Source organism: Nesterenkonia alkaliphila (genome assembly GCF_009758175.1).
In the GTDB taxonomy this organism is placed as follows: domain Bacteria; phylum Actinomycetota; class Actinomycetes; order Actinomycetales; family Micrococcaceae; genus Nesterenkonia; species Nesterenkonia alkaliphila.
Window position 1 is genome coordinate 1 of sequence record NZ_WRPM01000103.1, and the last position, 104,621, is coordinate 104,621.

Annotated in this window: 99 protein-coding genes and 1 tRNA gene; 44 read left to right on the forward strand and 56 right to left on the reverse strand. The window is 65.9% G+C overall.

Annotated elements, in window-relative coordinates; translation table 11 throughout:
- Positions 1–607: 607 nt before the first annotated feature.
- On the reverse strand, positions 608–2,695 hold the full coding sequence (locus GNZ21_RS15125) for an MMPL family transporter (RefSeq protein WP_157325819.1): 2,088 nt from the start codon (positions 2,693–2,695) through the stop codon (positions 608–610).
- A gap of 1 nt (position 2,696) precedes the next feature.
- Entirely contained in the window at positions 2,697–3,881 is a 1,185-nt protein-coding gene (locus GNZ21_RS15130) for a ferrochelatase (protein WP_157325821.1), read from the reverse strand.
- 93 nt (positions 3,882–3,974) lie between these two features.
- Between GNZ21_RS15130 and GNZ21_RS15135 the strand changes: the two genes are divergently transcribed.
- Positions 3,975–4,526, forward strand: a complete 552-nt coding sequence (locus GNZ21_RS15135) for a MarR family winged helix-turn-helix transcriptional regulator (protein ID WP_157325823.1) — start codon at positions 3,975–3,977, stop codon at positions 4,524–4,526.
- Positions 4,527–4,555: 29 nt separating this feature from the next.
- Here the strand turns inward: GNZ21_RS15135 and GNZ21_RS15140 are convergent, their stop codons facing one another.
- Positions 4,556–4,819 carry a glutaredoxin domain-containing protein gene (locus GNZ21_RS15140; protein ID WP_157325824.1) on the reverse strand — a complete coding sequence of 88 codons (264 nt, stop codon included), beginning with the start codon at positions 4,817–4,819 and terminating at the stop codon, positions 4,556–4,558.
- An 80-nt stretch (positions 4,820–4,899) separates the two neighbouring features.
- On the opposite strand from GNZ21_RS15140, the gene GNZ21_RS15145 reads away from it, so the two are divergent.
- Positions 4,900–5,562 (forward strand): hypothetical protein, encoded by a 663-nt coding sequence (locus GNZ21_RS15145; protein ID WP_188503618.1) that lies wholly within the window; start codon positions 4,900–4,902, stop codon positions 5,560–5,562.
- 187 nt (positions 5,563–5,749) lie between these two features.
- Here the strand turns inward: GNZ21_RS15145 and GNZ21_RS15150 are convergent, their stop codons facing one another.
- The gene (locus GNZ21_RS15150; protein ID WP_157325826.1) at positions 5,750–6,580 is read right to left on the reverse strand and encodes a rhomboid family intramembrane serine protease; all 831 of its coding nucleotides are present in this window, start codon (positions 6,578–6,580) and stop codon (positions 5,750–5,752) included.
- A 77-nt stretch (positions 6,581–6,657) separates the two neighbouring features.
- Positions 6,658–7,203, reverse strand: a complete 546-nt coding sequence (locus GNZ21_RS15155; RefSeq protein ID WP_157325828.1) for a peptidylprolyl isomerase — start codon at positions 7,201–7,203, stop codon at positions 6,658–6,660.
- A gap of 142 nt (positions 7,204–7,345) precedes the next feature.
- On the opposite strand from GNZ21_RS15155, the gene GNZ21_RS15160 reads away from it, so the two are divergent.
- Positions 7,346–8,116 (forward strand): hypothetical protein, encoded by a 771-nt coding sequence (locus GNZ21_RS15160; protein WP_157325830.1) that lies wholly within the window; start codon positions 7,346–7,348, stop codon positions 8,114–8,116.
- Between the two features lie 140 nt (positions 8,117–8,256).
- Here GNZ21_RS15160 and GNZ21_RS15165 read toward each other — a convergent pair whose 3' ends face one another.
- The 4 genes from GNZ21_RS15165 to GNZ21_RS15175 all read right to left on the reverse strand — a co-directional run bounded on the left by GNZ21_RS15165 (position 8,257) and on the right by GNZ21_RS15175 (position 13,324).
- On the reverse strand, positions 8,257–11,508 hold the full coding sequence (locus GNZ21_RS15165) for a S41 family peptidase (protein ID WP_157325832.1): 3,252 nt from the start codon (positions 11,506–11,508) through the stop codon (positions 8,257–8,259).
- A 131-nt stretch (positions 11,509–11,639) separates the two neighbouring features.
- The gene (locus GNZ21_RS15170; protein WP_157325834.1) at positions 11,640–12,269 is read right to left on the reverse strand and encodes an anthranilate synthase component II; all 630 of its coding nucleotides are present in this window, start codon (positions 12,267–12,269) and stop codon (positions 11,640–11,642) included.
- A 9-nt stretch (positions 12,270–12,278) separates the two neighbouring features.
- Positions 12,279–12,443, reverse strand: a complete 165-nt coding sequence (locus tag GNZ21_RS15755; RefSeq protein ID WP_188503617.1) for a hypothetical protein — start codon at positions 12,441–12,443, stop codon at positions 12,279–12,281.
- Entirely contained in the window at positions 12,443–13,324 is an 882-nt protein-coding gene (locus GNZ21_RS15175; protein ID WP_157325836.1) for a class E sortase, read from the reverse strand. Before GNZ21_RS15175 ends, GNZ21_RS15755 begins: the two co-directional genes overlap by 1 nt.
- An 83-nt stretch (positions 13,325–13,407) precedes the next feature.
- Here GNZ21_RS15175 and GNZ21_RS15180 point away from each other — a divergent pair, with 83 nt between their 5' ends.
- On the forward strand, positions 13,408–13,707 hold the full coding sequence (locus tag GNZ21_RS15180; protein ID WP_229659482.1) for a cell division protein CrgA: 300 nt from the start codon (positions 13,408–13,410) through the stop codon (positions 13,705–13,707).
- Between the two features lie 78 nt (positions 13,708–13,785).
- Here GNZ21_RS15180 and GNZ21_RS15185 read toward each other — a convergent pair whose 3' ends face one another.
- The 9 genes from GNZ21_RS15185 to GNZ21_RS15225 form a co-directional block, all read right to left on the reverse strand.
- On the reverse strand, positions 13,786–14,526 hold the full coding sequence (locus tag GNZ21_RS15185) for a type 1 glutamine amidotransferase (RefSeq protein WP_157325840.1): 741 nt from the start codon (positions 14,524–14,526) through the stop codon (positions 13,786–13,788).
- Positions 14,526–15,839: a Mur ligase family protein gene (locus tag GNZ21_RS15190; RefSeq protein ID WP_157325842.1), complete on the reverse strand. Its 1,314-nt coding sequence runs from the start codon at positions 15,837–15,839 to the stop codon at positions 14,526–14,528. Before GNZ21_RS15190 ends, GNZ21_RS15185 begins: the two co-directional genes overlap by 1 nt.
- A gap of 3 nt (positions 15,840–15,842) precedes the next feature.
- Positions 15,843–17,960 (reverse strand): protein kinase domain-containing protein, encoded by a 2,118-nt coding sequence (locus GNZ21_RS15195; protein ID WP_157325853.1) that lies wholly within the window; start codon positions 17,958–17,960, stop codon positions 15,843–15,845.
- A 66-nt stretch (positions 17,961–18,026) separates the two neighbouring features.
- Positions 18,027–19,721: a protein kinase domain-containing protein gene (locus tag GNZ21_RS15200; protein WP_157325854.1), complete on the reverse strand. Its 1,695-nt coding sequence runs from the start codon at positions 19,719–19,721 to the stop codon at positions 18,027–18,029.
- Complete coding sequence (locus GNZ21_RS15205; protein ID WP_188503616.1) at positions 19,718–21,178, reverse strand: penicillin-binding transpeptidase domain-containing protein; 1,461 nt, start codon at positions 21,176–21,178, stop codon at positions 19,718–19,720. Before GNZ21_RS15205 ends, GNZ21_RS15200 begins: the two co-directional genes overlap by 4 nt.
- Positions 21,175–22,653, reverse strand: coding sequence for an FtsW/RodA/SpoVE family cell cycle protein (locus GNZ21_RS15210; RefSeq protein WP_157325856.1), 1,479 nt, complete (start codon positions 22,651–22,653; stop codon positions 21,175–21,177). Before GNZ21_RS15210 ends, GNZ21_RS15205 begins: the two co-directional genes overlap by 4 nt.
- Positions 22,653–24,203 (reverse strand): PP2C family protein-serine/threonine phosphatase, encoded by a 1,551-nt coding sequence (locus GNZ21_RS15215; protein WP_157325867.1) that lies wholly within the window; start codon positions 24,201–24,203, stop codon positions 22,653–22,655. The genes GNZ21_RS15210 and GNZ21_RS15215 overlap by 1 nt, the downstream gene beginning before the upstream one ends.
- Before the next feature lie 7 nt (positions 24,204–24,210).
- Positions 24,211–24,714: an FHA domain-containing protein FhaB/FipA gene (locus tag GNZ21_RS15220; RefSeq protein ID WP_157325876.1), complete on the reverse strand. Its 504-nt coding sequence runs from the start codon at positions 24,712–24,714 to the stop codon at positions 24,211–24,213.
- Positions 24,715–24,730: 16 nt separating this feature from the next.
- A complete protein-coding gene (locus GNZ21_RS15225; protein ID WP_157325878.1) occupies positions 24,731–25,504 on the reverse strand; it encodes an FhaA domain-containing protein in 774 nt (257 codons plus the stop codon).
- A gap of 333 nt (positions 25,505–25,837) precedes the next feature.
- Here GNZ21_RS15225 and GNZ21_RS15230 point away from each other — a divergent pair, with 333 nt between their 5' ends.
- From GNZ21_RS15230 to GNZ21_RS16225, 17 genes are all read left to right on the forward strand, one after another.
- A complete protein-coding gene (locus GNZ21_RS15230) occupies positions 25,838–27,187 on the forward strand; it encodes an ABC transporter substrate-binding protein (protein WP_229659481.1) in 1,350 nt (449 codons plus the stop codon).
- Positions 27,188–27,190: 3 nt separating this feature from the next.
- The gene (locus GNZ21_RS15235; RefSeq protein WP_157325879.1) at positions 27,191–28,198 is read left to right on the forward strand and encodes a carbohydrate ABC transporter permease; all 1,008 of its coding nucleotides are present in this window, start codon (positions 27,191–27,193) and stop codon (positions 28,196–28,198) included.
- On the forward strand, positions 28,195–29,109 hold the full coding sequence (locus GNZ21_RS15240) for a carbohydrate ABC transporter permease (RefSeq protein WP_157325880.1): 915 nt from the start codon (positions 28,195–28,197) through the stop codon (positions 29,107–29,109). The genes GNZ21_RS15235 and GNZ21_RS15240 overlap by 4 nt, the downstream gene beginning before the upstream one ends.
- Positions 29,106–30,551 carry a GH1 family beta-glucosidase gene (locus GNZ21_RS15245; RefSeq protein ID WP_157325881.1) on the forward strand — a complete coding sequence of 482 codons (1,446 nt, stop codon included), beginning with the start codon at positions 29,106–29,108 and terminating at the stop codon, positions 30,549–30,551. Before GNZ21_RS15240 ends, GNZ21_RS15245 begins: the two co-directional genes overlap by 4 nt.
- 74 nt (positions 30,552–30,625) lie before the next feature.
- Positions 30,626–31,633: a LacI family DNA-binding transcriptional regulator gene (locus GNZ21_RS15250; protein ID WP_229659480.1), complete on the forward strand. Its 1,008-nt coding sequence runs from the start codon at positions 30,626–30,628 to the stop codon at positions 31,631–31,633.
- 143 nt (positions 31,634–31,776) lie between these two features.
- Positions 31,777–32,319: a YceI family protein gene (locus tag GNZ21_RS15255; RefSeq protein WP_157325882.1), complete on the forward strand. Its 543-nt coding sequence runs from the start codon at positions 31,777–31,779 to the stop codon at positions 32,317–32,319.
- Positions 32,320–32,564: 245 nt separating this feature from the next.
- A complete protein-coding gene (locus GNZ21_RS15260) occupies positions 32,565–34,301 on the forward strand; it encodes a DUF5635 domain-containing protein (protein ID WP_157325883.1) in 1,737 nt (578 codons plus the stop codon).
- A 183-nt stretch (positions 34,302–34,484) separates the two neighbouring features.
- Entirely contained in the window at positions 34,485–35,015 is a 531-nt protein-coding gene (locus GNZ21_RS15265) for a GNAT family N-acetyltransferase (protein WP_157325884.1), read from the forward strand.
- Positions 35,012–35,530: a GNAT family N-acetyltransferase gene (locus GNZ21_RS15270; RefSeq protein WP_157325886.1), complete on the forward strand. Its 519-nt coding sequence runs from the start codon at positions 35,012–35,014 to the stop codon at positions 35,528–35,530. The genes GNZ21_RS15265 and GNZ21_RS15270 overlap by 4 nt, the downstream gene beginning before the upstream one ends.
- Before the next feature lie 24 nt (positions 35,531–35,554).
- Entirely contained in the window at positions 35,555–36,478 is a 924-nt protein-coding gene (gene mutM, locus GNZ21_RS15275; RefSeq protein WP_157325889.1) for a bifunctional DNA-formamidopyrimidine glycosylase/DNA-(apurinic or apyrimidinic site) lyase, read from the forward strand.
- Positions 36,479–36,605: 127 nt separating this feature from the next.
- A complete protein-coding gene (locus GNZ21_RS15280) occupies positions 36,606–37,961 on the forward strand; it encodes a plasmid pRiA4b ORF-3 family protein (RefSeq protein ID WP_229659485.1) in 1,356 nt (451 codons plus the stop codon).
- A gap of 95 nt (positions 37,962–38,056) precedes the next feature.
- Positions 38,057–38,389 (forward strand): hypothetical protein, encoded by a 333-nt coding sequence (locus GNZ21_RS15285; protein WP_157325893.1) that lies wholly within the window; start codon positions 38,057–38,059, stop codon positions 38,387–38,389.
- Positions 38,389–38,772, forward strand: a complete 384-nt coding sequence (locus GNZ21_RS15290) for a twitching motility protein PilT (RefSeq protein WP_157325895.1) — start codon at positions 38,389–38,391, stop codon at positions 38,770–38,772. Before GNZ21_RS15285 ends, GNZ21_RS15290 begins: the two co-directional genes overlap by 1 nt.
- Positions 38,773–38,823: 51 nt before the next feature.
- Positions 38,824–40,380, forward strand: a complete 1,557-nt coding sequence (locus GNZ21_RS15295; RefSeq protein ID WP_157325897.1) for a DUF3375 domain-containing protein — start codon at positions 38,824–38,826, stop codon at positions 40,378–40,380.
- Positions 40,377–41,219, forward strand: a complete 843-nt coding sequence (locus tag GNZ21_RS15300; protein WP_157325899.1) for a DUF4194 domain-containing protein — start codon at positions 40,377–40,379, stop codon at positions 41,217–41,219. The genes GNZ21_RS15295 and GNZ21_RS15300 overlap by 4 nt, the downstream gene beginning before the upstream one ends.
- Positions 41,212–44,667 carry an ATP-binding protein gene (locus GNZ21_RS15305; RefSeq protein ID WP_157325901.1) on the forward strand — a complete coding sequence of 1,152 codons (3,456 nt, stop codon included), beginning with the start codon at positions 41,212–41,214 and terminating at the stop codon, positions 44,665–44,667. The genes GNZ21_RS15300 and GNZ21_RS15305 overlap by 8 nt, the downstream gene beginning before the upstream one ends.
- Complete coding sequence (locus GNZ21_RS16225) at positions 44,664–45,851, forward strand: Wadjet anti-phage system protein JetD domain-containing protein (RefSeq protein ID WP_157325903.1); 1,188 nt, start codon at positions 44,664–44,666, stop codon at positions 45,849–45,851. The genes GNZ21_RS15305 and GNZ21_RS16225 overlap by 4 nt, the downstream gene beginning before the upstream one ends.
- A 130-nt stretch (positions 45,852–45,981) precedes the next feature.
- Here GNZ21_RS16225 and GNZ21_RS15315 read toward each other — a convergent pair whose 3' ends face one another.
- The 10 genes from GNZ21_RS15315 to GNZ21_RS15360 form a co-directional block, all read right to left on the reverse strand.
- The gene (locus GNZ21_RS15315; RefSeq protein WP_157325905.1) at positions 45,982–46,512 is read right to left on the reverse strand and encodes a hypothetical protein; all 531 of its coding nucleotides are present in this window, start codon (positions 46,510–46,512) and stop codon (positions 45,982–45,984) included.
- Positions 46,513–46,524: 12 nt separating this feature from the next.
- Positions 46,525–46,812, reverse strand: coding sequence for a hypothetical protein (locus GNZ21_RS15320; protein WP_157325907.1), 288 nt, complete (start codon positions 46,810–46,812; stop codon positions 46,525–46,527).
- A gap of 83 nt (positions 46,813–46,895) precedes the next feature.
- A complete protein-coding gene (locus GNZ21_RS15325; RefSeq protein ID WP_157325909.1) occupies positions 46,896–47,444 on the reverse strand; it encodes a Na+/H+ antiporter subunit E in 549 nt (182 codons plus the stop codon).
- Positions 47,441–49,261: a complex I subunit 5 family protein gene (locus GNZ21_RS15330; protein ID WP_157325911.1), complete on the reverse strand. Its 1,821-nt coding sequence runs from the start codon at positions 49,259–49,261 to the stop codon at positions 47,441–47,443. Before GNZ21_RS15330 ends, GNZ21_RS15325 begins: the two co-directional genes overlap by 4 nt.
- A complete protein-coding gene (locus GNZ21_RS15335; RefSeq protein WP_229659479.1) occupies positions 49,261–50,814 on the reverse strand; it encodes a complex I subunit 5 family protein in 1,554 nt (517 codons plus the stop codon). The genes GNZ21_RS15330 and GNZ21_RS15335 overlap by 1 nt, the downstream gene beginning before the upstream one ends.
- Complete coding sequence (locus tag GNZ21_RS15340) at positions 50,808–52,349, reverse strand: complex I subunit 5 family protein (protein ID WP_198346046.1); 1,542 nt, start codon at positions 52,347–52,349, stop codon at positions 50,808–50,810. The genes GNZ21_RS15335 and GNZ21_RS15340 overlap by 7 nt, the downstream gene beginning before the upstream one ends.
- On the reverse strand, positions 52,346–52,738 hold the full coding sequence (locus GNZ21_RS15345; protein ID WP_157325914.1) for an NADH-quinone oxidoreductase subunit K: 393 nt from the start codon (positions 52,736–52,738) through the stop codon (positions 52,346–52,348). Before GNZ21_RS15345 ends, GNZ21_RS15340 begins: the two co-directional genes overlap by 4 nt.
- Positions 52,738–53,709 (reverse strand): MnhB domain-containing protein, encoded by a 972-nt coding sequence (locus GNZ21_RS15350; RefSeq protein ID WP_157325916.1) that lies wholly within the window; start codon positions 53,707–53,709, stop codon positions 52,738–52,740. The genes GNZ21_RS15345 and GNZ21_RS15350 overlap by 1 nt, the downstream gene beginning before the upstream one ends.
- On the reverse strand, positions 53,706–54,053 hold the full coding sequence (locus tag GNZ21_RS15355) for a cation:proton antiporter (RefSeq protein WP_157325918.1): 348 nt from the start codon (positions 54,051–54,053) through the stop codon (positions 53,706–53,708). The genes GNZ21_RS15350 and GNZ21_RS15355 overlap by 4 nt, the downstream gene beginning before the upstream one ends.
- Positions 54,050–54,436, reverse strand: coding sequence for a hypothetical protein (locus tag GNZ21_RS15360; RefSeq protein ID WP_157325920.1), 387 nt, complete (start codon positions 54,434–54,436; stop codon positions 54,050–54,052). The genes GNZ21_RS15355 and GNZ21_RS15360 overlap by 4 nt, the downstream gene beginning before the upstream one ends.
- Positions 54,437–54,653: 217 nt before the next feature.
- Here GNZ21_RS15360 and GNZ21_RS15365 point away from each other — a divergent pair, with 217 nt between their 5' ends.
- The 5 genes from GNZ21_RS15365 to GNZ21_RS15385 all read left to right on the forward strand — a co-directional run bounded on the left by GNZ21_RS15365 (position 54,654) and on the right by GNZ21_RS15385 (position 59,503).
- A complete protein-coding gene (locus GNZ21_RS15365; protein WP_373868420.1) occupies positions 54,654–55,637 on the forward strand; it encodes a carbohydrate ABC transporter permease in 984 nt (327 codons plus the stop codon).
- Entirely contained in the window at positions 55,634–56,542 is a 909-nt protein-coding gene (locus GNZ21_RS15370; protein ID WP_188503614.1) for a carbohydrate ABC transporter permease, read from the forward strand. Before GNZ21_RS15365 ends, GNZ21_RS15370 begins: the two co-directional genes overlap by 4 nt.
- A gap of 63 nt (positions 56,543–56,605) precedes the next feature.
- Complete coding sequence (locus GNZ21_RS15375; protein WP_157325922.1) at positions 56,606–57,928, forward strand: ABC transporter substrate-binding protein; 1,323 nt, start codon at positions 56,606–56,608, stop codon at positions 57,926–57,928.
- Positions 57,929–57,998: 70 nt separating this feature from the next.
- On the forward strand, positions 57,999–58,709 hold the full coding sequence (locus GNZ21_RS15380; protein WP_157325925.1) for a dienelactone hydrolase family protein: 711 nt from the start codon (positions 57,999–58,001) through the stop codon (positions 58,707–58,709).
- The gene (locus GNZ21_RS15385) at positions 58,706–59,503 is read left to right on the forward strand and encodes a LysR family transcriptional regulator substrate-binding protein (protein WP_157325927.1); all 798 of its coding nucleotides are present in this window, start codon (positions 58,706–58,708) and stop codon (positions 59,501–59,503) included. The genes GNZ21_RS15380 and GNZ21_RS15385 overlap by 4 nt, the downstream gene beginning before the upstream one ends.
- Here the strand turns inward: GNZ21_RS15385 and GNZ21_RS15390 are convergent.
- The 15 genes from GNZ21_RS15390 to GNZ21_RS15460 form a co-directional block, all read right to left on the reverse strand.
- On the reverse strand, positions 59,451–59,561 hold the full coding sequence (locus tag GNZ21_RS15390; protein ID WP_157325929.1) for a methionine/alanine import family NSS transporter small subunit: 111 nt from the start codon (positions 59,559–59,561) through the stop codon (positions 59,451–59,453). The two genes, GNZ21_RS15385 and GNZ21_RS15390, sit on opposite strands and share 53 nt — an antisense overlap.
- Positions 59,561–61,132: a sodium-dependent transporter gene (locus GNZ21_RS15395; protein WP_157325931.1), complete on the reverse strand. Its 1,572-nt coding sequence runs from the start codon at positions 61,130–61,132 to the stop codon at positions 59,561–59,563. Before GNZ21_RS15395 ends, GNZ21_RS15390 begins: the two co-directional genes overlap by 1 nt.
- Before the next feature lie 107 nt (positions 61,133–61,239).
- The gene (gene thiE / locus GNZ21_RS15400) at positions 61,240–61,953 is read right to left on the reverse strand and encodes a thiamine phosphate synthase (protein WP_157325933.1); all 714 of its coding nucleotides are present in this window, start codon (positions 61,951–61,953) and stop codon (positions 61,240–61,242) included.
- 20 nt (positions 61,954–61,973) lie between these two features.
- A complete protein-coding gene (locus GNZ21_RS15405; protein ID WP_157325935.1) occupies positions 61,974–63,077 on the reverse strand; it encodes an alpha-hydroxy acid oxidase in 1,104 nt (367 codons plus the stop codon).
- Positions 63,078–63,091: 14 nt separating this feature from the next.
- A complete protein-coding gene (locus tag GNZ21_RS15410) occupies positions 63,092–63,673 on the reverse strand; it encodes an isochorismatase family protein (protein ID WP_157325936.1) in 582 nt (193 codons plus the stop codon).
- A 62-nt stretch (positions 63,674–63,735) separates the two neighbouring features.
- Positions 63,736–64,833: an NAD(P)/FAD-dependent oxidoreductase gene (locus GNZ21_RS15415; protein WP_157325937.1), complete on the reverse strand. Its 1,098-nt coding sequence runs from the start codon at positions 64,831–64,833 to the stop codon at positions 63,736–63,738.
- Between the two features lie 19 nt (positions 64,834–64,852).
- Entirely contained in the window at positions 64,853–65,656 is an 804-nt protein-coding gene (locus tag GNZ21_RS15420) for an IclR family transcriptional regulator (protein WP_157325938.1), read from the reverse strand.
- Between the two features lie 92 nt (positions 65,657–65,748).
- A complete protein-coding gene (locus GNZ21_RS15425; protein WP_157325939.1) occupies positions 65,749–67,299 on the reverse strand; it encodes an ABC transporter substrate-binding protein in 1,551 nt (516 codons plus the stop codon).
- Between the two features lie 51 nt (positions 67,300–67,350).
- Positions 67,351–68,493 (reverse strand): NAD(P)/FAD-dependent oxidoreductase, encoded by a 1,143-nt coding sequence (locus tag GNZ21_RS15430; RefSeq protein WP_157325940.1) that lies wholly within the window; start codon positions 68,491–68,493, stop codon positions 67,351–67,353.
- 20 nt (positions 68,494–68,513) lie between these two features.
- Positions 68,514–69,512 carry an ABC transporter ATP-binding protein gene (locus GNZ21_RS15435; RefSeq protein WP_188503623.1) on the reverse strand — a complete coding sequence of 333 codons (999 nt, stop codon included), beginning with the start codon at positions 69,510–69,512 and terminating at the stop codon, positions 68,514–68,516.
- Positions 69,509–70,507 carry an ABC transporter ATP-binding protein gene (locus GNZ21_RS15440; protein ID WP_157325942.1) on the reverse strand — a complete coding sequence of 333 codons (999 nt, stop codon included), beginning with the start codon at positions 70,505–70,507 and terminating at the stop codon, positions 69,509–69,511. Before GNZ21_RS15440 ends, GNZ21_RS15435 begins: the two co-directional genes overlap by 4 nt.
- Positions 70,504–71,421: an ABC transporter permease gene (locus GNZ21_RS16035; protein ID WP_331250833.1), complete on the reverse strand. Its 918-nt coding sequence runs from the start codon at positions 71,419–71,421 to the stop codon at positions 70,504–70,506. The genes GNZ21_RS15440 and GNZ21_RS16035 overlap by 4 nt, the downstream gene beginning before the upstream one ends.
- Positions 71,422–71,425: 4 nt before the next feature.
- Positions 71,426–72,343, reverse strand: coding sequence for an ABC transporter permease (locus GNZ21_RS15450; protein ID WP_198346048.1), 918 nt, complete (start codon positions 72,341–72,343; stop codon positions 71,426–71,428).
- Positions 72,344–72,528: 185 nt separating this feature from the next.
- Positions 72,529–73,695, reverse strand: coding sequence for an FAD-dependent oxidoreductase (locus GNZ21_RS15455; RefSeq protein WP_268234829.1), 1,167 nt, complete (start codon positions 73,693–73,695; stop codon positions 72,529–72,531).
- A 15-nt stretch (positions 73,696–73,710) separates the two neighbouring features.
- Positions 73,711–74,274 carry a type 1 glutamine amidotransferase domain-containing protein gene (locus GNZ21_RS15460; RefSeq protein WP_157325950.1) on the reverse strand — a complete coding sequence of 188 codons (564 nt, stop codon included), beginning with the start codon at positions 74,272–74,274 and terminating at the stop codon, positions 73,711–73,713.
- Between the two features lie 136 nt (positions 74,275–74,410).
- On the opposite strand from GNZ21_RS15460, the gene GNZ21_RS15465 reads away from it, so the two are divergent.
- Positions 74,411–74,893: a hypothetical protein gene (locus tag GNZ21_RS15465; protein WP_157325952.1), complete on the forward strand. Its 483-nt coding sequence runs from the start codon at positions 74,411–74,413 to the stop codon at positions 74,891–74,893.
- A 571-nt stretch (positions 74,894–75,464) separates the two neighbouring features.
- Here the strand turns inward: GNZ21_RS15465 and GNZ21_RS15470 are convergent.
- Entirely contained in the window at positions 75,465–76,490 is a 1,026-nt protein-coding gene (locus GNZ21_RS15470) for a bile acid:sodium symporter family protein (RefSeq protein ID WP_157325954.1), read from the reverse strand.
- A gap of 99 nt (positions 76,491–76,589) precedes the next feature.
- On the opposite strand from GNZ21_RS15470, the gene GNZ21_RS15475 reads away from it, so the two are divergent.
- The 3 genes from GNZ21_RS15475 (at position 76,590) to GNZ21_RS15485 (ending at position 77,894) form a co-directional block, all read left to right on the forward strand.
- Positions 76,590–76,940, forward strand: a complete 351-nt coding sequence (locus GNZ21_RS15475; protein ID WP_157325956.1) for a DUF2200 domain-containing protein — start codon at positions 76,590–76,592, stop codon at positions 76,938–76,940.
- Between the two features lie 42 nt (positions 76,941–76,982).
- Complete coding sequence (locus tag GNZ21_RS15480) at positions 76,983–77,747, forward strand: AAA family ATPase (RefSeq protein ID WP_229659478.1); 765 nt, start codon at positions 76,983–76,985, stop codon at positions 77,745–77,747.
- Between the two features lie 73 nt (positions 77,748–77,820).
- Positions 77,821–77,894 (forward strand) — tRNA-Gly (locus GNZ21_RS15485).
- Between the two features lie 95 nt (positions 77,895–77,989).
- On the opposite strand, the gene GNZ21_RS15490 is transcribed toward GNZ21_RS15485, so the two are convergent.
- The gene (locus GNZ21_RS15490) at positions 77,990–78,634 is read right to left on the reverse strand and encodes a hypothetical protein (protein ID WP_157325958.1); all 645 of its coding nucleotides are present in this window, start codon (positions 78,632–78,634) and stop codon (positions 77,990–77,992) included.
- 64 nt (positions 78,635–78,698) lie between these two features.
- On the opposite strand from GNZ21_RS15490, the gene thiO reads away from it, so the two are divergent.
- Complete coding sequence (gene thiO, locus GNZ21_RS15495) at positions 78,699–79,904, forward strand: glycine oxidase ThiO (RefSeq protein ID WP_157325960.1); 1,206 nt, start codon at positions 78,699–78,701, stop codon at positions 79,902–79,904.
- Here the strand turns inward: thiO and GNZ21_RS15500 are convergent.
- Positions 79,874–82,591 (reverse strand): HAD-IC family P-type ATPase, encoded by a 2,718-nt coding sequence (locus GNZ21_RS15500; protein ID WP_229659477.1) that lies wholly within the window; start codon positions 82,589–82,591, stop codon positions 79,874–79,876. The two genes, thiO and GNZ21_RS15500, sit on opposite strands and share 31 nt — an antisense overlap.
- Before the next feature lie 157 nt (positions 82,592–82,748).
- On the opposite strand from GNZ21_RS15500, the gene GNZ21_RS15505 reads away from it, so the two are divergent.
- The 5 genes from GNZ21_RS15505 (at position 82,749) to GNZ21_RS15525 (ending at position 87,797) form a co-directional block, all read left to right on the forward strand.
- Positions 82,749–84,239, forward strand: a complete 1,491-nt coding sequence (locus GNZ21_RS15505; RefSeq protein ID WP_188503613.1) for an acetyl-CoA hydrolase/transferase family protein — start codon at positions 82,749–82,751, stop codon at positions 84,237–84,239.
- Between the two features lie 67 nt (positions 84,240–84,306).
- Positions 84,307–84,546, forward strand: a complete 240-nt coding sequence (gene thiS, locus GNZ21_RS15510; protein ID WP_157325964.1) for a sulfur carrier protein ThiS — start codon at positions 84,307–84,309, stop codon at positions 84,544–84,546.
- Between the two features lie 11 nt (positions 84,547–84,557).
- Positions 84,558–85,379 (forward strand): thiazole synthase, encoded by an 822-nt coding sequence (locus tag GNZ21_RS15515; RefSeq protein WP_157325965.1) that lies wholly within the window; start codon positions 84,558–84,560, stop codon positions 85,377–85,379.
- An 85-nt stretch (positions 85,380–85,464) separates the two neighbouring features.
- A complete protein-coding gene (moeB, locus tag GNZ21_RS15520) occupies positions 85,465–86,760 on the forward strand; it encodes a molybdopterin-synthase adenylyltransferase MoeB (RefSeq protein WP_157325967.1) in 1,296 nt (431 codons plus the stop codon).
- A gap of 68 nt (positions 86,761–86,828) precedes the next feature.
- Positions 86,829–87,797 (forward strand): carbohydrate kinase family protein, encoded by a 969-nt coding sequence (locus tag GNZ21_RS15525; RefSeq protein ID WP_188503612.1) that lies wholly within the window; start codon positions 86,829–86,831, stop codon positions 87,795–87,797.
- Between the two features lie 5 nt (positions 87,798–87,802).
- Here the strand turns inward: GNZ21_RS15525 and GNZ21_RS15530 are convergent, their stop codons facing one another.
- The 7 genes from GNZ21_RS15530 to GNZ21_RS15560 all read right to left on the reverse strand — a co-directional run bounded on the left by GNZ21_RS15530 (position 87,803) and on the right by GNZ21_RS15560 (position 92,052).
- Positions 87,803–88,060: a PLD nuclease N-terminal domain-containing protein gene (locus tag GNZ21_RS15530; protein ID WP_157325969.1), complete on the reverse strand. Its 258-nt coding sequence runs from the start codon at positions 88,058–88,060 to the stop codon at positions 87,803–87,805.
- A gap of 67 nt (positions 88,061–88,127) precedes the next feature.
- Complete coding sequence (locus GNZ21_RS15535; protein WP_188503611.1) at positions 88,128–88,967, reverse strand: glycerophosphodiester phosphodiesterase; 840 nt, start codon at positions 88,965–88,967, stop codon at positions 88,128–88,130.
- Positions 88,964–89,896 carry an HAD family hydrolase gene (locus GNZ21_RS15540; protein ID WP_157325971.1) on the reverse strand — a complete coding sequence of 311 codons (933 nt, stop codon included), beginning with the start codon at positions 89,894–89,896 and terminating at the stop codon, positions 88,964–88,966. The genes GNZ21_RS15535 and GNZ21_RS15540 overlap by 4 nt, the downstream gene beginning before the upstream one ends.
- A gap of 56 nt (positions 89,897–89,952) precedes the next feature.
- On the reverse strand, positions 89,953–90,678 hold the full coding sequence (locus GNZ21_RS15545) for a response regulator (RefSeq protein WP_157325973.1): 726 nt from the start codon (positions 90,676–90,678) through the stop codon (positions 89,953–89,955).
- Complete coding sequence (locus tag GNZ21_RS15550; protein WP_157325975.1) at positions 90,675–90,965, reverse strand: ATP-binding protein; 291 nt, start codon at positions 90,963–90,965, stop codon at positions 90,675–90,677. Before GNZ21_RS15550 ends, GNZ21_RS15545 begins: the two co-directional genes overlap by 4 nt.
- Positions 90,966–91,544, reverse strand: coding sequence for a sensor histidine kinase (locus GNZ21_RS15555; protein WP_229659483.1), 579 nt, complete (start codon positions 91,542–91,544; stop codon positions 90,966–90,968).
- A complete protein-coding gene (locus GNZ21_RS15560; protein ID WP_157325979.1) occupies positions 91,474–92,052 on the reverse strand; it encodes a DUF7134 domain-containing protein in 579 nt (192 codons plus the stop codon). The genes GNZ21_RS15555 and GNZ21_RS15560 overlap by 71 nt, the downstream gene beginning before the upstream one ends.
- Before the next feature lie 167 nt (positions 92,053–92,219).
- Here GNZ21_RS15560 and GNZ21_RS15565 point away from each other — a divergent pair, with 167 nt between their 5' ends.
- The 3 genes from GNZ21_RS15565 to GNZ21_RS15575 all read left to right on the forward strand — a co-directional run bounded on the left by GNZ21_RS15565 (position 92,220) and on the right by GNZ21_RS15575 (position 95,779).
- Entirely contained in the window at positions 92,220–92,972 is a 753-nt protein-coding gene (locus tag GNZ21_RS15565) for an ABC transporter ATP-binding protein (protein WP_157325981.1), read from the forward strand.
- A 104-nt stretch (positions 92,973–93,076) separates the two neighbouring features.
- Positions 93,077–93,340, forward strand: coding sequence for a hypothetical protein (locus tag GNZ21_RS15570; RefSeq protein ID WP_157325986.1), 264 nt, complete (start codon positions 93,077–93,079; stop codon positions 93,338–93,340).
- 60 nt (positions 93,341–93,400) lie between these two features.
- Entirely contained in the window at positions 93,401–95,779 is a 2,379-nt protein-coding gene (locus GNZ21_RS15575; RefSeq protein ID WP_157325987.1) for an ABC transporter permease, read from the forward strand.
- Positions 95,780–95,977: 198 nt separating this feature from the next.
- Here the strand turns inward: GNZ21_RS15575 and GNZ21_RS15580 are convergent, their stop codons facing one another.
- From GNZ21_RS15580 to GNZ21_RS15590, 3 genes are all read right to left on the reverse strand, one after another.
- On the reverse strand, positions 95,978–96,154 hold the full coding sequence (locus GNZ21_RS15580; protein ID WP_157325989.1) for a hypothetical protein: 177 nt from the start codon (positions 96,152–96,154) through the stop codon (positions 95,978–95,980).
- Positions 96,155–96,300: 146 nt separating this feature from the next.
- Entirely contained in the window at positions 96,301–97,443 is a 1,143-nt protein-coding gene (locus GNZ21_RS15585) for an ABC transporter ATP-binding protein (protein WP_157325991.1), read from the reverse strand.
- 268 nt (positions 97,444–97,711) lie between these two features.
- Complete coding sequence (locus tag GNZ21_RS15590) at positions 97,712–98,275, reverse strand: hypothetical protein (protein ID WP_157325993.1); 564 nt, start codon at positions 98,273–98,275, stop codon at positions 97,712–97,714.
- A gap of 191 nt (positions 98,276–98,466) precedes the next feature.
- Between GNZ21_RS15590 and GNZ21_RS15595 the strand changes: the two genes are divergently transcribed.
- The 5 genes from GNZ21_RS15595 to GNZ21_RS15615 are packed head-to-tail and all read left to right on the forward strand — an operon-like array spanning position 98,467 to position 104,374.
- Positions 98,467–98,985 carry a CarD family transcriptional regulator gene (locus GNZ21_RS15595; protein WP_157325996.1) on the forward strand — a complete coding sequence of 173 codons (519 nt, stop codon included), beginning with the start codon at positions 98,467–98,469 and terminating at the stop codon, positions 98,983–98,985.
- Between the two features lie 32 nt (positions 98,986–99,017).
- Positions 99,018–100,358, forward strand: a complete 1,341-nt coding sequence (ispF, locus tag GNZ21_RS15600) for a 2-C-methyl-D-erythritol 2,4-cyclodiphosphate synthase (RefSeq protein ID WP_157325998.1) — start codon at positions 99,018–99,020, stop codon at positions 100,356–100,358.
- Between the two features lie 51 nt (positions 100,359–100,409).
- Entirely contained in the window at positions 100,410–101,858 is a 1,449-nt protein-coding gene (gene cysS, locus GNZ21_RS15605; protein ID WP_188503610.1) for a cysteine--tRNA ligase, read from the forward strand.
- A gap of 3 nt (positions 101,859–101,861) precedes the next feature.
- Positions 101,862–102,854: a 23S rRNA (guanosine(2251)-2'-O)-methyltransferase RlmB gene (rlmB, locus tag GNZ21_RS15610; RefSeq protein WP_157326000.1), complete on the forward strand. Its 993-nt coding sequence runs from the start codon at positions 101,862–101,864 to the stop codon at positions 102,852–102,854.
- Complete coding sequence (locus tag GNZ21_RS15615) at positions 102,851–104,374, forward strand: maltokinase N-terminal cap-like domain-containing protein (protein WP_157326002.1); 1,524 nt, start codon at positions 102,851–102,853, stop codon at positions 104,372–104,374. The genes rlmB and GNZ21_RS15615 overlap by 4 nt, the downstream gene beginning before the upstream one ends.
- Positions 104,375–104,621 lie beyond the last annotated feature (247 nt).

A 104,621-nucleotide genomic window follows, 5' to 3' on the forward strand; every position in this document is an offset into this window, starting at 1 on the left:
CGATATCGGAGGTCTCCGCTCACATCACGGACTGTTCACAACGTGTCGAGGAACTACACCTAGCCTACTCTGATGGGTTGTGACCGATCCGGCTACGAGCGTGTCGCGTTAATGACTGCGGGGCGGATGGATGCAGTAGCTGCGCAGCTCGGCGATCCTGGCTGTCTTAGCGGTGCTGGCGAAGCGGAGGACATGGCTGAAGTCGATGCGCACTCCTGCTGTTTCCATGTAGCCGTCACAGGAGGCAAGGCGACCGTGGGTGATTACGGATACGACTTCCACGTGCTCAGGTGTGAATGTGGGTCTCACTTGTTCAGCGGCAGCTGGTCCGCTGTAGGAGCCTCCGCCAACGAGAGTCCACACCGAATCCTCGGTAAGCCACTCAGAAACAGACTGTGCATCTCCCTTGGCCCAATTTACGGCGAAGTCGCTTACTATGCCGATCCGGGGCGAATTTCCGCAGTCGGCCGGTAGCTTGATCTCCATCGGTGTTCTTTCCGCTCTTCGACTACCGTTGTGCCCGGGGCCTGGCAGTTGTCTACCATCGATCCGAACCTACCACCGCCCCAGTGAGGCATGCCAAGTGCTGCCGCGAGGTCCCAATGAGTTAGCGGGGGAGACGCGCCAGGCGGGACGGCCACCAGATTCTGCGGCCAATGTCTGCGCACAGAGCAGGTACTTGCAGGGTGCGGACTACGAAGGTGTCGATGGCCACCCCTAGAGCTACCAAGAAGGCGAGCTGGACCATGAACATCAGTGGCAGCACTGCCAGAGCAGCAAAGGTTGCGGCCAGGACGATGCCAGCTGAAGTGATCACCCCGCCGGTGACTACGAGAGAGCGCAGCGTTCCTTCTGCCGCCCCGTGAGCCGGGGTTTCCTCCCGCGCCCGGGTCATCAAGAAGATGTTGTAGTCGACTCCAAGCGCCACCAAAAACATGAAACCGTAGAGCGGCACAGTGGGGTCAGCTCCAGGGAAGCCGAAGATGTGGTTGAACACCAGGGCGGATATTCCTAAGGCGGCGAGGTAGGAGAGCACTGTGGTCGCCACCAGGATCAACGGAGTCACCACTGCCCGGAAGAGCAGCACCAGGATCAGGGTGACCGCGAAGAGGACACTGGGAACGATCACCATCAGGTCGCGCTGTGCGGTCTGGTTGGTGTCCAATTGGGTGGCGGTAGTCCCACCCACCAGTGACTCCTGCTCCAGCGCGGTCAGTTCATCCCGCAGCGCAATGGTGGTCTGCTCGGCCTCCTTGGAGTCCGCAGGGGCAGCCAGGGTCGCCGAGATCTCTACCCATCCCTCGACCACATGGGCCTCCTGCGGGCCCTCAGCCGGAGCCTGCCCTTCGCCCAGTAGTTGGGCAGACGCTACCCCGTCGATGCTTTCGATGATCTGGAGTGCATCCTCTGCCTCATCGCTGCTGACGAAGATGTTGGCCGGCGCCCCGGTGCCTGCCTCGAAGTGTTCCTCGAGCAGTTCCTGTCCGGCTTTGGTCTCGGTCTCGCCCAGCACCACCTCGGACTGGGGTACACCCTCGGCCCGCAGTTGGCCTACGGCCCCGGCGGCCAACACCAGAAGCAGAGTCACCGTCACCCACACGGCACGGGGGCGGCGCCGCACCACACCAGCGACGCGGCGCCAGAGCCGGTGCTGGATCCCAGAGCCGTCAGCGCGGACCTGCGGGGTTCTCGGCCAGAATGCCGGCCGGCCGACCAATGACAGCATCGCCGGGAGGAAGGTCAGGGTTGCCGCCATGGAGAAGACGATTCCGGCCGCTGCCACCGGACCCAGCGCCCGGTTTGAGTTCAGGTCCGAGAGCAGCAGGCACAGCAGCGCAGCGGCTACAGTGCCGCCTGAGGCCAGAATCGGCGGGGCAGATCTGCGCACTGCTTTGCTCAGCGCGGCATGCCGGTTCCGTTGTGCTCCGAGTTCTTCCCGGTACCTGGCCACCAGCAGTAGCGAGTAGTCCGTGGCGGCACCGATCACCAGGATCGAGAGGATGCCCTGGACCTGCCCGTTGAGCTGGATCCAGCCGGCATCAGCCATGAGGTAGATCACGGTGATCGAGGCACACAAAGCCCCCACTGAAGACACCAGAACCAACACCGGCAGCAGCACAGAGCGGTAAACGGTGACCAAAATGATGAACACGGCGACGACGGCGACCAGCAGCAGCAGCCCGTCGATCCCGGCAAAGGCCTCCGAGAGATCCGCTGACAGTGCGGCGGGACCGGTCACATAGGCCTCCCACTCGCCCTCGACCAGCTGCTCAGCGACGAGTGCCCGGAGGTTACTGAGAGTGTTCCCTTCAGCGGCTTCCTCATCCAGCAGGACGATCAGCTGGGCTGCGGCACCGTCCGCAGAGGGCTGGGCTGGTGCGGCCCGCAGCACTCCGTCCAGTTCCGCGGCGGCTTCACCGAGCTCACCGAGCTCGCCGAGGTGCTCTTCGGTGAGCTCGCCCGCCTGCGGTGCGGCAACCACTGTGGCGGGGACGGCGCCGTCATCACCGAACTGTTCCTGCACCTCAAGCGCCTGGGTGGACTCAGCTTCAGCTGGGAGAAAAGTGGCCTGGTCATTGGTGGTCACCGAGGAGATGGCACCAAATGTCTGCCCGCCCCAGGCGGTCCAGGCCAGCCACAGAACGGCCAGCACTGCGGGGATGAGGACACGTACAGAACGCTTTGGGTTGGTCATCTCAGGGCTCTAGGCCCGCAGCTGCCGGCTGGAAACCCAGCCGGACATTCTCGCAGCACCCGGGCCGGCAGACGTCGTACCACGGGCCCAACTCAGTGAGATGCTTACGCTGTTCAGGCACGGTGGCGTTGATACGCTCCTCCACCAGATCCGCCAAACCTTGGACGAATTTTGGATGAGCGCCCGGTGTGGCTGTGCGCACCGCCTGGAGCCCTGCCTCCTCGGCAGCCTCCATGGCTTCTTCATCCAGGTCCCACATCACTTCCATATGATCGCTGAGGAACCCCACCGGCACAATAGCTACCGCCTGTGTGCCCTCGGCGGGCAGTTCTGCGATCCGGTCGCAGACATCGGGCTCCAGCCAAGGCTGGCTCGGCGGGCCGGACCGGGACTGGTAGACCAGCTCCCATGCCGGGGCAAACCCGCAGGCTTCGGCTACCGAGGCCATGATCTTCTCTGCCACGGCCAGGTGCTGGGCAGGGTACGCCCCGCCTGCTTCGCCGAAGTTCTGATCCCTGGGGCCGGAGTGTTCCGCGTCCACGGTGGGAATGCTGTGCGTGCAGAACAGCACCCGGATTTCATCCGGGCGGTGCCCTGCTGCAGTGAAGCTCTTGAGCGCCTCGTGCAGGCTTTCAGTGAACGGGGTGACGAAACCCGGATGGTCGAAGAACTGGCGGATCTTGTCAATCTTTACCTTGCCGACAAGGTTGGTCTCCAGGAGCGCCCGGGCGAAATCCTCGCGGTACTGGCGGCAGCTGGAGTAGGAGCTGTAAGCACTGGTGGCGATACCTAGCAGCCGGTGGTGACCGGCCTTGTCCGCCTCCTTCACAGCATCCCCAAGATAAGGATCCCAGTTCCTGTTGCCCCAGTAGACAGGAAGCCCGAGGCCACGGCGGTCCAACTCCTGCTGCAGGGCTTGCCGCAGCGTCCGGTTCTGTTCGTTGATTGGGCTGACTCCGCCGAAATGCCGATAGTGGGTGGCTACCTCTTCCAAACGTTCATCAGGGATGCCTCTGCCACGCGTGACATTGCGCAGAAAAGGGATCACATCCTCCTGGCCCTCAGGCCCGCCGAAACCGGCTAATAGGACGGCATCATAGACTTGAGGCCGCTGCACATGGGGTGAGCCGGCAGCAGAAGCTGCGGTGGCGTGCGGTACCTGTGCATGATGCGCTGAGGTGGTCATGACTGGCTCCTTGGTGCGTCAGGTGGAATGGGGAGAACCGATAAAGTTAGCCTAGCTAGTAATAAGCGTAGCTTACTGATGGAGAATGTGCAGATGGGAACTTCCGAGAGCGACACAGGCCCGGAGGAGGTGCTGCTGGATCCGCGGGTCATGGACCCTACTGGTGCGCTGGTGAACCTCGAGAGCATGGACCAAGGCACAGTAGATGAAGCTCTTGAGGTGCTCAGAGCATTGCGGGCCTGGCATCAGGCCGAGCGCCGGATGAACCAGACTTCCCAGCGGTATATGAAACTGGGGGAGAACGATATGCGGGCACTGCGGTGGGTCATTGCGGGGCAACGCAGCGGTAAGCCCGTCACCCCGACGATGATCGCTCAATATCTGGGAATCTCCACGGCTTCAGTGACCAAGATGCTGGATCGGCTCGAGCGAGCGGGGCACATCCGCCGTCATCCCCATCCTGCGGACCGGCGCAGCAGCACCGTCGAGGTCACTGAAGCCACTCAGCAGGCAGCGCGGGACTCAGTAGGCCGCAGCCATGCCGAACGCTTCCGCATCGCCGCAGAAATGTCCCCTGAGGAGAGGGCGGCTGTCATCCGCTTCCTGGAGGCCCTCACTTCCACCGAAAGCAGCGCCGGGCCCTGACTGTCTCTGAGCTTCCGGCCCAGGCCTCATCAGAGCAGGCCAAGCTCCCGCAGCTTCGCCTCAACATCAGCATTGCTGGGCTCCACCTGGTGGGTGGCATCTGGGTAGACCACCACCGGGATATTGGTCCGTCCGGAGATCTCCCGCGCGATGTCAGCCGCGGCCGGTTCGGCCACCAGATCAACATAGCTGTAGGGGATTCCCAGCTCATCCAACTGAGCTTTGGTCCGGCGGCAGTCACGGCACCAATCGGCGCCGAACATCCTGATAGGTGGGTCTGCGGCAGCTGTCATATCCCCCACTTTAGGCCAGAATGCGCGGGATCATCCGAAGGAAGGATCCACTGCAGTGCACCGGTGGATAGTCTGGGCTCGTGTTCAAGGACTGGCAGCGGAAGCGCGCGGTGAAGAAGATTAAGCCTGGGGACGGCCGTGCGCTCAGACCATTTCACTGGTGGCAATGGATGTCCCGGGGGCTCTTCTACCTCACACTGAGATCCCCGGAGGGCGCGGCACACATCTATGCTGTGGATGTCAGCTACTGGGACTATTTACTGGGCGAGGCCAAAGCACACCTCTTTCTGGACGGAAAGCACCATGCTGTGTCTAAGCTGCCGGCAGCATTCCCGGTCCCTGGCGGGCACATCGACGTGCGAATGGCCGCCTATGGGCTCAAACGGTGCCACTTCGTCGCTGAGGACGGCAGCCAGCAGCAGCTGCGGGCTGATCCGCAATCCGCAGAGGGCCACCGTGCGCATCTGGACATCACGCATCCGGTCTTCAGCCGCTGGCTCGGCATAGCCTCAATGGTTGTTCTGGTCGCCGCACTTCTGTTGGGCATCCCGCAGCTGGTGGAGATGGTCACCAGCTGGGATGTAGTCGCCCAATACACCGGCACCTGGGTCTCCCCGGTGCAGTTGCCTGACTGGCTCAACGGTGCGCTGATCTTCGGTGCCCTGGCGGCCAGTATCGAACGAGCCCTCCGGCTGCGCTACAACTGGCTGCTCGACGGCGGCGACCTCGACATCGACTTCTGAGCAGAGATACCCGGGGGACACGCCCGGCGGCACTTTTCCACAGGAGTTATCCCCAATGTGGAAAAACTACACTGATGTAACTCCCCTGATCAGAGACTTTTCCACAGGCCGCTGTGGATTCTGTGGGAATCGTCCTCAGGTTGGCTGGGGAGAGCGGGATTGACTCCGCGCGGCTGGCTGGCTCCACCTACTGCATAGGAAGCAGCTGCACACCAAGGGCTGTCAGGCCCAGGAGCGCAGCAGCGATCCCAGTCAGGGCCAGCGCCTGCCAGAGACGTTGCCGCGGCCCTCGAAGATAGGCATAGACCGCCGCTACCACGGCACCGGTGACCAGTCCGCCCAGGTGGCCCTGCCAGGAGATATTAGGCACCATGAAGCTGATCACCATATTCACCCCCACCAGAGCCAGCACGCCGCCGGCTGAGGTTCCGGAGGAGCGCATCAGGATGAACAGCGCCCCGAACAGGCCGAACACTGCGCCGGAGGCACCCACTGTCGGCACAAAGGGTGAAGCCAGCCCTAACGCGGAGACCAGCAGGATCGCCACCGAACCGCCGAAGGCTGAGAGCAGCAGCAGCACAGCAAAGCGGAGCCTGCCGATCTGCGGCTCCATCACCCGGCCCACAAACCACAGGGCCAGCATGTTGAAGCCGATATGGGCCACATTGCTGGGATGGTGCAGCACCGCCGAGGTCAGCATCCGCCAGGGCTCGAACTCCCAGTACCAGGTGGAGGTGTACAGGGGCGCGTAGGCGAAGAGCCCGGTGATATCGGGGGCGTACAGAGCGAAGGCATCATGCAGCCGGGGTGCCACCTGCAGCAGGTACACCACCGCGCACAACGCGATGAACGCATAGGTCACCACCGGTCTGGCGGTGGGCGCAGCAACGAAGCTGCGGGTTGCCGCCTGACCAAAGCCGGCACCCAGGCGGGCAGCCGGCAGCGGCGCCTGGCCTCGGTGTCGTCGTCCCTCATTGAGACACTCCGGGCAGTGGAAGCCCACCGGTGCCTCAATCATGCAGGCAGAGCACAGAGGCCTATCGCAGCGCTGGCACTGCACATAGGCCTCTGAGTCAGGGTGGCGGAAGCAGGCGCTCAGAGCGCTGTGACCTCAATGGTCTCGATGACAACATCCTCTTTGGGACGGTCACGTGCATCAGTCTTCACGGCGTTGAGCTCATCGACGACTTTCTTAGAGTCCTCATCGCGGACCTCGCCGAAGATGGTGTGCTTGCCCTGCAGCCAAGTGGTGGGCACCGAGGTGATGAAGAACTGGGAGCCGTTGGTGCCCTTCCCCATCTGGATACCCGCATTGGCCATCGCCAGCTTGTATGGCTGGGTGAAGTCCAGCTCCGGGTGGATCTCGTCGTCGAACTGGTAGCCGGGGCCACCGACGCCGAGGCCCAGCGGATCCCCGCCCTGGATCATGAAGTCCTTGATGATCCGGTGGAAGACAGTGCCGTTGTAGAGCGGGGTGCCGGTCTTGTCTTCACCACTCTCCGGGTGCTTCCAGGGCTTCTCGCCGGTGGCCAGCCCCACAAAGTTCTCCACAGTCTTGGGTGCATGGTGGCCGAAGAGCTCCACCTCAATGGTGCCCGCGGTGGTGGTAATGGTTGCCTGATGTGTTGCAATAGCTGTCATAACCCCATTGTTTCACGCCCCAGTCTGGTAATTGCCCGAAACAAACCTGACGGTTTGCTCCCGAAGTGGGCTTGTCGTCGCATCCCGGGTCCAAGACGGCGTAGGCTAGTCAGAGCAACCGATCCTGATTCGGAGGACATGCATGTTCGGTAAGAAGAAGAAACGGAGCCACAGCTGGGGGCAGAAGCTGCTCGCCGGCATCGATACGGCTCAGGACTGGGCGGAGCCGAAGTTGAGCTCTGCCGCTGACTGGGCGGAAGACACCTACCGCAAAGGCGCTCCGATGGTTCAGGACGCCTCAGCCAGAGCGCTGCACGCGGTCGGTGACGGTGCCTCGGTGGCCGGCACCAAGATCAAGCAGTACACGTCCATGGCCGGGGACGGTCTCGCAGCCCAGTATGACAAGCTGCCGCCCAAGGCCAAGAAAGAGATCAAGAAGGTCATGGACAAGTACGACGGCGCTAAGACCGAGTTCACCAAGAACACCATCCCTGCCGCCGGGTACAAGCTGGGCGGCTATGCAGATAAGACCGCCAAGCTGATCCACAAGGCTGAGGTGGACCCGCGGGTGGAGAAGGCGCTGATCAAGGCCACTGGTGACAAGAAGATCGTCAAGAAGCTGCGGAAGAACTCTGAGAAGTTTGCAAAGCAGGCTTCCAAGGAGCTGAAGAAGCAGCAGAAGGCGAAGTCCCGCAAGAAGGGCCTGCTGGTCTTCGGCCTGGTGGCCGCCGGTGTCACAGCCGGTGTGGCGGCCTGGCGGGCCTCCAAGCCGGTGGAGGACCCCTGGAAGAAGCCTGAGCCGGTCTCCTCGCACACTCCGGCCAATTCGCCCAAGCCGGCTGCTCAGGCGGAGACCAACACCGACGCTAAGCCGACACAGGCTGAGGTTCCGGCCCCCAAGCCTGCCGCTTAAGCAGCACCTGCTTCAACGAGAAGGACCCAGTCATTGTGACTGGGTCCTTTCTCTATGCCGGCAGACCGTGAGGCCCGTTGCTTTTGGGTGATCAGGCAGTGATGGGGCTGTTTAGGCCGAAAACGGCGGTGCTCAGCAGATTAATGTCTCACTTTGGGCTCCGGAAGCGCCGGAGCGGCGGCTGCCGGGCTCTGCTGCAGCCGGGTCAGCGCCTCCTCGATCGCTCGGTCCAGCTGCGGGTCCTCCGCCCGGAAGAGCTGGCCCGGATCGTGGATGACCTCAATATCCGGATCCACCCCGTAGTTCTCCACACCCCAGTCCTTGCCGTGGATCCAGAAGGAGTACTTCGGCTGGGTCACCGCGGTGCCGTCGATCAGGTCGAAGCGGCCGTCAATGCCGACCACCCCGCCCCAGGTGCGGACTCCGACTACTGGGCCCAGCTCAATGGCCTGGGCCACAGCGTTGACGATATCGCCGTCGGAGCCGGAGTACTCATTGGCCAGCAACACCACCGGTCCCCGGGGAGCCGACTCCGGGTAGGGCATAGCGGTTTTGGTATGGCGGACCACATTCCAGGCCACCACCTGCTGGGCCAGCTTGGCGATCACCAGCTGTGAGGTGTGCCCGCCGCCGTTATAGCGCATATCGGCCAGCACGCCCTCACCCCGGGCGGCATGATGCAGATCCCGGTGCAGCTGAGCCCAACCTGCTACCTGCATATCCGGAACATGTAGGTAGCCCAGACGGCCCGCTGTCTTATCGGCCACATACTCCCGGCGGGAACGGACCCAGTCCTGGTAGCGCAGCGGTGCTTCACTGGCCAGGGGTACGACCACGACGCCGCGGGACTCTCCGGCGCGCTGCAGGGTCAGCTGCACCGGTTTGCCGGCAGCCCCCACCAGGTGCTTGGCTGGGCCGAAGACCGGGTCCACCGGCTGACCGTCCACTGCAGTGATCAGATCACCAGGCTGAGCGTCGACTCCTGCCGCAAGCAGGGGGGAGCAGGCCTCAGGGTCAGAGGAGTCCCCGGGCAGAATCCGGTCAATCCGCCAGCCCGCCTCAGCTGCGGAGAGATCCGCGCCGAGCAGGCCCAGCTGCCTCTCCTCCCCGGGGGAAGCACCCTGCGGGATCACGTAAGCATGAGAGGTGTTGAGCTCACCGACCATCTCCCAGAGCAGATCAGTGAGGTCATCATGGCTGCGGACCTTGTCCACCACCGGGCGCCAGGTCTTCCCGACCGCAGACCAGTCCACGCCGTCCATATCCTCGCGCCAGAACTGCTGGCCCATCAGCCGGTGCGTCTCCGAGAACATCTGGCGCCATTCCTCCGCCTGGTCAACGGTAAAGCGCAGCCGGCTGAGGTCTACGCTCACCCGCTCCGGGTCGTCATCCTCCACCTGCTTGGCCGAGGGTTGGACCGTCACGGCGTCCTGATGGCGCACCACAAGCCTGCTCCCGTCCCCGGAGACCGCATAGTCATCCAGCTTTTCCACAACCGTGGAGGTCTTCCGCTGGGAAAAGTCCCACCGGATCAGCTGATCGGCCGGCTGCTCCCCGGGGGCGCCATGGCGGCGGCTGCCCAACTCACCGGACTCTGTTGCCTCTTTGATCCATACCAGCCCGCCCTTGACCGCGCGCAGATCGGTATAGGCGCCTGAGGGGACAGGGAAGGGGACGATGCGCTCCTCGGCACCCTCGGCGGTGAAGTCCGGGCTGGCGGGGGCGGCGTCGTCGTTGTCTTTGCTCTCCTTATCCTCCGAGAGGCGCCAGCCCTCAGCGCTGGGCCCGAACGGCGGGGGCTGGGAGGCGGCCAGCGGGATCAGCCAGGGCCGTACCGTACCGGTGAAGAACAGGTCGAAGGAATGATCGTCGTAGGAGGGGTCAAAGGTGCGTGAGGAGAGGAAAGCCAGGTGCTTGCCGTCCGCGGTGAAGGCCGGTGAGAAATCGTGGAAGCGCCCTGAGGTCACCGGCACCGGCCCGGAGGTCCCGGCGGTGTCCAGCAGCATGATCCGGTACATGGTCTTCTGGCCCCACATGGTGGGATGCGCCCACACCAGGTAGCGGCCGTCGGGGGAGAAGGAGAGCTCCTGCGGCTCGCCCTCCGTTGAGCGGGTGACCTCAGTGACTGTTGCCTCCAGGGTTGCCTTGCGGCCCGTCCAGGTCAGGGAGACCAGCCGGATCCAGCCGTCGTGGGAGACCACCGCCAGGCGAGTCCCGGCTGGGTCTGAGACCAAGTGAAGGACGCGCCCCAGCTCCCCGGTGAGTACGCGCTGCGGGGCCGCGCTGCCGTCCAGGGTGTAGATCTCCAGGCTGTCCTCACCCTGGGCATCGCTTGCTGCAGCCGCTTTATCGGTGCCCCCCAGCAGGACCGGTTCCCGGGTGCGGACACCTGATTCAGCAGCCAGGGCGCGGGCCGGACCCTCGCGGTGGGTCAGCCAGAAGGTTTTGCCCCGCCAGGAGACCAGGCTGGCATCACCGGTGTGGTCCGGAACCAGGGCCTCGAGGTTCTCGGTGGGCTTCAGGCTCAGCGGAGCCGGCGCAGTGCCCGGCAGGGTGACCTCCAGGCGGCGCGGTGCGGCCTGCAGGCTGTCTTTGATCCAGATCTCCCCGCGGCTGTGCCAGGTGATGCGCTCGCCGTCGGTGGTGGCGTCGCGGACATAGCCGGTGGCCTCATCCTGGAAGGTCAGCTGCTTAGGCGGTTTGGGCTTCTTGGCCCCGGGCTTCTCCAGGATCCAGAGGTTTGCCTGCTCCTGGGCCTTCTTGGGGAAGCTGGCGGCGCGGTCGGAGACGAACAGCAGCGCCGAGCCGATCCACATCGGGTCCACTATGCCCGCGGTGTCCTCCGGCAGCAGCTGTTCCCAGGAGCCCTTGCCCTTGGGGTCCAGCCAGAGTTTGGGGGCGGTGCCGCCGCGGTAGCGCTTCCAGTGGGCGTTGGGGCGGATGTAGGGGGTGGTCAGGGCGATGCTGCCGTCTGCGGAGTAGGCGACCCCGGAGGCTGAGCCCAGCTGAAGGCGCTCCCAGCGTCCCTGCAGAGTGAGCGCGCGGATCACTTGGTGCCGGTGCGCCTCCCCCGCGTTGGTGGCCACCAGCAGCCGGCCGTCCGGGGCGAAGCCCAGCAGGTGCGTGCGGTCGTTTCCCCAGTAGGTCAGCCGCCGGACCTCTCCGGAGTCGATGCTGACGGCGTAGACCTCGCTGTGCCCGTCCTTGGTGGAGACAAAGGCGACTTGGGCGCCGTCGGGGGTGATCCGCGGCTGCCTCACCGGGGCGGCGTCGCGGGTCAGCCGCCAGGCCCGGCCGCCGGCTGCCGGGGCAAGCCAGACATCGTCGGCGGCGGTGAAGGTGATGAGATCTTCATGCAGATGGGGATAGCGCAGATACGGTGCTGAGCTCATCTCTTCACCCTACACAGCTGCGGCGCGCCGTGTAGGGGGATCTCCCGGCGCAAAGTCAGTCAGTTTTCGGATTATCGGTACTTCATGAGCAGCCGATCTTCCGACAACCCCCTGATAACTGCTCGCGCGGCTCAGCGAATGGGGTTCAGATCAGCCGCCTTGGCCGCCGCACCCTCCAGGCCCAGGGATTCCAGCCAGTTGCCGAGCATCCGGTAGCCGCCCTCGGTGAGCACTGACTCCGGGTGGTACTGCATCCCCCACAGCGGCGCACTGCGGTGGGCCAGGCCCATAATCACCCCGTCTGAGGTGGTGGCGGTGACCTCCAGAACCTCCGGCACGGTCTCCGGCTGCACCGCCAGGGAGTGATACCGGGTGGCCTTAAAGGTCTCTGGCAGGCCCGCGAAGGAGGCGTGCCCGGTGTGGGTGACCGGTGAGGTCTTACCATGCATCAGCTGCTCGGCGTGAGTGACCACGGCGCCAAAGGCCTCACCCAGTCCCTGGTGCCCCAGGCAGACCCCCAGCATGGGGGCGCGGGCGGACTCGCACCAGCGGATCAGCTCCACTGAGACTCCGGCCTCGGCCGGTGTGCCGGGGCCGGGGGAGATCAGCACCCCGTCATGCTCAGCGGCCACCGCCTTGGCCTCCTCCAGGGAGAGGTCATCATTGCGGATCACCGTGGCCTCAGCACCGAGCTCCCGCAAGTATCCCACCAGGGTGTAGACAAAGCTGTCGTAGTTGTCGATGACCAGAATGCGCGTCATAACCCTCAATTATCCGTCTTCTATCGTCACATCGCCCAATGGGCTGTGCTCGCTCAGCCAGGGGAAGACGAACTCCATGAGCCCGTACACCACAGCTGCCAGCAGAATCAGGGACAGAATGATCCGCAGCCACAGCGGACCGGGCAGCACACGGTTGAAGAACCAGGCGTACATCAGGCCTCCTCCTCCGGCACCCAGAACATGTCGGCGATCCGGTCATGGTGAGCCAGATCCGCCGGAGCCTCACCGCCCAACGGGATGAAGTCCACGATCTCGGCATGATGAATCAGCCGTTCCCGGTTGGAGTACATCGGGTGACAGGTGGTGAAGGTCAGCACCCCCACCTCTGGCTCGACTCCGGACTGGCTGGGCACCGGGTTGAGCACCTCGGTCTGGTGGGGCAGCACCACGTGGCGCTCGCGGACCTGGTAGACGTACATGCCGTCATTGGAGACCACATAGATGGGATCGCCGATCTGAAGGGCGTCCTGATTGCCGAGCATGGAGGCATTGGTGTTGCGGTGCCCGGCCAGGGCAAAGTTGCCCGGCTCATCCGGCCACTGGGTGGCGGTGTAGTGGCCCACTCCGCCGCGGTCGATCTGCTCAGCGGCCACCCCGTGGCGGATCGGTGCTGCCCAGCTCTCCCCCAGTCGCGGGGCGTAGGTGATGCCCATGATGTCCTCGGGGCCGGTGGCGGCGCGCATATGCTCTGCGCAACCGATCTCGGTGCCGTCTGGCAGGGTGTAGCAGACCTCGAAGTCCTGGGGATTGGGGCCGTCCTCGGTACCGCCCTCGGTGCTCTGCTCGGTCACAGGGAGCTCGGGGGCGCTGGAGTAGAACTCCTCCAGTGACTCCTGGCGGTCGGATTCGGCCTCGATGCCGGTCCACCACAGTTCCCAGACCACAAACAGCAGGCCCAGCACCCCCAGGGTGATGAGGATTTCGCCAAAGCCGCCCATGATTTTGGCGCCCACAGAACGACGACGCCGCCTGGGCTTGGGTGCCTGGGCAGCACGCTGTGCCGGGACAGCGTGTCGGGGAGGTGCTAGGGACATCGTGTTCAGGAGCTCGCTTTGCGTAGAATGGCGCTTCAAGACCTCAGATGTCCACAGGATACCTAATACTTCAGGAGTTCCACGTGCCAGAGTCCAAGCGCCGCAAGAAGCGCAACACCACTGCCCAGCAGGGCGGCGAGTCAAGCTCGGCGCTCTCGGGCGCCGAGCAGTTCGGCTTCGAAGATCTGGAGGCTGAGGAGCAGTCGCTTCCCGGCTGGTACAAGGTCACCATGTTCGGGCTGATGATCCTCGGGCTGCTGTGGCTGATCACCTGGTACGTGACTTCTGGTGCGCTGCCGATCAGCGCTGCCGGGGGCTGGAACATCATCATCGGGTTCTCCATCGCCATGGTCGGCTTCTTCATGACGATGAAGTGGAAATAGCCCACCTGAATCACCGGGCTCTGCCTGGAGCTGTGACTATGCGACCGGCCGTCGGGACGTTCTGCCGGACCTTCGCGGTCAGCGAGGGCGGGAGCTCGCGGTCTGCCGGGCCCGCTCGGTCAGCGCCTGCAGGGGCAGCGGGCTGGAGGCCGGGGACGCCAGTTCCCCGAGCTGCTCCCCAAACTTCTGCTGCACTGCAGTAGAGATCAGGAAATCAGCGATCGCCGGGTTCTTGGGCAGCAGGGAGCCGTGCAGGTAACTGCCGAGCACATTGTGCTGCCGGGCCCCTTCATGGGCGTCCCGCTGGTTGTTGCCCTCCCCTGTGGTGACCGCGGCCAGTGGGGCGGCGTCGTCCCCCAAATAGGTCTGCCCGGAGTGGTTCTCGTAGCCGATGACGGTGCCGAACTCGTCCGATTCCGCCACGACATTGCCGATCAGCCGCTTATCGGTGCCGTAGGTCTCCACATCCAGGATCCCGATGCCTTGGATCCTGCGGCCTGCGCGGGTTTCGAAGAAGTGCCCGAAGAGCTGGTAGAGCCCACAGATCATCAGCATCGGCACCTGCTGCTCGGCCAGGGCGTGCAGGCGCTCGCCGATGCCCAGCAGGTCAGCCTGGATCCGGTCCTGTCCGGAGTCCTGGCCGCCGCCGCCGATGAGAATGTCGGGATCGGTGGGGAACTCCTCCCCGGGGTTATAGCTGAGCATCACCGGCTCGTAGCCGTACCACTGAAGCCGGCGCTGGAGCACCAGGGTGTTGCCGTAGTCCCCGTAGATGTTCATATCCCGCGGGTAGAGCTGCAGAACGCGAATCTGCTTCATCAGTTGAACGCCTCCACCTCTGTGTAGGACCCCAGATGCTTGCGCAGGGCGAGCATAGCGGTATAGGTGCAGAAGATCCGGCGCGGGGTCCGCGGGTGGCGGCTGAGGAACTCGTCCAGGGCCACGACCAGTTCAGGCTCGACTCCGCGGACCGGGACCCCGTCATAGTGCAGTCGCAGCGCCATGTCATAGGCGCGCACCCCGGAGACCATCTCCACGCCCTGGGCGGCCAGGGACTCGAAGCTGACATCCCACAGCCAGCTCATATCCCGGCCGTCGGCGTAGTTGTCGTTGATCGCGATCATGGTGGCCACACCCTCGGCGGAGAAGCTGCTCAGACCCAATCGGAACCCGGCCGGGTTCTTCACCAGCACCAGGTCCAGCGGCGCTCCGCCCACGGTCAGGGACTCGCCTCGGCCGAATGCCGGGGCCGCCTCCTTCAGCGAGCGCAGCAGGGCTTGGTGGTCAATGGCCCCGCCCAGCACCTGGCGCACCAGGGCCAGGGCCGCGGCAGCGTTATAGGTGTTGTAGGCACCGTTGACGGTCAGCTCGGTGCTGATCTCCTCAGCGTTCTCGCCGGTGCCCAGCCGGAAGGTCCCCTGTTGGGTGCCCAGCGCGGTCAGGGTGACCTCTGCCTCCGGCAGTTCTGCCGGTGCAAGAGTGGCGTTGCTGGCATGAAGGTCATCGTCACTGGGGAAGTGCTTACGCAGCTCGGGAGCCAGCCCGAAGTACCGGATCTCCTGGTCCTGCAGGGATTCGGCAATCCGCGCCACCCGGGCATCTTCCCGGTTGAGCACCACACCGTGGGTGGTGTGCTCAGCGATGGTGCGCAGCATCCCGGCGGTGGTGTCGATCTCGCCGAAGCGGTCCAGCTGATCGCGCATCACGTTCAGCAGCAGGCTGTAGCGCGGGGCCACGGCACGGACAAAGTGCACTGCGTGGGCCTCGTCCAGCTCCAGCACCGCGATATCGGCCTCAAGCCTGCCGCGGGGGGTGATCTCGCCCAGCACAGAGGCCACCACTCCACGGGTGAAGTTGGACCCGGAACGGTTGGTGAAGACCTTCAGTCCCTGACCGCGCAGCAGTTCCACCACCATTTTGGTGGTGGTGGTCTTCCCGTTGGTTCCAGAGACTACGACGACGCCGCGGGGCAGTTGGGAGAGCACACTGGCCAGAAAACCGGGGTCGAGGCGTTCCACCACCAGGCCGGGGAAGGCGGATCCGGAGCCGCCGCGCAGTTTGGTCACCGCCCGGGCGGCTTTGCCGACCAGGATCGAGGCCGGGCGCGGGAGTCGGGGACGGATTACTGCCAAGGGCTAGTCCTCATCCTCATTGTTCCCGTTGCCGTTGCCGTTGCCATTCCCGTTCCCGGGACCGTCTTCTTCGTCCTCGTCACCGTTCTCGGAGTCCTCGTCCTCATCCTCGGCGTCTTCTTCATCCGCTTCGTCCTCTTCCTCATCCTCCTCGGGCCAGGACTGCTGACTGACGGCATGGAGGTAGATGACGGCGTCGTTGGGGACGGTTCCGCCGTCCTGCACTGACGCGCCGCTGGGAGAGTCCACGGTGATCTCTACGACCTCACCGGCAAAGCTGATTCCTGCGCCCTGAGGATTGTCCACAGTAACCCAGTGAACCTCCCAGCCGAAGCCCTCAGCAGCAAGTGCCTGCCCGGCCTCCTGCTGCCAGATGCCGGTCAGCCCGGAGGGCAGGCTGCGTTCGCCGGTGGAGATGACCAGATCCACCGCGGTCCCGCTCTCCACACTGGTGCCGGACTCGGGGCTGATGCTGATCACCTCCCCTTCGGCGTACTCCACATGGTCCTGGGCGGTAACCTCTCCGACCTCCAGGCCGGCGTCCTGAAGGATGCTGCGCACAGTCTCCTCGGGCTGACCGATCAGCCCGTCGGGGATCTCCACCTCTGAGGGCCCCTCGGAGATGTAGAGGATCACCTCGGAGCCGGACTGCAGCTCTTCCCCGGCTTCCGGGTCGGTGCGGGTGGCGTGGTTGGCCTCGATTTCGTTGTCCGGCTCAGTCTCCACCTGCACGGCGAAGCCGGCGTTGGTCAGCTCTGCATGCGCTTCAGGCTGTGACCAGCCCACTACATCAGGGATGGCAACTAGCTCATCCTCAGCCACCTGGCCATCATCCGGGCCGCCGCCGAGCAACTGAGCCAGCAGGAAGGTCAGCCCGCCCACCAGCAGCAGGGCGATCACCACCAGCAGCACGTAGAGCCAGGCCCGGTTCTGGCGGCGGGGCTGCTGACCGTACTCCTGGTAGTCGTCATAGTCGGGGTCCTCCGGGGTGCGGGCGGACATCGCCGGATGTGCGTGGACCAGATTGTCGAATCCGGCGCCGGCTGCGCCCATGGCCCCCACAGCGGCCAGTTGGGTGGTGGCGCCCTCATCCACCGGGATGCCGCGCAGGGCATTGGCCAGGGCCTCGTCGAACTCATCGGCGGACTGGAAGCGCAGGGCGGGGTCCTTGGTCAGCGCCTTGGCCACCACTGACTCCATGGCAGGCGATACCTGGTTGTTGTAGTCAGAGACCGCGGGAGGCTGCTCACGCACGTGCTGGTAGGCCACGGAGACCGGGGAGTCCCCGGTGAACGGCGGCCGGTTGGTGAGCAGCTCGAAGAGCACGCAGCCGGCGGAGTAGAGATCGGAGCGGTGATCCACCACCTCGCCGCGGGCCTGCTCCGGGGAGAGGTACTGGGCGGTGCCCACCACGGCCGAGGTCTGGGTCATGGTCTGTGCGGAGTCGGCCAGGGCCCGGGCAATCCCGAAGTCCATCACCTTCACATCCCCGGCATTGGAGACCATCACATTGGAGGGCTTGATGTCCCGGTGAACGATCCCGCGGGAGTGCGAGTAGCTCAATGCCCCCAGCACCCCGGACATGTACCCGGCGGCCTCCTGCTCGGTGAGCGGGCGGCCCAGGGCAGAGTCGATCTTCTCCTGCAGCGGCTCGGTGACCCGGGGGACCACCTGGGTATCGTCAGGATCTGTCACCCCCAGCACATCAGAGTCAGTGCTGCGGGATGCGCCGCCGGTGGTCTCGGCAGTCTCCGGCGGGGGTGGCGGGGCATCATCGTCCTGGCCCCTGGGGGTGCCGTGCAGGATATGCCGCAGGGTGACCCCGTTTACGTACTCCATCACGATGAACGGGGTCTTGACCTCCGTGCCGTTGCCGGCCACCTCGGCGGAACCGGTGTCGTAGACGCCCACAATATTGGGGTGGTTCAGGCTGGCTGAGGACTGGGCCTCACGCTTGAACCGGGTCTGGAACATCGGGTCGCGTGCCAGGTCCGGGCGCAGCATCTTCACTGCAACCTCACGCTCCAGGGAGAGGTCCCGGCCATGGTAGACATCGGCCATACCGCCGCGTCCGATCAGCGCCTCAATCTGGTAACGCCCGTTGAGCACTCGCTCGGTCATCGGTCACCTCCTGAGACGACAAGATCGAAGTACGGTGCCTGGGCGCTGTGGATATGGATACTCACCTTAGCCGCCCTCTCCGTTTTCACCGTTGCCCGGGCCCGGGCTGCCGGTCTCAGTCTCTCCGCCCCCTGGGGGTTCAGTCTCGTCCTCGCCGTTGCCTGGATCTGGCTCTTCGGTAGGTTCCGGATCGGTGGGAGTGGGCGTGGGTGTGGGGGTCGGGGTGGGCGTGGGTGTGCTCGGCGGCGGCAGTGGTGCCTGGGTAGTGGGTGGCGGCGGCGGCGGAGCTTCAGTGGTGGCCGGCGGCGGTGGCGGCCCGGCCGAGTAGAACAGGGTCACTGTAGTTCCGGGCAGCAGGCTGCCGGCAGGGGTGACTCCGGTGATGGTGCCGGCCGGCTGATTGGACACCACCTGTTCGCTGTGCACGTCCAGGCCCTCGTCCTCCAGCCGGGCGATGGCCTCATCCAGGGGAAGGCCCAGCAGCTCCTCCTCATCCACCTCCACCAGCTCAGGCTCCGCGGTGGCGGTTTCTGTGGCGTATTCAGTGATGTACTGGGTGGGGACCACCGTGGAGACCTCCTCCGGCTCCTCATCAGCGGCCAGCATCGGCAGCACCCAGGCGCCGAAGAGCGCCAGCAGCACCAGAATGATCAGTGTGATGGCCGGCCAGCGCCACCGTGAGCCGATGGTCGACTCCTTCGGCGCGGGGGAGTCCCGGTCACTGCTGTGGTGCCGTGTGCCGGCGGCGGGCTGGGCGGCCGCTTGAGCCGTGGCGGGCAGCGAGGGGCCTTCGCCGGGCTCCTCGGGGGTGCCGGCGGAGCCCGCCCTGGCGGCACCGTCCTGGACGGAGGGAGCGCGGGGGAGCAGCTGGGTGGCGTCCTGGTCCTCAGTTCCTGCCAGGTGGTTGTTCAGTGCCGGCACGGCGGCCACGGCGGCCTCGATGTCCCCGCGCAGCATCGCCTCGGCGGCGTCTGCCATCTTGGTGGCATTGGCAGGCCGCTGGTCGGTCTCCTTGGCCAGCATGGCCATGATGAGGGCACGCACCTGTACCGGCACCGTCTCGGGCAGCGGCGGCGGCGGGTCATTGACCTGTTTGAGGGCGATGGCGATCTGCGACTCACCGGTGAAGGGCCGGTGGCCCACCAAGGCCTCATAGCCGATCACGCCCAGCGCGTAGATATCGGAAGAGCCGGTGGCGTGCTGGCCCGTGGCCTGCTCGGGGGAGAGGTACTGGACGGTGCCCATCACCTGGCCGGTGGCAGTCAGCGGCACCTGATCAGCCAACCGTGCGATGCCGAAGTCGGTGATCTTCACCCGGCGGGTGGGGGTGATCAGCAGGTTGCCGGGCTTGACATCGCGGTGCACCAGGCCCTGGTCATGCGCCACCTGCAGGGCCCGGCCGGTCTGGGCCAGGATGGAGAGCACCTTCTCCCAGGGGAGGGTCTTCTCCTTCTCCAGGATCACACTGAGCGGACGGCCCGGGACCAGTTCCATCACCAGGTAGCCGGAGCCGGCCTGTTCGCCGTAGTCGTAAATATCGGCGATCCCGGGGTGGTTCAGCAGAGCGGTGTGCCGCGCCTCGGCCCGGAAGCGGCGCAGGAACGCCTCATCACCGGTGTACTCCTCTTTGAGGATTTTGATCGCGACAGTGCGGCCGAGGACCTCGTCATCGGCCTTCCACACCTCGCCCATGCCGCCGATGGCGATGCGCTCGGTGAGCTTATAGCGGTCACCCATGGTGATACCGACTGCGGGTCTCATTCCTCAATCACCGCTTCCAGCATAGTGAGCATCTGGGAGCCGGTGAGCTCATTGCCGCGGCTCATCTCGATGCCCTCATAGACCACGGTGACTGCGTACTGCGGGTCATCAGCGGGTGCGAAGCCGGTGATCCAGGAGTTGACGGTGTTATCTCCGTCTCCGCGCTGGGCGGTGCCGGTTTTGGCGGCCACCTGGAAGCGGCCGGAGTCGGCCCGCCAGCCGGTGCCCTCCTCCACTGTGGCCACCATCATCTCGGTGAGCGCATCGGCAGTGGAGCGATCCATCACCTCATTCAACACCTGCGGCTCCGGGTTGCTCAGCAGCTGGAGGTCTGAACCGCGGATCGTGTCCACCATCTGGGGCTGCATCAGGGTTCCGCCGTTGCCTATGGCCGAGGCCACCATGTTCATCTGCAGTGGGGTGGCGGTGACGCTGCCCTGCCCGATGGCTGACCGGGCCAGCTCGGCGTCGTCGGCCACCTCCGGAAAGCGGGAGGGCTGTACGTAGATGGGGATGCGCAGTGCCTCATTCCAGCCGTAGGCCTCCGCGGCCTCCAGGATGGCATCCTCGCCCAGGTCCATTGCCGCTGCGGCGAAGGGGGTGTTGCAGGACTGGGCGAAGATCCAGTTCAGCTCAGCTTCCTGGCGCTGGTGGCAGCCGCCGTCGGCGAAGTTCGGCAAGGTGGACTCGGTCAGCGGCAGCTCCAGCTCGCTGGGGTTCTCCAGTTCGGTGTCCGGCTCGTAGTCACCGGATTCCAGCATCGCCAGGCCGGTGACCAGCTTGAACACCGATCCGGGGAAGATCGGGTTATTGGTGGCCACGTTGTAGTTCAGGTGCAGACCCTCGACCTCCTCCAGCCGCTCCAGGGTCTCGTGGAACTGGGAGGTGGAGTGCACGGCCAGCTCATTGGTGTCATAGCTGGGCTTGGACATCATGACCTTGATCTCGCCGGTGCGCAGATCAGTGAGGATGATGGTCCCGCGCTCATCGTTGGGGATGAGGTCATAGGCCAGTCGCTGCAGCTCCGGATCCAGGGTCAGCTCCACCTGGGCGCCCATCAGGGTGTCCCCGGTGAACAGGGCGGAGATCCGGTCGAAGAACTGGGCGTCTGACTGTCCGGAGAGGTATTCGTTGAGCGCGTATTCGATGCCGGACTGATTGGGCCCGGGGGTCACCACGGAGAAGTAGCCGGTGATATGGCTGTAGAGCTCGGGTTCGTGGTAGATCCGCTGATAGTCGTACTGGGTGGTGTCGCTGGGCACTGACTCGGCGATCACGGTGCCGTCTACGGTGATGGGTCCGCGCGGAGCCCCGGCGTCAGCGATCAGCTGCCGGGAATTGCGGGGGTCGGAGTTCAGCGAGTCGGTGAATACCACCTGGGTCAGGCTCAGGGCCACGAAGAGGGATAGGAACATCGCGACCGAGACCACCCAGGTATGGCGGATGGCGTTGTTCACCGCTGCTCACCTCCTGGAGGTGATTCCACGGCGGCGTGTTCTGCAGTGTTCTCGTCGCGAACCGCCAGCTGTTCGGCGGTGTCGCGGCCGCGCAGCGGATCCTCAGTTCCGGAGGCCCCGGCGCCGGTGGTGTTGAGCATGGGTCCCACCACGATCGGACGGCGGGCAGCATGGCTGATCAGCAGCACGATGGCCACAATCAGCCAGTTGGCCAGCAGGGCCGAACCACCGGCGGCCAGGAACGGGCTGACCAGGCCGGACATGGGGATCACTCGGGTGATGCCGCCGACCACCACGAACACCTGCAGCACCAGCACCACGGCCAGGCCCACAGCCAGCAGTTTGCCGAAGTGGTCGCGGGTGCCCAGACCTGCGCGCATGTACCGGGAGAACAGAATCAGGTAGAGCACCAGCATGGCGGAGAGCCCGATGAAGCCCAGTTCCTCGCCGAAGGCCACGATGATCATGTCCGAGTTGGCTAGGGCCACGATCTGTGGGGAACCGGACCCGAGCCCGGTGCCGGTCAGCCCGCCGTGGGCCAGGCCGAAGAGCCCCTGCACCAGCTGGTGGGAGCCGTAGAGCTGCTCGTAGATCTCCTGGTCGAAGGCGTTGAGCCAGATGTCGAACCGGTTCCGGGCGTGCCAGACGAATTGGTAGGCCAGCAGACCCCCTGCGGCCACTAAGACTCCGCCGATCATGATCCAGGAGATGCGGGAGGTGGCCACGTAGATCACGGCGACGAACAGGCCGAAGAACATCAGCGCATTGCCCAGATCGTTCTGCACGATCAGCACGCCCATGGCGATCAGCCAGGCCAGGAACAGCGGGCCAAGGTCCTGCAGCCGGGGGAAGGTCATCGGGCCGATCCTCTTACCGGCCAGCAGGATCAGGTCACGGTTATTGGCCAGGAACCCGGCAAAGAAGATGGCCAGGGTGATCTTGGCCAGCTCGCCGGGCTGGAAGCTCATCCCCCCGATGCTGATCCAGACTTGGGCGCCTTGGATGTCTTGGCCCACGCCGGGGACGATCGGCAGGAACAGCAGCACCACCGAGGCGGCCAGGCTGATATAGGTCAGCTGGCGCAGCTTGCGGTGGTCCTTCAGCAGCACCAGAAGCAGCATGGCTGCGGCCATCGAGAGCCCGGTCCACAGCAGCTGCCGGTCGGCCACGCCCTCGTACTGGGAGGTGAAGTCCAGCCGGTGGATCATCGCGATGCCCAGTCCGTTGAGGGTCACCACGATCGGCAGGATGAACGGGTCGGCGTATTTGGCCCGCAGCCGCAGCACCACGTGGAAGGCCAGCGCCAGGGCCGCCTGGGCCCCGCCCTCGATGTAGTAGCGCTCATCGATGGTGTCCTCGAGGTTCAGGCCCACCAGGACCTGGGCGCCGATCCCGATTGTCAGCGCCAATACCAGCAGCAGCAGCTCCACATTGCGCCGCGGCCTGGGGTGAGCCTCCTTCTGTGCCGGGGCCATCAGTTCCCACCTCCGGCAATCTGTTCGAGGTTCTCCACGATCTGCTCTGCGTGGGCCCGGTTCTCGGCGAAGATTCCGGACTCCACCCGGTTGCGGTCATAGCGCGGCAGGTCCTCCAGGGGGATCCCGGTGTGCTCGTCCACCTCGGAGAGTGTGATCGGGCCCAGCGACTGGGAGACCCCGGTGAAGATCGCCACCTCGCCGTTGTCCTCGCCCACGTAGTACTGGGTCTGGGTCCACACATAGCCGAGGAAGGTCACCACAGCGACCAGCACCACCAGCAGGGACACAAAAGTGGGCAGGAACCAGGCACGACGACGCCGGGTGGCTTGGACGGCGTCAAGATCGTCCTCATCGAGCGGGTACTCGGAGCTGTTGTCCTCCTCTGGCGGCTCGGGCGAGGTCTCGACCGTCTCCGGCGCTGGGGGCTGGTGGGTCCTGGGGGTCTCGCCATGCTCGCCGAGCATCTCGGAGTAGGTGTGCCGTACGGGTTTCAGCGGCTGACCGGTCAGCAGCGCGGCCATCGGGTGTTCGTCCACATTGCGAGGCACTACGGGTATGGTGCCGGTCTCAGCGGCGGCCACTGCGGCGCCGACCAGCTTATGCGGGCGGACTCCTAGGGTGCGTTCCACCATGGCGGCCGAGAGCGGGGAGAGCTCGCCCTCCTCCGGGGAAAGCCCCTCCAGGGCGCTTCGGTTGACCACCGGGATCACATCCAGCTCCATAGTGCGCTGGTTGCCTTCGGGATTGGTGAAATCGCCAGTGGAGGCCGCAGCCACGGCCTCCTCGCTCAGCGGAACCTCATCCGAGGTGATTAGGTGCTCCTCCTCGGCGGTGACCACATCCAGGGCAATCACGGTCACATTGTCCGGGGCCCCGCCCTCCAGGGTGAGGTCCACCAGATCGTCCACGATCTTCTCCAGCGGATCCCCGCTGCGTAGCTTCTGCTCGATCAGCCGGTCAGAGACCACGGCGTTGAGCCCGTCTGAGCAGAGCAGCCAGCGTTCCCCGGCTTCCAGCGGGAAGCTGGTGATGTCCAGCTCGGGGGAGGCATCCACATCGCCGAGAACGCGCATCAGCACGTTCTTATGCGGATGGTACTCCGCGGCTTCGGGATCCAGGCGGCCCTCATCGACCAGGCGCTGCACAAAGGTGTGGTCGTGGCTGACCTGCCGGAACCGGCCCTTCTTCAGCCGGTAGGCGCGGGAGTCTCCGATATGGGCGAACTGCAGTTTGTCCCCGGTGATCAGGATGGCGGTGATGGTGGTGCCCATACCGGCCAGCTTGGGGTTGGTCTTGACCAGCTTGTTCAGGAACGCGTTGGCGGTCTGGATCTCATCGGGGAGCACAGTGTCCGGCTCAGCGAAGCCTCGGGTGTCCAGGTGAGCCAGGTCCAGCACTGTGGAGGCGGAGGCCACATCGCCGCCGGCGTGGCCGCCCATCCCGTCGGCGACTACGGCGAAGTAGCGCCCGGCGTAGCCGGAGTCGTCGTTCTTGGAACGGACAACCCCGTCGTCCGAGCGTGCAGCGAAGCGGAAGACCAGGCTCATATCGGGTTCAGGTCCTCAGTTCCAGGACAGTCTTGCCGATCCGGATCCGGTCCCCGGGCTCCACTGTGGAGGCGCGGGTCAGCTGCTCATCGCCCAACCAGGTGCCGTTGGTGGAGCCCAGATCCTCCAAGAACCAGCGGGAGCCCTGCGGAAAGAGCCGGGCGTGCTTGCCGGAGGCGTAATCATCCTCCAGCACCACAGTGCACTCCTGGGCACGGCCCATCATGATCGGCGCTGAACCCAGCTCCACCTCAGTGCCCACCAGGGGCCCTTCGGAGATCACCAGGCGTTTGGGCCGGGGCCGTGGAGTCTGCCCTGAGTGGTGGACGGTGGCGGGGGTGCCACCCTGCTCAGGCGCCGGGGCCGGCGGCTGGCTGCTGCGGTTGGCCCGGGTGCGGGCGCGCTTGGAGACCATCATGTCGCGGCCCTGGGCGGCGATGATCGAGAGGATCAGGATCCACAGCAGCAGCAGCAGCCCGAACTGCAGGACGGTGATGGCGAGTTCGCTCATGGTCTCCGGTGTGCCCTCAGCCGATCCTGAATCGCATCCGCGCATTGCCCAGCGCGATCACTGCGCCGTCGAAGAGGTCGGCCTCAGCGCTGCGCAGCTCAGTGCCGTCCACATAGGAGCCGTTGGTGGAGCCCAGATCCCGGGCCACCCAGCGGGAACCGGTTCGAAGCACTTCCAGGTGCTTACGGGAGACCCCGGTGTCCGAGATGGTGATGTCCGCGGTGGAGGAGCGGCCGATCACCGTGGCGGTGCCGTTGAGCATGTAGGAACGCCCGTCATGCTCCAGGCTGGCGGTGGTGGCCCGCGCGGCAGTGCTGGAGCGGCTCATCCGGCCCGGCAGGGCGGCGGTGGCTGCGGGTCCGGCGGTCGGTCCGGCGGCCGGAGCGTGGGAGGGCCGCGGCACGGTGGCGGCGGGGCTTACATCGCGGTCGGTCTGGGTCTCGATGCTCATCTGGCCCCGGCGCAGCTCTGTGTTCTTCACAAAGGTGGCCTTCACCGGCCCCAGCAGAGTGTAGCCCTGGGAGTCGGCGTGGCGGAGGATCTCCTCGCAGAGCTCCTCGGCCAGGGCGGTGCCGTATTTCTTGGCCTCGGCGAAGTCGTCCTCCGAGAGTCGGATCTTGTACAGGTTGGGCACCAGGGCGGCACCATTGGCTGCCGTGGACGACTCGCGGTCCATATGGCGGCGCACTGCAGTGGCGATCTCCACGGGTCCGACGCTCCCTCCGCGTCCGGAGAAGGCGCCCCGGACCGCTTTCTCAATTCCTCGTTCCAGGGTATCCAGCAGTCCCACAGGCACCTCCTTCAGGTCACTGGTTCGGGTGCGTCCGCCGGGGTGGGCACATGGGCCTGCGGCGGGCACACTGTGGGCATTCTTGCGCAGAGTCTACTGTCTCACCCTCTTTAGGGTCCGCTCAAACTCTCAAGCACTAGGTGATTTCCCGGTGGGGGAACGGCGGCAGGTCAGTGATGCTTGCCACATTCGTAGGGAAAGTGTTACGGTCCTCACATCGTGAGAGCGCTCTCACAGCATCGACCCTGACTCACTGTCCGATGAGCGCAGTCTCTCGTGGTGCAGCAGCACCGCTGCACAGAACGCTCGCATTTTGAGACCCGAGGAGGAACTGTGAGCACAACAGATTTCAACAAAGCACGACGCCGCCACCCCACCCCGCGGCACCGGCTCGCCCAGATCGGCGCCCTGAGCATCACCGCAGTCCTGACACTGGCCGCCTGCGGCGGAGACGCCGAAGCCGACGGTGAGGCCAATGGCAACGGCAGTGAGACCAATGCCAGCAGCGGTGAGGCCCCGGACTCCCTGAGCGTGACCACCTTCAATGAGTTCGGCTATGAGGAGCTCTTCGAGGAGTATGAGGAGCTCACCGGCATCCAGATCGAACACAACAAAGTCGATACCGCAGAGAACGCTCGTGACGCACTGCGCAACAGCCTGGGCGCCGGCTCCGGGGCCAGCGACATCGAGGCCGTGGAGCTGGACTGGCTGGTGGAGTTCATGCAGTACTCCGACCGGTTCGAGGACCTCTCAGAGGACGCACCTGCCGACCGCTGGCTGGATTGGAAGTACGAGGATGCCGTCGATGAGGAGGGCCGGGTGATCGGCTTCGGCACCGACATCGGTCCGCAGGCCCTGTGCTACCGGGCAGACCTTTTTGAGGAGGCCGGGCTGCCCAGCGACCGCGAGGAAGTCGCCGCCGCCCTGGACGGGGATTGGGAGACCTACTTCGACCTGGGCCGTGAATTCGTAGCTGCCTCCGACTCCGCCTGGTACTCCGGATCGGACAATATCTGGCAGGGCATGATCAACCAGGTCGAGGTGCCCTTCGAGACTGAGGACGGCGAGATCATCGCCGACACCAACTCCGAGGTCAAGGACCTCTATGACCAGCTGCTGGCCGCCAGTGTGGACGATGAGCTCTCCGCCGGTCTCTCGCAGTGGTCCGGGGACTGGTCGGATGCCTTCCAGCGCGACGGATTCGCCACTATGCTCTGCCCCGGCTGGATGCTCGGAGTCATCGAGGGCAACGCCGACGGTGTCGAGGGCTGGGACGTCGCTGACGCCTTCCCCGGCGGCGGCGGCAACTGGGGCGGATCCTACCTGACCGTTCCGACCCAGGGTGAGAACATCGAGGCGGCCAAGGAGCTGGCTGCCTGGCTGACCGAGCCCGAGCAGCAGATCAAGGCCTTTGAGGCCATCGGCGCCTTCCCCTCTACGGTGGAGGCCCTGGAGTCGGAGGAGATCCAGTCGGCCACCGATGAGTTCTTCAACGACGCCCCGGTGGGGGAGATCCTGGCCAACCGGGCTGAAGCCATCGAGGTCCAGCCCTTCAAGGGCCCCAACTACCTGCTGATCAACGTGGCCATCCAGGACGCACTGAACCGGGTGGATGTGGACGGGGTGGACGACCCCGAGTCCTCCTGGGAGAAGTTCCTGGACGAGGTTGAGGCACTGAAGTAGTCAATGTCCTCAGCTGCCCGCATGGGCTTCCGGTCCCGGGCCTCGGCCTGGGACCGGAAGTACTCCCCGTATCTCTACATCAGCCCGTTCTTCATCCTCTTCGCCATTGTGGGGCTCTTCCCCCTGCTCTACACCGCCTGGGTGGCCGCCCATGACTGGGACCTCATCATGGGCCAGGGCGAGTTCGTGGGATTCGAGAACTTCACGCACATCCTGGGCGAGCGCGCCTTCTGGATCTCCCTGCGCAATACGCTGAGCATCTTCATCCTCTCCACCGGTCCTCAGGTGCTCATCGCGATCGTCATCGCCTATATGTTGGACTCCCACCTGCGTGCCAAGACCTTCTGGCGGATGGGCGTGCTGCTGCCCTATGTAGTCACCCCGGTGGCAGTGGCACTGATCTTCGGCAATCTGTTCGCAGAGCGCTTCGGCCTGGTCAACTCCGCGCTGGAGATCATCGGGCTGAACCCGGTGGGCTGGCAGTCCGATTCGCTGGCCAGCCACCTGGCGATCGCTACGATGGTCAATTTCCGGTGGACCGGCTACAACGCGCTGATCTTCCTGGCTGCCATGCAGGCCATTCCCCGGGACCTCTATGAGCAGGCAGAGATCGACGGCGCCGGCAGAGTCCGCCAGTTCCTCTCGGTCACCGTGCCGATGCTGCGCCCCACCATCATCTTTGTGGTGATCACCTCCACCATCGGCGGGCTGCAGATCTTCGACGAGCCCCGCATGTACGATCACTCTGGCCGCGGCGGCTCCGACGGCCAGTGGCGCACTATGACCCTCTACCTCTACGAGCTGGGTTGGACCCGCTCGGACTTCGGCCGGGCCAGTGCAGTGGCCGTGCTGCTGTTCCTGCTGATCGTGGCCATCGGCATCATCAACTTCACCATCACCCGGCGCATCGCCACTGCCGATGGCGGCAAGGGGCGCCAGCCCAGCCGGGCACGGCTCCGCGCTCAGAAGAGGGCACAGCGCCGTGAGCATAAGAAGGAGGCAGCCCGATGAGTGCAGCAGCACCGATAGCTCCGGTGGATGAGCAGGCAGATTCCGGGCGCACCCTGGGGCGTAGGGGGCGGCGTCGTTCTGCCCCCGGTGGGAACCTGCGCCGGCCCGGCTTCATCATCTACGGCTGTCTGGCCGCAGTGGTACTGGGTGGGCTGTTCCCGCTGTGGTGGTCGGTGCTGATCGGCTCCCACCACGCCACCATCCTGTCGCAGACATCTTTCCCCTTGTGGCCGGGCGGGAACTTCTTCACCAATGCCGCCACCGTGATGGACACTGTTCCGTTCTGGCGGGCCACCGTGAATTCGATCATCGTCTCCACCAGCACCGCACTGTCGGTGGTGTTCTTCTCCACACTGGCCGGCTACGCCTTCGCCAAGCTGCGTTTCAGAGGCTCGGGGCCGCTGCTGGTGTTTGTCATCGCCACTATGGCAGTGCCCACCCAGCTCGGCGTCGTGCCGCTCTACCAGGTGATGGCCAAGCTGGGCTGGACCGGTGAGCTGACCGCGGTGATCGTCCCCGCCCTGGTCACCGCCTTCGGCGTGTTCTGGATGACCCAGTACCTGCGCCAGGCGATCCCAGATGAGCTGATCGAGGCCGCCACAGTGGACGGATGCAATATGATCCGCACCTTCTACCATGTGTGCCTGCCGGCAGCGCGGCCGGCGGCGGCCATGCTGTTCCTGTTCACCTTCGTGATGAACTGGACCAACTTCTTCTGGCCCTTCATTGTGCTGGGGCCGCAGAACCCCACCCTCCCGGTGGCCCTTCAGCAGCTGCAGGCCGCCCATTTTGTGGACTACTCGCTGGTGCTCACCGGCGCCACCCTGGCCACTGTGCCGCTGCTGATCCTCTTCGTCTTCACCGGCCGTCAGCTGGTGTCCGGAATTATGCAAGGAGCTGTCAAAGCATGACTATCGCCACCCCCTCCGAGGCCGTTGCCTCCCCCACTGCAGTGAGCTTCCCGCAGGACTTCCTGTGGGGCACGGCCACCGCCGCCTATCAGGTGGAGGGAGCGCATGAGGCCGCAGGCCGGGGCCCGAGCATCTGGGACACCTTCGCCAGAACCCCGGGCAAAGTGCATGCCGGGCACACCGGGGATGTGGCCTGCGACCACTATCACCGCTACCGCGAGGATATCGCCCTGATGAAGCGGCTGAACCTGAAGGTCTACCGATTCTCGGTGTCCTGGTCCCGGGTGATGCCCGATGGGCGCAGCGTGAATCCGGAGGGGCTGGCCTTCTACTCGGAGTTGGTCGATGAGCTGCTGGCCGCCGGGATCATCCCCTGGCTCACCCAGTACCACTGGGACCTGCCGCAGGCCCTGGAGGACGCCGGCGGCTGGGCCAACCGGGATACCGCCTACGCGTTCCAGGCCTACGCTGAGGTGCTCCACGAGGCCCTGGGCGAGAAGGTCCGGCACTGGACCACGCTGAACGAGCCCTGGTGCTCAGCTTTCCTGGGCTACGCCAACGGCCACCACGCCCCGGGCCGCACGGAGCCCTCGGCTGCCCTGGCCGCGGCCCACCACCTGTTGCTGGGCCACGGTCTGGCCGTGAGCAGCCTGCGCGCCAGGGACCCCGAGCTTGAATTGGGCCTGACACTGAACTTCACTGACTACCGGCCCGCGGACCCGAGCTCGGCCGGGGACCAGGATGCAGCGCGCAGGTTGGACGGGGCTTTCAACCGGTTCTTCATCGAACCGGTCCTGCGCGGCAGCTACCCGGCTGATGTGCTGGCCGATCAGCAAGGGCTCTGGCCGACGGATCTGGTGCAGCCGGGAGACCTTGAGGTCATCTCAGCGCCCATCGATGTGCTGGGAGTCAACTTCTACACCGGGGAGCTGCTCACCGGCGCTGAGCCGGATCAGGCGCCGGCTGCTGCGGCTGCAGCCCGAGCCCAGGGGCAGCCCAACCCCAATGTGGGGTCCGAGCATGTGGGCTCCACCCGCCGGGGACTGCCGCAGACCGCCATGGGCTGGGAGGTCTACCCGCAGGCGCTGCGTGATCTGCTGGTCAGGCTGCACACCGAGTACACCGCCGAGGCGGGGGTGGCACTCTACGTGACCGAGAACGGGGCAGCCTATGAGGACGTCGTCGAACCTGATGGGAGTGTGTATGACCCGCAGCGGCTGGACTACATCCGCAGGCACCTGCATGCGGTGCACGAGGCCATCGAGCAGGGGGCCGATGTGCGAGGCTACTTTGTCTGGTCGCTGCTGGACAATTTTGAATGGGCCTTCGGCTACAGCAAGCGCTTCGGGATTATCCATGTGGACTACGACACCCAGGTGCGCACCCCCAAAGCCAGTGCCCACTGGTATGCCGAAGTAGCCCGCTCCGGTGTGGTGAACTAAGACCCTGAGGTGTGAAGGCCGGTGCCAGCCGGCCACGAGGCGAGCGGGGTCTGCCCGCAGCCGGGAAGGATACTGTGCCTGCCAAGAGACTGCCCACGCTGGAGGATGTCGCCGCGCGCGCCGGAGTCTCCCGCGCCACTGCCTCCCGGGTGGTCAATGCCGATCCGCGGGTAGGGAACCTGGCGCGGACGGCAGTGCAGGAGGCCATCGAGCAGCTGGGCTACCGGCCTAACCGCAATGCCCGCTCCCTGGTGCGCCCGGAGGCGGACTCGATCGCCGTAGTGGTTCCGGAGGCCGAGCAGACGGTGTTCTCAGACCCGTTCTTCGCCGCTCTGCTGGCGGCCATAACCCAGTCCTTGGCCGATTCCCCAGTGCAGGTCCTGCTGGCGATGGGTCAGCCCGGAAACTCGCAGAAGATTGAACGGTATCTGCGGGGTGGCTATACCGATGGGGCGATTGTGGTCTCCCACCACAAGGACGATCACATCTGGCAGGTGCTCCACGCCACCAAGCTGCCGGCGGTCTATGTGGGCCGGCCCTATGCCGGGGACGTAGGGATCCCCTATGTGGATGTGGACAACCGTGCCGGCGGGACGCTCGCCGCCGAACATCTGATCAGCACGGGCCGGCGCCGCATCGGCACGATCACCGGGCCGTTGGACATGGCCGCCAGTGAGGACCGGATGCTGGGCTGGCAACAGGCTCTGCAGCAGGCCGGGCTGGCCGCTGACCTGATGGAGCACGGGGACTTCACCGCCAGCTCTGGGGCGCTGGCCATGCAGCGGCTGCTGAACCGGGTGCCTGAGCTGGACGGGCTGTTCGTAGCCAGTGACCTGATGGCGGTCTCAGCCATCCATGAGCTGCAGGCGGCAGGCAGGAGGGTGCCTGAGGAGGTAGCGGTGGTGGGCTTTGACAATACTCAGGCCGCCCAGCTGACCCGGCCGCCGCTGACCACTGTGGTCAACCCGGTGGGAGCGCTGGCGAGCACCGCAGTAGAGATGCTGCTGAAGCTGCTTGGGGGGTCCCAGGTTGAGGAGCGGGTCATTCTGGGCACGGAGCTGATCCAGAGAGCCTCTGCGTGACATCTGGGTGAACTTCACGTGAAGTCATACAAATTTGAAATAAATCCAGTGTTCGGTAAGTTGCAGATGAGCGAGCCGCAAGACCGCGGCGGCATACTGGCGCTGAACAGCAGCCCAAGCTCTCAAGAAGGAGATCATCAATCATGGCAGTTTCCCTGACCCCCGGCACTTGGACCTTGGACGGATCACACTCCGAGATCGGCCTGAGCGTGCGTCACGCCGGCATCTCCCGCGTGCGCGCCATCTTCGAGGAAGCCACCGGCACCTTGGAGGCCAAGGAGGACGGCTCCGCAGACGTCAAGGCTGTGGTCCGCGCCGAGTCCTTCAACTCCAAGAATGACGACCGCGATGCCCACGTACGTGGCGAGGACTTCCTCAACGCTGAGCAGTACCCGGAGCTGACCTTCGAGGCCAACGGCATCAGCCCCTCCGGCGAGGTCTTCGATCTCACTGGTGAGCTGACCATTCGTGGTGTGTCCAAGACTGTGACCTTCGAGGTCGAGTTCGGCGGCCAGGCTGTGGATCCCTTCGGGCTGACCCGCGCCGGCTTCTCCGCCTCCACCACCATCTCCCGCAAGGAGTTCGGCCTGACCTGGAACGCTGCCCTGGAGGCTGGCGGCGTGCTGGTCTCCGACAACGTCAAGATCGAGCTCGACGTGGCCTTCGTCCTGAACCAGGACAGCTGATCCCGCGCTGCCGCAGGCAGCACATAACTACATAGATCACGACGCCGCCCCCGCGCCCTTTAGAGGTGACGGGGGCGGCGTCGTACTTTCTCACGTTTTGCCTTGATTGACTCGGGCGTGAGAGAAAACGTCCCACTTTTCTCTCACGTTTCTCTCAAACACCACAAACCTTGAGAGAAAACAGGTAATCTTTCTCTCAAGGAGTCGGCACAGGCTTATATCTGGGGGAGAGAAGGAGGACCGGGATGGCGACCTTCGGACCACAGCGTCGGCGTGAGCTGCAGAAGGTGGTGCAGGATCTCGTTGGAGCTGAGCTGGACGGGCATCTTCCTCCTTTGAAGGAGCGAGAGGACCTCGACTTCAAGGAGGAGGCTGGGCGGAGAGTCCGTGGACAGCTTGAACCAGGGCAGTCCCAAAACCAGGAAGCTGCAACAAAGCTCGCGGATGAAGTCGCATGCCTCGCAAACACCCGTGGCGGGGGTGTGCTGATTCTCGGTGTCGAAGATGGCACAGGACGCATTCTGGGTACAGCTCTGGACCGGGAGTGGCTGCGGCAGGCGATTCACCGGGCAGTCGACGTCGCACCCTACATCGAGGCGCATAGAGTGGCGGGGCAGCGAATCCTGGCCATATATGTCGCGGAGTCTCCCACAGTCGTAGAGGACACCAGCGACCGAATCCGGTGGCGGGTTGGTGACCGTTGTGTCCCGGTTGACCGCTCAGAGTGGTGGATTCACCGACAGGAGGCGTTGAACGTCGATGTGATGGCAGCGGAGTCGTCTGCGTCCCCCGCAGCGATCACCCCGGGCGCCTGGAAGCTCCTCACTGCGCAGCTCAGCCCCGAGGGAGAGCCCCTGGACGAACGCCAGACCCTTCAGCGGATCGGGGTGCTGCGAGGAGAGCATCTATCGATCGCCGGTGAGCTGCTTCTCACGCCTGCCGGCCGGGTACTAGTGGAACTGACTCTCTTGGATATTCAGGGAGGCCAGGTCACTAACCGGATGCAGCCCGCCGCAGATGAGAGCCTGCTCGAGCAGCTAGAGCGGGTTCAGGCTGCACTGGACATCGCTAATGATCATGTGACGCTGGAGCGGGGGTTCACTCACCGCAGTGTTCGCAGAGTACCTCGCAGCGCAGCCCGGGAGGCCATTCTCAACGGACTGATACACCGAGATTGGGGCAGCCCGGAACCCACGCAGGTGCGTTGGTTCGATGTGGACAGCATCTTGGAGGTGCGCAGCCCGGGGGCGTTCACCGGCGGAGTCACCTCGGAGAACATCCTGGCAGAGCGGCATGCACGATATCCGGCCCTGGCGGATGCATTTCGAGCATTAGGGATGGTGGAGAAGGAGGGCCTGGGCGTCGACCGGATGTTTCAGGCGATGATCGTGCTGGGACACCGGGTGCCCAGCATCGTCGAAACAGCCGGCCCTCACGTGGAGGCGACCCTGGTCGGAGGAGAGCCGGTTCGGGGAGTGGTGGAGTTCGTTGACGCCGTCCGTCCTGTGGAGCGGCAGCGGGATCCGCGCTTGGCGCTGATCCTGGATCACCTGTTCCATCATGCGTTCATCGACGTCCCCACAGCAGCGCGAATACTGCATCGGGACCGACAAGGTGCTGAGGTGGCGCTGCGGATTGCCACACAGACCAGTGTCAAGGGGGAGGCATTGGTGGTGCCGTATGAGGACGTGTGGGTGCTCAGCCCGGCGGCCCGGGGGCTCATTGCCCATCTTGAGGCGGCAGATCCGCTGCGGCAGTTCTTCCGTTACGGCTCGACTGACCCACAGGACCTGCACAGAATCGTTGACGAGTGGTTCACCACGCATTCGACGATGCGTACTCGCGATCTGGCTCAACTGGGCGGGGTCTCCCGAAACACTGCGCAGAAGGCATTGAACGAACTTGAGGGGCTGACGGTGGAGAAGTTCGGTTCCGGCCGTGCCACAGCCTACCGACGGATGCCAGCGGATCAGGCGGCATAGCGAGCAGATCCAGGTGGTTGGCGCTGTCATAGTTCGTTAGGGCGCGGTGAGCAGTGGCCGACCAGCCGACTCGTCGGCCCCGCCATGGGAGCGACCTTCCTGCTCTTCACCCTCGTCTCCGCCGGCCGGTTCCGCTTTACCTACGGCTCTCCGCTCTGAGCCGGAGAGCATTATCCTGGTCAGGTGCTCAAACAGCTGGAACAGATGGTCATCAGGGAGCCCGGGGTAGAAGACGCCGAAAGGGTTGCACTGGCACACTCCATCGCAGCCGCCGAGGCCTATGCGCACTACTTTCCGCCGGAATGGATGGCCGCACGGAACACGGTGGAAGAGCGGGTCCGGCAGTGGAGCGAGCAACTGAGCGTCTATGCCCGGGGGGACTCCGGGTGGCAGATCCGCATCGCTGAGCACGGGGAGCAGGTGCTGGGGTTCGGGATCTTCGGCAGACCCCGGGATGAAGACGCTCCGGTTCCCGCTGAGCTGCACCGTCTCTACGTCCTCTCAGAGGCCTACGGAACCGGGCTGGCAACCAGGCTCCTGGCGGAGCTGAACCCGGAGCAGGCGGCGTCGTACCTGTGGGTGATGGAGAACAACCCCCGGGCCATCGCCTTCTACCGCAAGCACGGCTATGCACCGGACGGCACAGTGAAGATTCTGGAGAATATCGGCGGGCACCCCATCCTGCGCATGCTCCGGAAGGGAAGCCCCCGGTGAGCGGCGAGTACACCATCCGGCACCCCCGGATGGATGAGGCCCCGCAGATCGCCGCCGTGCACGTGCAGTCCTGGAAAGAGGCCTACTCAGGAATCCTCCCTGACCAGTTCTGGAACGAAGAGGCGCTGCAGCGGCGCACCGAGTCCTGGCGTCAGATGCTGGCCGACCCCGCCCACCGGGCACGTACCCGGGTCACAGAGGTGGACGGGGAGATCGTCGGACTGGCGCAGATGGGACCTCCCCGCGAGGAGGAGGTGGAGGCCGAGCACGAGCTCTACGCCATCTACCTGCTGGCCGGCCACCACGGCACCGGTGCGGCCGATGACATGCTCAACGAGCTGCTTAACGACAAATCCGCCTCGCTGTGGGTGCTCAAGGACAACCCCCGCGCCCAGGCTTTCTACCGCAGACACGGGTTCGCCCCGGACGGTGCGGAGAAGGACCTCCGCGAGGACCGCGGGGCCGAGGCGCTCAAGGGTGTGGTGGAGATCCGCATGGTCCGCGGAGAACAGTGAGCAAAATGCGAGGAGTCAGCGGATATGCCTGAGCTGCCGGAGGTCGAGGTGGTGCGCCGCGGCGTGGAACAGTGGGCCGCCGGCCGGCGGGTCGAGCAGGTGCAGGTCCACGATGCCCGCAGCCTGCGCCGGTTCGCTGAAGGGCCGGAAGCGTTCACCCGCCAGCTGACCGGGGCCGTGCTCGGGGAACCGCAGCGCCGCGGCAAGTTCCTGTGGATACCGCTGAGAAATGACCACGACGCCGCCCACCCCGCCCTGGTCATCCACCTGGGCATGAGCGGGCAGGTACTCATCGAGCACAGCGAGGCTCCTGCCGAGAAGCACCTGAAGATCACCCTGGATCTGGGAGAGCGGATCGGCGCGGGACCCCAGCACCAGCTGCCGAGCCAGTTGAGATTCATTGACCAGCGGATCTTCGGCGGGATGCAGCTCTCCCCACTGGGGCCGGATACCGCAGCACCGGGTTCTGGACGTCTGATCCCGGAAGTGGCTGCCCATATCGCTCCTGACCCGCTGGAAGAGACAGTCACTACGGAATGGCTCTTCCAGGTGATGAGGCGGCGTCGTACCGGGTTGAAGCGGGCTCTGTTGGACCAGACGGTGATCTCAGGAGTGGGCAACATCTACGCCGATGAGGCGCTCTGGCTTGCCCGGATGCACTACGCACGCCGCACTGAAACCCTGACCCGCGCCCAGGCGGGGCTGCTGCTGGAGTCCCTGCGCGAGGTGATGCAGGCTGCGCTCGCCGCCGGAGGGACCAGCTTCGATGCGCTCTACGTCAACGTCAACGGCGCCTCAGGCTACTTCGAGCGTTCCCTGGAGGTCTACGGGCGTCCCGGTCGGGAATGCTCGCGATGCGGGGGCACCGTCCGGCGGGAGAAGTTCATGAACCGCTCCTCCTACTTCTGCCCGATCTGCCAGCCGAGGCCCCGCGCCGACCGCTGGTGAGGAACTCGAGAACCTATGGCGGCTGTAGCAGGATAGGGGCATGTCGAGTCATGAACTCCACCCGGAAGAAATCGAAAAGCTACATTCTGGAGACTTCCTGCAACACCTGCAGGATGTGTTGATGGGTATGGCTGGTCAGTACCCGTACTGGAAACGGCCGGAACCACAGCTTCGCCCGGTGCCGGACGTGACGCGCGGTTTTCGCGTGAGGCTCGATCTTCTCGACACCAAGCCGCCTGTCTGGCGTCGGTTGGACCTGCCAGGCGGCATCACGCTGCCTCGACTTCACGTGGTGATTCAGGAGGCGATGGGCTGGACGGACAGCCACCTGCACAAGTTCCGCACCGGAACAGGCCCCGACGCCGGCGAGTTCCTCACCCAGTTCGATCTGGACGAGGGGGATGAGGGCATAGTGGAAGACGATGTCCGGCTCGATCAGGTCTTGGCCGCTGTGGGGGACCGGCTCTGGTATGACTATGACTTCGGCGACGGCTGGCGGCACCGGCTGCGCGTAGAAGCAGTGCTGGATGAGCCGCCAACAGCGCCCGTGTGCATCAAAGGCAAGCTGGCCTGCCCGCCTGAAGACTGCGGGGGAGTCTGGGGCTACACCGAACTGGCGGAATGGGTCCGCAGTGACTACGACGACGCCAGACTCCCTCACGTCTTCCCATCGAAAGGCGATGCATTGAGCTGGCTGCCGGAAGCATGGCATCCCGACGAATTTGACCTCGCAGAGATCAACGAGAGGATCTCCTGGGTCACTGCTGATCCAGTGGCCGTGACCGAGGAGCTTGCCTCGTTGCTCGATCTGTCAGCAAACCGCGGAGCCCGCCAGCTGCGCGACACGCTGGCGCATCCGGCCAGCTACGGGACCACCCGATTGGACGGTGAAGAAGCTGCCCGGATCACCGAGCCTTTCCGAGCACTGCTGGACGTCATTGGAGAGGGACAACCACTTACCGCATCCGGATACCTCAAGCCGACCCTGGTGAAACAGCTGGCGCAAGCAACCGGGCTCACTGAGTGGTGGATCGGCAAAGTCAATCGAGAGGATCTCACCTGGCCCATCTGGCAGCTTCGAGACCTCGCTCGTCAGCTGGGCCTAGTGGCTGTGCGGAGTGGCCGGATCACCCCGACCAGAGTCGCGCGAGGCGCTGGCGCTGATCCCCAAGCGATGGTTGAGCACATCAGCAAGAGGTTGCCACTCGGAAGGAAGCCTGCCGAGCGGCATGCTGGGTGGACCGCATTGGCCACTGTGGGTGCGGAGAGCCCAGCAGAACACTGGAAGGATCAGATCAGCGAGATGATGTATGGCCTCGGGTGGCGGGATGGTCGCCATATGTTCGCGCCGCCGCAGCCGCACAGTGCGACCCTGGAGACTCTGGAGATTATGGCCGGCTCGATGCGCGGCCCCACGCGCATCCGGGGCGTTCATCTTGGGGTCGCTGCGCTGGCAAGGGGCGCGATTAGGGCAGAGGTGTAAGAGGCGATTTCAGCAGGATCGGGAGCATCTCCGGGGGTGGTTCTAGTGTGAAAGGAGTCACGCATCCAGAACAGAGATTGAAGGAGATGATGACGATGACTGTGACTGTTGAGGGCGGTAGCACCGCTGGTAGTACCATGGAGGCTATGGGTGTAGTGAAGAAGTCTGTGTCTCTGCCCGCGGACCTGGCTGCGCAGATAGAGAAGCATGCAGAGGCTGAAGGCAAGACGTTTTCGTCCTGGTTGGCCGAACATGCTGAGCACCGAGTCCGCATATTGGAGGGACTGGCTGCCGTTGAGGAATATGAGGCGACCTATGGGCCGATTCCCCAGTGGGCACAAGATCAGGCTGAGGAGATCCTCAGGGGTGAACGGGACCAGTTTGAGGACCCTGGGCAGGCCGGTGATGTGCAGAAGGAGGCCGCGTGATGAATCTCGGCCTGACCTATGACACTGGTGCGCTCATCGGTGCTGAACGGGATTCACCTTTGGTGTGGGCGCTGCACAAGAGGGCGTTGCAGCAGGACGAGAGGCCAACGGTCCCCGCGGGCGTTCTTGCCGAAGCATGGCGCGGCGGACCGCAGCCGAAACTCTCGCTGCTGCTCAAGAGCTGCCGAATCGAGGACTTGACTCAATCGCAGGCTCGCGAAGTTGGCAGGTTGTCGGCTGCATCCGGGGTCAGCGACCCAGTAGATGTCAGTGTGGTCGAAGGGGGGCTGCGTCGTAGTGATCACGTGGTGACATCCAACCGGACACAGATCGAGCAGGTGACGCAGGCGGCGGGAAAGCAGCTGCGAATAGTTGATGTCTGAACGGGCCGGTCGGGGGGCCAGAGTGCCCCTGAGCCGGGCTAGGCTGGGCGGATGACAGTAGTTCGGACGGCGCTGGGGGCGCGGAAGCTCATCAGCGACAATCCCGCCCTCGCTCTGCTGCGGCAGCAGAATGCGCCGGTGGCCGTGGCGATCCTCGGCGAGCATCTGGCCGGAGAGCGCCGTGAACTGCCGGCCTCCGACCTGTTCGAAGCAGTTGAGGCGGACCTCACCGAGCTGCGCGATATGGGTCAGTTCGACCTGCCGCAGACGGCTGTTCAATACGTGCGGACCTGGCTCAGTGCGCGATTCCTGATTCGCCGCACCGGCGTTGCACGGGAGGAGCTCTACGCCCTCTCCGAGGGTGCGCTCTCGGCCATCCGGTTCGTCCAAGATCTGGCATCGCCGCGCACCACAGTCACCGAATCCAGGCTGAGTACCATCGTGGAGCGAGTCCACCGGCTCACCGTAGACACTGACCCCGACACCACCCGCAGGATTGAGGCCCTGCGTGCGGAGCGGGAGAAGATCGACGCTCAGATTGCGCGCCTTCAGGCCGGCGAGGACGATACGATCCCCGAAGATAAGGCCGCAGAGCAGGCCGCCGATGCGCTGTCCCTGGCCGCAGAGCTTCCAGAGGACTTCGCCCGGCTGCGTACCGAGCTGGAGGAGATCAACCGGCGGCTGCGCGCCCAGCTGATCGAGGACCCAGAATCCCGCGGCACTGTGCTGGACGACATCTTCGCCGGGGTCGACGTGCTGGCTCAGTCCGAGGCCGGAAAATCGTTCAGCGCCTTCTACTCCCTGGTGCTGGACCCCGAGCGCACCGCCGCACTGGAGAACGACGTCGACCAGCTGCTCTCCAGACCTTTCGCGCGCCGCCTGACCCCTGGGCAGCGCTACAGCCTGCGCCGGCTGTTGCCAGCCATGCAGGACTCCTCCGCAGAGATTCACCAGGTGATGACCTCCCTCTCCCGCAGCCTGCGCCGGTTCGTCCAGTCCGAGGAGCTGGCCGAGGACCGCAGAGTCAACGACCTCATCCGCCAGGCCCTCACCGATGCGAACGCGGTCTTCGCCGCCGGGACACCACCCTTCCGGAAGATGAAGACTCAGCTGAACCTCACCTCCGTGCCGGTGACGAACTTCACCGGCATGAGGCTGCACAATCCGGCCGACTCCGCCTCCGCAGAGGAGGTTCAGACCGTCGAGGCGCCCGAGGCCGACCTCGCCGCACTGCAGCAGCAGGTTCGTGAAGCCGAAATCGACCGTGAAGAACTGGTCGCCAACGTCAACGCTGTCCTGGGAGAGTACGGCGCCTCCACCATCGGCGAAGTCCTGCGGCACTACCCTGCCACCCAAGGCGCTGCCTCCGTGGTCGGGCTGCTGGTCCTGGCCGAGGAGCAGGCCACCCGCACCGAGGCCGGGCGCACCGAAACTGTCACCTGGGAGCCGGTAAACCTGACAGACAACGACGACGCGGCAGCTTTAGGCGCGGAGGCTGGTGCCACTGCAACCAGCCGAGAGGCGAGCGGGGTTTCCCCGCCGCCGGGACCAACACTGCTTCGCGCCGGCACCATCCCCCTCTACCTGTTCGAGAGGACCGTTGTATGACTGAAGCCACCGCTGAGACCTCAGAGGGCGGCGTCGTGCCCGAAACCGACAACCCAGAGAGCACGGCCGCCAAGCTGTGGGACCGTGACGCCGGGACCCTGCGCGAACCCTCCCGCCGGGCCCTGGGCGCGCTGATCAAAGGGCCCTATGTCTCCGCGGAGAAGCAGCCGCAGAACTGGCGGGCACTGCTGGGCGATGCCGCCGAGATCCGCTCCCGGCTGGCCGATATGTTCTTGGACCTGGTGATCGACGACGAGCGCGGGGTGGCGTTCGTGCGCAATGCGGAGACGTACTCAGGCGATGCCCCACAAGTGGTGCGCACCGCCCCGCTGACCCTGATGGACACCGCCATGCTGCTGCACCTGCGTCGCGAACTGGTCTCCGGGTCCGGGGCCGGGCGGGTGATCGTGGGCAAGGAGGAGGTCTACGAACACCTTCAGGCCTACCGCGGCCAGTACTCCACCGACGACGCCGGCTTCGCCAAGCGCATCGACGCCTCCTGGACCAAGATGGACAAGTACGGGATCCTGCTGCGCACCGCGACCTCTGCTGCTGATGGGCGTTTCGAGATCTCCCCGGTGCTGCGGCTGATCTTCGGCCCGGAGGAGATCGAAGCGGTGCGGGCGGAGTACGCCGTCATGCGTGGTCAGGCACCGGAAGGTCAGGATCTCGGGGGCCCGGGTGAGAATGAAGACAACGACGACGACCGATTGAGCCGAGTGGAGTACGGCGCTCGTGCCGAGGCTCCTGAGGCGATTGAAGGTCGTGAGCAAAGCGACGCCGCGGCGGCCGGCAGTGAGCATGATGAAGAGTTTCAGGAGGTGAGCCAGGATGAGTGACGGGCAGCTGCTGGCCGGCCAGTGGAGGCTGGACCGGATCGAGCTGGTCAACTGGGGCACCTTCCACGGCCACCACGTCATCGAGGTGCCGCGCAAGGGGTTCCTGCTCACCGGGCACTCCGGGTCGGGGAAGTCCTCGGTGGTCGACGCGATCACCGCCGTGCTGACCCCGCGGATGCGGGCCTCCTTCAACGCCGCGGCCGCCGACGGTAGCAGTGGCGGAGCGGACCGCACCGTGCTGACCTATGTGCGCGGAGCCTACAGCCGCGGTTCCGACGCTGACTCCGGGGAAATCACCACCCAGTACCTGAGACCCCCGCGGGATGCTGCGGGGAAGGAGAAGGGCGGCACCTGGTCGGGCATCCTGCTGCGCTACGGCAACGGGGCCGGGAAGCAGACGCATCTGGTCAAGCTCTTTCACGCCAAGCGCGGCGCCTCCGTGCCGGCTGACGTCTCGGAGCTGCACATCATCGCCGAAGCCCCGGTCACCCTGATGGATCTGCAGCCCTATGCCCGTGACGGGCTGAAGGAGCGCGAGCTGAAGAAGGACTACCCAGCTGCGTACGTACACAAGCAGCACAAGCGCTTCACCGCCCGGTTCACCCGTGATTTGGGCATCGTGGGTGAACGCGCCACCCTGCTGCTGCACCGCACCCAGGCGGCGAAGAACCTCGGCTCCCTGGACGACCTGTTCCGCGACTTCATGCTGGACGAGCCGGAGACCTTTACGCTGGCCGACCGGGCGGTCGAACAGTTCAGCGAGCTGTCTGAGGCGCACGAGGCAGTGGTGCGCGCCCGGCGGCAGATCGAACACCTGGAGCCCTTGGAGCAGGTCAGCACCACCTACGACGAAGCCATGGCGGCAGAGCGGCGGGCAGTGGCCTTGGCAGAAGCACTGGAGGACTTCACCCGAGGGTGGAAGCTGCAGCTGCTGCAGGATGCGCAGGCCAAGACTGTTCTGGCAGTGGATGATGCCCAGGCGCAGGTGGAGGCGGCTGCCGCCGAACAGAAGGCTGCTGATTCACAGCAGCGGCAGGCCCTGGCTGCTGTGGAGCAGCGCGGCGGAGTCCGGCTGGAGTCCTTGGAGGAGACCATCCGCACCCGCGGCGAGGCGGTTGAGGCTGCCCAGTCGCAGTTGGCGCTGCTGAAGGAACGGCTGTCCGCCGCGGAGATGCCGGTGCCCGCATCCGCCGCCGAGCTGGCTGAGTTGAAACGTACTGCTGAGCGGGAGCTGGCTGTCACCGGCGAGGCCGAGTCCTCACAGCGGGAGGCCGCGCAGGAGGTGATGGGCCGCAAAGCCGAGGCGCAGAAGACTCTGGCCGAGATCGACCGCGAACTGGAGGCGATGAAGCGCTCGCGGTCCAATGTGGGCGAACGTCTCATGGCGGCCCGCACCCTGATTGCCCAGGCGGCAGGTGTGCCGGAGAAGTCGCTGCCCTTCGCCGCGGAACTGCTGAAGGTCCGTGATGAGTATGCTGAGTGGACCGGCGCAATTGAACGTGTCCTGCGGCCGCTGGCCACTGTCATGCTGGTGCCGGCCGCCCATGAGTTCGCAGTCAGTGCCGCTGTAGAGGCCCACCACCTGGGCGCCCGGCTGCGGTTCGAGACGATTCCTGCGGAGTCGCCGGCTCCGGTGAAGCCTGAGTCGGCAGAGTCCCTGGTGTACCGGGTCGAGGTGGGGGAGGCGCCGTCCTCGGTTCAGAGCTGGCTGCGGTATGAGCTCGCCCGGCGCTTCGACTACCGGTGCGTGGAGAACCCGCAGCAGCTGGCGGAGACCGACCGCGGTGTCACCCGGGCCGGGCAGGTCAAACGCGGGCCCCGCTCCTTCGAGAAGGACGACACCTCTCGGGTGGACGACCGGCGGACCTGGGTCCTCGGGTTCACTAACGACGCCAAGGTGGAGCACTACCTCCAGCTGCGCCGAGCCGCTGAGGCCGAGATCGCCCAGCTGGACGAGGAGCTCGGCACCCTGGTCCGCGCCGATCAGGCCCAGCGCCGACGGCTCACCGCACTGGAAGAGGTGCTGCGAGTCGAATGGTCAGCAGTGGATGTCACCACCCGGAAGAAGGCACTCTCTGCTGCGGAGTCCGACCGGGCGACCCTCCTGGCCGGTGACGGTGACCTCCGGAAGGCTCAGGCGCAGGCGGCTGAGGCGGAACAGGCGCTGCAGAAGGCCCAGGAGCACTGGCAGCAGGCTTCCCAGACGCTGGCCGCCGCCACCAGCGAGCTTCAGCGGCTGCAGGCAGCCGTTGCTGAGCTGGACGGTGAGCAGATCGGGCAGGTGCCGGAGGGAACAGCCGAGGCGCTGCGGGCGGAGTTCGCCGAGCACCGCACCCAGCGCACCGTGACGCACCACAGCATCGAGACCGATGCCCGGCGGGTCGCCAACGCTCTGAACGCACGGATCCGCGCAGCCGCAGAGGAACAGAGCGCCGCCGCTCAGCGGATCACCGAGATCACGGTGAACTTCCGCAATGACTGGCCCGCGGCGGCAGGGGACCTGGGGGAGGGGGTTGAAGCCCGGGGCGGATACCTCGAGCTGCTGGGCACTCTGCGCGCTGACCGGCTGCCTGACTTTGAGGCCCGGTTCCTGCAGATGCTGAAGGAACAGTCCCAGCAGAACATCGGCCTGCTGGCTGAACGCATCCGCAGCGCCCCGCGGGAGATCCGCCGCCGCGTGGACCCGATCAACGAGTCGCTGCTGCGCAGCCAGTTCGCCCCCGGCCGCTACCTGCAGATCCAGGTGCAGGAGGCCCGCCCTGCCATGGTGAAGCAGTTCCTGGCGGACCTGAACACGATCACCAGCGGTGCGCTGGCCATGGAAGAGTCTGCCGACGAGGCAGAGCAGCGGTTCGAGGTGCTGCGGAAGGTCATGCATGCGCTGGGCTCTTCCGAGGCCGCTGACCGCACCTGGCGATCCCACTGCCTGGACACCCGGCGCCACGTAAAGTTTTTGGGCCTGGAGCAGGACAGTCACGGCGAGGTGCTGGACTACTACGACTCCGGTCGCGGGCGCTCCGGAGGCCAGAAGCAGAAGCTGGTGGTGTTCTGCCTGGCCGCGGCGCTGCGCTACCAGCTGACCCGCGAGACTGAAGACCTCCCCAGCTACGGTTCGATCGTGATGGATGAAGCCTTCGACAAGGCTGACGCGCGGTTCACCCGGATGGCCCTGGACATCTTCGCCGAGTTCGGATTCCACATGATCCTGGCCACCCCGCTGAAGATGCTGCAGGTGCTGGAGAACTACGTCGGCGGCATCGCCCTGGTCACCAGCCCGGACGGCCAGCACTCCTACGCCTCTCCGGTGGCCTTCGACGATCAGCGGCTGGCTGCCGGCAGAGCAGAGAATGACGACGCGGGCTCTTCAGATGCCGGGGAGCCTGGAAGCAACGGAGCCGGCACGGCGGAGAGGACAGCGGACGATACCCTCTTTGGGGCGGAGCCGTGATCACTCCGGCAGAAGCCCGGGAACGCGTGGCCCGGCTGTACGAGCGAAAGATGCCCGAATGGACGGTCCTGGGGGCAGCGGAGCCGGTGGTGGATATTCCGCTGCACCCGCCCACTCAGGAGAAGGTGCTCGCGGATCCGGGGTCGGTTGCGGACTGGATCAAAGACTGGCGAGTCGCCGAGCGCGGACTCGGTGACGGCGGGCGCCTGGTCTGGGAGTCCCGGCAATGGGCCAATGCCGGCACCCAGCGCATGCCTACCCGGCTGGTGCTCACCGAACCCTACGACGCGGCCGCCTTCGTCTCCCGGAAAGGCCACTGGCAGGCCGCAGAGTCCCGGGCGGCAGAGCTCCGTATTCTCCTTAACTCGCACCAGGACACTGATGCGGCGCCGGTGGAGCAGATCACCGATGCGCTGCGGAGGCGGGCGAAGAAGATCGCCGACCTGGACCAGGCCAACTACGTCAGAGTCCGGGACGCGTTGGAGTGGCTGCTGAAGAACCCTCAGCCCGGCATCTACCCCCGCCAGATGCCCATCCGCGGGGTGGACTCCAAGTGGTTGGAGAAGCACTCCACACTGGTCGATCCGCTCTACGCCGCAGCCGCGGGCACTTCATCATTGGGGCTGCTGGAGCCGCCAGGCCTGATCCGGCTGCGGTTCCTGGACCCGGAACTCGCCCCGGGCAATCTGCGCGACCTGGCTGCCCCGGCAGCTGAGCTGAGCCGGATGAGTGTGGTGCCGGGCAGCGTCGTGGTGGTGGAGAACCTGCAGACTCTGCTGGCCCTGCCTGAGATTCCTGGTGCGGTGGCCGTCCACAGCGCAGGCTATGCCGGCCGAAGGCTGGGAGACATTGCATGGCTGGGCGATGCCCCGCTGCTGTACTGGGGAGACCTGGACGTGGACGGATACCGGATCCTGTCTGCGGTGCGTGGCCAGCTGCCCCACACCCATTCGGTGATGATGGACCGCACCACGCTCGCTGCCCACCGTGATCTGGCCGGGCCGGACCGTAAAGACGCCCCGCGTACCCTGCCCGATCACCTCACAGGTACGGAGCGGGACGGTTTCGCTGCACTGGAGCAGCTGGGCGGGCTTCGTCTGGAGCAGGAGCGCATCCCCTGGGAGTATGCATTGGAGCAGCTGCACCGCGGACTGAGCCGGCTCCCCAAACCCGATATGTGGTGAGGCGCCCCCGCTAATATCAGCTCTCGAAAACTGCCTCTATCTAGAGCACGAGGGCATCCTCGCCGCGCTGGAGTAAACATGGAGGTCGGGCTTCCGGCAGCCACCTGTCACAAAAGTTGAGCCTGCTGGCTCACCGATTCTTGGCGATTTTCACCCCGCCGATCGCCAAGCCCAGAAAGCGGTCATAGCTGGACTCATTAGCGAGGAAAAGTTCCGTTGCAGTCGTGACGCTGGCATGGGCTGTGTCCACGAGCGCCAAAGCGCTGGCCTTTGAGACTTCGAAGTAGTCATCGTAGTCGGCGCCGTGCCTGGCAGTCTGGAGATCGATAAAGTCCTGAGCCACATCTGCAAGGCGAGGATCTGCTCCTGTGAGGACAAATCGCAGAGCCTGATTTCCTCGACCGTTCACTGCGTCGGACAGAGCCGCCAGATCAGTATGGGCGATCCAGCGGGCGGTAGCAGCATGAACCTCAGTCCAATCCGTTCCTCCGATAAGCCGCATTGCCGCGTGTTGGATCCGTTTGTGAAAAAGCGCATAATAGGCGGTGCTGATGGCACGTCTGAGTTCGATTGTGCGTGGTTTACCAGGACCTGCTTCACGCCCAGCGAGTTTATCGGCAAGGGACAGCAGATCACTGGACTCAATCGCTCGGATCGCCATCGGACTTCCCCATCAGAACGACTTATCACCAGCGGAATAGTGCGCGGGCTGATCCTCGCCATCTTCGGGCTCGTATAAGAGCCTCACGGAGACCTCTGAACCGAGCTCCTCGAGCGCAATGGTTCGGGCATCACGGCGGAGCGCACGGAAATCATCGGCGTTCCACTCCGGAGACGTTGCCGAGTTACGGAGCTGCACAGCAACACGCACGCTCGGCCCTTCTGGCCCTTCATCCTCCTGGATGCTCACCTCGACCGGTCGCAGGGATGGGCGCTCCAGTTTCAGGATGCGGTCGCGCACAGTGGCTGACTGCCGGTCCATGAGTAGTGCCATAGTTCTCAGCATGCCAGAAATTTGCTTGCGAGTGAACGGTTGGCGGTCAATCAGGCGAAGGCGCGGGCGACGCGGCGCTGCAGGTTCTGCCACTGGGTAGCCGGGTCCAGCTCAGGGGCCAGGGTGTGCAGCTCCACATGGGTCGGCTGTACGGTATACCCGCCGCCCTGGACCATGGAGGTCGCTCCTGTGTGGTCAGTGGTGCGCTGGATCATCGAGCCGGGCATCAGGTTCATCATGATCATCGCCAGCTGCCGGGCATGCCCCTCCTCCAGCTGAATCTGCGCAGTGACCACCGTCGGCTCGATCCGCACCGGACGGCGCAGCGACCGGGCCGCCACATCCAATCCGCCGAGCACCGACTGCCACACGAACCACAGGAACAGAGCGGCCGCGTACCAGACCCGGGCCGGCCAGCGGCTGATCCGCACCGCAGAGGCCGGCGGGGCCAGCCACAGGCTCAGCCCGGTGCAGGCCGCCACGGAGACCGCCCCGTAGATCAGATAGTCCCCGTTCAGCCCGGCGAAAAACACCCACAGCAGACCCAGCGCCGCAGCACGCAGCAGCCCGGCGACGACCCAGGGCAGCGTTTTGTTCACCACACACCTCCACTCCACATCACAACCAGCACCGTCACAGCAGTGAGCACCAGCACGACGACGCCTGAACCCTCCCAGCTGCCCAGCGAGTCCTCCGCAGAGGCCACACCCCGACGAGCGCGCTCCGCGAGATTCCTGGCACCCCGGGCGCCAGCGGTGCGCAGCGAGCCGGCAGCCTGGTGCCCGGCCTCCAGCGCCCGGGATGTGTGCCGCCAGCCGCGCACCGCCGCAGACTCCTCCGCCACAATCAGATCCCCTGGTTCAACGGCCTCACCGCTGGCCAGCCGTGCCGGAATCCGTCCCGCCGCAGCCAGCCGCCAGGCACCCGCACCCAGGGCCAGTCCCAGCACGATCGGCCAGGTGGCCGCCCACAGCGCAGCGGCCGTCCAGCTGAACTCCCCCGCCCCGGGCAGCCAGGCGGCCCCGACCAGCCACGGCACCACCACCCCGGCAGCACAGACCGCCAGCCAGCTGCCCAGTTCACCATCGAAGCTGCGCCGGGCCTGACGCTCAGATGCCCACATCACGAAGGCGAACCGGATCAGCAGTAGAGTGGAGCCGGTGGCCACCAGCGGAAGCAGCTGATCCAGCCCCAGGCCGAGCACCGTGACATCCTCCACAGCCTCCTTGGCCACATACTTCCCGTAGGCCCCCGAGGTCAGCGGCGCCCCGGCCACCGCCAGCCCGGCCCCGGCCATCCCGATGAGCACCACCACCCCCGAGGCGCCGCGCCCGTAGTGCTTGACCACCGGCACGCCCAGGAACAGCGCACCCTTGGCCAGTCCGTGGTGCACCGCATAGAGCACCGCGGCCGTCAGAGCCGGGCCCGCCGCCTCAGGCACCAGCAGCGCCACCGCCACCAGGCAGGCGATGAACCCCATCTGGCTGATGGTCGAATAGGCCAGCACCACCTTCGGGTCAGACTGCAGCACCCCCACTGCCACCGCGGCGAAGGCCCCCAGCAGGGCAAGCACCAGCAGGGTGTGCCCGGCAGCGCTCAGCCCGTCGGGGCCCAGTCCGCTACCGGCCTCCCCGGCGGGCAGGAACCGCAGCCAGCCCACCAGCCCGGCCTTGACCATCGCCCCGGAGAGCACCGCCGAGGCAGCAGGCGGGGCCGCCGGATGCGCCAGCGGCAGCCACACATGCAGCGGCACTGTACCGGCCTTGACCCCGAAGCCGATCAGCAGCAGGGCCACGATCAGCCCGGCGTGCTCCGAGCCGGCCACAGCGGCCGGGGCCTCGGCGACCAGATAGCCGCCGGCGCTTGCGGTCAGCACCAGAGCGGCCAGCACCGCGGTCTCCGAGAGCACCGACATCACCAGGTAGATCCGAGTGGCCCGCCGCGCAGCCCCGGTGCGGTAGTGCACCACCAGCCCGGCCGCAGAGAAGCTCATCACCGAGAACGCCAGATAGAAGCTGACCACATCAGCGGCCAGATAGGTGCCGATGTTCCCGGCGAAGCACACCAGCAGGAAGCCGCTCAGCGCCCCGGAGCCGCGCTCCGCGTGGCGAAGCTTCACCCAGGTCACCGCCGTCAGGGCCGCCCCGTAGAGCAGCGCGGCGATCAGCACCAGCGCCCGGGCCGCAGCATCCATGCGGAACACTGTGCCGAAGAGCAGCCAGTCCAGCTCAAGCTCGGCCCCGGGGGCTGCCACCGTCAGCGCAGCTGCGGGCAGCACCGTCACCGGCGAGAGCATCGCCGTGCGGCGCCGCAGCCGGTGCGCCCGGGCCGCCGGCAGCGTTCCGGCGAACACGATGAGCGCCGCTGCGGTCAGCGGCAGCAGCAGGCTCAGGGCGAGCAGGCCGGCGCCGAGCATCAGCTGAACACCCCCTCAGCGATGAACTGGGCGATCTGCAGCGGGGAGAACGTCACCGAGGCCGCCAGCCCCACCCCCAGGGTGAACCCGGCGGTGCACAGCGCCGGCACCAGAAGCATCCCCGGCTCCCTGAGCCGCAGAGCAGAAGAGGCGCCGGTGGCTGTTCGGCCCAGCCGGGCGTCGTCGTCCGGTTCCCGGCCCTGTTCCGGCTCGTGGAACCACATGCTGTAGACCACGGGCAGGAAATACGCGGCGTTCAGCAGCGCGGAGACCACCAGCACCACCAGCACCCAGGGGTGCGGGGAGTCCAAGGCGCCCAGCCCCAGCTGCCACTTGGAGACGAACCCGGCAGTCGGCGGCAGCCCGATCATCCCGAAGGCCCCCACCGTGAAGGCCGCCGAGGTCCACGGCATCCGCCGGCCCGCCCCACGCAGCTGGGAGAGGCTGTGCGCCCCGATGGACTCGGCGAACAGCCCTGCACAGAAGAACAGGGTGATCTTCATGATCCCCTGGTGCACCAGATGCACCACACCCCCGGCGGTCCCGGCCATGGAGAACATCGTGACCCCCAGCACCACGTAGCTGACCTGGGAGACCGTGGAATAGGCCAGCCGAGACTTGATCTCGGTCTGCCGCAGCGCCTGATACGAGCCGTAGAGCACCGTCACGCAGGCCAGCACCAGCAGCGGGGTCAGCACCCCGAGCTCCCAGGCCACCTGGATGCCGTAGACGTCGTCGACCACCCGCACGATCCCGAACACCCCGGCCTTGACCACCGCAACCGCATGCAGCAGCGCCGAAACCGGTGCCGGAGCCACCATGGCAGCCGGCAGCCAGGAGTGCAGCGGCACCAGCGCCGACTTCACCCCCAGCCCGCCCACCAGCAGGATGAAGATCACCACGACGACGCCGGGAGAGCGCTCCGCCAGCTCGGCCACATCGGCGGCCCCGCCCTCGGCGAAGTCCACCGCGGCGGCCTCCATGGTCAGCCAGACGGTGCCCAGCAGCACCGCCACCCCGCCGCCGAGCGCATAGCGCATATACAGCTTCGCCGCCCGCAGCGACTTCTCGTCCCCCCAGTGGGCCACCAGCGGGTAGGTGACCAGGGTCAGCAGCTCATAGAACACCAGAAAGGTGATCAGGTTCCCGGAGAAGCTGATCCCCACAGTGGCGGCCACGCACAGGCTGAAGAACCCGAAGAACCGGCTGCGGTTGGGCTTGCCCTCCAGATAGCCGATCGCGTAGACGGTGGTCAGCAGCCACAGCACCGCCGAGAGCCCGGCGAAGAACAGCGCCAGCGGGTCCACCCGCAGCACCAGGCTGATCGTCTCCCCACCCCCGGTGGGCAGGAACGGCACCGAGAACTCCGGGCGCACCCCCTCGGCAACCACTGGGGGGACCAGCAGTACGATCAGCAGCAGCTTGGCCACCGCCCCGCCCAGGTTCACCGCGCTGCGCAGCCGCACCGCACGCTCCGGCAGCGGGAAGATCATCGCGGCCACCGCCACCGAGAGCAGCACCAGCAGCAGCGGGATCAGGTCGTTGGTCACCACCAGGCGCCCACCCCCAGCAGATCCCCCAGCCAGGCGCCCAGCAGACCGGTGCCGATCGTGGCCAGACCCAGCAGCATCACCGCGGACTCGCCCAGCCGCTCGCGGACAGAAACCGGTTTCGCCGCAGCAGGCTCATCCTCCGACTGCAGCAGCAGCGGGGCGATGCCGCGCAGCAGGTACCCGGCGGCCAGCAGAGTCCCGGCGGCGAGGACGACGATCAGCCACCACTGCCCGGCACCGATGGCTGCGGTGGCCAGCTGCCACTTGCCGGTGAAGCCCAGGCTCACCGGCAGTCCGATCAGGCCGACCGCGCACAGCCCCATCGCCAGGATCAGCGCCGGGTGGTGCGCACCCGCCCCGCGCAGCGCAGCGATCTCATCAGTGCCGTAACGGTCCTTCAGCAGCCCGGCCGCGGCGAACAGCCCGGCCTTGGCGATCGCGTGCCCGGCCGCCAGGGCAATCACCGCCCCATAGGCACCTGCGGCCAGGGCGTCGTCGTGCTCTGCGGAGACCAGCAGCGGAAAGGCCAGGAACCAGTAGCCGATCTGAGCCACGGTGGAATAGGCCACCAGCGGTTTGAGCCTGGTCTGGCGCAGCGCGAGCACCGAGCCGCCCAGCACCGCAGCCGCACCCAGGGCGCCGAGCAGCCAGGCCAGCCACTGTACAGCAGCATGTGACTGGGCGCCCCCGCTCAGCGGCACCGCCCACAGCCAGGCGCGCAGCAGCACCACCAGAGCCGCCTTGATCACCAGGCCCGAAAGGATCGGGGAGACCCCGCTGGGGGCCGATGAGTGGGCGGGCACCAGCCACCGGTGCATCGGCAGCAGGGCGGCCTTCATCCCCAGGCCTAGGGTCATCAGCACCAGGGCCAGCAGCGGCGCCTCCGGATCCGCCACCTCGGCCAGCGCCTCCCGGGTCTGGGCGATGTCCAGGGTCCCGGTCACCGAGACCAACAGCCCCACCCCGGCCAGGAAGAGCAGGGAGCCCAGCACCGCGACGAACAGGTACCGCAGGGCAGCCTCCCAAGAGCCGCGCCCGCCCAGAGCCACCAGGGCCACCGCGGTCAGCCCGACCAGCTCCAGGCCCACGTAGAGGTTGAACAGGTCCCCGGAGACGACCACCGCGTTCAGCCCCGACCAGCAGCCCAGCCACAGCGGCCAGAACCCCGGATGCCCCTGCTGCCAGCCCTTAGGACCGGCACAGCGGCCCTCGGCCGCCGGCAGCACGGCGGCATACCCCGTGAGCACCAGTCCCACCAGAGCGGTCACCGCCAGGAACACCGCACCCAGGCCATCGGCGCGCAGATGGATCCCGACAGGTGCCTCGAACCCGCCGAGCACCAGTTCGGGCACCTCCCCGGCGGAGACGCTGACCACCAGCGGCACCACCAGCCCGGCCACCAGCAGCCCCACCGCCGCGCCGAGCACACGCCGGGCGGGAAGCGGGACCAGCATGCTCACCGCGGCGGCCAGCAGCGGGGCCAGCACCACCGCCCCGAGACTGAACTCCGCCAGGGCCGACCACACCGGGATCACTGCGGATCACCCCCTTGGTCATGCGGGGACAGCCCGTGGTCCTGCTCAGAGTCCGCCCCCGGGGTCTGCTCGTCGGGGGCACGGTCGGGCACTGCGGCGTCGTCGTCATCCCGGGCGCCTTCGATCCGGCGGATCAGCACCGCCCCCAGCCCGGTGAACGCCACTGCGATCACCAGCCCGGTGATCACCAGGGCCTGCAGCACTGCGTCGGGGGCCTGGCTGCGGGCCGCCAGCGCCACCAGGGTCAGCAGCACCCCGATCCCGGTCACATCCAGGGCGATCAGCCGGGCCAGCAGGTCGCGCACCAGCAGCAGCCGCACCATGCCGAAGACGGTCACCGCCGCGGCGATCATCAGGTACCAGGTGATGGTGTCCAGACCTGTCAGCATCAGCGCACCCCCTCCGGGTTCTCCAGGGTCAGGAAGAGGGTGTAGAGGCCGGCGGCGATCCCCGCGGTGAGCAGCACCTCAACCCCCAGCACCGCCGCGAAGGCCCACTCCGGCTGCCAGGACAGCCAGGGCAGCCCCAGCACCGGGCCTGCCAGCCCGGCCAGGATGAACACGACGACGCCGCCCACCAGCACCGGGCGCAGCCAGTGAGCCGTGGCGGCCCCCAGGCTCACATGGGAGGTCCGAAGCAGGATGAAGGCGGCGGCCAGCACCGCACCGGACTGGAAGGCCCCGCCGGATTCGGCCGAGCCGGCGAAGAGCAGCCACAGGCCCAGCAGCATCAGAGCCGGGGCCAGCAGCCGGGCCGCCCAGGGCAGGGCGGAGGGCACCGGGGGCATCGGCGCCGAGGTCTGGTGGACGCCCAGCCGGTGGGTGCCCGGGTCGGAGAGCCCGCCGCCGCGGCACAGGGCCAGCACCGCAGCGGCGGTGAGCATCAGGATCGCCGACTCCAGCAGCGTGTCATAGGCGCGGAAGGCCAGCAGCACCCCGGTGATCGGGTGCTCGACCCCGGTGTCCGGCATCTGGTCCTCCACGCCCGCCTGCCAGGCCGGCAGCTGCTGGTCCACCCGGAACCAGACCGCGGCGGCCACCACCGCCAGGGTGCCTCCGCAGGCGAGGCCGATCAGCGGCCGCAGCCAGGGCAGCCGGGGACTGGGCTGCATCCCCCCGGCACCGGGAGGCTCCGGGCTGCGCACCGCCAGCCACACCATCAGCGCGGACAGCAGGCCGGTGCCGATGGCCGCCTCCGCCAGGGCCACATCCAGCGAGTCCAACCGCAGCCACACCATGGTCACCACGATGCCCAGTGCCAGGAAGCCCATAGTGATCACCAGTCGGGAGCGCGGAATCAGGCACAGGCCGGTCACCGCCAGCACAGCCAGGCCCAGGGTGATGTCGAGCGAGGAGATCACCGGTCATCACCTGCTTCAGGTGAGCCGGCGGCGTCGTTGTGGTGCATCGGCTCCCGCTCAGCGGCATGATCGGCCTCCAGCCCGCCGATTACATGGGCAGAGACTGAGGCCCCAGCCAGGGCGAATAGCCAGCACAGCAGCATCAGCCCGGCGATCGCCCAGTCGGCCAGCCAGAGCGCGGCGCCCGCCAGCACCAGTCCCAGCCCCAGGTTGTCCGCCTTGGTCAGCGCGTGCAGCCGGGAGCGCACATCGGTGAACCGGATCAGCCCCAGGGTGCCTACGGTGAAGAAGAAGGCGCCGCCGATGATCAGCGCCGCAGCCAGAATCTCCAGCACAAAGCTCATGGGCGCTCACTCCGCTGCGCCGTGCTGCCGGTGGTGTCATGGCCTTCAGCGGCATCCTCGCGGGTCCGTGCCCCGGCTGCGGCACGAACTGCTGCGGTCAGCGCGGCAGTGCCGGTGAGGATCAGGGCCACGTCCAGCAGTCGGAAGGGCGGGCTGAGATTCTCGCCCAGGAGGGACTCCAACACGATCAGCAGCGCGACCATGCCGGCCCCGGTGGTGCCGGTCAGCAGCACCACCAGCAGCCAGTTCTCACTGAAGCCGCGGCGGGCGAAGGCGAACAGGGCGGTCCCGAAGTTCAGCAGCAGGATGATCAGCACGGCCGCCAGGACGGTCGCCATCACCTGGTCCACAACATCCCTCCTGGTCAGCGCCTGGGTAGCCACGTCCTACCGTCCCTATGGACAACCTCGCAGTATTGCCTGGACATTCCCTCGGCGTGCCGCTGCGGAGCTCGGTACTATGGACTGGATCGTGCCAGTAGTGATGTGAAACACAGGACTGGTTCACGTGCAGTTCAACTGAACGACACCTGCCCGTCGACTAAGGGGCGGAGCATGGCCCAGAGGCTGCTGCTCCGCCGGAGAACCTGAGGGGGACCGTTTGACGACTACTGCATCGCCGCCCGCGTTGGGCAGGCGAGACTCCGCCGAGCCCTCTGGCGCGCCGGACGAGCACCAGCTGGAGATCGAGCGCAGACGGGCCCGCCGCCGGCAGAGGTCCAAGAACTGGTCGCTCTTCCTGCTCTTCGCAGGCCCCAATATCCTGCTGATCCTGGCGTTCATCTACTACCCGCTGGCCATGAACGTCTGGTACTCCACTCTGGACTGGCGCCTCGGAGCCCCCAGTGCCGATCCGGTGGGACTGGCCAACTACCAGCGCTTCTTCACCTCGCCCTCAGGTCTTGAGGTGTGGCGGGTCACTGGAATCTTCACCTTCGGGGCGGTCGCCGGCTCCATGGTGCTGGGCCTGCTCATCGCCCTGGTGCTGAACAAGAAGATTCCGGGCCGCACCTTCGCCCGCACCGCGGTCTTCAGCCCCTATGTGCTCTCCGGGGTGGGCGTGGCCCTGGTGTGGATGTTCATCTTCGATCCCCAGCGCGGGGCCCTGATGCATATTCTGAACCGCTTCGGCATCGACTCCCCCCAGTGGTTCCTGGACCCGGACGCAAATCTGTGGATGGTGATAATCGTCTACGTCTGGAAGAACCTCGGCTACTGTGCGGTGGTCTTCCTGGCGGGCCTGCAGTCCATTCCCCGGGACCTCCTTGAGGCGGCGACTATCGACCGGGCCGGCCCGGTGCGCCGGTTCTTCTCGGTGGTGCTGCCGCTGCTGACGCCCACTGTGTTCTTCCTGCTGGTCACCAACATCATCTTCTCCATGACCAATGCCTTTGACATCCTTCGGGTGATGACTCCCACCGGCAACGGCACCAACACCATCATCTTCGAGATCTACCTGCAGTCCTTCGGCCAGTTCAACCGAGCCGGCTACTCTGCGGCCATCGCCGTGGTGCTGTTCCTGACTCTGCTCATCATCACCGCCGTCCAACTACGGTTCGTGGAGAGGAAGGTGCACTACCAGTGAGCACGACGACGCCCCAGGCACCTCACGCAGCAACCGCCCGCCGCCGGAGTGCCCCAGACTGGACCAAGGCGTTCAGCCCCCGCAATCTGGCCGACACGCTGCTGGCGGGATATCTGCCCATCGTGGTTGCCCTGCTGATCATCGTGCTGCCCCTGGTGTGGATGATCTCCTCGAGCTTCAAGCCGGTCAACGAGATCGTGACCCTGGCGCCGGACTTCCTCCCCCAGAACCCCACCCTGGAGAACTACGAGACGGTTGACCGGCGCATCCCGTTGCTGACGGTGCTGCAGAACAGCATCATCGTCACCTCGGTGGGCTCGGCGATCAAGGTGCTGCTGGCCATCACCACTGCCTACGCCCTGGTGTTCATCCGAGTGCCCGGGGCGAATCTGATCTTCTTAGGCATCCTGGTGGCGCTGATGGTGCCCCCGGAGGTCTCCATGCTGCCCAACTTCATGACCATTGAGGCACTCGGCGGGCGGAACACGCTGTGGGGGATCATCCTGCCCGGGCTGGGCACCGCCTTCGGCACCTTCCTGCTGCGCCAGCACTTCAAAGCCCTGCCCAAGGAGCTGTTCGAGGCCGCCGACCTGGATGGGGCCGGCCACTTCCGCAAGCTGTTCCAGATCGCGGTGCCGGTCTCCCTGCCGGCAATCTCCACCGTTGCACTGGTGACCATCGTCAACGAGTGGAACAGCTTCCTCTGGCCGCTGATCATCACCGACAGCCGGGACAAGATGACACTGCCGGTGGCCCTGAACCAGCTGCGCAGCGTGGAGGACACCGTGGCCAGCTACGGCATCCTGATGGCCGGTGCCGTACTGGTGATTGTGCCCATGCTGATCATCTTCGCCATGCTGCAGCGCTACATCGTGGCCGGCCTGACCCAGGGCGCAGTGAAGTAGCCCAGTGAAGTAGACCTCCGAGCCATGCCTATTATCCCGATGAATAATCAAAGGAGCACCACTATGAAGCATCCGAGCATCACCCGCACCTGGAAGGGGATCGCCGTGTTCAGCGCGGCGGCCCTTGCGGTCACCGCCTGCGGCCCCGACACCGGCGGGGGCGACGCCGCCGAGGAGGGCGAGGAGACCGACTGGTCCGAGGTGGAGCCGGCAGACTCCATCGTCTTCGCCACCAACCACCCCGGCGGCTCAGAGGACCTGGAGGACGAGCTGATCGAGCAGTTCACCGAGGAGACCGGCATTGAGGTTGAGGTGATCACCTCCGGAGCCAACTACGAGGAGACCTCCCAGTGGTTCCAGACCGGCGGCGGCTCCAACGCCGATGTCATCGTCCTCTCCGACGCCACCTGGTTCCCCAACTACCTCAATGGCGCCCTGGCACCGGTGGACGAACTGCTGGAGGCCGCCGATGTGGACGTCAGCGGGTATGTGGAGGCGCTCTACGAGGACTACCTCTACGAGGACAACCACTACGGGGTCCCCTACGCCCGGTCCACCCCGCTGTTCTACTACAACGTGGAGCACTTCGAAGAGGCCGGTGTGGACGCCCCGCCGCAGACCTGGGACGAAGTGGCCGAGATCGCCCAGACCATCGTGGATGAGGGTGTGGCCTCCTACGGCTACGCCTTCCCGCCCTCCAATGAGTACCCGGCCTGGGGCATGGCAAACCTGGTATGGGGCTACGGCGGCGGATGGTCCGATGAGTGGGACTTCTCCGCAGTCTCCTCCGATGAGACCGTGGAGGCCATCGAGTTCGCTCAGAACGGCGTGCAGGAGGGCTGGGCGAATGTGGCCGCCACCTCGCAGACCGATGACTTCGCCTCTGGCGTGGCCTCAATGACCATCCAGTCCACCGGCTCACTGGGAGGCATCCTGGAGGCTGCAGACTTCGAGGTGGGCACCGCCTTCCTGCCTGACGGGCCTGCCGCCGAGGGCGAGACCCCCACTGGGGGCGCCGGTCTGATGATCGCCTCCGCCTCCTCCCCCGAGGAGCAGCTGGCCGCCGCGATGTTCGCCGCCCACATGACCTCAGCGGAGTCGCAGGCGATCTTCTCCGCAGGCACCGGCTACGTCCCCTCCCACCAGGACGCCGATATGTCCGAGGTCTACCAGGAGCGTCCGCAGTTCGAGACGGCAGTGGACCAGCTGGAGCGTGCCCGGGTGCAGGACTACGCCCGCGTCTTCCTGCCCGGTGCTGACCTGGAGCTGGCAGAGACTCTGCAGAGCCTGCTGACCAGTGACGCCGATGTGCGCGAAGAGCTGGAGCGGGTGCAGGCGGAGTTCGAGGATCTCTACGAGTCTGACCTGGCGGACGAGCTCGAATAATCCTCACTTCACCACGTCGGCCCTCCTCGGTAGTCTGAGGAGGGCCGACGTGTATACCAAGGAGGACTGCATGGCTGAGAAGACCCCGCACCAGAACATCACCTTCCCGCTGCCCGAGGCCGATGTCACCGACACCGGTCACGGTTATCTGGCCACCCCGCCCTCAGGCTCCGGACCGGCCGTGATCGTCATCCAGGAGTGGTGGGGCCTGACTGACCACATCAAGGAGGTGACCGACCGCCTGGCTGCTGCAGGGTTTGTGGCCCTGGCCCCGGACCTCTACGGCGGTTGGATCACCCACGACGGAGACGAGGCCGGCGAGATGATGTCCAAGCTCCCGGCCGAGGAGGGCGCACGGCAGCTGGCCGGGGCGGCAGACTTCCTGCTCGCCCACGAGGATGTCACCTCCTCCACAGTGGGTGCCATCGGCTTCTGCATGGGCGGGGGGTTCGTCCTGGCCCTGGCCGCCCAGCAGGGGGAGAAGATCTCCGCAGCTGTGCCCTTCTACGGGGTGGGCCAGGCGGTGCCGGAGACCTACACCGGGGTCAGAGCAGCCGTGCAGGGCCACTACGCCACCCAGGACCAGATGTACCCGGAGGACCAGGCCCGGGCGCAGGAGGCCCAGATCCGTGAGGAGTCCGGGGCCGAGGTCGAGTTCTTCTACTACGAGGCCGGCCACGCCTTCCACAACGATGAGAACCTCATCGGCACCTACGACCCCGAGAAGGCCGCCCTGGCTTGGGAACGCAGCCTCGACTTTCTGCGCAAGAAGGTGGTGTGAGCTTCCCGGGGCAGCTCACCCTCGGTGCGATCCCCGGGGCTGCACCGGATAAGTGGGTGCGGCGTTGGCGTGAGCGGTTTCCGGCGATCTCGCTCCGGGTGGTCTATTACGACGACGCCGGGGCACCTGAGCGCCTCATCGCGGGCACCGTAGACATCAGCTACCACCGCAGCAGGGAGGGCCTGCAGCTGCCTGAGGAGGGACTCTTCCACCGGGTCCGGCTCTATACCGAGCAGGCCGTGGTCTGCGCGGCGCGGGATCACTGTGTGGCCGCCGCGGAGGACTCGGTGGACGTCGCCGAGCTCTTCGATGAGCCGTTCTTGGACCCTCGCGGGATGGTCAGCGAGCCCGCGGACCCGCACCGACCGCTTGCCGGGGAGGAGCTGGCACGTGCTGAGCGCATCGCCCTGGAGGTGGTGGCATCCGGGGCGGGCCTGCTGGTGATGCCGCATTCGGTGGCCAGGTCGCTGAGTCGCAAGGACGTCGTCACGCGGGTCCTGGACCAGGCGCCCGGCTATGACGTCTCGCTTCTCTGGCTGCGGGAACGGGACTCCGAGCAGATCCAGGAGTTTATCGGCGTCGCCCGGGGGCGCCGCGCCCAGTCTCCGAGGTCGGCGGTGTCCAGTGCAGATATTCAGCACAGCGCAGATGTACAGCACAGCGCAGACGCGCGGCGGAAGGAGCCTGCACGCCGGCCCCAGGCCAGAGGCGGTGCGCGAGGCGGCCAGCGGCAGGGCGGAGCTACTCGGAGGCGTCCTCGGGGTGGCGGGCGAGGTGGATCAGGGCGGCGATGAGCCCGCCCCAGACGGTCACCAGCGCAACGATCATCATCACCACGGCAGCTGCGTCCATCAGACTGTCTCCTTTCCGGCTTCGTCACGGTCCGGGTCTTCCATATGCATCGCGGAGCTCTCTGACCAGGGCATGAGGCTCAGCCCCACCGAGACCACGATCATCAGCGCCAGGGAGCCCCAGCCGAAGGTGGCCAGCACCCACGTGTCGAATCCGCCGTAGCCCTCGAGGATCTTGTCGCGGATGTCCAGCACCAGCAGCACCCCGAGCACCAGTGGGAGAACCACCCCGATCAGGGTCTTCCACACCGGGCCCAAGGTGAGGGAGCCGTAGGCGTTGAGCGCGGCCCGCAGCACGTCCAGCTTCCGGTAGACCCAGGTGGCCAGCACTACCGAGGCGAAGGCGCCGAGCACGATGCCGACATTATTGGAGAATGCGTCGACCACATCCAGGATGGTCACTCCAGAGACTCCGCCGATGAGCACCACGGAGATCAGCGCTGCGGGCAGGCCGGCGGCGGCTACCGAGACCGGGCGGGACCAACCCGTCTTGTCCTTCACCGCGGAGACGACCACCTCCAGGATGGAGATCAGCGAGGTGATCCCGGCCAGGGTCAGCGAGCCGAAGAAGAGCACTCCGAGCAGCGCGGAGGCCGGCGCCTCGGAAATGATGGTGGGGAAGGCGACGAAGGCTAGGCCCAGCCCGGAGCTGGCCACCTCGTCCACGGCGGTGCCGGCCGCCACGGCCAGGAACCCCAGGGCGGAGAAGACTCCGATGGCCGCCAGCACCTCGAAGGAGGAGTTGGCGAAGCCGACCACCAGGCCGGAGCCGGTGGCATTGGACTTCCTGCGCAGGTACGAGGCATAGGTGATCATGATGCCGAAGCCCACTGAGAGGCTGAAGAAGATCTGCCCGTAGGCCTGGATCCATACGGTGGCATCGGTCAAAGCTCCCCAGTCCGGGGTGAAGAGCGCGTTGAGGCCGGTGGTGGCTCCCTCAAGGGTTAGCGAGTATCCGACCAGGACGGCGAACATGAGGAAGAGCACAGGCATCCCGATCAGCGAGATCGCGGTCAGGCCCTTGCGCACCCCGGTGGCCAGGGCAGCCAGGAGCAGCACCCACACCACGATCAGCGGCCAGCCCACTTGTGCGACGAAGTCCACGGAGATTCCCGCGCCCTCGGCACCGCCGCCGTCGTACTGCAGGAACTCGGCGAAGAAGAAGCCCTCCGCGTCCTCACCCCAGGCCTGGGTCAGCGAGAACCAGGTGTACATCGCCGCCCAGGCGACGATCGCGGCATAGTAGATGGCGATCAGGAAGCAGATGCCCACCTGGAACCAGCCCACCGCCTCAGCGCTGGGGTGCATGCGTTTGAAGGCCAGCGGCGGGGAGCCGCGGAACTTATAGCCCATTGCGTAGTCGAAGAGCAGGATAGGCAGACCAGCGGTCAGCAGTGCAATCAGGTACGGGATCAGGAAGGCGCCGCCGCCGTTCTCGTAGGTGACGTACGGGAAGCGCCAGATATTGCCCAGCCCTACGGCAGAGCCGATGGCCACAAGGATGAATGCTGTGCGGCCGGAGAAGCTTTCACGGATGCGGAAACCGGAGCGGTTTCCTGCGGTGTCAGTCATCGGGACCCCTCTGCGTTAAGACGAGGCGGCGGGAGGGCCCACCGCATTCCATATGACGGAAATATACCGTCTCAGGGGCGCTCTGGTCAGCAGTTTTGCTGATCTGCCTAGTCCGGCAGCAGCTGGCGCAGGCGGCTTGCCGCCTCCCGGACATCCGCTGCCTGGGTGACGGCCCGCACCACCACGGCCCGCTGCGCTCCGGCCCCGGCGACCTCGGCAATGTTCTCTGGGTTGATCCCGCCGATGGCGAAGAACGGCTTGGCCGAGTCGAGTCCCGAGGCCTGGGCCACCAGCTCGGTGCCCACCGCCGCCCGGCCCGGCTTGGTGGGGGTCTCCCACACCGGACCGGTGCAGTAGTAGTCGATCCCGGCGTCCGCGGCGGCCTCACGCACCTGCTCAAAGGTTCGGCAGGAGCGGCCGATCACCACGTCATCGCCCAGGATGGCCCGGGCCTGAGCAGTGGAGAGGTCCTCCTGACCCACGTGGAACACATCCACCCCGGTGATCCGGGCAAGGTCGGCCCGGTCGTTGGCGGCAGAGAGCCCGCCGTACTCATCGGCCACCTCCTTGAGCAGGGTCAGCGCGGCGATCTCGGTCTGCGCTGAGACGTTCTTATCGCGCACCTGAATGATGTCTGCACCGCCGGCGTAGGCCTCAGCGTAGAACGTTCGCAGCGCCTCGAAGCCCAGCTCCTCCACCGGGCCGGCCTCGGGGTAGGCGATGAACCGCTGCAGGTCAGTGCAGACGTAGAGCCGGGAGGCCAGCAGCCGTTCGCGTCGAAGCTGGCCGAGGTGGGTGGGGTCCGGTGTGGCAACAGTCATGACTCCACTGTACGGAAGGATCAGGGCCGGCAGTAGAGCACCTCGGAGCTGAGCTCCTCCACCGAGGAGCATCCGAGGTGCCCCAGAGTCGTCCAGAGCTCATCCCGCAGCAGCTCGACGGTGCGGACCACACCCTCCTCTCCGGCTGCGGCCAGTCCGAGTGCGATCAGCCGGCCGGCGGCCACCGCATCGGCTCCCAGGGCCAGCGCAGCTGCGATGTCGCTGCCGCGCCGGATCCCGGAGTCCAGCACGATGGGCACCTCGGGTCCCGCCGCGGCGCGCACTTCAGGCAGCACCTCAATGCTGGCCGGAGTGCGGTCCACAGTGCGCCCACCGTAGTTGGAGACGTAGAGGGAGTCTGCTCCGGCCGCCAGAGCGGCCTCAGCATCGCGAGGACTCTGGACCCCTTTGACCATGACGGGCAGATCGCACTCCCGGATGAAGGACTGCACCTGCTGCCAGCTCCAGCGTGGGGCGGTGAAGCTCACCAGTTCCTCGAGGGTGGCCCGCTGTGCGGCTGTACCGCCTTCGCTGAAGTTCCTCTGCATCGAGACCCTTGGGACGAAGGCATCCTCCATCAGCCGTTCCCGCCACTGCCGGAGGGGGGAGTAGGTGGCCACAATCCGCTCATATCCGGCTTGACGGGCCCGGTCTGCCAGCTCCACACAGGCGCTGACCTCCCCGACCAGCGTCATCTGGAAGAGCTTGGGGCACTGGGAGGAGGCAGCCACCTCCTCCAATGTGAAGGAGGAGGCCACCGGCACCATCTGCATGATGCCCGTACGCTGCGCAGCCCGCCCCGCCGCCAGGTGCCCCTCCGGGTGGAACTCGGCGTCCCCTCCGAAGGGTGCCACCAGCAGGGGCAGGCTCAGCTCGTGTCCGAACAGACGGCTTCCGGTGTTCGGGCTGCTGACCCCGGCGAAGAGGGGGGTGTTCCAGAGAATCTCGTCAAAGGCACGCGTATTTCGGGCCAATGTGGTCTCGTCGCCGGTGCCGGAGTGCAAGAAGTTCCACTGCTCGGCGCTCAGGCGGCACTGAGCCTCCTGCCGGATCCCCCGGAGTGTGCGGAACCGCTCGGCAGAGCCGAAACGCTCATCAATGATTGAAGAGGTGTTGGCCGTCATATCGGACTTCCGGCTCAGGCGGAGGCGCTGAGCGCCTCGAAGACCTCAGCCATCGGCCGGACCCGCCCCAGGTACGGGAAGACCTCATTGACGGAGTACTCGTGGTTGGCGGCTTTGGCGGTGGCCATGATCCCCTCGACGAAGACCACGTTGTACCCCAAGTCGTAGGCCGAGCGGCCGGTGCCCTCGACTCCAAGGTTGGTGGAGATTCCTGCCAGGAGAATGGTGTCGATGCCGTGCGAGCGCAGCTGATGGTCAAGGTCGGAGCCGTGGAAGGCGTTGAAGGTGCGTTTGACGACCACCGGTTCGTTCTGTGTTCTGGCCATGGTCTCCACCAGCTGGTCCCACCGTTCGGGACGAGGCTTCTTGGGCTTCTGGAAGTCCCGCAGCGGGTTGGGGGCGTCCTGCTCGTTCGGCAGGAAACTGGTGCGCACAAAGATGTTCAGCGCTCCGGCCTCCCGGACGCTTTGGGCCAGCTCGGCGGCCCGGGAGAAGACGGTGGGGGCGTCCACCGGCTCCGCAGGATGACTGAGGACTGCCTCCTGCATATCGATGAAGACTGCAGCGGTGGTCCGGGGGTCAATAGAGAGGGTCAAAACGGTCCTTTCGGCCCAGATGAGGGCATGGTGTACTACGGAAAAATCAACGTCAGATCAGGTCAGGCGGCCGGCTGCGGCTTGAGGTGTTCCAGCTCAGCGGGGGTGTCCCCGTGAATATCGCGGGCGAGGAGCTCACCGAGCAGGGGAGCCATGGTGAGACCGGCGGCTCCGTATCCTGTGGCGACCCAGACGGCGTCGTGACCCGGCAGGCGCCCCACCAGCGGGAGCAGGCCCTCGGGCAGCGGGCGCAGCCCCACGCGGGTCTCCAGGAGGGTCGCTTCGGCCAGGCCCGGCACAATGCCGAGGGCATCCTGGAGCACCTGGAGCTGACCGGCGGCTGTCACGCGCGGGTCAAAGCCGCTTCCGGTCTCACGGGTTGCCCCGACTGCCACGCGGCCATCGTCGAAGGCGACCACATAGTGGTGGGAGAGCGGGTGCAGGGTGGGCCAGGAGGAGGTATCGGCTCCTTCCAGCCGCAAGTGGGTGATCTGACCGCGCTGAGGCGCCACGGGCAGTGTGATCCCCGCACCAGTGAGGATCTCATTGGTCCAGGCTCCGGTGGCCAGAACGACGCCGTCGGCGGGCTGTGCCACACCGTCGACCAGTACTGTGCTGCCCTGGAGCTCAGCCCTTCCGGTGAGCCGGCGGGCACCGTGCCGCTGCGCACCGGTCAAGAGCGCATCGCGTAAGGTTCTGCCGTCAACCCGTCCGCCGCCGGTCAGGAGCACTGCGCCCAGGTCCGGGGCCAGGGCGGGGAACAGCTCCCGAGCTTCAGTAGGGCTGAGTCGCTGGACCTCCCCGGCGGCCGGGCCGGCTGAGGCAGCCCGGGTGCGCAGCCGCTCCTCCGCCTCGTCGAGTGCTGAGGCATCGCGGTTGACGGTCAGTGATCCGGTGCGGCGGTAGTCGGTGCGGGTGATGCCGGCCTCGGTCAGCTGCTCCAGCAGAATGGGGTAGTAGTTTCCCCCGGCTGCGTAGATCTCGTAGAAGGGTCCGGTGACCTGGGAGCCCCAGGGGGCGATGATGCCGGCACTGGCGGCGGTGGCCTGTCCGGTTCGGTGCTCGTCCACCACGGTGACGGCGGTGCCGCGCCGGGCCAGAGCGAAGGCGGTGGCGGCTCCGGCAATGCCCGAGCCGACCACGATGAGGTGTTCAGCCATGAAAGTTCCTTGCGTCTGTTCAGTAGGAGGAGGTGTATTCGTAGAGTTCGTCGGTGAGCTGTTCGGCCTTCTGCCTCAGGTGAGGCAGGTAGCCGGCGATGGTCGCATCAGACATCCGCGCGGTCGGTGCTGAGAGGGAGAAGCCCAGTGGCTTGGCAGCGTAGGGAAGCCGGATCGCAATGCAGCGCATACCCTCCTCCTGCTCCCCTTCGTTGAGTGCATAGCCGCGCTCGCGCGTCGCGCCCAGAACGTCCAGGAAGTGCTGCTCATCGGTGATCGTCTGGTCGGTATAGCGCGGCATACCTGTCCGGCGCAGCAGCGCTTGGACCTCCGCATCCTCCCGGTCCGCCAACAGGGCTTTTCCGATGGCCGTGCAGTGGGGGTGAATCCGCTCGCCGAGCGAGGTGAACATCCGGATGGTGCGCCGGCCGGCTGCTTGGGCCAGGTACATGATGGCGTCGTCCTGAAGCGTGCCCAGAGCCACCGTCTCCCCGAACAGAGCAGCCAGCTCGTCGAGATGCGGCCGGGCGAGTGCGGCCACATAGTCTGTGCTGGCCTTGGTCAGCACCAGCACCCGGCCGCCGATGGTGTACTTGCTCCTGCCGTCCTTGCGGAGGTATCCCAGCTCGGTCAGGGTGCGGGCCATGCGGTAGACAGTGCCGGTGGGCACCCCGGATGCCTCAGAAATCTCGGTGACTCCCACGGGATGCTCGGCCCGCGCCACCGTCTCAAGGACGGTGAACGCCCGTGCGATCGACTGTACTTGTCCCGGCGGCACTGACGTGCTGCTTTTCTCGGCGGCGGTGGTGGCCATATCAGACATCTGAGAGCTTTCTGGATGGGGAGTCAGGAGGAAACCGGCGTACCGGACCTGGGACAGAGCCTAGCGAAGCCCTGTCCCAGATCCGGAGGGGCTCACTCGTTGGGGATGACGTCGTCGAAGATGACGTTGTCGTCCAAGCGGGGTGCCCAGCTCACCGTGTCTGAGACACCGAAGGCGCCGGGCTGGACGTAGAGGGGGATATGCGGACGGTCCTCGGCGACAAGTGCCTGCGCCTCGGCATAGAGCTCGGCCCGGCGCTCATCGTCAAAGGTGCGGTTGCCCTCTGCGATCAGTTCCTCCACCGTCTCGTTGGAATAGTCGGTCTGGCCGGCCGCGCGCTGCTCGGTGTAGTGCACCAGTGAGTAGGAGGCGTCGAGCAGGCCGTCAGCAAGACCGATCATGTACAGCTCATCGTTGGTGTATTCGCTGAAGACATCGGAGAAGGACCCGCCCTCAAGGATCTCCAGGTTGACTTCGAAGCCTACCTCCTCAAGCATCTGGGTGAGCATCTCCGCCACCTCGGCGTCCAGGGGATAGGTGCCGCGGGAGGCGGTCAGGGTCACCGAGGGGGTCTCGCCGTAGTTCTCCACGATCTCAGCGGCCTGTTCGGGGTCGTAGACGTAGTCGTCATAGAGGTCCTCGTTGGCTCCGAAGACGCCGAGCGGGGCCCGGGTGCGGGTGGGGATGGCATGTCCGCCGAAGAGGGACTCGGTGATGGCGCCCTGGTCGATCGCGTAGTCGATGGCGTCACGGATCTCTTGATCCGCTGTCACGTAGCCCTCGGTCATTCGGACGATCAGCAGCACGGTGCGGGTGGTGTCCTCGAACTGCATGCTGATGTCCTCTTCGGCATCCACCCGGTCCCAGTCGTTGGGCGGGACGTCAGCGATGATGTCCACCCCGCCGGTGAGCAGCTCGGAAACCCGGGTGGAGTTCTCCGGAATGGTGCGCACCTCCACCTCGTTCCACACCGGCTCCTCGCCCCAGTAGTCCTCATTCTTGGTGAGGGTGATCCGGTCATCACGCTGCCAGCTCTCGAACTGGTAGGGGCCGGAGCCGATGAGGCTGTCGATGAAGGCATCCATGCCGTTCTCCTCGATGTATCCCGAGGGCAGGATGTCTGAGCCGCTCTTGGACAGCAGCGTGAGCAGCGTGGGCATGGGACCTTCGGTGACGATTTCGACCTCATAGTCGCCGGTGGCCTCCACGCTGGCGATCTGGTTGAAGAACTGATACTCCAGCAGGGTCTCGTCGTTGATCACTCGATCAATGGAGAATTCCACGTCGGCCGCGGTCAGGGGGTCACCGTTGTGGAAGGTGACGTCCTCCCGGATGGTGAAGCGCCAGGTCTCGTCATCGATCTGCTCGTAGTCCGTAACCAGCTCGGGCACCACCTCCATGTTCTCGTCCCGCATGAACAGCCGTGAGTACATATTGCGGTTGATGCGCTCGGCTGAGGTCTGCAGAGCGTCCTGCGGGTCCATGGAGCGGGGGTCCACGCTGTGCGCCCACACCAGGGTCTGGGGCTCGTTGTCAGCCCCAGTTTCGGCGTCCTCGGAGGTTGTGCCGGGGACCCCGCCGCAGCCGGCGAGGGCGAAGACCAGCAGACCGGTGGACAGAAGAGTCAGACGGTTGTTCTTCATCGGATGGTGCCTTTCATGGTGAGTGATGGGTGGTGAGTGAGGTGTACTGAGTCAGCGCCGAGCCTGCTCGGCGTCGTCGGCGAACCTGCCTATCTCCTCGGGCTTCCAGTGGAACCTCTCAGGGCGCATGGCGCTCAGCTCGGGGACACTCTCCCCGTGGAGAAGCTCCCGGGCGGCGAACCAGGCCCACATCGGGGCCCAGCCGATACCCCCGTGGGAGACGGCGAAGTAGAAGTTGGGGGCCCAGGGCAGGGCGCCGACGATCGGGCCGCCCGGCGGGACCGGGCGAATGCCGATCCGTGTTTCTGCGATGGGCACCTCGGCCAGGGCTGGCACGTACCGGGCGATGTCGGCAATCAGCGGGGCGGTGTCACTGAGATTGGTGTTTTCCCCGGCTCCCTGCAGGCCGCGCCCGTTGAGCACCAGGGAGCCCCCCGGATGGGGGCGGACGCTGGTCAGTGGAGCGTTGACGATAGTGGTGGGCCGGGACTCGGCCGGCAGCGGCTCAGTGGTGAGGATCCGCCCCGGGCGGAGGTCCAGAGGCATGGTCAGACCAGCCATTGCGGCCACGTGGGTGCCCCAGGAGCCGGCGCAGTTGACCACTGCGTCCGCTTCCAGCAGCTCCCCTGTGGAGGTGTGCACCGCAGTGACCCCGGTGCCGTCACGTTCGATGGCTGTGACCGAGGTCTGTGTCAGCAGGCGGGCGCCGAGCTGCTGTGCCCGGGTGAGCAGACGGTTGATCAGGGCGGCAACATCTACCCATCCCGACTCCTGCTGATAGAAGGCGGTATCGCCTGGGCCCAGCCGGACCAGCGGTTCTACCTCCGCGGCCCCGGCGGCATCCAGTTCAATGACACCGGCCCCTTTGCTGCGTGCGATCTGGGCCCGGTGTTTGAGCTCCTGGGCCTCATTCCCGTGGGCGATGTTCAGCGTTCCGCACCAGTCCACGACCTTCAGGTCCAGTTCAGACTCGATGTCATAGAAGTATTGGTGGACCTTGGTGCGCAGGGCCGCGCGGCCGGGTTCCTCCTCCCACCCCAGTTGGGGGAAGGTCGAGAGCCAGGCCATCGTGGCGCTGGAGGTGCCTCGGCCGGGCTCCCCGGCTTCCAGCACAGTCACTTGAGCGCCCTGCTGGGCGAGTCGATAGGCCGTATGGCTGCCGATCGAGCCGGCGCCGATGACAACAATATGCATTCTGTGGTCTCCTCTGTGGGTCAGCGGTGGTGGCAGGCGGCCAGCCGGGTGCTCTCCCGTGGGGTGAGCTCAGGGCGCTTTTCCGCGCAGATGTCAGTGGCGAGTGGGCAGCGCGTACGGAACACGCAGCCCGAGGGCGGGTTCAGCGGGCTGGGGATCTCGCCCTGCAGCTCCACGGTGCCGCCGTCTCGGAACGGCACCGCCTCACTGGAGGTGATCAGAGCCTGGGTGTAGGGGTGAACCGGCCTGCCAAGCACCTGGTGCGCCGGTCCCTGTTCGACGATGCGGCCCAGGTACATCACTGCCAACTGATCACTCATGAACCCGACGCTCTCGAGTCCATGACCGATGAACAGGTAGGTCAGGCCCAGTTCCTTCTGCAGGTCTTTCAGCAGGTTGAGGATCTGGGACTGCACGGAGACATCCAGGGCGGAGACCGGCTCGTCGCAGACCAGCAGCCGGGGCCTGCGCGCCAGTGCGCGGGCGATCACGATGCGCTGGCGCTGTCCCCCTGAGAACTCGTGGGGGAACTTGTCCATGGCGCTCTCCGGGAGGCCTACCTGATCGAGCAGCTCCTTGACCCGTTGCTCTCGCTCAGCCCGTGGTACCCGTGGCGCCACCTGGAGCGGCTCGGCGAGGAGCCTGCGCACCGGCATCCGTGGGTTCAGGGAGGAATACGGATCCTGGAAGACGATCTGAGCGCCCTGATCCCCCCGGAGAGAGACCCGCCCTCGGCCGTCGTGGACCCGGTTGCCCTCGATCAGCACCTGGCCCTGGGTGGGGGCCAGAAGCCCGGAGACCATATTGGCCAGGGTCGACTTACCAGACCCTGATTCCCCCACCAGCCCCAAGGTGGAGCCGGCCGGAATGCTGAGGTTGACGCTGTCCACGGCGACCAGCTCGCGCCGTGCCCCCAGCAGGGAGCTGCGCACGGTGAAGGTTTTGCGGAGATTCTCGATCTGCAGCAGCGGTGACTCAGTTTGCGCCGGTTGCACCGGCGGCTGCACGGAGGTGCTCACAGCGGGGTCGCCTCCTTCTGTTCGGCCAGCAGCTGGTCCACATGCCAGCAGGCTGAGCTCCTGTCTGCCACGACGTCCACCGGGGGAGTCTCTGCGCAGCGTTCGGTGGCCAGGGGGCATCTGCTGCGGAACCGGCATCCGGCATCCCACTGATCAGGGGTGGGGACGATGCCGGGGATGGACTCGAGCCGTTCCCTGGTGTCGCCTAGCCGCGGCGCGGAGCTGAGCAGAGCCCGGGTGTAGGGGTGGCGCGGCTGGGACAGCACGCTGTCGGTGGGCCCCGATTCCACGACCTGGCCGGCATACATCACATGGATGGTGTCGGAGAGCTTCCTGACCACTGAGAGGTCGTGGGAGACGATCAGCACGGCTGTGCCCATCTCGTAGGAGAGGTCATACATGAGTTTGAGCACCTGGGACTGGATAGTGACGTCCAATGCGGTGGTGGGCTCATCGGCCAGCAGAAGTTTGGGCTGGCCGATCAGGGCCATGGCGATCATCACGCGTTGGCGCATGCCGCCGGAGAGCTCATGCGGGCGCTGCCCCATGATGCGCCGTGGATCGGCGAAGCCCACCCGGTCCAGCATCTCCAGGATCTCCCTGCGGCCGACCTTTGAGCGGCGTGCGGCCTCCTTGAGCTGGTAGCCGATGGTCATCAGCGGGTTCAGGGAGGTCAGGGGCTCCTGGTAGATCATGGCGATCTCCGGTCCGCGCAGCCGGCGGATCTCCTCCCGCTTTGCCGTGGCTAGGTCGTTGCCTCGCCACCGGATGCTGCCGCCGGAGACTCTGAGGTTCTGCGCCAGCAAGCCCATCACCGAGAAGCAGGTGACAGATTTTCCCGAACCGGATTCGCCGACCAGCGCAGCCCGTTCACCTGGGGCGATGGAGAAGGAGGCGCCGTCGACCACGTGGAGGTCCTGGCTTTCCCTGCGAGTGGCTGAGACGCGGAGGTCTTTGACGGTCAGCAGCTCCTGCGCTGCAGTTTCAGCGGTCATGATCGTCCTCCCAGCCGCGGGTCGAGGGCGTCCCGGAGCCAGTCTCCGAGGAGCAGAATGCCCAGTACGGTGAAGGTGATGGCCAGTCCGGGCAGGGTGCTGATCCACCAGGCGGTGGCCAGATAGTCGCGCCCGGTGGTGAGCATCAGGCCCCAGGAGATGTCCGGCGGCTGTACGCCCAGGCCCAGGAAGCTGAGGGCGGATTCGGTGACGATCACGGTGGCCACGCTGAGTGTGGAGAGCACAATGAAGCTGGGCAGCACATTGGGCATGATGTGCCGGATCAGGATGATCGGACCGGGGACCCCGAAGTTCTGAGCTGCCCGGACGAACTGCCGTTCCCGGAGCTCGAGCACCTCAGCGCGGATCTGCCGGGCGTAGATCACCCAGTTGGTGATTCCCAGGACGAAGATCAGGGTCCACATCCCGGGGTTCAGCACACCCAGGATCACCAGGACCAGCAGAACGGAGGGGATGGCCAGCAGGGCGTCGACGACGCGCATCAGCACTGCATCCAGCCATTTTCCGTAGTAGCCGGCGACCAGGCCGACGGTCAGCCCGATCGAGCCGGCTAGGACCACCGCGATGACCCCGATCATCAGGGAAACCCTGGCCCCCTCGATGAGCCGAGAGAGGATGTCCCTGCCCAGGTTGTCGGTGCCCAGTAGGTAGGCGGGGTCGGAGCCCTCCATTCCCACGGGGGGCAGCAGAGCCTGGCTGGGGTCGATGGAGGCCGGCGGATGCGGGGTGATCCATGGAGCCAGCAGGGCTACCACGGCGGGGATGCCCACACACACGAGCCCGATCCATCCGCTCAGTGGGATAGAGCGCAGGCGTGCTTTCCAGGACCGTCGCTTAGAGCTTCCGGGCGGGCGGGGTGGAGCCGACTCAGTTCCAGCGGAGTCCAGCGTCACTGACTCAGCCAAGGTTGATCCTCCTGTCGACGGCTTTGAAGAGCAGGTCAGAGATGAGGCTCAGGGCCAGGACCATCACGGCGATCACGAAGACCGAGGCCTGCACCAGGGCCATGTCCCGTTGGCTCACGGCGTTGACCAGCAGCTGTCCGAGCCCGGGCCAGGAGAAGACGACCTCGGTCACCAGGGCTCCGCCGATCAGGGTCGAGAACTGCAGGATCGTGATGCTGGTGACGGGGACGAAAGCGTTCAGCAGAGCATGCCTGTAGACCACCGCACGGCGCCGCAGGCCCTTCCCGTAGGCGGTGCGGATGTAGTCCTGGGAGAGGATCTCGATCATTGAAGAGCGCACCAGGCGGGTGATCTCTGCTGCGGTTCCTGTGCCCAGGGCGATGACCGGGAGCACCAGATGCGCCCAGGATCCCGCTCCCGAGACCGGAAGCCACCGCAGGGTGACCGCAAAGAGGAGGATGAGCATGATCCCGAGCCAGAAGTTCGGCATAGCCTTGGCCAGGACCGAGATGGAGGAGACCACGCTGTCGATCACTCCGCCTCGGTGGGTGGCTGACCAGACTCCCAGTGGGATTGCGATGACCAGCGCGAGCAGAATGGCACCGATGGCCAGGGTGAGGGTGGCGGGCAGGCGTTCCAGGACAATAGGCAGTGCGGCCTGACCGTACTGGTAGGACTCGCCGAAGTCACCAGTGAGCACTGAGCCGATGTAGTTGAGGTACTGCATGAAGACCGGTTGGTTTAGGCCCATCGCCTCGCGCATCGCCGCGACCTGTTCCGGCGTAGCATTGTCCCCCAGCATCAGTCCGACCGGGTCTCCCACCACGTACACCAGGAAGAAGACGATGGTCACGATGAGCAGCAGCGTCGGGATCATCTGGGCAAGGCGCCCAGCTATATAGGTACCCACAGACAGCACCCCCATCAGGTCTCAGGCGCAAAAGGATCAGATTCCCAGATTTCTCACTCTGCGAGATATCCTCTTTGCGGTGCGAAATATTGAGCGCAACTCTGCCAGCGGAATGTTACGGCTATGTTTCCTGAGTGTTCCTGTGACGTTTAATAGGGTGAACAGCGGATTTCGGAGGGTGAGAACTACCTGATGAAACGCAGCGGATCCCATGCCTTGTGCCCCGAGTGACGGCGGCCGGAGGCGAGTTCCACCAGAAGCCTGCCGATGACTGGGGCCATCTTGAATCCGCGGCCGGAGAAGCCGCTGCCCACGATGATGCGTTGCTGAGCGTCCACCGGCCCCAGAACAGGTTGGCCGTCAGGAGTGTACGCGTCATAAAAGTTGGAGGTACGGATGGGGGTAGGGTCCACCTCGTCACCGAAGCACTGCTCCACCAGCCTGCTGATCTCGGCGATCTCAGAGGCCGGCTCGTGAAGCCAGTCGAATTCGGCGGGGGTGCGCAGTCTCTGCCGGGGACCTGCGAATCCGATCCGTACCGTGCCGTCCCAGTGGCTGGGAAAGCCGTAGATTCGGTGACCCTCGACTTCACGGAGAAAGGGTGGAAAGGTCTCTTCGGTAAAGTCTGCGCGGCCTCGGACGGGGAACCAGGTGACCAGCAGACGCCCGAGGTAGCTGTCTGGAACAAGATTCGGCAGCAGCTCCCAGCTCCATGCCCCGGCAGTGATGATCACCTTCTCGACGTACCAGGTCTGATCTGCAGTGCTTACCGCGACCCTGTTCCCGGCCGCTTCAACGGTGGTCACCGCGGAGTAGGGAACTATCTGCGCTCCGCTGCTTCTGGCTGCCGAGAGAGCCGCTACTACGGCATGTTCGGGTCGCACCATCCCGGCCTCTTCGTTCCAGATGGCCACCTCCTGCCCGCGTAGCCGGTGCTTCGGGAACCGCCGTGCGGTTTCGCTCGAGGAGAGTAGGCGCGGTGGGTGGCCGGCTTGGCCCATCCTGGTGCTGAGGGTGCGGATGGTCTCGGAGCTGGGCTGGCCGATGGTGAGCCCTCCGGTGATCCGCAGCAGGGAGGTTCCGCTCTCCTCTTCGAGTTCACGGTAGGCGCCCACCGCGTGGGGCATCACCGGGTCCACCTCTGGCTCCAGATACGTGGCCCGAAACTGGCGGGCCTCCCCGGAGAATGCTCCCTTGTTGTGGCCTGGGCGGAACTGCTCCCACCCGATGGCCTCGATCCCCTCCCTGGCCAGGTGCCACAGCGCCATGCTGCCCATGGTTCCAAGACCTATGACCCCGACCTGGGCGTCTGTGGGAGCTGAACAGGAAGAGGAGTAGGGGGAATGGTGCATCCCCCTACTTTACGATTAGCTCTGTGCGGAGCTGTGCTGGGAGACCAGGGTGAGGAAAGCGTGGTTGAACTCCTCCAGGTCATCCGGAGTCCGTGAGGTGACCAGCCCGTTGGAGACTACCGCCGCCTCATCGACCCACTCGGCCCCAGCGTTGGTCAAGTCTGTCTTCAGCGAAGGATAGCTGGTGACGGTGCGCCCGGAGGCTGCGCCCACCTCGGTGAGGATCCACGGTCCGTGGCAGATGGCGGCAACCGGCTTGCCGGCGTCGAAGAACGCTTTGACGAACTGCTGGGCGTCCTCATCGATGCGCAGGGTGTCCGCGTTGAGCGTGCCGCCGGGCAGCACCAGCCCGGCGTAGTCGTTGGGATCGGCGCTGGGCAGGTGCACATCCACGTCGAAATGATCGGCGTGCTCCCAATCGCCTTTCATGGCTTGGATCTGACCCTCCTCGGGCGAGACCACCACCGGGGTGCCGTCAGCCTCCTGGATGGCGGCCAGCGGCTCGGTCAGCTCAGGCTGTTCCACGCCGTTGGTGGTGAGAATTGCGATCTTGAGTCCTGGAATCTTGGTGTCAGCCATATGGCCAATTTAAGCACCGCGTCTGCATCTGTACAGCATGTCAGCTCAACATTTGCTAGGAATTCTTGAAGGGGCAGCCGGGGAAGTCATCCTGGAGAGGGATGTGGGACGGCGTCGTACTTCCTAGAGTTGAGACATGACTGAGCAGAAAGACACTGGATACCGCTTTCTCACCGACCCCTGGGGCCAGGCTGCCGCAGTGGGTGTACTGACCTTGTTCCCGGTGCGGAAGTACCCCGGCTGGTTGAAGTTCACCCTCGGTTGGGGCGGCGTTGCGGCTACTACCGCCGTGGTAGCTACCCCCGGGGCCGCCACCACAGTGCTGCGGAAGCTCTCTGAATGGACCGGCGACGCCGAGGACCTCGAAGAGGTGAGTATCGAGCTCAAACCCGCCACCCGAGCCGGTCTCGCAGTGGCCACCGGTGCCGCCTGGTACGGCGGCTGGCGGCTCTCGGTATGGTCCGACACCGCCGTGGAGAACCTGGTCCGGAAGCTCCGCATCCCGGCCCCCCGCCTCGCCCTGGGTGCTGCCGCAGGCTGGGCCACCTGGTGGCAGGTCAAGCAGGCCAATGAGCGGATCGCCGCTAAGCGGGCGGAGCGTAAGCGCACCAGCGCGTAGACCAGCAGGGCCGAGGCGGTCAGGCAGGGCCAGATCACCAGGGTGGGCAGGATCCCGAGTGTCGAGCCGCAGACTCCGCCCAGAACCCCGGCCACAGGCACCACACCCATGGTCAGGGTGCGCCGAGCAGTGGTGATCCGCCCGAAATGCGACTCCGGGATGATCGAGGCTGCCCAGCCCATATTGGCCACCGAGGCGGCAACCACTGCGAAGCTCCACAGCATGGTGTGGCCGAATACCAGGGCCACTGCCACGGGCATGCTCGCGAAGGCGGCGAACACATAGAACGACGCCGCCAGCACCTGTCCCAGCGTGCCCACCACCACGATCCTGGGGGCGGTGTAGCGGCACAGGAGCCTGGGCCCGGCGACTCTGGCGTCGATGCGCCCAAGGCGCGTGAGATAGGCGATCCGCTCTTCGAAATGCGCCAGCTGCTGCTCCCGTCCAGGGATAGAGCGGGCTACTTGGCCTGGGGCGTAAGGGCTGGCTGGGCCATAGTCACCTCCTCAGACACTTTTCGATACTTGACCCTATGTATCGGAAAGTATCGGGAGCCGGGCAGAGAGCCCGTTTAGGTGGCTACGGGTGTGGCGGCGTCGCCGTCCTCGGTCTGGTCCTTGGGCCGGCGGGCACCCCAGAAGGAGGCGAGCAGCCCGCCGGAGATGTTGTGCCACACCGAGAAGATTGCCCCCGGCAGGGCGGCCTCAGCCGAGAAGTGCGTCCCGCCGAGGCCGGCTGCCAGCCCGGAGTTCTGCATCCCGACTTCCACCGAGATCGCCCGGCGGGTGGGCACCGGTGCCCGGGTGAGCATGGCGGCACCGTAGCCGACCCCGTAGCCGAGCAGATTGTGCAGCACCACTCCGAGCAGCAGCAGTGCCCCGGCTGAGGCCAGCACCTCGTGGGAGCCGGAGACCACCGCCACCACCACGTAGGTGATGCCCAGCACTGAGATCCACGGCAGCGCAGGCTGGACTGCCTGGACCAGCTTCGGCAGGAGCAGGCGCAGCACCAGCCCGCCGATCACCGGAATGAGCACGATCCGCACAATGTCCCAGGCCATGTCCCCGGCTGGGACCGGAAGGTACTGGCCGGCCAGCCAGAGCGCCAACAGCGGGGTCAGCAGCGGAGAGAGCAGAGTGGAGATGCTGGTCATCGTCACCGAGAGGGCGACGTCGCCCCGGGCCAGGTAGGTCACCACATTGGAGCTGGTGCCCCCGGGAACCGAGCCGACCAGAATGAGCCCGGCGGCCAGGGCTGGCGGCAGCTGCAGCGCCCAGGCGATGCCGAAGGCCAGCAGCGGCATGAAACCGAACTGGAAGGCCACCCCGGCCAGGATGGGCAGCGGACGTTTGATGACCAGCAGAAAGTCGGGCAGGGTTAGGGTCAGGCCCATGCCGAACATGATGACCATCAGCGCATAGGTGACCCCCGCCCCCAGCGGGGTGAACGTAGCCGGGGCCAGCAGCGCAATGGCCGCTCCGGAGATGATCAGCAGCGGAAACACGGTCACAGCCAGCTTGGCGCTGCGTGGCGACTGGTCAGCGGGAGACGAGTAGGCGGGGGAGCTGCCCCGGGGCGAGTCAGGCGAGGGATTCATGGCTGACAGGCTCCTCTCGGGGGCGGATGAGGTCAACACCCGATGACTCGGTTTCCACCATGTGGACCCTTCAGGGCGGGGCTGACCTATCCTGGGACCATGGCAGGGCACAAGATCTACAGCATGGCAGTCTCGGCGGTCTACCCGCACTATGTCACCAAGGCCGAACGCAAGGGACGCACTCAGGATGAGGTGGACACCATCATCCGGTGGCTCACCGGCTACAGCCAGCAGCAGCTGCAGGCTGCGCTGGACGCGGAGAAGGATTTTGAGACCTTCTTCGCCGAGGCGCCGGCGCTCAACGAGTCCCGCCGGCAGATCACCGGGGTGATCTGTGGGATGCGGGTTGAGGAGATCGAGGAGCCGCTGATGCAGGAGATCCGGTATATGGATAAGCTCATCGACGAGCTGGCCCGCGGCAAAGCCATGGAGAAGATCCTGCGAGACTGAGCGGTTCCCGGGCGCCTCCGGGGCCGCGTCTACTCTGGAGGCGTGGCACAGAGAAGCTGGCTGGAGGACGAGCGCCCCGTGCGCGGAGTCCGCGTCTATGACGATGCGCAGATTGATGACGCCGCCTGGCCGGCAACTGTGCCCGCTGTTGCCAGCTTCTTGGAGCAGGCCCGGAAGCGGCCCGACGGCTTCGAGTTCCAGGAGGGGGTGACCTTCCTGGTCGGGGAGAACGGCTCGGGGAAGTCCACCCTGGTCGAAGGGATCGCTGAGGCCTTCGGGCTGCCCTCGGAGGGCGGGACCACCAACGGCGGGGCGCGTACCCGCCGGACGGACTCGCCGCTGGGGGAGTGGCTGCGGGTCATCCGCGGCCCCGGCGCCCCGAAGTTCGGGTTCTTCCTGCGGGCTGAGACCATGCACGGCTACTACACCTGGCGCGAGCAGATCGGCGGGCCCTCCGCCGATCTGCACCGGATGAGCCACGGGGAGTCCTTCAACAGCCTGCTGGAGTCCCACCTGGACCACGGACAGTTCGTCCAGGGCCTGGTCTGCCTGGACGAGCCGGAGGCAGCGCTGTCCTTCAACTCGCTGCTGGGCTGGGTGGCAGCCCTGGACCGGATGGCCTCCCGCGGCACCCAGGTCATCTGCGCCACCCACTCCCCGGTGCTGGCCTCCCTGCCCGGGGCGACCATCCTGGAACTGGGGGAGTGGGGCATCCGGGAGACCAGCTGGGAGGATCTCGAACTGGTCCAGTCCCACCGCCGGTACCTCGAAGCCCCCGAGCGTTACCTCCGCCACCTGCTGGCATGAGGGCGATCCGGGCGGTGTACACTATTCATCACGCCGTCACGGTGGGATCACTCGCACTCATGGCGGCGGCCAAGCGGGCGTAGCTTAATGGCAAAGCTTCTGCTTCCCAAGCAGACGACGCGGGTTCGATTCCCGTCGCCCGCTCCATTTTTTCCGTTCGGTGGGCACAAATGCCCTCAGTCTTCCCCTAGATTCCGGGGAGTTATGGGCATTTGCGCCCACCGTCTGACCGGAGTCTCCCCTCAGGACTCCCCGTCCAGGCCGCGGATCTGGTCAAAGTCCAGACCGTCGACCTCGATGGACTCATAGATCGAGGTGAACGTCTCCTCATCCAGCTCTGCGGCGAACATTGCCACCGCCAGCGCCGGCTCACGCCCCACGCCGACCACCGCCGCCTCGCACACCTCCGCCATCGGACAGTCATGCAGCAGGAACGCCAGCTTGTGGTGGTTCGTGAAGTCGGGATCCTCAGGCAGCAGCAGCCACTCCGGCCGCTCCTCGGGGGAATAGAGCTGATTCGGCTCAGTGGTGGTCTCCGCGCCCAGGAAGTTCTGCAGATCCCCGGTGACTGACCGTGCGCTGGTCGGATGCTCGTAGACCGCCACCTGCCAGGTGGCCTCCGCCGGGTCCGCGGCGTCGCCGTAGGCATCGGACACCTCATGCAGGTCCCCGCCGTACATCTGCCGGAACACGTCGGCAGACCACTCCCGCGGGGTCGGCAGCCAGCTGATATCAGTCTCGTCCCACTCCGCGGGGATCTGCACCGACCAGAAGTCGCCTTCCAGGGTCTGGGTGCCCTCCGCTGAGCTGTCGCCGCCGCACCCGGCAAGCGCCAACGACGACGCCGTCACCGCCGCAGCTGCCATGACTCTCTTCATTCCGTTCATCCCCCTGAGCTTCTCCTGTGAGCTGACCTCACAGAAGTCTAACGAGCGGCGTAGAGTCATCACCATGGGGCAGAACGTTCAGCTCAGCACAGCAGTCATCGGCGCCGGGGTGGTCGGTCTGCTCACCGCCTGGCAGCTGCGGCTGAGCGGCCACGCAGTGACCATCCTGGACCCGGCGCCCGGCGCGCAGGCCTCCTACGCTGCGGCCGGCATGCTCGCCCCGATCAGCGAGGTCCAGTACGGCCAGCAGCAGCTCTGGGAGCTGATGACCGCAGCCCAGGCCGAATACCCGGCGCTGATCCGGACCCTCCAGCAGGCCAGCGCCCTGCCCACCGGCTACCGGGAGAACGGCACCCTGCTGGTGGCCGCCGACCCCGGCGACAGGCAGGCCACAGCCGAGCTGGTCGCCGTACAGCAGGCCGCAGGCATGGAGGTCACTCCGCTGAGCTCCCGGCAGCTGCGCAGCGCAGAACCAGCGCTCGCCCCAGGACTGGCCAAGGTGTGGTCAGTGCCGGGGGACCACCAGGTCAACCCCCGGCAGCTGGTCCGCTGCGTCACCGAGGCGCTGGACGCCCAGCTGGATCCCGGTGTCTTCCCGACTGCCGGCCCGCCCGCGCAGTGGATTGCCGCCCGGGTGACCCGGGTGGAGCAGACCGAGCAGGGCATACGGGTTGAGTACGACGGCGCCGCAGCCGTCTTTGACCGGGCCGCCCTGGTGCCCGGGCTGGGATACACAGACATCGCCGGCCTGCCCCAGCAGCAGCCGCTGGACCTGCGCCCGGTGCACGGAGACGTCATCCGGCTGCGGGTCCGGCCCGAGCAGCTCAGCCCCGGCGAGCAGCACCTCATCAGCTCCACGCTCCGGGCCAAGGTCCGCGGCCGCTCGGTCTACCTGGTGCCCCGGGCCCCGGAGGACCCGCTGGAGCCGCTGGGTCTGGTGGTCGGCGCCTCCTCCCGGGAGGACGGCCTGCCCGGCACCCACACCGGCAGCGTGGCCGAGCTTCTTGAGGACGCCGCCGCAGTGCTGCCTGCGGTGCGCGACGCCGAGCTGGTGGAGATCACCACCCGGGCCCGGCCGGGCACCCCGGATGACCGTCCCTACCTGGGGGCAGTGAGCCCAGGGGGCGGCGTCGTCATCTCCACCGGCTACCACCGGCACGGGATCCTGCTGGCGCCCCTGGCCGCCCGGCTGACTGTCGCACTGCTCAGCGGTGAACCTCTGAGCGAGGCAGACCGGGACTACCTTGAGACCATGCGCCCGGACCGCTGAGCCTGCCGCCCGGTTCCATAGAGCAGCAGCTTCAGCACCTCGGTGACCACGAAGACGGCAAGTCCGGCCAGGCTGATGATCAGCAGGTAGCGCGGCCCCAGAGCGGAGGAGTCAAAGAGCTGCTGCAGCGGCGGGGCGTAGATGAACAGCAGCTGCAGCGCGGTCAGCCCGATCAGGCACAGCCAGGCCACGCTGTTGTTGGACAGCGCTTCGAAGCGGAGGCTGGTCGACTCCAGCGCCTTGACGTTGAACAGGTAGAAGCCCTGGCAGACCACCAGCACGGTGGTGGCCAGGGTGCGTGCGGTGTCCAGGTCATCCCCGGCCTCAATCCGCCAGCGGAAGATTCCGGTGGTGACTCCGGCGATCAGCAGGGACACCACCGCGATCTGCACAATATGGCGGAGCTCCACGATCCCCCGGCCAGGATCCCGCGGCGGCCGCTGCATCAGTCCCTTCTCGGCGGGTTCGAAGGCGAAGGCGAAGGCCAGGGTCACCGCGGTGACCATATTCGCCCACAGCACCTGCAGCGGAGTCAGCGGCAGCGTCCAGCCCAGGGCTACCGCGAAGAGCACCACCACCGACTGCGCGCCATTGGTGGGCAGCAGGAAGACAATGGCTTTGCGCAGGTTGTCATAGATCCGCCGGCCTTCCTCCACTGCGACCTCAATCGTGGTGAAGTTGTCATCGGCCAGCACAATTTCAGCGGACTCCTTGGTCACCTCCGTGCCTTTGACTCCCATCGCCACGCCAACATCGGCCCGCCGCAGCGCAGGGGCGTCATTGACGCCGTCCCCGGTCATCGCCACCACCTCGCCCTCGGCCTGCAAGGCAGTGACCAAGCGCAGCTTATGCTCCGGGCTGGTGCGGGCAAAGACGTTGTGCTCAGCGGCCAGCCGGCGCAGCTCGGCGTCGTCGGCCGCTTCCAGCTCAGCCCCGCTGACAGCCCCAGCTCCGTCGTCGATACCCATCTGGCGGGCGATGGCAGTGGCCGTGCCCACATGATCTCCGGTGATCATCTTCACCGTGATCCCCGCCTGGTGGCAGACATCGATGGCGGTCACGGCCGCCTCCCGCGGCGGGTCCACAATACCGACGACGCCGAGGAAGGTCAGTTGGTCACCGAGGGCTTCCACACCCAGCTGCTGGGTATCACGGTCTGTTGCGCTGCGCTCGGCGGCCCCCAACACCCGCAGTCCCTGGCTGGAGAGCAGCTCGATCTGTTCCTCCCAGTAGTTTCGGTCCAGGGGTGCAGTGCCGCCTTCTGGGGTCAGCTGCACGGCTGCCCGGTCCAAGAGGCGGTCAGGAGCGCCTTTGACCAGTACGCGCAGGTCTTCCTCCGTCTGAGCCACGGTTGCCATCAGCTTGTTCTCCGAGCTGAACGGCAAGGTGGTCAGCCGGGACACGGCGGCCGGATCGAAGCCCAGCTTGCCGGCCATTGACTGCAGCGCTCCCTCCGTGGGTTCGCCGTTGATGCTCCAGCGGCCGTTCTCGGCCTGCACCAGCCGGGTGTCATTGGCCACACTGAGCGCCTGGGTGATCCGGCGCAGTCCCGTGTGGTCCAGACTCACGGCGGCCCCGTCTTCAGCGATCACCTCTCCCTCAGGGGCGTAGCCGGTGCCGGTGACCATAAGCGTCTCCCCGGTGAGAATCACCCTTTCCACCGTCATCTCGTTCTTGGTCAGGGTGCCGGTCTTGTCCGAGCAGATGGTGGTCACACTGCCCAGGGTCTGGACGGCCGGAAGCCGGCGGGTGATCGCATTGCGCCCAGCCATGGACTGGACTCCCAGGGCCAGGGTGATGGTGATCAGTGCGGGCAGACCCTCAGGAATGGCGGCCACTGCGAAGCTCGCGGCTGCCTGCAGAAGTTCTGCCATCCCGGTGCCGTGGATCAGCGAGCCCAGCAGCACCAGGATCAGGGTCATCAGCACCACGGCGAGGGCCAACCAGCGCCCGAAAGCTGCGATCTGCCGGGTCAGCGGGGTCTGGAGGGACTCCACCTCACTCATCATGATGTTGATCCGGCCCAGCTCGGTCTGCGAACCGGTGGCCACCACTACTCCGCTGCCTGAGCCGGAGGTGATCATCGTTCCGGAGAACGCCAAGCAGTGGCGATCACCTAACGGGGCGTTGGCCTCCACCGTGGCGCTGTGCTTGGCGGTGGGCACAGACTCGCCGGTCAGTGCCGATTCCTCCACGGTCAGTTCATGAGCCTCTGCAAGCCGCAGGTCGGCGGGGACTTTGTCACCGGCCCGGAGCCGGACCACGTCACCGGGAACCAGGTTATCCGCGGGGATGGTCCGCCAGGTCCCTTCGCGCAGTACAGAGGCTGAGGGGGAGAGCATGTCCCGGATCCCCTCGAGGGCGCGTTCAGCCTTGCCCTCCTGGAGGAAGCCGACTGTGGCGTTGATCACCACCACAAAGAGAATGACTATAGTGTCCACCCAATGCTGCAGCACTGCGGTGAGCACAGCGGCTCCCAGCAGCACATAGATGAGCACATCGTGGAGGTGGCGCAGGAACCGCCTGACCGGGCTGTCCTTCTCCGCGGCGGGAAGTTCATTGGGGCCGAGCTGTTTGAGGCGCCGGCCCGACTCCGCGCCGCTCAGTCCTGAGGCGAGGTCGGTGTTCAGGGTCTCGGCGACCTCGCCGGCGGTCAGCGTATGAGGTTCGGTCAGGCTTTTGAGCACACGTTTCTCCTCGTCAAGGGTGTCCTCCGTAGCCGTTCCTGCAGTTAAACCTTATACCGCAGCGGGGAGTTCTTCTACCTCACGTAGAAGATGCCTGGAGGGTGTCAGCATCCCGTATCCTGGCAGTATCTTGCCAGATCACGAGGTCAGGAGCTGTGTGTCAGCGCTGAGCAGCAGAACAGTCTCCGCGGCAGAAGCCGCAGCGCATATCAGCCCCGGGGACCGGGTGGGGATGAGCGGGTTCACCGGTGCCGGCTACCCCAAAGCGGTCCCTGAGGCCTTGGCGGACAGGGTCGAGCAGGCACATCAGCGCGGCGAGGAGTTCCGGATTGAGCTGTGGACCGGAGCCTCCACGGCCCCCGAGGTAGACGGTCTGCTCACCGAGGCAGGCGCGGTGAGCAAAAGGCTGCCCTTCCAGTCCGATCCGACTGCACGCCAGGCGATCAATGCTGGAGAGATCGAGTACATCGACACCCACCTGAGCCACTCTGCCCAGCAGGCCTGGTTCGGCTTCTACGGGAAGCTGGACGTGGCGGTGGTGGAGGTCGCCGGGATCCTGCCCAATGGGCTGCTGGTGCCCGGCAGCTCGGTGGGGAACTCGAAGACCTGGCTGGACTTGGCCGAGAAGGTGATTCTGGAAGTCAACTCCTGGCACCCGCGGGCGTATGAGGGCTTCCATGACATCTACTACGGAACCCGGCTGCCCCCGCAGCGCATGCCGCTGCAGCTGCTTGACCCCATGCAGCGCATCGGGGACCCCTACCTGCGAGTGGATCCGGCGAAGGTGGTGGCTGTAGTTCAGACCGAGGCCCCGGACCGCAACCTGCCATTCAAGCCAGTGGATCCGGACTCTCAGGCGATGGCCGATCATGTGGTGGACTTCCTGCACCATGAGGTGGCCCGGGACCGGCTGCCCAAGGGCCTCTTCCCCCTGCAGTCGGGAGTGGGGAACATCGCCAATGCGGTGATGACCAACCTGGCACACAGTCAGTTCGAGGATCTCACCGCCTACACCGAGGTGATCCAGGACGGCATGCTGGAGCTGTTGGACAGCGGAAAGCTCGCCGCAGCCTCGGCCACCAGCCTGTGCCTGTCGGCACAGAAGGCGGAGCACTTCAACGAGAACATTGAGAGCTACAAGGGCCGGATCCTGCTGCGGCCCCAGGAAATCTCCAACCACCCCGAGGTGATCCGCAGGCTGGGACTGATCGCGATCAACGGCATGATCGAAGCGGACATCTACGGCAACGTGAACTCCACGCACGTGATGGCCAGTTCCATCATCAACGGCATCGGCGGCTCAGGGGACTTCGCCCGCAATGCCTATCTGAACTTCTTCGTCTCCCCCTCCACCGCCAAGGATGGGATGATCTCGGCGATTGTGCCCTTCGCCAGCCATATCGACCACACTGAGCACGACACTCAGATTCTGGTCACCGAGCAGGGACTGGCAGATCTGCGGGGTCTGTCACCGATGGCACGAGCTCGCAGCATCATCAGGAACTGCGCACATCCCCATTACCGGGACCGTCTGCAGGACTATCTGGACCGGGCGTGTGCGGCGAACCCAGGCGGACGCCACACCCCGCATCTGCTTGGCGAGGCGCTCTCCTGGCACCAAGCGTTCCAGCACACCGGCCGGATGTGACCCTGATCCCCGCTGTGCCAAGTGCAGTCAGGAACAGTCGAGGCCCTGCTGGTGTTGAATAGGACCTATGCCAACCGTTGAGATCAACGAAGAGACCGTGCCCCTGGACGAGGGCGCCACTGTGGTCACCGCCGTGGCCCGGACCACCGGCCGTGAGCTCACTGAATCCGGGACCCCCGCAGACGGCGGACGCCTGGGGGTGGCCGTAGCACTGGGGGGAGAGGTGGTGCCGCGCAGCCGCTGGGCGGCCACCGAACTCTCCGAGGGTGATGAGCTGGAGATCGTCACCGCGGTCCAGGGCGGATGAGGAAGAAGACAATGACGACGCCGCCCACCGCCCAGCAGCTCCCACGCACCGTGGCACCGCTGCAGATCGGCGATTACACCCTGGAGTCCCGGCTGATCATGGGCACCGGAGGGATCACCGATCTGGCCGCCCTGGAGAAGGCCCTGGTGCAGTCCGGGACCACCCTGACCACGGTGGCGATGCGCCGCTACAGCCCCGAGACCAAAACCTCCGTGTTCTCCATGCTGGAGCGGCTCGGAATCGACGTGCTGCCCAACACTGCTGGCTGCTACACGGTCAAGGACACTGTGCTTACCGCCGAGCTGGCGCGCGAAGCTCTAGAGACCAACCTGATCAAGGTGGAGGTCATCGCCGATGAGCACACGCTGCTGCCCGATGTGATCGAGACCCTGGAAGCCACCGAACAGCTGGCCGACCGTGGATTCACCCCGCTGGTCTACACCAGTGACGATCCGGCCGCGGCCCTGCGCCTGGAACAGGCCGGAGCTGCCGCGGTGATGCCGCTGGGCGCCCCCATCGGCACCGGGCTGGGAATCCTGAACCCGCACAATATCCAACTGATCACCTCCCGGGCTCAGGTCCCGGTGGTACTCGATGCCGGGATCGGCACGGCCAGCGAGGCGGCCCTTGCACTGGAGCTGGGGTGCTCAGCAGTGCTGGTGGCTTCCGCAGTGACTCGCGCACAGGACCCCACTGCCATGGCCGAAGCCATGCGCCTTGCCGTGGAGGCCGGCTTCCACTGCGCTGCCGCGGGCCGGATTCCCCGGCGGGAGCACGCCCTGGCCTCCAGTCCTGCCGAGGGGATCATCAGCCCTCTAGAAGACCTCACCTGATGGGTTATCAGGCACTTTTCGGAGTATCAGCAGCCCATGAGATGCCGATAATCCAACAACCCCCTGATTCTTTGGAGTGTGCACCATGAGTGACCTCAGCAAGTTCTCCCGGACCCAGGCCGAACGCTTCCAGCGCCACTTCGCCCTGGCCGGATTCGGCATCGAGGCCCAGGCTAGACTGCTGGACTCCCGTGCCGTGGTGGTCGGAGCCGGCGGACTCGGCGCTCCCATCCTCACCTACCTGGCTGCTGCCGGGGTCGGAGCCATCGAGATCATCGACCACGATGTGGTGGACCGGTCCAATCTGCACCGTCAGGTCATCCACTCCGAGTCCACCTTGGGGCAGCCCAAAACTTCCTCTGCCGCCGAGCGGATGCGCGGCCTGCACCCGGAGGTGGGGATCACCGAGCACCGCGAGCCGATCAGCGCCGCCAACGCCCTGGAGCTCATCGAGCCTGCCGATATTGTGATCGACGGCAGCGACAACTTCAGCACCCGCTATGTGGTCTCCGATGCCTGCGAGATCCTCGGCAAACCGCTGGTCTCCGGCTCTATTCTCCGCTTCTCCGGACAGGTCAGCCTGTTCTGGTCCCGACTGCCCGATGGCAGCCGCGGGCCCACCTACCGGGATCTCTACCCGGAGGCTCCAGACCCCGGCGAGGTGCCCAGCTGCGCCGAGGCCGGGGTGCTGGGTGTGCTCCCCGGGGTCATCGGCTCCATCATGGCCACTGAGGCGATCAAGTTCCTGGCCGGAATCGGTGAGCCGCTGACCGGCCGGGTGGTCACCTACGATGCGCTGACCTCCCACTTCGGCCAGTTTCGGCTCAATCCCGACCCCGACCGCGAGCCGGTCACCAGCATCGGCACAGGTGCCGAAGACATCGGCGGCGCTCCTGAGGCTGCAGCCTGTCCAGTTGAAGTCGGCGACGCCGCCCCAGCCGCCTCCTCGGCGCCAGGCCAGACAGTGCCGGCCGCCAGCCCCTCCGCTCTGGCACAGGGGCCTGAGGAGCCTGATCCAGGCACAGCGGATATTGATTTCAACCCCTTCACCGGCGAGCCCAAGCAGGCAGATGACCTCAGCCCGGCTGAGTTCCGGCGCGCGGCGGCCGACGGGCGCCTGGGTCTGGTGCTGGACGTGCGCGAACCCCATGAACACCAGGCGGGGGCCCTCAGCGGCGCGGTGAATATCCCGCTGATGGACCTATGGCAGGCCGAACAGCCTCCCGAGGGGCTCCAGGAGGTCACTGAGGAGAACCCGGCGGTGGTCTACTGTGAGCACGGGGTCCGTTCCCGCCAGGCGCTCGCCGTGCTCAAACACCGCTATCCCGAGGTGCCCATCAAGAACTTATTGGGCGGCTACGCCCTCTACCAGCAGAGTTGAGCTGCCGATGAGCCGCAAACGGCCGCGGTCTGGGTCTTCTCGAGGACAAGTGCGGTAGTTTGGAGGATGTGAAGTCCCACCTGGCAGTCATAGGCGAGTGCTTGGTAGACGTTGTCGAATCCGAGACGTCTGCCCCCAAGGCGCATGTGGGCGGCAGTCCGCTGAACGTGGCAGTGGGACTGGCCCGGCTCAACCACCAGGTGGTGTTCGCTGGCCGGCACGGCGGTGACGACTATGGTCGGATGATCGCACGGGCCCTGCGCGCCCAGGGGATCAGCGCTGTGCTGGAGGCCGATGACCTGCCTACCTCCGTTGCCACCGCCACCCTAGATCCCACCGGTCAGGCCAGCTACGAGTTCGCACTGGACTGGGTCCTCCCTCAAGCCCAGGACCTTATCGAGAAGCTGCAGCAGGCCGCCGGGACCATTGAGCATGTCCACTCCGGATCTTTGGCCACCCTGATCGAACCGGGTGCCGGGGTGGTCAAGAGCGTGCTGCAGGAGCTGCGCCAGACTGCCACCATCTCCTACGACCCCAATTACCGGCCCACCCTGGTGCCCAATCGCGAGGAGGCTCGCAACCGGGTGGAGGAACTGGTGAGGCTGGCCGACGTCGTCCAGGCCTCCACCGACGATTTTGAGCTGCTCTACCCCGAACGGCCCGTCCAAGAGACCATGGAGTTCTGGCTGCAGCTGGGCCCGGCGTTGGTGACGGTGACCCGCGGGGCATCCGGAGCCATGGCGTTGGCCCGCTCCGGCTTCGCCGAGCAACAGGCCTTTCCCACCGATGTGGCCGATACTGTGGGAGCGGGGGACTCTTTCATGTCCGCCACTCTCTCCACGCTTCGCCAGCAGGGGCTCCTGGGCGCTGAGCAGCGGACGCCGCTGCAGCAGATTTCAAAGCACGACGTCGCCCAGGTGCTGCACACTGCCGCACAGGCCGCCGCCATCACGTCCTCCCGATACGGCGCCCAGCCCCCGATGGCTGAGGAGCTCTCGGCTGCCCTGAGCCACAATCCGCGGCCTCCTATGGCGTAGCCCGATCAGCCGGGCCGGTTCTCCCGCCGGTGGCGCAGGCTCTGGGCGATGAAGTAGATGATCGCCCCGAGAATCGGCACCAAGGCGATGATCAGCACCCAGATCACCTTGGCCGGCCCCTGGTGGTCCGTCTGGGCGTAGATCATGAAGGCCGCCACCAGCAGCGCCCCGTAGACCAGCACGGCGAAGCTCAGCCACCAGGGAGCCGCCACGGAACCCGGCGGGGTCTGGGCGGTGAACTCAGTCAGAGCTTCGTTAACCATGCGGCCAGACTAGGCGACGGGCCTGGCCGAAACCTTGCCCTGACGTGGGAGAACGATGAGCTGGGGCTCACACGGTCTGGGGCCAGACCGAGCGCTCACGCATCACCGCGGCCAAAGCCTCTGCGTCATCGGTCATGATCCCGTCCACACCCAGATCCAGCAGCCGGTGCATCTCTTGGGGGTCATCCACCACCCAGACGTGGACCTGCAGCCCGGCGGCGTGGCAGCGCTCCACGAACTTCGGCCTCACCACCGGTATCCGGGACTGGCGGATCGGAACCTGGACGCAGTCGATCCGAGCCAGCCGCTGGGAGAGCCGGCCGAGCCCGCCGAACGGGCCCAGCAGCACCATCAGCCCGATGGACACCCACCCGCCGGAGGTGGCGACATGACGGGAGACCAGTCTGCGCAGGCGGTGCCGGCGGGCATCATTGAAGCTGGCCGCCAGCACCCTGTCGTGGGCACCGAGCCGTTCCACGATCTCCGCGAAGTGATCCACTGCTGCAGCGTCCTTGAGGTCCACATTGAAATGGGCATCGGGGAAGGCCCGCAGCGCATCTTCGAACCGCACCAGGGGCTGGCCGCCGACCCGCAGCCGGCTCAGCTGGGCCCAGCTGTGTTCGGAGACTCGGCCGGTGCCGTCGGTGGTCCGGTCCAGCGTCTCATCGTGGAAGATCACCAACTCTCCGTCCGCAGAAGTGCGCACATCGATCTCCAGGTACCGGAACCCCAGATCCACTGCCCGTTGGAAGGCAGCCATAGTGTTCTCCCGTTCAGGGTCGGCCCCGCGGTGGGCAAAGGCCAAGGGCGTGTGATGCAGGGGGCCGGGGACAGAGTTCACCAGATAGGGCACTTGGCGGTAGGGATGCTGCCGGTACGGCTTCCGGCCGGTCTTGGCCCGGCTCACCTCAGCTGCCCCTCAAGGAGCTTCTCCAGGACCAGGGCCACACCGTCATCATCGCATGACTCGGTGACTCGGTCGGCCGCCGAACGGGCCATATGGTGAGCCGAGCCCACGGCCCAGGAGGTCCCTGCCCATTGCAGCATCTCCACATCATTGGGCATATCGCCGAAGGCGATGGACTCCTGTGCGCCGATGCCCAAGGATTCGGCATACCGGTGCAGTGCCTGGGCCTTATTGACCCCCTTGGCGGAGATCTCCAGCAGACTCACCCCCGGGGCGGAATGAGTGACCGTGACCAGGTGGCCGATCCGCTCCTGGGTCTCTGCGATGAACGCGTCAGGATCCATGGCATGGGTCTTGGCCAGCAGCTTCAGCGCGGGCGCCTCATCGGGCAGTGCCCCTGTGGAGCGCTCCAGGGTGTGGTCCAACGGTCCGAGTCGGATCTCATCCTCGCGGACTCCGGCTGCTCTGCGGTGCTTCTCGTCGAACCACAGGCTGCCGCGGGCGAAGGACTCCTCCATATGCAGGGCCGCCATGGTCTCGGCAGCGAAGCTCACAGTGGGCTCCAGGCTCCTGATCAGGTCTTTGGCCTCGAACAGGGTGTCTGCGGTCAGCGCCTGGGCTTCGATGGGAGTATCGGCGGCCAGGTCATAGGTGACTGCTCCGTTGGAGGCGATCACTGGGCCCAACAGCTCCAGAGCAGTGCTGATCCGGCGCAGCGCCCGCACCGGCCGCCCGGTGACCAGAACCACCACCACACCAGCCTCGCGCACGGAGCGGAACGCCTCCAGGGTGCGCGGGGACAGCTCCCCGGTCATGGTCTGGGCGTAGGAGAGGATGGTGCCGTCCACATCAGTGGCTACCAATCGGACCGGCTGATCGCCCATCACAAGCGGCTCGGCGGCGACGGGGAGGGAGGGCTGAGAGGTCATGCCATAAACCTATCCAACAGAGCTGGTTAACTGTGCCTTAACAGCAGTGGACGGGATCACTCCCCCACCACCCCGGACTCGTAGGCAAAGACAACCGCCTGCACCCGGTCCCGGCAGCCCAATTTGTGCAGCACATTGCCCACATGGGTCTTCACGGTGGCCTCGGAGAGATAGAGCCTGGCGGCGATCTCCGTATTGGACTCTCCGGTGGCCAGCTCGGCGAGGATCTCACGCTCCCGATTGGTCAGGCACTCCAGTTTCTGCTGCTGCTCAGTGCTCGGCGATCGCCGCGCTCCCTGGCCCAGGATGGCGGTGTCCAGCAGCCGCCGGGTGGTGGAAGGGGCTACGACGGCGCCCCCGGTCACCACGGTGCGGATGGAGTCCAACAGCACCTCCGGCTGCACATCCTTGAGCAGGAATCCGGCAGCTCCGGCGCGCAGCGCGGCCAATGCGTACTCATCGGTGTCGAAGGTGGTCAGCACAATCACCCGGGTCGCGTCCAGAGCGGAGTCCTCGGTGATCGCAGCTGTGGCCTCGATGCCGTCCATCTCCGGCATCCTGATGTCCATCAGCACCACGTCTGGGGCGCGGCCAGCCGATGCCAGCGCCCGGATCCGCCCCAGCGCCGCAGCCCCAGTCCCGGCTTGTCCTGCCACTGCCATATCCGGCTGGGAGTCGATGACCATGGCGAAGCCGGCGCGCAGCAGAGCCTGGTCATCAGCCAGCAGCACGGAGATTCCGGGGGGTTGGGCCCCCGGTCCCGGCTGAGCGATCTGCGTCATGGTTTCTCCTCCTGTTGCTCATGATACGGACGGGTCGTCTGGGCTGGTGCCGTGCGCCGGCCGGGCCGCACCCGCTCCAGGGGGAACCGGGCCTCCACGGTGAAGCCGCTCTCCAGGGATTCCTCCCCCTTGGGCCGGGCCACCAGGGTGCCGCCGTAGAGCTTGGCCCGCTCAGCCATGCCCAGCAGCCCAGAGCCGGCGCCGTCGTCAATCGCCGATGCGCCCCGGCCGGTATCGCGGATCTCCAAGGCAAGCTCGCCGGCCCGGTGATCGGTGCCCAGCCACACTTAGGCTCGCGCGCCCTCCCCGCCGTGCTTGAGCGTATTAGTCAGTGCCTCCTGGGCGATCCGGTAGATCGCCAGCTCGACTCCCTCGTTCATCGGCGGCAGGCTGGCATGGGCTATATGCAGTTCCACCGGCAGCCCGGAAGCCTGCACATCGGCCACCAGCTGGGGGATGCTCTCGATACCGGGAGCAGGGCGAAGCTTCTGCTCGCCCTCCTCGCGCAGCACCCCGAGCATGCGGCGCAGCTCGGTGAGCGCCTCCCGGCCGGTCTCGCCGATGGTTTCGAACGCCTGCCCAGCCCGCGCCGGATCAGCCTGCAGCACATAGCGGCCCCCGTCGGCCTGGGCAATCATCACGCTCATGGAATGACTGACCACATCATGCATCTCCCGAGCGATCCGCATCCGCTCGGCATCGGCGGCCAGCTGGGCCTCCTGGTCGCGTTCGCGCTCCAGCAGGCGGTTCCGCTCCTGGATGGCCTCCCGCTCACGACGCCGCCGGCCCGCCAGATCACCGAAGAGCCAGGCCGAGACCACCACCGCAGCGCAGAAGCCGGTGATAAGTGCCGCGATGAACAGCATCACCCCCCCAGTCCGGGTGGTAGGTACCGGGCAGCTGCTGCCCCAGCACGCCGGCGGCAGCCACGACATGGACCCCCATCAGCAGGGCTCCCAGCACCGCCAGCCCCAGGTAGCCCAGACTGACGCGGCGGGAGCCGTATTTGGCGCAGGCGTAGACCACCAGCGGCACCGAGAACGCCGAGGCTCCGGGTCCATACATGGCGAGGATCTGACACAGGCAGGCGAAGCTGATCAACCCGGCGGCCAGGCCGGGCCGGATTCGGCAGAACGCCAGAGGTAGGATCGCCAGCAGCTCGAAGCCGATCATCACCGGAAGATGCACGCTGACCCCGAACATCCCGGTGCCGAGAAGTCCAGCGGTCACCCCGCCGCCGATGAGCCAGAAGAGGCTGCTGAGCCCCAGCAGCGGGAGCACTTTGAAGAGGGTGTCACCCAGCCAGGGCCGCGCCTCAAAGAACCGCACAGCACGCACATGTGCAGGCGGGTTCGGCAGCAAGGTCTCAGGCATGTCACCCAAGTCTATGGACCCGGGCCCCTGCCTGCCTCATACCCCAGGATGAGGCGAGGTTCGGTCTCTGAGCTGAGGCGGCGGCGTCGTTGCCTTCCGTACTGTGAATCAGTGAACGAGCCGGGCCCGGCTCAGCACCCTGTGATGAGACCTGAAGCGAGACACCTATGCAGAGAACGACTACGCGGGCAGCAGTACGTGCCCAGCACCTGACCAAGACATACGGCTCAGGGGAGGCCACAGTGCACCCGCTGCGCCGGCTGAGCATCGAGATTCCGGCCGGTGAGTTCACCGCGATCATGGGTCCCTCCGGATCTGGCAAGTCCACTCTGCTGCATGTGCTGGCCGGTCTGGACAGCGCTGATGAGGGCAGCGTGGTGCTCTCCGCCCAGGGCCGTGACGTTGAGCTGATCGGCCTCAGTGAGCGTGAGCTGACCCTGATGCGCCGGCGCTACATCGGGTTCATCTTTCAGGCTTACAACCTGGTCCCGGCGATGACCGCGCAGGAGAATATCCTGCTTCCGTCCTCCCTGGGTGGACCTGAGCCCGACCGGCACTACTACGAGATGGTCATCGACCGTCTCGGGCTCGCTGACCGGCTGGACCACAGGCCCTTCGAACTCTCAGGTGGCCAGCAGCAGCGGGTGGCCGTGGCCCGCGCTCTGGTCTCCAAGCCGGCAGTGATCTTCGCCGATGAGCCCACGGGCAATCTCGATTCTCGCAGCAGCGCCGAGGTGCTCGGGCTGCTGCGTGCTGCGGTGGACGAGTTCGGTCAGACCGTGGTGATGGTCAGTCATGACGCCAATGCCGCCGCGCAGGCCGATCGCACGGTGATCCTCTCCGACGGCCGGGTGCTGGAGACGGTGGCCGAGCCCACCGCCGAACTGCTGGCCGCCAAGATGATCGGGGCCGCGCAGTGACGGACCAGCGCGCCGCGACGGGCACTAGGTTCACGGTGCTGCGCGCCAATCTGCGCTCCTCGGGCAAGCGGCTCTGAGCCGCCGGGGCGGCCATCGCCATTTCAGTGGCCTTCATTGTGGCCGGCACTATGCTGGTGGACTCGCTGAACCGGGCCGTGGAGGAAGAGGCCAAGGGAGAAGCGGCCGGCGCTGATCTGATCATTGACTCCAGAGCGCTCGGTTGGGCGAGCAACTCCTATACGGAGTACGAGGACGGCGGCTGGTCAGCGGAGACACTGATGCCTGCGGAGTATGGAGACATTCCCCTGGCCGAGGCGATTGAGCAGCTGGACTCGGTGGTCTCAGCAGAGGTGATCCGCCGCAGCTGACTGGACGGCCCCCTGGAGCTGGACGAACAGTTTGGCGGGTACAGCAGCTCAGGGCTTGGGGTGAGCACCCTGACCGGCAGCCGCGAGTATCCGCTGGTTGAGGGCCGGCTGCCGCAGGCTGCTGATGAGCTTCTGGTCAGCGAATCCGCCGCCCAATGGCAGGATCTGGCAGTGGGCGACACCTACCAGGCTGAGGCTGTGCGCTGGGAGATGGATGACTCCTACACCGTGGTGGATCAGGCGCAGTACACCGTGGTGGGAATCGCCGAGACCAGTGTGTGGAGCCCGGAGGCGTATCTCACCGCTGAAGGCATGGACCGTGTACCTGTCGATCCGGAGGCAGACTATGGCTTCGTGGAGCCGGCTGAGATTCGGGTGGTCCTGCCGGAGTCCGTCCATGGTGACCGGGCCGCCCAAGAAGCCGTTCAGCAGCAGATTGCTGAGCTGGTGGGGCAGCTGATTGCCTCCGGGGAGCTGGACATGCTCGCCCCGGCATCGGCCACCCCGGAGGCCGGGGCGGCCCAAGAAGACCCGTTCGGCATTGTCTCAGTGTCGCAGCTGCAGATTGCCACCAGTGAGCAGATCGTGGACCTCTGGGTGGCGGAGCGCACCGGAGATGCCCAGCTGCTTCGCTGGGTGGCACTGGGCTTCGGCAGCATCGCCGTGTTCGTCTCGGCTTTGGTGATCGCCAATACCTTCCAGGTGATCGTCGCCTCGCGGCAACGCACGATGGCGCTGATCCGCGCCGTGGGAGGCACTGCAGCCCAGCTGCGCTGGGCTACTCTAGCCGAGGGGGCCGTGCTCGGCCTTCTGGGCGGAGCAGCCGGTGTGCTCCTCGGCTGGGGGATCGCACAAGGGTTCGTGGTCGCCATGAATTTCTTGGGCGGCGGCGGAGAGGGCATTCCGGCAGCCTTGCCGAATCTCATCGCGATGGGGGTGGGCCTCGGCCTGGGCCTGGTCATGGCAGTAGGCTCAGCCCTCTACCCGGCGTTCAGTGCGGGGCGCATTTCGCCCATGATCGCCCTGCGGCCTGCAGATGTGGCTCCGCCGGAGAACCGCGGCTCCACGGTACGACTGGTGCTCGGTGCACTGCTTACCGCCGTGGGTCTGGCTGCTGTGCTCTACGCCGCACTGGGTTGGCCAGCCAGCGAACCGAATCCTGAGCTGGACTACTACGGGATGTTCAACGCTGATCCCGTGGCGGGGCTGCCGTTCCCGGTGATCGGCCTGGGCGGCGGGATCCTGGGCTTCCTCGGTGTGCTGGTGCTGGCCAAGACCATAGTGCCGCCGCTCGCGGAGTGGCTGGGCACGGCGCTGGCAGCCCTGCGCCCGCTGAAGGTGCCCGCACGCCTGGCCGGGCAGAATGCCCGCCAGGTACCCGGACGTACTGCCGCCACCTCCTCAGCACTGCTGGTGGGAGTGACCCTGGTGGCGACCATGATCACTGGTGCGGCGACTGCCCAGAAGCTGTTGTACACCGAGTTGGCCGAGTCCTATCCCGTGGACGGCGCTGTGGCGGAGCTCGAGGAGGACCAGTGGCAGGTGCTGCAGGACAGCCCCGTGGTCACTGAGGTCATGATGCTGCCGGGTCTGCAGGCTCAGCACACAGAGGATATCCATTGGCAGGTACTTGTGCTGGAGGATGCCGAGTTTAGCGAAATCTCGCGTCTTCCGCTGGATCAGTTGCAGGAGGATGGGCCGATCATCTATGCCGGGTGGAACGCCTTTGCCCAGGCAGACTACTCCTCGGTGTCGGAAACCCTCATGTTGGAGCTGCCCACTGGTCAGCCCGCCAAGGAATTTCCGGTGCAATTGGCCTCTTGGCTGCCCCATGACGTGGTGGCGGTTCCGCAGGCGCTTCTGCCGCCTGGGGACCGGGATGCCACCCCCGGAGCAGGGGCTGTGTTCCGCGTGGCTGATGATGCGCAGTATCAGGAGATCTGGCAGCTTCACGAGGCGCTCGGTGGGTATTCGGCCCAAGCCTCTGTGGAAGGCGCGGCGTACCGCGCAGAGACCCTGCGGCTCATCGATGCGATTCTGTTGGGGGTTCTCGCCCTGCTGGGGGCCAGTGTGCTGGTAGCGGTGCTGGGGGTCTCAAACACGCTTTCCCTCTCCGTGTTTGAGCGTCAGCGAGAGGCTGCTTTGCTGCGGGCCAATGGGATGACCCGCCGCGCACTGGGGGCAACCATAGGTATCGAGGCCCTGCTGCTGGCGGCAGTCGCCCTGCTGCTGGGAACCGGGATGGGAGCACTCTTCGGCTGGGCCGGAGTCAGCGCATTGGTGGCGCGCGAGGACTGGACGGTGGCGCCGGAGATTCCTTGGCTGCGGATGGCTGCGGTTTGGGCAGCGACCCTGTTGGCCTCCCTGGCCGCGGCCTGGCTTCCGGCCCGCCGGCTCTCCCGAGTCCAGCCGGCCGCCGGTCTCTCCCGGGCCGCCTGAGCACAGAAGAGAGCCCGGATGAGCACTGCGCTCCTCCGGGCTCTCCGTCGTGAAGGGCTGATCCTCAGAGCAACCACATCAGGATGATGACGATCGCGATAATTGTCAGAATACCGCCACCGATGTAAATTCCACCGCCGCGCATATGAATCACTCCTTCATTAGTTGGGTGCGACATGGTCAGAACTGTGCAGTCCGTTATCTGTTTGCCCGCGTCAGTGCTCGCAGCACGAACACGGCAAGGATCACGATGATGATCGAGATGATCACACTGCCGATGATGCTGATCAGCTCGGTGAGCAACCACCAGGCCAACCAGATGAGCACAATGCTCAGCAGAATCGTCAGGACAATGGACAGCGCGTTTCTAGCCATGGCTCCACACTAAGATCGTCAGTCTGGACATGTGCTGGACAAAGCCAGCAAATGCAGTGTGAATTAACGAGAAGAGCGGCGGGAAATAGTGGGTCGCACCACTTCCCGCCGCTCAAATCAGTATCTTCGGCTAACTAGCTCCTGATTCAGTCTTCCTGGTCAGCCAGGGCCTCGACATCGTCCAGGGTCGCCTCGGGGGTGCCCTCGGGGATCGCCCCGTTGAGCCGCAGACCGGTCTGAACGTCGAACAGGTGCACGTGGTCCGCATTCGGCTTGATGTGCACAGTCTCGCCCTTCTGAGGAGGACGGCGGCCGTCGACCCGGACGATCAGCGGCTGGAAGGTGTGGATGCCCTCCGGGGTGCCGTAGATGTAGGCATCGGCGCCGAGCTCCTCGACGACGTCGACGATCATCGGCAGGCCGGTGCCGTCGGTTGAGATGCTCATGTCCTCAGGCCGCACCCCCAGGATGACCTCCTGCTTGCCGGTGAGGTCCACTTCAGGAACGGTGAGTCGGTCGTTGCCGACCACCAGCTGGCCGGACTCCACTCTGACTTTGAACAGGCTCATTGCGGGGGAGCCGATGAAGCCGGCCACAAACACATTGGCGGGGGTGTCGTAGAGGTTGCGCGGGGAGTCCACCTGCTGCAGCACGCCGTCCTTGAGCACGCAGACCCGATCCCCCATGGTCATCGCCTCAACCTGATCGTGTGTGACGTAGACGGTGGTGGTCTTCAGCTCGCGGGTCAGTGCGGCGATCTGGGTGCGTGTCTGTACGCGCAGCTTGGCGTCCAGGTTGGACAGCGGCTCATCCATCAGGAAGACCTTGGGGGAGCGGACGATGGCGCGGCCCATGGCAACGCGCTGGCGCTGACCGCCGGAGAGCGCCTTGGGCTTGCGGTCCAGGTAGTCCTGAAGGTCCAGGATCTTGGCGGCCTCCTGTACGCGCCGTGCGCGCTCCTCCTTGGAGACCCCGGCGATCTTCAGCGCGAATCCCATGTTCTCGGCCACTGACATATGCGGATAGAGCGCGTAGTTCTGGAAGACCATGGCGATATCGCGGTCCTTGGGCGAGACGTGGCTGACGTCCTCACCGCCGATCAGAATGCGGCCCTCATTGACCTCCTCGAGGCCGGCTAGCATACGCAGTGCGGTTGACTTGCCGCAGCCGGAGGGGCCCACAAGAACCAGGAACTCGCCGTCGGCGACCTCAAGGTGGAGCTGATTGATAGCAGGGCGAGCGCCCGGAGTGTAGATGCGGCTTGCGTAGTCATAGGTGACAGAGGCCATGATGGTTCCCTTTCACGGGCAGGTACGTGCCCGACGATCCGTAGTGAAGGTTGGCTGTCCACGCCAGGGGTGAGTGTGGTGCCCCTCTCATGAACTCAAGCATCACATCACAGGCCTCTCATTAAGTCCACCTGCGACACAAAGTGCCACACCGCGGGCAGGCTAATCGAGCGTAGCTGTTTGTCCGGGTATAGCGCTGATTCCGGGGCCATAAGCGGATTAACCGCTACGCTCACCGGAGTTCAGGTTGGCCGCCGCCGGGACAATCTCAGTGGCTGTCGTCGTTCTCGTCGTAGTGGGCGGCACCGCTGCCCCAGGTGTCTGGGCCGTGTTCGAGATGCTCCGCCATGGACTCGTCGAAGCCGTCCGGCAGCAGGTCGCGGTACTCAGCGATGGTGCCGTCCACCACGGTGGCGTTGAAGCTCTCCTGGGCGCCGTTGACGCTGACGGTGACCTCCTGGATGGAACCGGGGCCGGCCTCGATCGCCGAGACGATCAGCTCCTCATCGTGCTGCAGATTGATGGAACTGCCCGGCTCAACCGTGAACTCAAAGCTGTCGCCGGCCACCTCGATGCTGACCTCGGCGGGCTCCTCGGCGGAGGTGTCCAGATGGGAGACCAACCCGGTCATCCGGGCCGGACCGCCCTCTTCTCCGGCCACGAACATGATGTGGCGCAGCGCGATGTTCTCGGAGTCGAACATTGTGCCGTCGGAGGCGGAGTACACATGCGTAGTGGCCTGGTAGTTGATGGCAGAGCAGCCGGTGAGGGCCAGACCGCCGATCAAGGCAGCAGCTGCAGCTGCGCGAGGTACCGAGGGGGTGAACTTCACCGCGGAGACTCCTTAGAACGATGGGTACGCATGGCGTTGCTACCAGACTACTCGATCCGGTGTGACTTCTACGCAATGTAGAAAGATTATTGCGCGGCGAACCTTAGTACTGCCCCTGCAATCTACCGTCACGACACGCCGTAAGGCGCCCCTCCGTGATAAACTTGAAGTCAGGAAAGGGGAATAACTACATGAATTTCGAAGTCGGCGAGACAGTCGTTTACCCGCACCACGGTGCAGCCACCATTGAAGAGGTGGAGATGAGGACTTTCAAGGGTGAGGAGAAGACCTACCTCACTCTGCGAGTCTCAGAAGGGGACCTGACTATCAAGGTTCCGGCTGAGAACGTCGATCTGGTCGGCGTCCGTGATGTAGTGGACGAGGAAGGCCTGGAGAAGGTGTTCGGCCTGCTGCGTGAAGAGCACACCGAGGAGCCCACCAACTGGTCCCGCCGCTATAAGGCCAATGTGGAGAAGCTCGCCTCCGGTTCCATCCATAAGCTCGCCGAGGTGGTTCGCGATCTCTGGCGCCGCGAGAACAACCGCGGCCTCTCAGCTGGCGAGAAGCGTATGCTCTCCCAGGCCCGCCGCATCCTGGTCTCCGAGCTCCGGCTGGCCAAGGAGCTGGAGGAGGAGAAGGCCGAGGAGCTTCTCGATGAGGTCCTCGCCGAGGGCCATGCCACGGCTGAGGCCGATAAGGTCCCTGCCTGAGCAGACTCACCGCTCAGCATAGAATTCAATACATGACTGCACGCCCGGATGATACTGCGCCCTTCAGCGCGGTACACCGGGCGTTAGTCATCGTTGCGGCGGGTTCAGGCACTAGGCTCGGCCACGGGATCCCCAAGGCCGCGGTGACCCTTGGCGTGGGCAGCATCCTGGAGCATGCATGTCAGGCAGTCACCCCTGAACTCGGCTTTGAGCTGATCGTCCTGGTCCTGCCCGAGCAGTCCTCCCATCACGAGGTTCTCTCGGCACCGGCCACGGCTCTGGCCCACCGGACCGGGAGCCAGGTTGTGATCACCTCCGGCGGCGCAGCCCGCACCGATTCAGTGAGGGCGGGCAGCCAGGCGGTCCAGAAGCACGCTGAGCTGCAGGGCTGGGACGGACCCGTGCACGTTTTGGTGCACGACGCCGCCCGGGCGCTCACTCCCCCCGAGGTGTTCAGTCGGGTCCTGCAAGCCCTGGCAGACGGGGCCGAGGCGGTGACCCCGGCAGTGCCGGTCACCGACACCATCAAGCAGGTGCAGTCTGAGGGCTCTGCGGAACGGGTTGAGCGCACCCTGCCGCGTTCCGCTCTACGCGCCGTGCAGACCCCGCAGGGCTTCACCCTGCAGTTCCTGGAGCGGGCGTTCGCTCACATTGAGCAGCTCCCTACGGAGCGTGCGTCCCAGCTCACCGATGAGGCGATGATCGCCGAGGACCTCAACACCGAGGTGCGAGTGGTGCCCGGGCATCCGCATGCGCTGAAGATCACCACTGAGACCGACCTCATCACCGCCCGCGCCCTCTTGGCGGAACAGGCGCGAGAGCCGCTGAGCAGCGAGCGATCCGAGACTGGGACTTCAGGCGCAGAGGCCGCGGCAACGCCGCCGGGACCACCGCGAGTAGGCATCGGCCAGGACATCCATGCCTTTGCGCTGGCGGATGAGCCTACAGAGCTGTGGCTTGCTGGTCTGTACTGGCCCGGCCAGCAAGGACTTGCCGGGCACTCCGATGCGGACCCCGTGGCCCATGCAGCCTGCGCCGCCCTGTTCTCCGCCGCCGGGATGGGAGACCTGGGCACCCATTTTGGGGCCGATACCCTGGGAACCCACCGGGCAGAGATGGCCGGTGCCCGCGGCGTCGTTCTCCTCTCCCAGGCTGCCAGGATCGTGCGCGATGCTGGTTTCCGGATCGGCAGCATCGCAGTCCAACTGGTGGGAAACCGGCCCAAATTCGCCCCGCGGCGCGAGGAGGCTCAGCGGGTGCTCAGTGAGGCGGCGGGCGCACCGGTCTCCGTGGCTGCCACCACCTCAGACGGGCTCGGCTTCACCGGACGCGGGGAGGGCATTGCTGCCACAGCCACCGCCGTCCTGTACTGACCTGTCCAAATCTGTCTGTCTTTGGGCGGCCGTACCGGTAAGGTATGGCCCGTGGCCCTGAGACTCTATGACACCAAGACCGCGCAGCTGCGCGAGTTCCAGCCGTTGGAACCCGGCAAGGTGTCCCTCTACTACTGTGGTGCCACTGTGCAGGGCCGCCCGCATGTGGGCCATGTGCGCTCGGCAGTGGCCTTCGACATCCTCGCCCGGTGGCTGCAGCACTCCGGGTACCGGGTCACCACGGTGCGCAATGTCACCGATATCGATGACAAGATCCTGGCGAAGTCTGCCGCCTCCTACGCCGAGGACTTCGAACCCACGCCGGACTACCCGGCTGCCGAGCCCTGGTTTGCCCTGGCCTACCGGTTCGAGCAGGTGTTCAACGCAGCCTACAGCGCAGTTGGGGTGGCCCGTCCCAGCTACGAACCCCGCGCCACCGGCCATATCACCGAGATGCATGCCCTCATCGCCCGGCTGATCGAGGCTGGGCACGCTTATCCCGCACTGGATGACTCCGGCGACGTCTACTTCGATGTGCGCTCCTGGCCTCACTACGGGGAGCTGACCCGGCAGTCAGTGGAGGATATGCAGGATGCCCCCGATGCCGACCCGCGCGGTAAGCGCGATCCCCGGGACTTCGCGCTCTGGAAGGGGCATAAGCCCGGTGAGCCGCAGACCGCTGCCTGGGACTCTCCCTGGGGCCGGGGCCGGCCCGGCTGGCACCTGGAGTGCTCGGCGATGGCCAGCAAATACCTGGGCAGCAGCTTTGACATCCACGGCGGTGGGCGGGACCTGCGGTTCCCTCACCATGAGAACGAGCTCGCCCAGTCAGCAGCCGCAGGGGACGGATTCGCCCGCTACTGGCTGCACAACGGTATGGTCACCTATGCCGGGGAAAAGATGTCCAAGTCGGTGGGGAACACTGTCTCGCCCGATCAGATGTTGGCCGAAGTCCGTCCCAAAGCAGTCCGCTACTGGCTGGCCAGCGCCCACTACCGCTCCGAACTCGACTACAAGCCGGGATCACTGCAGGAAGCGGCCTCGGCCCTGGAGCGGGTCGAGAACTTCCTTGCCCGGGCCCGCCCCGGAGGGCATCCAGGAGAGTCCCCCAGCGGGCTCCCTGAAGGCTTCGCCGCCGCGATGGATGATGACCTCAACGTGCCCGCCGCCCTGGCAGTGCTTCACGAAACCGTCCGTGCCGGTAACACGGCCCTGGCTAGGGACGACGACGCCGCCACCGCAGTCTGTGCCGGCCAGGTGCTGAAGATGCTGGAGGTACTGGGCATCACGGATGTGCCCGAGCCCGCCGAGGGCGCCTCCGGGCCGGCAGCTGAGGCGCTGAGCCACCTGGTGGAGGCCCAGCTCGCGCAGCGGGCCGAGGCCAAGCGCGCTAAGGATTTTGCCCGGGCCGACGCCATTCGCGATCTGCTCACAACCATCGGCATTGAGGTGGAGGACACCCCCTCAGGCGCCGTGTGGACCCTGAAAGGCGGTGCCTAGCCGATGGCCAAGGACTCCCGACCCAAATCCGCTGCGATCCGCAGGGAGCGTAAGGGACCCACGAAGGGGTCCGGCGGCCAGGGCAAGCGCAAGCTTCAGGGCAAAGGCCCCACTCCCAAAGCCGAAGACCGGGTCTACCACAAGGCGCACCGGCAGAAGCAGCTGGCTGAGCGCTCGGCCGCCCGCCGGCAGCCTGGCCGAACCCGCGGCGGCTCAGGCTACGGTGCCGATGATGTGGTCGCCGGGCGTAACCCGGTGCTGGAGGCCCTGGCTGAGCAGGTCCCTGCCGCCGAGCTGCTCATTGCCCGCGATATCGAGACTGACGGGCGGGTTCGGGAGTCCCTGCAGCACTGTGCCGAGCAGGGCATCCGAGTCCGCGAGGTCTCCCGCCGCCAGCTGGACACCGCCACTGGGGAGGCAGTTCACCAGGGGATTGCCCTGGTGCTGCACCCCTATGAGTACGCAGACCCGGCTGAGTTGACCGCTGAGTTGGCCGAGGCCGCCGCCAAGGGCTATACGGAGCATCCCCCGCTGTTGGTGGCCTGCGACTCCATCACCGATCCTCGCAACCTGGGGGCGATCCTGCGGGCTGCGGCAGCCTTTGGTGCCGATGGCGTCGTCGTTCCTGAGCGGCGCAGCGCCGGGGTGACTGCCACTGTGTGGAAAACCTCAGCTGGGGCGGCGGCCCGGATTCCGGTGGCGCGGGCCAAGAACCTCACCCAGGCGCTGAAGGAGGCACAGGCCAATGGCTACTTTGTGGCCGGTCTCGATGGGGGTGGGGACACTGAGCTGCCCAATCTGAACCTCTTTGATCAGCCACTGGTGGTGGTGGTCGGCTCGGAGGGCAAAGGCCTGTCCCGGCTGGTCCGCGAGACCTGTGACTCCATCGTCTCCATCCCGATTGCCGCGAGCACCGAATCGCTCAATGCCTCTATGGCGGTGGGCATCAGCCTCTACGAGATTGCCGCACTGCGCCGGGGGGTGCGCCAGCAATGAGCCCCACCGGCCGCATCCGTGGCGAGGAGCAGCCCGGCTTCCTGGACATCCTCAGCAACTGGCTGCCGCACCAGCACTGGTTTCCCGCCCCCCGCAGCCGCCGCAGCCTGACGAGAGTGGGCGGACTGCGGCTGCCCACCCCGGAAGGGGACCCTGATCCGGGACTGTTTCTTGAGCTGCACATCTTCGAGGTGGAGCTTGCCGAGGGCGCTGAGGAGTCGGTCGCGCGGATCTCGGTACCGGTGGCCCTGCGCACCAGGCCTTCGGTCCTGGCGGGAAAGTCTGCCTTCATCGGCAAGCTGAGCCTGCAGGATGGGGCGGAGCTTTGGGTGTACGACGGCGCCCGCGACCGAGCCTTCCTGGCTGCCATCCTGGAGATGTCCCGGCGCCAGCAGGGCACCCGCAATGGCCGCTCTCGCGGTGAGGCCCTGGCAGACTTCAACCAATGGGAGCCGTTCACCCTTCAGCTGCGTCGGCAGGCGGTGGATTCCATGCTGCCGAATACCACCAGAACTCTGGTGCAGCCTGCTGCTGTGGATGACAGCGACTGGGGCCGGCAGGTTGCCGTGGACTTCATCCGCCGACCCCAGGTCGACCCGCAGGAGTTGGCTGAGGCAGTGCTCCGGCTGACAACTGCGCACTCCACGACGATTCCCCGGGTGCTCGGAACTGTCAACGGGGCCTGGGAGGAACGCCTACCCGGTGCTGACTGGGTCAGCGCCGAATGGGAGACGGGGCAGCTGGTCATCATCCGGGAAGCAGGGGCGGAGGCGCCCAATTCGCTGAACCTGGCCCGGACGGCGCTGCAGGGCGGCAGAAGCTTCAAGTCAAGCGCACGGCAACTCGGGCAGACCCTCGGTAACTTCCATGCCGACCTGGCCGGGGCCTTCGGGGCGCACCCGCAGAGCGCTGAGCAGCTCAAGGCCATGGCTGCCCGAGCGCAGCAGCAGCTGCTGGACCAGTGGCGGAGAATCCGCGAGGAGTTCGACGAGGATGAGGCTGCTGACCTCAACGAGGTCATCGACCTGATGGCCATGCAGCTTCGAGACGCTGATGAACCACTGATGCTGCAGCGGATCCACGGCCGGCTCACGGCCGACCGCATGCACCTGCTGGCCCCGGAACGCTGGGTGGTCAGCGAGGCCGGCGGATTCGAAGAACATGCCTTGGGCCTTCAAGATGTGATCTCTGTACTGATGTCCATGGCCAATATGGTCATGGAAGTCGCCAGTGAGACGCCGGAGATCGTGCAGGACCCAGAACGCTCCGATGAAGCCGATCAGGAGGCCGACGACTCGGCAGAGAGTACCCCGGTGCCTGACCCTGTGAACTTCGGCCAGTGGTACGAGGAGCTCAGCTCACAGTTTTTGGAGGGCTACCGCAGTTCCGATGCAGACAGCGGGGGAGTGGACTCAGTCTTCTTCCGCGCCGCGATGCTCGCAGAGGCGCTTGACCTGTTTTCCCGCTGGCAGGGGCAGTGGGTCTTCCGTCCGTCCATGCTTCTGCAGGCCGAGAACTGAGCCTGCATCCGGGGCTGTTCACGGGGAGTTTACATTCGCCGCTGACTAGTGCTAGAGTTTCTATCCGCGCCAGTTGGTGATGGGAACTCTCCCAGAGCCGGGGTGCGGACTGAAGAACTGAAAAGTTCATTCTCCTATCCACACGGAACTGAGAACGTCGAGTTGACACTCACGAGGAAGTTCTGGTAAGATAGAAAAGTTGCTCCGGAGCGATCCGGGAGAATTTCTCCCGGTGGTGCCGGCAGCG

Coding starts and splice junctions, on each gene's coding strand:
- GNZ21_RS15545 (WP_157325973.1), bottom strand. CDS start 90,678: ATGACGCAGATCGCTCAGCCGGGACCGGGGGCCCAACCCCCCGGAATC.
- GNZ21_RS15160 (WP_157325830.1), top strand. CDS start 7,346: ATGTTCGGTAAGAAGAAGAAACGGAGCCACAGCTGGGGGCAGAAGCTG.
- moeB (WP_157325967.1), top strand. CDS start 85,465: ATGAGTGACCTCAGCAAGTTCTCCCGGACCCAGGCCGAACGCTTCCAG.
- GNZ21_RS15455 (WP_268234829.1), bottom strand. CDS start 73,695: ATGCACCATTCCCCCTACTCCTCTTCCTGTTCAGCTCCCACAGACGCC.
- thiO (WP_157325960.1), top strand. CDS start 78,699: ATGGGGCAGAACGTTCAGCTCAGCACAGCAGTCATCGGCGCCGGGGTG.
- GNZ21_RS15185 (WP_157325840.1), bottom strand. CDS start 14,526: ATGAAGCAGATTCGCGTTCTGCAGCTCTACCCGCGGGATATGAACATC.
- GNZ21_RS15565 (WP_157325981.1), top strand. CDS start 92,220: ATGCAGAGAACGACTACGCGGGCAGCAGTACGTGCCCAGCACCTGACC.
- GNZ21_RS15465 (WP_157325952.1), top strand. CDS start 74,411: ATGACTGAGCAGAAAGACACTGGATACCGCTTTCTCACCGACCCCTGG.
- GNZ21_RS15315 (WP_157325905.1), bottom strand. CDS start 46,512: ATGGCGATCCGAGCGATTGAGTCCAGTGATCTGCTGTCCCTTGCCGAT.
- GNZ21_RS15305 (WP_157325901.1), top strand. CDS start 41,212: ATGAGTGACGGGCAGCTGCTGGCCGGCCAGTGGAGGCTGGACCGGATC.
- GNZ21_RS15460 (WP_157325950.1), bottom strand. CDS start 74,274: ATGGCTGACACCAAGATTCCAGGACTCAAGATCGCAATTCTCACCACC.
- GNZ21_RS15215 (WP_157325867.1), bottom strand. CDS start 24,203: ATGAGCCTGGTCTTCCGCTTCGCTGCACGCTCGGACGACGGGGTTGTC.
- GNZ21_RS15200 (WP_157325854.1), bottom strand. CDS start 19,721: ATGAGACCCGCAGTCGGTATCACCATGGGTGACCGCTATAAGCTCACC.
- GNZ21_RS15595 (WP_157325996.1), top strand. CDS start 98,467: ATGAATTTCGAAGTCGGCGAGACAGTCGTTTACCCGCACCACGGTGCA.
- GNZ21_RS15240 (WP_157325880.1), top strand. CDS start 28,195: ATGAGTGCAGCAGCACCGATAGCTCCGGTGGATGAGCAGGCAGATTCC.
- thiE (WP_157325933.1), bottom strand. CDS start 61,953: ATGACTGTTGCCACACCGGACCCCACCCACCTCGGCCAGCTTCGACGC.
- GNZ21_RS15615 (WP_157326002.1), top strand. CDS start 102,851: ATGAGCCCCACCGGCCGCATCCGTGGCGAGGAGCAGCCCGGCTTCCTG.
- GNZ21_RS15430 (WP_157325940.1), bottom strand. CDS start 68,493: ATGCATATTGTTGTCATCGGCGCCGGCTCGATCGGCAGCCATACGGCC.
- GNZ21_RS15425 (WP_157325939.1), bottom strand. CDS start 67,299: ATGAAGAACAACCGTCTGACTCTTCTGTCCACCGGTCTGCTGGTCTTC.
- GNZ21_RS15135 (WP_157325823.1), top strand. CDS start 3,975: ATGGGAACTTCCGAGAGCGACACAGGCCCGGAGGAGGTGCTGCTGGAT.
- GNZ21_RS15260 (WP_157325883.1), top strand. CDS start 32,565: ATGGCGACCTTCGGACCACAGCGTCGGCGTGAGCTGCAGAAGGTGGTG.
- GNZ21_RS15395 (WP_157325931.1), bottom strand. CDS start 61,132: ATGACTGACACCGCAGGAAACCGCTCCGGTTTCCGCATCCGTGAAAGC.
- GNZ21_RS15555 (WP_229659483.1), bottom strand. CDS start 91,544: ATGCTGTTCATCGCGGCACTTATCACCGGCTTCTGCGCTGCGGTGGTG.
- GNZ21_RS15585 (WP_157325991.1), bottom strand. CDS start 97,443: ATGGCCTCTGTCACCTATGACTACGCAAGCCGCATCTACACTCCGGGC.
- GNZ21_RS15415 (WP_157325937.1), bottom strand. CDS start 64,833: ATGGCTGAACACCTCATCGTGGTCGGCTCGGGCATTGCCGGAGCCGCC.
- GNZ21_RS15390 (WP_157325929.1), bottom strand. CDS start 59,561: ATGGACGCAGCTGCCGTGGTGATGATGATCGTTGCGCTGGTGACCGTC.
- thiS (WP_157325964.1), top strand. CDS start 84,307: ATGCCAACCGTTGAGATCAACGAAGAGACCGTGCCCCTGGACGAGGGC.
- GNZ21_RS15195 (WP_157325853.1), bottom strand. CDS start 17,960: ATGACCGAGCGAGTGCTCAACGGGCGTTACCAGATTGAGGCGCTGATC.
- GNZ21_RS15345 (WP_157325914.1), bottom strand. CDS start 52,738: ATGCTGACAGGTCTGGACACCATCACCTGGTACCTGATGATCGCCGCG.
- GNZ21_RS15220 (WP_157325876.1), bottom strand. CDS start 24,714: ATGAGCGAACTCGCCATCACCGTCCTGCAGTTCGGGCTGCTGCTGCTG.
- GNZ21_RS15295 (WP_157325897.1), top strand. CDS start 38,824: ATGACAGTAGTTCGGACGGCGCTGGGGGCGCGGAAGCTCATCAGCGAC.
- GNZ21_RS15245 (WP_157325881.1), top strand. CDS start 29,106: ATGACTATCGCCACCCCCTCCGAGGCCGTTGCCTCCCCCACTGCAGTG.
- GNZ21_RS15440 (WP_157325942.1), bottom strand. CDS start 70,507: ATGACCGCTGAAACTGCAGCGCAGGAGCTGCTGACCGTCAAAGACCTC.
- GNZ21_RS15130 (WP_157325821.1), bottom strand. CDS start 3,881: ATGACCACCTCAGCGCATCATGCACAGGTACCGCACGCCACCGCAGCT.
- GNZ21_RS15155 (WP_157325828.1), bottom strand. CDS start 7,203: ATGACAGCTATTGCAACACATCAGGCAACCATTACCACCACCGCGGGC.
- GNZ21_RS15280 (WP_229659485.1), top strand. CDS start 36,606: ATGGCTGGTCAGTACCCGTACTGGAAACGGCCGGAACCACAGCTTCGC.
- rlmB (WP_157326000.1), top strand. CDS start 101,862: ATGGCCAAGGACTCCCGACCCAAATCCGCTGCGATCCGCAGGGAGCGT.
- GNZ21_RS15540 (WP_157325971.1), bottom strand. CDS start 89,896: ATGACCTCTCAGCCCTCCCTCCCCGTCGCCGCCGAGCCGCTTGTGATG.
- GNZ21_RS15170 (WP_157325834.1), bottom strand. CDS start 12,269: ATGACGCGCATTCTGGTCATCGACAACTACGACAGCTTTGTCTACACC.
- GNZ21_RS15140 (WP_157325824.1), bottom strand. CDS start 4,819: ATGACAGCTGCCGCAGACCCACCTATCAGGATGTTCGGCGCCGATTGG.
- GNZ21_RS15330 (WP_157325911.1), bottom strand. CDS start 49,261: ATGCTCGGCGCCGGCCTGCTCGCCCTGAGCCTGCTGCTGCCGCTGACC.
- GNZ21_RS15515 (WP_157325965.1), top strand. CDS start 84,558: ATGACGACGCCGCCCACCGCCCAGCAGCTCCCACGCACCGTGGCACCG.
- GNZ21_RS15475 (WP_157325956.1), top strand. CDS start 76,590: ATGGCAGGGCACAAGATCTACAGCATGGCAGTCTCGGCGGTCTACCCG.
- GNZ21_RS15300 (WP_157325899.1), top strand. CDS start 40,377: ATGACTGAAGCCACCGCTGAGACCTCAGAGGGCGGCGTCGTGCCCGAA.
- GNZ21_RS15420 (WP_157325938.1), bottom strand. CDS start 65,656: ATGTCTGATATGGCCACCACCGCCGCCGAGAAAAGCAGCACGTCAGTG.
- GNZ21_RS15490 (WP_157325958.1), bottom strand. CDS start 78,634: ATGAACGGAATGAAGAGAGTCATGGCAGCTGCGGCGGTGACGGCGTCG.
- GNZ21_RS15470 (WP_157325954.1), bottom strand. CDS start 76,490: ATGAATCCCTCGCCTGACTCGCCCCGGGGCAGCTCCCCCGCCTACTCG.
- GNZ21_RS15580 (WP_157325989.1), bottom strand. CDS start 96,154: ATGGCTAGAAACGCGCTGTCCATTGTCCTGACGATTCTGCTGAGCATT.
- GNZ21_RS15560 (WP_157325979.1), bottom strand. CDS start 92,052: ATGCCTGAGACCTTGCTGCCGAACCCGCCTGCACATGTGCGTGCTGTG.
- GNZ21_RS15290 (WP_157325895.1), top strand. CDS start 38,389: ATGAATCTCGGCCTGACCTATGACACTGGTGCGCTCATCGGTGCTGAA.
- GNZ21_RS15165 (WP_157325832.1), bottom strand. CDS start 11,508: ATGAGCTCAGCACCGTATCTGCGCTATCCCCATCTGCATGAAGATCTC.
- GNZ21_RS15405 (WP_157325935.1), bottom strand. CDS start 63,077: ATGACGGCCAACACCTCTTCAATCATTGATGAGCGTTTCGGCTCTGCC.
- GNZ21_RS15125 (WP_157325819.1), bottom strand. CDS start 2,695: ATGACCAACCCAAAGCGTTCTGTACGTGTCCTCATCCCCGCAGTGCTG.
- GNZ21_RS15210 (WP_157325856.1), bottom strand. CDS start 22,653: ATGGCCCCGGCACAGAAGGAGGCTCACCCCAGGCCGCGGCGCAATGTG.
- GNZ21_RS15375 (WP_157325922.1), top strand. CDS start 56,606: ATGAAGCATCCGAGCATCACCCGCACCTGGAAGGGGATCGCCGTGTTC.
- ispF (WP_157325998.1), top strand. CDS start 99,018: ATGACTGCACGCCCGGATGATACTGCGCCCTTCAGCGCGGTACACCGG.
- GNZ21_RS15380 (WP_157325925.1), top strand. CDS start 57,999: ATGGCTGAGAAGACCCCGCACCAGAACATCACCTTCCCGCTGCCCGAG.
- GNZ21_RS15285 (WP_157325893.1), top strand. CDS start 38,057: ATGACTGTGACTGTTGAGGGCGGTAGCACCGCTGGTAGTACCATGGAG.
- GNZ21_RS15175 (WP_157325836.1), bottom strand. CDS start 13,324: ATGTCCCTAGCACCTCCCCGACACGCTGTCCCGGCACAGCGTGCTGCC.
- GNZ21_RS15235 (WP_157325879.1), top strand. CDS start 27,191: ATGTCCTCAGCTGCCCGCATGGGCTTCCGGTCCCGGGCCTCGGCCTGG.
- GNZ21_RS15150 (WP_157325826.1), bottom strand. CDS start 6,580: ATGATTGAGGCACCGGTGGGCTTCCACTGCCCGGAGTGTCTCAATGAG.
- GNZ21_RS15255 (WP_157325882.1), top strand. CDS start 31,777: ATGGCAGTTTCCCTGACCCCCGGCACTTGGACCTTGGACGGATCACAC.
- mutM (WP_157325889.1), top strand. CDS start 35,555: ATGCCTGAGCTGCCGGAGGTCGAGGTGGTGCGCCGCGGCGTGGAACAG.
- GNZ21_RS15755 (WP_188503617.1), bottom strand. CDS start 12,443: ATGTACGCCTGGTTCTTCAACCGTGTGCTGCCCGGTCCGCTGTGGCTG.
- GNZ21_RS15355 (WP_157325918.1), bottom strand. CDS start 54,053: ATGAGCTTTGTGCTGGAGATTCTGGCTGCGGCGCTGATCATCGGCGGC.
- GNZ21_RS15530 (WP_157325969.1), bottom strand. CDS start 88,060: ATGGTTAACGAAGCTCTGACTGAGTTCACCGCCCAGACCCCGCCGGGT.